This window comes from Streptomyces sp. NPDC058751, from assembly GCF_042746485.1.
Lineage (GTDB): Bacteria > Actinomycetota > Actinomycetes > Streptomycetales > Streptomycetaceae > Streptomyces.
On sequence record NZ_JBHYPZ010000019.1, the window covers coordinates 1 to 115,343 of the forward strand.

87 protein-coding genes and 2 pseudogenes (1 of these 89 running past the window's edge) are annotated in these 115,343 nt (G+C 71.9%); 49 read left to right on the forward strand and 40 right to left on the reverse strand.

The features are described 5' to 3' along the window. Positions 1-129 precede the first annotated feature (129 nt). Positions 130-732, reverse strand: coding sequence for a glycosyltransferase family 2 protein (locus ACFW6B_RS18885; protein WP_386597413.1), 603 nt, complete (start codon positions 730-732; stop codon positions 130-132). A gap of 197 nt (positions 733-929) precedes the next feature. Here ACFW6B_RS18885 and ACFW6B_RS18890 point away from each other — a divergent pair, with 197 nt between their 5' ends. Genes ACFW6B_RS18890 through ACFW6B_RS18900 form a run of 3 tightly spaced genes read left to right on the forward strand, consistent with a single transcriptional unit; the run spans position 930 to position 3,714 of the window. Further along, positions 930-1,763 carry a proline hydroxylase gene (locus tag ACFW6B_RS18890; RefSeq protein WP_386597415.1) on the forward strand — a complete coding sequence of 278 codons (834 nt, stop codon included), beginning with the start codon at positions 930-932 and terminating at the stop codon, positions 1,761-1,763. Beyond that, positions 1,760-2,593, forward strand: a complete 834-nt coding sequence (locus ACFW6B_RS18895; RefSeq protein WP_386597417.1) for a phytanoyl-CoA dioxygenase family protein — start codon at positions 1,760-1,762, stop codon at positions 2,591-2,593. Before ACFW6B_RS18890 ends, ACFW6B_RS18895 begins: the two co-directional genes overlap by 4 nt. Further along, complete coding sequence (locus tag ACFW6B_RS18900) at positions 2,590-3,714, forward strand: zinc-binding dehydrogenase (protein WP_386597419.1); 1,125 nt, start codon at positions 2,590-2,592, stop codon at positions 3,712-3,714. Before ACFW6B_RS18895 ends, ACFW6B_RS18900 begins: the two co-directional genes overlap by 4 nt. A gap of 64 nt (positions 3,715-3,778) precedes the next feature. Here ACFW6B_RS18900 and ACFW6B_RS18905 read toward each other — a convergent pair whose 3' ends face one another. Genes ACFW6B_RS18905 through ACFW6B_RS18915 form a run of 3 tightly spaced genes read right to left on the reverse strand, consistent with a single transcriptional unit; the run spans position 3,779 to position 9,839 of the window. Beyond that, positions 3,779-5,848 (reverse strand): aminotransferase class I/II-fold pyridoxal phosphate-dependent enzyme, encoded by a 2,070-nt coding sequence (locus ACFW6B_RS18905; protein ID WP_386597421.1) that lies wholly within the window; start codon positions 5,846-5,848, stop codon positions 3,779-3,781. Between the two features lie 22 nt (positions 5,849-5,870). Next, positions 5,871-8,618, reverse strand: a complete 2,748-nt coding sequence (locus tag ACFW6B_RS18910) for a ferritin-like domain-containing protein (protein WP_386597423.1) — start codon at positions 8,616-8,618, stop codon at positions 5,871-5,873. A gap of 9 nt (positions 8,619-8,627) precedes the next feature. Further along, positions 8,628-9,839, reverse strand: a complete 1,212-nt coding sequence (locus tag ACFW6B_RS18915) for a cytochrome P450 (protein ID WP_386597425.1) — start codon at positions 9,837-9,839, stop codon at positions 8,628-8,630. A 188-nt stretch (positions 9,840-10,027) separates the two neighbouring features. Here ACFW6B_RS18915 and ACFW6B_RS18920 point away from each other — a divergent pair, with 188 nt between their 5' ends. The 5 genes from ACFW6B_RS18920 to ACFW6B_RS18940 all read left to right on the forward strand — a co-directional run bounded on the left by ACFW6B_RS18920 (position 10,028) and on the right by ACFW6B_RS18940 (position 15,625). Further along, positions 10,028-11,236, forward strand: coding sequence for a nucleotide disphospho-sugar-binding domain-containing protein (locus ACFW6B_RS18920; RefSeq protein WP_386597427.1), 1,209 nt, complete (start codon positions 10,028-10,030; stop codon positions 11,234-11,236). Positions 11,237-11,277: 41 nt separating this feature from the next. Further along, positions 11,278-13,209 carry a glycoside hydrolase family 95-like protein gene (locus ACFW6B_RS18925; RefSeq protein WP_386597429.1) on the forward strand — a complete coding sequence of 644 codons (1,932 nt, stop codon included), beginning with the start codon at positions 11,278-11,280 and terminating at the stop codon, positions 13,207-13,209. A gap of 47 nt (positions 13,210-13,256) precedes the next feature. After that, positions 13,257-14,474 (forward strand): histidine kinase, encoded by a 1,218-nt coding sequence (locus tag ACFW6B_RS18930; RefSeq protein ID WP_386597431.1) that lies wholly within the window; start codon positions 13,257-13,259, stop codon positions 14,472-14,474. Beyond that, positions 14,462-15,115, forward strand: coding sequence for a response regulator (locus ACFW6B_RS18935; protein ID WP_386597433.1), 654 nt, complete (start codon positions 14,462-14,464; stop codon positions 15,113-15,115). Before ACFW6B_RS18930 ends, ACFW6B_RS18935 begins: the two co-directional genes overlap by 13 nt. A gap of 246 nt (positions 15,116-15,361) precedes the next feature. Beyond that, positions 15,362-15,625 carry a transposase family protein gene (locus ACFW6B_RS18940; protein WP_386597435.1) on the forward strand — a complete coding sequence of 88 codons (264 nt, stop codon included), beginning with the start codon at positions 15,362-15,364 and terminating at the stop codon, positions 15,623-15,625. Here ACFW6B_RS18940 and ACFW6B_RS18945 read toward each other — a convergent pair. The 7 genes and pseudogenes from ACFW6B_RS18945 to ACFW6B_RS18975 all read right to left on the reverse strand — a co-directional run. Next, entirely contained in the window at positions 15,583-15,990 is a 408-nt protein-coding gene (locus ACFW6B_RS18945) for a hypothetical protein (protein WP_386597438.1), read from the reverse strand. The two genes, ACFW6B_RS18940 and ACFW6B_RS18945, sit on opposite strands and share 43 nt — an antisense overlap. A gap of 227 nt (positions 15,991-16,217) precedes the next feature. Next, the gene (locus ACFW6B_RS18950) at positions 16,218-17,867 is read right to left on the reverse strand and encodes a hypothetical protein (RefSeq protein WP_386597440.1); all 1,650 of its coding nucleotides are present in this window, start codon (positions 17,865-17,867) and stop codon (positions 16,218-16,220) included. Between the two features lie 41 nt (positions 17,868-17,908). Beyond that, the gene (locus ACFW6B_RS18955; protein WP_386597442.1) at positions 17,909-22,396 is read right to left on the reverse strand and encodes a hypothetical protein; all 4,488 of its coding nucleotides are present in this window, start codon (positions 22,394-22,396) and stop codon (positions 17,909-17,911) included. After that, on the reverse strand, positions 22,393-27,291 hold the full coding sequence (locus ACFW6B_RS18960; RefSeq protein WP_386597445.1) for a hypothetical protein: 4,899 nt from the start codon (positions 27,289-27,291) through the stop codon (positions 22,393-22,395). Before ACFW6B_RS18960 ends, ACFW6B_RS18955 begins: the two co-directional genes overlap by 4 nt. Further along, the gene (locus ACFW6B_RS18965; RefSeq protein ID WP_386597447.1) at positions 27,288-31,094 is read right to left on the reverse strand and encodes a DUF6603 domain-containing protein; all 3,807 of its coding nucleotides are present in this window, start codon (positions 31,092-31,094) and stop codon (positions 27,288-27,290) included. The genes ACFW6B_RS18960 and ACFW6B_RS18965 overlap by 4 nt, the downstream gene beginning before the upstream one ends. A 129-nt stretch (positions 31,095-31,223) precedes the next feature. Then, entirely contained in the window at positions 31,224-35,585 is a 4,362-nt protein-coding gene (locus ACFW6B_RS18970; protein WP_386597449.1) for a peptidoglycan-binding protein, read from the reverse strand. 780 nt (positions 35,586-36,365) lie between these two features. Beyond that, positions 36,366-36,648: pseudogene (locus ACFW6B_RS18975) on the reverse strand (alpha/beta hydrolase); the annotation flags it as partial. A 108-nt stretch (positions 36,649-36,756) separates the two neighbouring features. On the opposite strand from ACFW6B_RS18975, the gene ACFW6B_RS18980 reads away from it, so the two are divergent. Continuing rightward, the gene (locus ACFW6B_RS18980; RefSeq protein ID WP_386597451.1) at positions 36,757-37,728 is read left to right on the forward strand and encodes an NAD(P)-dependent alcohol dehydrogenase; all 972 of its coding nucleotides are present in this window, start codon (positions 36,757-36,759) and stop codon (positions 37,726-37,728) included. Between the two features lie 132 nt (positions 37,729-37,860). Here ACFW6B_RS18980 and ACFW6B_RS18985 read toward each other — a convergent pair whose 3' ends face one another. Then, positions 37,861-38,019 carry a hypothetical protein gene (locus tag ACFW6B_RS18985; protein ID WP_386597453.1) on the reverse strand — a complete coding sequence of 53 codons (159 nt, stop codon included), beginning with the start codon at positions 38,017-38,019 and terminating at the stop codon, positions 37,861-37,863. A gap of 243 nt (positions 38,020-38,262) precedes the next feature. Between ACFW6B_RS18985 and ACFW6B_RS18990 the strand changes: the two genes are divergently transcribed. The 4 genes from ACFW6B_RS18990 to ACFW6B_RS19005 all read left to right on the forward strand — a co-directional run bounded on the left by ACFW6B_RS18990 (position 38,263) and on the right by ACFW6B_RS19005 (position 41,882). Further along, entirely contained in the window at positions 38,263-39,138 is an 876-nt protein-coding gene (locus ACFW6B_RS18990; RefSeq protein WP_386597454.1) for a hypothetical protein, read from the forward strand. Next, on the forward strand, positions 39,128-40,267 hold the full coding sequence (locus tag ACFW6B_RS18995) for a hypothetical protein (RefSeq protein ID WP_386597456.1): 1,140 nt from the start codon (positions 39,128-39,130) through the stop codon (positions 40,265-40,267). Before ACFW6B_RS18990 ends, ACFW6B_RS18995 begins: the two co-directional genes overlap by 11 nt. Positions 40,268-40,629: 362 nt before the next feature. Beyond that, positions 40,630-41,181 (forward strand): SigE family RNA polymerase sigma factor, encoded by a 552-nt coding sequence (locus tag ACFW6B_RS19000; protein ID WP_386597458.1) that lies wholly within the window; start codon positions 40,630-40,632, stop codon positions 41,179-41,181. Next, positions 41,178-41,882, forward strand: a complete 705-nt coding sequence (locus ACFW6B_RS19005; RefSeq protein WP_386597460.1) for a hypothetical protein — start codon at positions 41,178-41,180, stop codon at positions 41,880-41,882. The genes ACFW6B_RS19000 and ACFW6B_RS19005 overlap by 4 nt, the downstream gene beginning before the upstream one ends. Before the next feature lie 181 nt (positions 41,883-42,063). On the opposite strand, the gene ACFW6B_RS19010 is transcribed toward ACFW6B_RS19005, so the two are convergent. After that, positions 42,064-42,711: a TetR/AcrR family transcriptional regulator gene (locus tag ACFW6B_RS19010; protein ID WP_386597461.1), complete on the reverse strand. Its 648-nt coding sequence runs from the start codon at positions 42,709-42,711 to the stop codon at positions 42,064-42,066. Positions 42,712-42,929: 218 nt separating this feature from the next. On the opposite strand from ACFW6B_RS19010, the gene ACFW6B_RS19015 reads away from it, so the two are divergent. After that, complete coding sequence (locus tag ACFW6B_RS19015) at positions 42,930-44,366, forward strand: MFS transporter (RefSeq protein WP_386597463.1); 1,437 nt, start codon at positions 42,930-42,932, stop codon at positions 44,364-44,366. Between the two features lie 105 nt (positions 44,367-44,471). Here ACFW6B_RS19015 and ACFW6B_RS19020 read toward each other — a convergent pair whose 3' ends face one another. Both ACFW6B_RS19020 and ACFW6B_RS19025 read right to left on the reverse strand, forming a co-directional pair. Continuing rightward, positions 44,472-45,125, reverse strand: a complete 654-nt coding sequence (locus tag ACFW6B_RS19020) for a hypothetical protein (protein WP_386597465.1) — start codon at positions 45,123-45,125, stop codon at positions 44,472-44,474. A gap of 367 nt (positions 45,126-45,492) precedes the next feature. Then, positions 45,493-45,930 (reverse strand): hypothetical protein, encoded by a 438-nt coding sequence (locus ACFW6B_RS19025; RefSeq protein WP_386597466.1) that lies wholly within the window; start codon positions 45,928-45,930, stop codon positions 45,493-45,495. Between the two features lie 500 nt (positions 45,931-46,430). Here ACFW6B_RS19025 and ACFW6B_RS19030 point away from each other — a divergent pair, with 500 nt between their 5' ends. Further along, a complete protein-coding gene (locus tag ACFW6B_RS19030) occupies positions 46,431-46,781 on the forward strand; it encodes an NADH-quinone oxidoreductase subunit A (RefSeq protein ID WP_386597468.1) in 351 nt (116 codons plus the stop codon). On the opposite strand, the gene ACFW6B_RS19035 is transcribed toward ACFW6B_RS19030, so the two are convergent. Further along, positions 46,745-47,362 (reverse strand): hypothetical protein, encoded by a 618-nt coding sequence (locus ACFW6B_RS19035; protein WP_386597469.1) that lies wholly within the window; start codon positions 47,360-47,362, stop codon positions 46,745-46,747. The genes ACFW6B_RS19030 and ACFW6B_RS19035 overlap by 37 nt on opposite strands. On the opposite strand from ACFW6B_RS19035, the gene ACFW6B_RS19040 reads away from it, so the two are divergent. The 9 genes from ACFW6B_RS19040 to ACFW6B_RS19080 all read left to right on the forward strand — a co-directional run bounded on the left by ACFW6B_RS19040 (position 47,354) and on the right by ACFW6B_RS19080 (position 57,258). Continuing rightward, positions 47,354-48,175, forward strand: coding sequence for a hypothetical protein (locus tag ACFW6B_RS19040; RefSeq protein WP_386597471.1), 822 nt, complete (start codon positions 47,354-47,356; stop codon positions 48,173-48,175). The two genes, ACFW6B_RS19035 and ACFW6B_RS19040, sit on opposite strands and share 9 nt — an antisense overlap. Beyond that, entirely contained in the window at positions 48,168-49,112 is a 945-nt protein-coding gene (locus ACFW6B_RS19045) for an NADH-quinone oxidoreductase subunit H (RefSeq protein WP_386597473.1), read from the forward strand. The genes ACFW6B_RS19040 and ACFW6B_RS19045 overlap by 8 nt, the downstream gene beginning before the upstream one ends. An 18-nt stretch (positions 49,113-49,130) precedes the next feature. Continuing rightward, a complete protein-coding gene (locus ACFW6B_RS19050; RefSeq protein ID WP_386597475.1) occupies positions 49,131-49,694 on the forward strand; it encodes an NADH-quinone oxidoreductase subunit J in 564 nt (187 codons plus the stop codon). Next, positions 49,691-49,996, forward strand: a complete 306-nt coding sequence (nuoK, locus tag ACFW6B_RS19055) for an NADH-quinone oxidoreductase subunit NuoK (RefSeq protein WP_386597477.1) — start codon at positions 49,691-49,693, stop codon at positions 49,994-49,996. The genes ACFW6B_RS19050 and nuoK overlap by 4 nt, the downstream gene beginning before the upstream one ends. Continuing rightward, positions 49,993-51,843, forward strand: coding sequence for an NADH-quinone oxidoreductase subunit L (locus tag ACFW6B_RS19060; RefSeq protein WP_386597479.1), 1,851 nt, complete (start codon positions 49,993-49,995; stop codon positions 51,841-51,843). The genes nuoK and ACFW6B_RS19060 overlap by 4 nt, the downstream gene beginning before the upstream one ends. A gap of 5 nt (positions 51,844-51,848) precedes the next feature. Continuing rightward, positions 51,849-53,357: a NuoM family protein gene (locus ACFW6B_RS19065; protein ID WP_386597481.1), complete on the forward strand. Its 1,509-nt coding sequence runs from the start codon at positions 51,849-51,851 to the stop codon at positions 53,355-53,357. A 5-nt stretch (positions 53,358-53,362) separates the two neighbouring features. After that, positions 53,363-54,784, forward strand: a complete 1,422-nt coding sequence (locus ACFW6B_RS19070) for an NADH-quinone oxidoreductase subunit N (protein WP_386597647.1) — start codon at positions 53,363-53,365, stop codon at positions 54,782-54,784. A 279-nt stretch (positions 54,785-55,063) separates the two neighbouring features. Next, positions 55,064-55,552, forward strand: coding sequence for a hypothetical protein (locus ACFW6B_RS19075; protein WP_386597483.1), 489 nt, complete (start codon positions 55,064-55,066; stop codon positions 55,550-55,552). Positions 55,553-55,647: 95 nt separating this feature from the next. Further along, positions 55,648-57,258, forward strand: a complete 1,611-nt coding sequence (locus tag ACFW6B_RS19080) for a multicopper oxidase family protein (protein WP_386597485.1) — start codon at positions 55,648-55,650, stop codon at positions 57,256-57,258. Between the two features lie 66 nt (positions 57,259-57,324). Here ACFW6B_RS19080 and ACFW6B_RS19085 read toward each other — a convergent pair whose 3' ends face one another. Then, positions 57,325-57,516 carry a hypothetical protein gene (locus ACFW6B_RS19085; protein ID WP_386597488.1) on the reverse strand — a complete coding sequence of 64 codons (192 nt, stop codon included), beginning with the start codon at positions 57,514-57,516 and terminating at the stop codon, positions 57,325-57,327. Positions 57,517-58,324: 808 nt separating this feature from the next. Between ACFW6B_RS19085 and ACFW6B_RS19090 the strand changes: the two genes are divergently transcribed. Together ACFW6B_RS19090 and ACFW6B_RS19095 are read left to right on the forward strand one after the other, a co-directional pair. After that, the gene (locus ACFW6B_RS19090; RefSeq protein ID WP_386597490.1) at positions 58,325-58,687 is read left to right on the forward strand and encodes a hypothetical protein; all 363 of its coding nucleotides are present in this window, start codon (positions 58,325-58,327) and stop codon (positions 58,685-58,687) included. Beyond that, a pseudogene (locus ACFW6B_RS19095) lies at positions 58,684-59,342 on the forward strand (nucleotidyl transferase AbiEii/AbiGii toxin family protein). Before ACFW6B_RS19090 ends, ACFW6B_RS19095 begins: the two are co-directional and overlap by 4 nt. Before the next feature lie 565 nt (positions 59,343-59,907). On the opposite strand, the gene ACFW6B_RS19100 reads toward ACFW6B_RS19095, so the two are convergent. Next, complete coding sequence (locus tag ACFW6B_RS19100) at positions 59,908-60,534, reverse strand: hypothetical protein (protein WP_386597492.1); 627 nt, start codon at positions 60,532-60,534, stop codon at positions 59,908-59,910. Between the two features lie 93 nt (positions 60,535-60,627). Further along, positions 60,628-62,250 carry a hypothetical protein gene (locus ACFW6B_RS19105; protein WP_386597494.1) on the reverse strand — a complete coding sequence of 541 codons (1,623 nt, stop codon included), beginning with the start codon at positions 62,248-62,250 and terminating at the stop codon, positions 60,628-60,630. A 443-nt stretch (positions 62,251-62,693) separates the two neighbouring features. Here ACFW6B_RS19105 and ACFW6B_RS19110 point away from each other — a divergent pair, with 443 nt between their 5' ends. After that, a complete protein-coding gene (locus tag ACFW6B_RS19110; protein WP_386597496.1) occupies positions 62,694-63,080 on the forward strand; it encodes a trypco2 family protein in 387 nt (128 codons plus the stop codon). A 63-nt stretch (positions 63,081-63,143) separates the two neighbouring features. On the opposite strand, the gene ACFW6B_RS19115 is transcribed toward ACFW6B_RS19110, so the two are convergent. The 4 genes from ACFW6B_RS19115 to ACFW6B_RS19130 all read right to left on the reverse strand — a co-directional run bounded on the left by ACFW6B_RS19115 (position 63,144) and on the right by ACFW6B_RS19130 (position 65,257). Next, complete coding sequence (locus tag ACFW6B_RS19115) at positions 63,144-63,533, reverse strand: hypothetical protein (RefSeq protein ID WP_386597498.1); 390 nt, start codon at positions 63,531-63,533, stop codon at positions 63,144-63,146. 93 nt (positions 63,534-63,626) lie between these two features. Further along, complete coding sequence (locus ACFW6B_RS19120; protein ID WP_386597500.1) at positions 63,627-63,986, reverse strand: hypothetical protein; 360 nt, start codon at positions 63,984-63,986, stop codon at positions 63,627-63,629. 393 nt (positions 63,987-64,379) lie between these two features. Next, the gene (locus ACFW6B_RS19125; protein ID WP_386597502.1) at positions 64,380-64,796 is read right to left on the reverse strand and encodes a hypothetical protein; all 417 of its coding nucleotides are present in this window, start codon (positions 64,794-64,796) and stop codon (positions 64,380-64,382) included. An 83-nt stretch (positions 64,797-64,879) separates the two neighbouring features. Beyond that, positions 64,880-65,257 (reverse strand): hypothetical protein, encoded by a 378-nt coding sequence (locus ACFW6B_RS19130; protein ID WP_386597504.1) that lies wholly within the window; start codon positions 65,255-65,257, stop codon positions 64,880-64,882. Positions 65,258-65,373: 116 nt separating this feature from the next. Between ACFW6B_RS19130 and ACFW6B_RS19135 the strand changes: the two genes are divergently transcribed. Beyond that, a protein-coding gene (locus ACFW6B_RS19135) for an IS5 family transposase (RefSeq protein WP_386597649.1) occupies positions 65,374-66,224 on the forward strand; the annotation gives its coding sequence in 2 pieces (ribosomal slippage) (positions 65,374-65,725 and positions 65,725-66,224; 852 coding nt in all). 51 nt (positions 66,225-66,275) lie between these two features. On the opposite strand, the gene ACFW6B_RS19140 is transcribed toward ACFW6B_RS19135, so the two are convergent. From ACFW6B_RS19140 to ACFW6B_RS19150, 3 genes are all read right to left on the reverse strand, one after another. Next, the gene (locus ACFW6B_RS19140) at positions 66,276-67,097 is read right to left on the reverse strand and encodes a MerR family transcriptional regulator (RefSeq protein ID WP_386597506.1); all 822 of its coding nucleotides are present in this window, start codon (positions 67,095-67,097) and stop codon (positions 66,276-66,278) included. Between the two features lie 1,103 nt (positions 67,098-68,200). Beyond that, positions 68,201-69,415 (reverse strand): IS630 family transposase, encoded by a 1,215-nt coding sequence (locus ACFW6B_RS19145; protein ID WP_386597508.1) that lies wholly within the window; start codon positions 69,413-69,415, stop codon positions 68,201-68,203. Between the two features lie 250 nt (positions 69,416-69,665). Next, positions 69,666-70,154, reverse strand: coding sequence for a hypothetical protein (locus ACFW6B_RS19150; protein WP_386597510.1), 489 nt, complete (start codon positions 70,152-70,154; stop codon positions 69,666-69,668). A gap of 257 nt (positions 70,155-70,411) precedes the next feature. Here ACFW6B_RS19150 and panD point away from each other — a divergent pair, with 257 nt between their 5' ends. Beyond that, a complete protein-coding gene (gene panD / locus ACFW6B_RS19155; RefSeq protein WP_386597512.1) occupies positions 70,412-70,831 on the forward strand; it encodes an aspartate 1-decarboxylase in 420 nt (139 codons plus the stop codon). Between the two features lie 68 nt (positions 70,832-70,899). Further along, positions 70,900-71,244, forward strand: coding sequence for a GNAT family N-acetyltransferase (locus ACFW6B_RS19160; RefSeq protein WP_386597514.1), 345 nt, complete (start codon positions 70,900-70,902; stop codon positions 71,242-71,244). A 723-nt stretch (positions 71,245-71,967) separates the two neighbouring features. Here the strand turns inward: ACFW6B_RS19160 and gndA are convergent. Next, the gene (gene gndA, locus ACFW6B_RS19165) at positions 71,968-73,407 is read right to left on the reverse strand and encodes an NADP-dependent phosphogluconate dehydrogenase (protein ID WP_386597516.1); all 1,440 of its coding nucleotides are present in this window, start codon (positions 73,405-73,407) and stop codon (positions 71,968-71,970) included. Positions 73,408-73,905: 498 nt separating this feature from the next. On the opposite strand from gndA, the gene ACFW6B_RS19170 reads away from it, so the two are divergent. After that, positions 73,906-75,147 (forward strand): transglycosylase family protein, encoded by a 1,242-nt coding sequence (locus ACFW6B_RS19170; protein WP_386597518.1) that lies wholly within the window; start codon positions 73,906-73,908, stop codon positions 75,145-75,147. On the opposite strand, the gene ACFW6B_RS19175 is transcribed toward ACFW6B_RS19170, so the two are convergent. Next, complete coding sequence (locus ACFW6B_RS19175) at positions 75,137-76,645, reverse strand: DMT family transporter (protein WP_386597519.1); 1,509 nt, start codon at positions 76,643-76,645, stop codon at positions 75,137-75,139. The genes ACFW6B_RS19170 and ACFW6B_RS19175 overlap by 11 nt on opposite strands. A gap of 210 nt (positions 76,646-76,855) precedes the next feature. On the opposite strand from ACFW6B_RS19175, the gene ACFW6B_RS19180 reads away from it, so the two are divergent. From ACFW6B_RS19180 to ACFW6B_RS19205, 6 genes are all read left to right on the forward strand, one after another. Then, complete coding sequence (locus tag ACFW6B_RS19180; protein WP_386597521.1) at positions 76,856-77,605, forward strand: (2Fe-2S)-binding protein; 750 nt, start codon at positions 76,856-76,858, stop codon at positions 77,603-77,605. Between the two features lie 84 nt (positions 77,606-77,689). Then, a complete protein-coding gene (gene glgA, locus ACFW6B_RS19185; RefSeq protein WP_386597523.1) occupies positions 77,690-78,841 on the forward strand; it encodes a glycogen synthase in 1,152 nt (383 codons plus the stop codon). Between the two features lie 98 nt (positions 78,842-78,939). After that, a complete protein-coding gene (glgC, locus tag ACFW6B_RS19190) occupies positions 78,940-80,169 on the forward strand; it encodes a glucose-1-phosphate adenylyltransferase (RefSeq protein WP_386597525.1) in 1,230 nt (409 codons plus the stop codon). Positions 80,170-80,477: 308 nt separating this feature from the next. Beyond that, positions 80,478-82,811 (forward strand): GH92 family glycosyl hydrolase, encoded by a 2,334-nt coding sequence (locus ACFW6B_RS19195; RefSeq protein ID WP_386597527.1) that lies wholly within the window; start codon positions 80,478-80,480, stop codon positions 82,809-82,811. A gap of 166 nt (positions 82,812-82,977) precedes the next feature. Next, entirely contained in the window at positions 82,978-84,306 is a 1,329-nt protein-coding gene (locus tag ACFW6B_RS19200) for a wax ester/triacylglycerol synthase family O-acyltransferase (protein WP_386597530.1), read from the forward strand. Between the two features lie 100 nt (positions 84,307-84,406). Then, positions 84,407-85,921 (forward strand): SDR family NAD(P)-dependent oxidoreductase, encoded by a 1,515-nt coding sequence (locus tag ACFW6B_RS19205; protein ID WP_386597532.1) that lies wholly within the window; start codon positions 84,407-84,409, stop codon positions 85,919-85,921. On the opposite strand, the gene ACFW6B_RS19210 is transcribed toward ACFW6B_RS19205, so the two are convergent. After that, positions 85,900-86,739 (reverse strand): SDR family oxidoreductase, encoded by an 840-nt coding sequence (locus ACFW6B_RS19210; protein ID WP_386597534.1) that lies wholly within the window; start codon positions 86,737-86,739, stop codon positions 85,900-85,902. The two genes, ACFW6B_RS19205 and ACFW6B_RS19210, sit on opposite strands and share 22 nt — an antisense overlap. 104 nt (positions 86,740-86,843) lie before the next feature. Continuing rightward, positions 86,844-87,515 (reverse strand): metal-dependent phosphohydrolase, encoded by a 672-nt coding sequence (locus ACFW6B_RS19215; RefSeq protein WP_386597536.1) that lies wholly within the window; start codon positions 87,513-87,515, stop codon positions 86,844-86,846. Between the two features lie 525 nt (positions 87,516-88,040). Between ACFW6B_RS19215 and ACFW6B_RS19220 the strand changes: the two genes are divergently transcribed. Beyond that, entirely contained in the window at positions 88,041-88,217 is a 177-nt protein-coding gene (locus tag ACFW6B_RS19220) for a hypothetical protein (protein ID WP_386597538.1), read from the forward strand. Positions 88,218-88,385: 168 nt separating this feature from the next. Here the strand turns inward: ACFW6B_RS19220 and ACFW6B_RS19225 are convergent, their stop codons facing one another. Beyond that, complete coding sequence (locus tag ACFW6B_RS19225; protein ID WP_386597540.1) at positions 88,386-89,726, reverse strand: amidase; 1,341 nt, start codon at positions 89,724-89,726, stop codon at positions 88,386-88,388. A 126-nt stretch (positions 89,727-89,852) separates the two neighbouring features. Then, positions 89,853-91,283, reverse strand: coding sequence for a lipase maturation factor family protein (locus tag ACFW6B_RS19230; protein WP_386597542.1), 1,431 nt, complete (start codon positions 91,281-91,283; stop codon positions 89,853-89,855). A 116-nt stretch (positions 91,284-91,399) separates the two neighbouring features. On the opposite strand from ACFW6B_RS19230, the gene ACFW6B_RS19235 reads away from it, so the two are divergent. Together ACFW6B_RS19235 and ACFW6B_RS19240 are read left to right on the forward strand one after the other, a co-directional pair. Next, positions 91,400-92,755, forward strand: a complete 1,356-nt coding sequence (locus ACFW6B_RS19235; RefSeq protein WP_386597544.1) for a DUF6777 domain-containing protein — start codon at positions 91,400-91,402, stop codon at positions 92,753-92,755. Positions 92,756-92,833: 78 nt separating this feature from the next. Continuing rightward, the gene (locus ACFW6B_RS19240) at positions 92,834-94,909 is read left to right on the forward strand and encodes a SpoIIE family protein phosphatase (RefSeq protein ID WP_386597546.1); all 2,076 of its coding nucleotides are present in this window, start codon (positions 92,834-92,836) and stop codon (positions 94,907-94,909) included. Between the two features lie 210 nt (positions 94,910-95,119). Here the strand turns inward: ACFW6B_RS19240 and ACFW6B_RS19245 are convergent, their stop codons facing one another. From ACFW6B_RS19245 to ACFW6B_RS19260, 4 genes are all read right to left on the reverse strand, one after another. Continuing rightward, a complete protein-coding gene (locus ACFW6B_RS19245) occupies positions 95,120-95,800 on the reverse strand; it encodes a zf-HC2 domain-containing protein (protein WP_386597548.1) in 681 nt (226 codons plus the stop codon). A gap of 254 nt (positions 95,801-96,054) precedes the next feature. Next, on the reverse strand, positions 96,055-96,570 hold the full coding sequence (locus tag ACFW6B_RS19250) for a hypothetical protein (protein WP_386597550.1): 516 nt from the start codon (positions 96,568-96,570) through the stop codon (positions 96,055-96,057). A 134-nt stretch (positions 96,571-96,704) separates the two neighbouring features. After that, on the reverse strand, positions 96,705-97,253 hold the full coding sequence (locus tag ACFW6B_RS19255) for a sigma-70 family RNA polymerase sigma factor (protein ID WP_386597552.1): 549 nt from the start codon (positions 97,251-97,253) through the stop codon (positions 96,705-96,707). Between the two features lie 377 nt (positions 97,254-97,630). Further along, a complete protein-coding gene (locus tag ACFW6B_RS19260) occupies positions 97,631-98,095 on the reverse strand; it encodes a universal stress protein (RefSeq protein ID WP_386597554.1) in 465 nt (154 codons plus the stop codon). Between the two features lie 101 nt (positions 98,096-98,196). Between ACFW6B_RS19260 and lysX the strand changes: the two genes are divergently transcribed. After that, entirely contained in the window at positions 98,197-101,475 is a 3,279-nt protein-coding gene (lysX, locus tag ACFW6B_RS19265; RefSeq protein ID WP_386597556.1) for a bifunctional lysylphosphatidylglycerol synthetase/lysine--tRNA ligase LysX, read from the forward strand. Positions 101,476-101,554: 79 nt separating this feature from the next. Continuing rightward, positions 101,555-102,400, forward strand: a complete 846-nt coding sequence (locus ACFW6B_RS19270) for a polysaccharide deacetylase family protein (RefSeq protein WP_386597558.1) — start codon at positions 101,555-101,557, stop codon at positions 102,398-102,400. A gap of 108 nt (positions 102,401-102,508) precedes the next feature. Here the strand turns inward: ACFW6B_RS19270 and ACFW6B_RS19275 are convergent, their stop codons facing one another. Continuing rightward, positions 102,509-103,171 (reverse strand): class F sortase, encoded by a 663-nt coding sequence (locus ACFW6B_RS19275; RefSeq protein ID WP_386597560.1) that lies wholly within the window; start codon positions 103,169-103,171, stop codon positions 102,509-102,511. Between the two features lie 331 nt (positions 103,172-103,502). Here ACFW6B_RS19275 and ACFW6B_RS19280 point away from each other — a divergent pair, with 331 nt between their 5' ends. Then, complete coding sequence (locus tag ACFW6B_RS19280) at positions 103,503-103,994, forward strand: hypothetical protein (RefSeq protein ID WP_386597562.1); 492 nt, start codon at positions 103,503-103,505, stop codon at positions 103,992-103,994. A 121-nt stretch (positions 103,995-104,115) separates the two neighbouring features. Here ACFW6B_RS19280 and ACFW6B_RS19285 read toward each other — a convergent pair whose 3' ends face one another. Next, entirely contained in the window at positions 104,116-104,655 is a 540-nt protein-coding gene (locus ACFW6B_RS19285) for a hypothetical protein (RefSeq protein ID WP_386597564.1), read from the reverse strand. Between the two features lie 227 nt (positions 104,656-104,882). Next, entirely contained in the window at positions 104,883-105,647 is a 765-nt protein-coding gene (locus tag ACFW6B_RS19290; protein ID WP_386597566.1) for a hypothetical protein, read from the reverse strand. Between the two features lie 970 nt (positions 105,648-106,617). On the opposite strand from ACFW6B_RS19290, the gene ACFW6B_RS19295 reads away from it, so the two are divergent. The 3 genes from ACFW6B_RS19295 to ACFW6B_RS19305 all read left to right on the forward strand — a co-directional run bounded on the left by ACFW6B_RS19295 (position 106,618) and on the right by ACFW6B_RS19305 (position 110,956). After that, the gene (locus tag ACFW6B_RS19295; RefSeq protein ID WP_386597568.1) at positions 106,618-107,568 is read left to right on the forward strand and encodes an SCO0930 family lipoprotein; all 951 of its coding nucleotides are present in this window, start codon (positions 106,618-106,620) and stop codon (positions 107,566-107,568) included. 443 nt (positions 107,569-108,011) lie between these two features. Then, positions 108,012-108,824, forward strand: coding sequence for an SAM-dependent methyltransferase (locus ACFW6B_RS19300; protein ID WP_386597570.1), 813 nt, complete (start codon positions 108,012-108,014; stop codon positions 108,822-108,824). Further along, entirely contained in the window at positions 108,821-110,956 is a 2,136-nt protein-coding gene (locus ACFW6B_RS19305) for a putative bifunctional diguanylate cyclase/phosphodiesterase (protein WP_386597572.1), read from the forward strand. The genes ACFW6B_RS19300 and ACFW6B_RS19305 overlap by 4 nt, the downstream gene beginning before the upstream one ends. Before the next feature lie 101 nt (positions 110,957-111,057). On the opposite strand, the gene ACFW6B_RS19310 is transcribed toward ACFW6B_RS19305, so the two are convergent. Continuing rightward, positions 111,058-111,942, reverse strand: a complete 885-nt coding sequence (locus ACFW6B_RS19310; protein ID WP_386597574.1) for a LysR family transcriptional regulator — start codon at positions 111,940-111,942, stop codon at positions 111,058-111,060. 120 nt (positions 111,943-112,062) lie between these two features. Between ACFW6B_RS19310 and ACFW6B_RS19315 the strand changes: the two genes are divergently transcribed. The 3 genes in view from ACFW6B_RS19315 to ACFW6B_RS19325 are tightly spaced (at most 1 nt apart) and all read left to right on the forward strand, a layout consistent with a single transcriptional unit that may run on beyond the window. After that, positions 112,063-112,734, forward strand: a complete 672-nt coding sequence (locus ACFW6B_RS19315) for a succinate dehydrogenase (RefSeq protein ID WP_386597651.1) — start codon at positions 112,063-112,065, stop codon at positions 112,732-112,734. Between the two features lies 1 nt (position 112,735). Beyond that, positions 112,736-114,688, forward strand: a complete 1,953-nt coding sequence (locus ACFW6B_RS19320; protein WP_386597576.1) for a fumarate reductase/succinate dehydrogenase flavoprotein subunit — start codon at positions 112,736-112,738, stop codon at positions 114,686-114,688. Then, positions 114,685-115,343: the 5' portion of a succinate dehydrogenase/fumarate reductase iron-sulfur subunit gene (locus tag ACFW6B_RS19325; protein ID WP_386597578.1), read on the forward strand. 91 nt of this gene lie beyond the right edge of the window; 659 of the gene's 750 nt are visible here — the first part of the coding sequence; the start codon lies at positions 114,685-114,687; its stop codon lies beyond the right edge, outside the window. The genes ACFW6B_RS19320 and ACFW6B_RS19325 overlap by 4 nt, the downstream gene beginning before the upstream one ends.

Consider the following 115,343-nt stretch of genomic DNA (forward strand, 5'->3'; position numbering starts at 1 on the left):
GGGCTCGTGCCGGCGGCAGACGCGGCGGTGCGCGACGGTGGGGACCGGGCCCCTCTGGCGGGGGGGTGTGGGGCTGGTCGCCCCGACCGCCAGCCGCCCCCCCCCCCTGCCCCCTTCCCCGCGGCTCCTTCACCAACGGCTGGCCATGCCCGAGGTGTTGCCCGGTACCCCGGGCTGTCCCATGCCCCAGTGGTTCCAGATGAACGTCTCCTCCGGCAGGTGCACGAACTTCGCGCCCACGTCCAGCAGCGCCAGCCAGGCCCCCCAGTCGTCGAACGGGCAGCCGGGGAAGGCCTTGGGCAGCTGGAACCCGCCCGCCTTCTTGAACAGGTCCGTGCGCACCAGCGTCGTGGTCTGGATGTAGGAGCGCCGACGCAGCTCCTCCTCGTCGAACGGCACACCGTAGCGCCCCATCGGATCCCGCCCGCTCTCGTACCGGGGTACCCGGGGGATGGGGTAGACGACATCGGCGCCCGTGGTCTGCGCGCAGTCGCGGATCCGCTCCAGATGGTGCGGGAGGAACTCGTCGTCGTCGTCCAGGAAAGCCGTCCAGGCGGTGGTCACCTTCGCCAGCGCCCTGTTCTTCGTGGCCGCGGCGCCGGTTCGTTCGTGGTCGTACTCCACGACGATCGAGGCAGGTTGGAGGGTCTGCCGCGCCACTGAAGCGAGCGCCTTTTGCAGATGCTCCTGACGCGGCGGGATTGTGGCAATGCAGACGGTTATGTCATTCATGCGGACTCCGCTCATCGGCTGTCTTTTGATTCCCGATATCTCGCGCAGTCTGCTCCGCAGCGCGAGTGCCGTCAATGAGGTCCCGCGCTGTTTCATGCACTGCTTAACAACGGTGACCGGAAACTCAGGTGCTGTTAGTGTCCGCAGGTAAGAAGCCCATGAAATAGCACCCTGGGTGCGGGAATTGGGGGGAATGCGTGTCCGAACTGGATACCCGTCAGCTGGAGGACGTGAGCAGTAACGGCTCGCCGATCTACACGCTGTTCGACGCCGAGGTCACCGACGACCTTCGCCCGGACCATCTGCAGCGACTCGCCTCCGGCGTGCTCGGTGCCGTGCGGGTGCGGGGCTTCGGCTCCGCGGAGATGTGCTCGAAGATCATGACGGCGCTCGACGAGCACCCGCTGGGCGCCTACGACGCCGAGGTCGTCTACCCGCCGGTGGCCAAACTCGGTCCGGCCGCCTACGACTACTACGGTGCCCGCGAGCTGAACCAGGACTACTGGCACAGCGCCGAAGAGTCGGTCGCCGTCCGCACCACTCTGCTGGACGGCAACGACCCGCTGGAGCATGCCGTGAGGCGCTTCCGCTCAGTGTGGCCGGGGCCGGTCGAGCCGGCGACCTGCCAGGGACGTCCGCTGTTCGCCGGGATGATCCGTGAGATCTCCACCGGCATGAAGATGCACTGGGACGAGATTGTCCGCGAGCTGCCCGGAGCGCTCGATACCGAGCCGGTGTGCCAGCTCGCCTTCAACTGGTACCTGTCGATGCCCGAGGGCGGTGGCGACACCTGGGTCTACCGGCGCCGCTGGAGTCCGACGGACGAGAAGTTCCGCGACGGTTACGGCTGGGCTGAGGAGATGGTCGCTGACGAGCCGGTCGCCGCCGTGCGCCCCGAAGCCGGCGACGCGATCGTCTTTGACCCCCGCAACTACCACCTCGTCAGGGCGAGCGAGGGCGAGGGACGCCGGATCAGTCTGTCCTTCTTCCTGGGCGTCACCGGACAGGGCGGGCTCCTGTACTGGTCATGAAGCAGCAAGTGGAGGAAAGAGTGCAGCTCAGTTCCGATCAGATCGCCCACTACCGGGAGAACGGTTTCCTGGTCCTCGATTCCCTCTTCGACCCCGCCGAGGTCGAGGCCCTGTCGGACGCCTTCGACGCCGACTGCCTGACCCCGGGGCCGCAGCGCATCCTGGAGGAGAACGGCGAAGCGGTGCGCGCGGTGTACGCCTCGCACGAGCGGCGTCGCGAGTTCGCCACGCTGGTGCGCACCCCACGGCTGCTCGGTCCCGCCCGGCAGCTGATGTCCGACGACCTCTACGTCTACCAGCTCAAGATCAATGCCAAGCCTGCGTTCGGTGGCGACAAGTGGGCCTGGCACCAAGACTTTCTGGCTTGGAAACTCGCCGACAACCTGGCCGAGCCGCGCCAGGTCAACATCGGCCTGTTCCTCGACGAAGTGACCGAGTTCAACGGCCCGTTGATCTTCCTGCCGGGCTCGCACCGCTCCGGTCTGCTGCGGGACTTCCGCAACGCCTCGTCCCGTTCCGCACAGCACCTCGATCCGGACGACATAGCCCTGCGCCCCGAGCAGATGAGCATGCTGGTCGACCGGCATGGCATGGTCAGCCCCAAGGGCGCCGCGGGATCCGTCATCCTCTTCGACCCGCAGATCGTGCACGGCTCCGCGCCCAACATGTCGCCGTTCCCGCGTCGGCTGCTGATCGCCACATACAACGATGTCGCTAACGCGCCGGTCCCGCTCGGCGAGCCGCGGCCCGCCTACGTCGTCGGACGTGACACGACACCCCTGGAGCTCAGCGACGAGCCGATCGACCTGAGGGTCGGAGGCACGGTATGACGGCTCGGGCCGGGGCGATCGACGCCCGCGCGATAGTGCTCGAACGCTTCGGTGAACCCTTGGTGCTGCGGTCGTTCGAGGTGCCCGCCGCGGGTCCGGGTGAGCTTGTGGTCGCCTGTGCCTACGGAGGGATCTGCGGCACGGACGTCCATCTGAGCAAGGGGCACCTCGACATCCCGACACCGCTGGTGCTCGGCCACGAGGGCCTGGGCACGGTCCACGAGGCCGGGGCCGGCGCCGGACAGGACGCCGAGGGACGCCCGCTGAGCGTGGGCGACACGGTCATGTGGGCCTCGTCGATCGCCTGCGGCGCCTGTGTGCCGTGCCGCCAGTACCGGGAGCCGACACTCTGCGAGAACCGCAGGACGTACGGCGTCAACCGGCCCACCACACAGCCCCCCGCGCTCTCCGGGTCCTGGGCCGAGTACATTCACCTGCGTGCGGGCACCACCGTGGTCCGGCTGCCCGAGAGCGTCGGCCCGCTGGCCGCTATGTCGCTGGCTTGCGCCGGACCCACCATGGTGCACGCCCTCTACGACCGTCGGCCGGTGCGCGTGGGGGAGACTGTCGTCGTCCAGGGCAGCGGTCCCGTCGGTCTGGCCGCGGCGGCGGTCGCCCAGCTCTCCGGTGCCGCACGGGTGATCATTGTCGGCGGGCCCGCCGCCCGGCTGGACCTGGCCCGGCGGGCGCGCATCGGGGACGAGCACGTCGACATCGTCGGCGGCGGTCCCGAGGCGGCCGACAAGGTCCTGGCGCAGGTGCGCGAACTCACCGGCGGCCGCGGCGCCGACCTGGTGATCGAGTGCACCGGGGTGCCGGCCGCGGTGGCGCAGGGCCTGCGCCTGGCCCGCCGGGGCGGCTCGTACCTCGTCGTCGGGCAGTACACGGACGCGGGGGACACTCCGGTGAACCCGCATCAGATCGTCCACCGGCAGCTCGACGTCATCGGGTCCTGGGCCTTCACCGGGGCTCATCTCGTTGACTACATCCGGCTGCTGCCTGCGCTGACCGCGCGGTTCGACCTGGAGGCACTGGTGACCCCGTACCCTCTGGCGTCGGCGGACGAGGCCGTGGCCGCGGTGACCGCGGGATCCGTCATGAAGGCGGTTCTGGCGAACTGACGCGGCACGGCCGACGGGCTGCCCGAGTGCGAGACGCACTCGGGCAGCCCGTCGTCGTCTGTCCCTACCGGCCCGTGCTCAGCAGCCACAGCCACGTCGACGGAGCGCCGAACGGTTCGCGGCGTTCGATGCGTAGTCCCGCGTCGGCGAAGGCCTTCTCATAGGTGTCGATTCCGAGGATCGGGGTGTCCATGAAGGTGTGTACCAGCTCGAACTCCGCGGAGAACACCGGCAGCGGCCCGTCGTGTGCAGACCAGTCCTGGGCCACCGTGTCCGCGATCATGAAGTGCCGCGCATCCGGGAAGACGTCGCGCAGGATGCGCATCACGCCCGCTGGGTCCCCGGTGAGATCGAACAGGTCGTGCATCATCAGGAAACTGGTGACCAGGTCGATCCCGGGAAACGTCTGCTGGTCGACATGGTCGAGGACGTCGGCCTGCACCACGTCAAGCCGGTGTGACAGGCCCGCATCACCGATCCGCTGCCGTGCGGACTCGCAGGCCGCCGCGTTCACCTCGATGCCGAGGCCGCGTCGCTCGGTGTCGGTGCCGCACAGCCGGATCAGCCGGGACGCGTCACCACACCCCAGGTCCGCCACGGACGCGTAGTCGAGAGCCGAGGCGACCTTCTCCTCTACGGGCAGCATCATCGTGCGGCCCACCAGTCCCGACCCCACCGCGATGCGCCGCCCGTCCCGGCCCACCTCACGACCGAACGCCACGGAGCCGTCGGCGAGCTGGGACAGCCGTCCCATCAGTTCGCCGTAACCGCCGACACCCCAGGTGAAGTATCCGGAGTGCCTGATCAGTTCATGGCCGGCCGCCGTCAGTCCCACCCTGTCCGCGTCGAACTCGACATGGCCGAGGAGCGCCGCGATCCGCAGCAGCGCGGAGAGCTTGGCCTCGTCCGCGCCGGTCCGCTCCAGCAGGTCGTCCAGCGAACGGGGGCGCTCGCCGAGCGCGTCCCACACCCCGAGCTCGGTGAGGGCGAGCACCACATGTGCGCCGACGTATCCGTTGAACAGCGAGGCAGGTTCCTGGGGCTCCATGGTGGGGAAGTCCTCGGCGCCGCGCGGGGCACCCAGACCGCTGCTCGGCATGCGGTGCGCTGGCCGCCGGGGGACCTCCACGGCCAGCGCCCGGGAGAACCGCTCCACCTGCTCGGGCGTCCCGACGGTGACCCGCAGATGCCCGGGCAGACCGAAGATCCCCAGATCCCGCGTGATGATGCCGTGGTTCTCGGCCAGTCGGCCGACCAGCTCGGCGCCGCCGGGCGCCTCGACGAGGACGAAGTTGGTCTGCGACCTGACGTAGCCGACCCCGGCGGACTCCAGCCCTGCGTACAGTAGTTCGCGAGCCTCGGCGTTGCGCACCCGGTTGAGCTGCACGTGCGCGGGGTGGTCCAGAGCGGCGGCGGCCGCCCGCTGGGCTACCCGGTTCACACTGAACGGCACAGTCCGGTGGGTCGCTCCTAGCCTGGCGATGAGATCCCTCGGGCCGAGGGCGTAACCGGCTCGCAGCGAGGCCAGCCCCCAGATCTTGGAGAAGGTGCGCAGCACGATCAGCCGCCGCCCCGCGCGTACCGCCCCGACCGCGTGTTCGTATTCCGGCGACGCGTACTCCATGTACGCCTCGTCGAACACGGGTATCACGCCTGCCGCTTCCGCGCGGTCGATGATGTGCTCCACGTCGGCGCCGCCGAGCACGGTGCCCGTCGGGTTGTGCGGATTGCAGACGAAGGCCAGCCGGACACCGTCCTGCGCCAGGCCCACGGTCAGTGCGTCCACAGCCACCCGGTGCCCGGTCAGCGGCACCCCGTGGACCTCTGCGCGGGCGAGGCCGGCGGCCGCCGCGTAGCCGGGGAAGGTCGAGTCGGTGACCAGGGCCGCGTCCCCGGGCCGCAGGAAGGTCAGGGCGGTGAGCAGGACCAGCTCGTCCGCGCCGTTGCCGACCGCCACCATGGCCTCGTCCACGTCGTAGTGCGCGGCAAGGCGTGTGCGCAGCAGGGTCGACTCGCTGTCGGGGTACTCGGGGCACCGTTCCCGTAGTTCGGCGGTGGCGGCTTCGACGACCCCGTCGGGCGGACCGTAGGGGTTCTCGTTGCAGTGCAGGCGCAATGTGCTGTCGTCGTTCATGTCGTTGCCCTCTCTTGGGTGGTCAGAAGCGCACGCCGGGGGACTGGAACGAAGGGCCGACCACGGTGCCGCCGCCGTTCGGCACGTCGATGCCGAGCAGCTTCTTGGCCTGTACCTGCATCTGGTACATGAGACCGACGGCGTCGTCCATCTCCTCCGGGTGTCCGTTGAACACCCGGTTCAGGGAGGTCAGGGCGCGGGTGTACGACTCGTCGCACTGTTCGGAGTCGCGGCGGGCCACGGAACCGGCCGGCAGTCTGTAGGTGTCCGGGTCGTCGGCCGTCGGGTGCACCCCATCGGGGTCGAAGGGCACGCGTTCCCCTTCGAAGACCCAGGCACCCTTTGCGTTCCTGATCAGTCGGCGCCCCTCGACGATCTCCTGGAACCGGTAGTAGTGCCCGAACTCACCGGGGTCGGCGACGCCGTTGCCGTTGAGATCGTGCGGACTGCCCTCGCCCTGCTCGATGATCTGGTGAATGGCCAGCAGCGCGGAGCGCCTGTCCTCGACGCGGAACAGCACGCCCGGCGCCCCCGGCCAGCTCACCTGGCGGGCCGGGTCGCCCGTGAACAGTTTGCCCTCCCGGTCAAGCCGGATGACTGCGCGGGCGATCAGGTTGTAGAACCAGCCGATGGTCTGGGGCTTGTACTCGGCTTTCTCGAACCAGCTCTCCAGAGTGCGGACGGCCTTGTCGTCGGCGGCCAGGACTTCGCCCCTGCGGCTGACCTTGACGTCCTCGGGGCTGATCACCGCGCCCTTGAACCGCTTCCCGTCGACCACCGGGTACTCGGGCAGCTCGATCGCCATGAAGACGTTCCTGACGTGCTCCAGCGAGAGCTTGCGCAGCCGTACCTTCAGGTCCGGCAGTACCGGACCCGGCAGCCGGCCGGGGTAGGTCGGCACCAGACCGGGGCGGCCGATCTGCGGTGTGCCGCTGACGGCGTTCAGGAGATTGCCCACCTGGGCCATGTGCTGCATCTCCTCCAGGACCACGCCCCGGATGATGTCGGCGATCTCGGTGTTGTGGCCGGACTTCACCGACAGCAGCGCCGCCAGGTAGGGCGGGATGGTCGCGTGCTCCACGAGCAGCGCCTGCTGGAGCGCCGACCGCAGGTCGTTGATCGAGTCGATCTCGAGGATGGGCGGAGCCGGTTCGGTGGCCAGCCACTTCACGATGGTGTCCCGCTTTCCTGGTGAGAGATCCCGTGTGACGGGCATGTGGTGAGGTGATTCAAGGGGCGCGAGCAGTGACTTCCCGATGTACACGGCGTGCCCGGCGACATGGCCGTAGTGCCCCAGGTCGAACACGTCGTGCATGGCCGGGTAGAGGTTGGCGTACTGCTGCAGAACCGGCTGCACATCCCGGACCCAGGTGGGCCGTTCCGGTATGCGGTGATGACTGAAGAGCCGGATGCTCAGTCGGCCTTCCGGCTCCTTGGGGCCGCCCGCGACGCAGTAGCCGACGTCGGCCACGATGCCGTCGATGGCGCGGCGCGGAGTGCCCGGGTCGGTTCCGGTCAGCGTGATCCGGGTCCGGCCGTCCGACCCGGTCGTCACTGTTTCCGGTGCTCGCAGCACCGCGGGCAGTGACCCGGTGTCGAGGGCTATCCGTACACCGGCGGCCGGGCGGCCGTACCGGGTGGCGTGGACGACGGTGCTGACGACATCGTGTGGAGCCTCCGGATAGATGCGGAAGACCCCGCCGTCCGCCCGCAGGAAGGTCGCGTCCTCGTTCTCGGCCAGGACGACGGTGGGCTCGTCTCCGGACGCGTCCACGACGGCCAGCCGTCGCTCGCGTACCGACTGGGCCTGCGCGGGCGTCAGCCCGACCGTGGCGATGCCCGCGAGCCGCTCGTAGAAGTCCGCGTCCATGCCTTCGAGCCGACCGAGGTCGTGCCGGGTTCCGTCCTCGTCCAGGGCCACCAGGCGCAGGGGGCCCAGGCTCTGCAGAGGCCCGCCGCGCGAGGTGGCCCGGATGCTGTTGCCCAGGTCCACGAAGACCGTACGGGTGTCCTCGTCGACCCGGCACGGAGCGTGGTGCAGCAGACCGGAGTCGCTGGACTTCCGCAGGCGGCGTCCGGCCACCAGGTGTCGTGGCTCTCCCTCGGCGTACGGGCCGATGGAGCCCACGACACGGCCGAAGGTGAGTGAATCGAGCCACCGCTCGACTCCGTCCTCGACACCGTCCAGGTTGAGCTTCACCGAGAGCGTGTCGCCGTGGGTGGCCGCGCGCATCGTCTGCAGCAGCGGCGACGTGAGGTTCTCGGCCCATCGCACGCCGGTGAGGACGGATTGATAGGTGGCCGAGGGATCGCCACGGCCCGAGGGCAGCGTCGCACGGATCCACACGTCCTCCATCGCCGCCGGCGCGAAGTCGCCGCGCAGTTGTTCCCGGCCCTTTGCGTCCAGGACCCGCAGGCGCAGACCGTAGATCTCGGAGACCATCTGGTTTTGCGGATCCAGGTCCACGAACTTGCCGTTGGGACGCCGGTCGTCGTCCGCGACCCACCCGCCCACGACCGGGTCCTCGGAACCCTTCGTCAGCACCCGGCCGTCGGGCCGGCAGACACTGGTCACCCGTACATCGGTGAGCCGTAACGCACCCGAACCACGTGGATTCCAGAGTCCGTTGGCGTCGGGCAGGTCCATACGCCACTGGAACCGCGGTTCGAAGAGGTCGTTGTCGAAATAAGGTGCGAGGTTGTTCGCGGTGGCCACATCGGCCTGGAAGGTGCCGGCGAAATTGAGCCGAGGGAATCCGAGGTACGACACAGGCGCCTCTCAGTCATGTGGTTCGAAGGTGATCGGCAGGCTCTTCAGGAAACGGAAGTTGATGCTGTCGAGCCAGTCAGGATCGGCCTTGGCGAGCGACCAGTTGTCCACCCGGCGCAACAGTGTGCGCATCGCCACGTCGATTTCCGAGAGGGCGAGCGAGGCGCCCAGGCAGTAGTGAATTCCATGACCGAAGGAGAGGTGGTCGGCGGCCCTTCGGGTGATGTCGAGGGTGTCCGGGTCGGCATAGCGGCGCGGGTCGCGATTTCCGGAACCGAGCACCAGTGTCACCGACTGGCCGCGGCGTATCAGCTGTCCCCCGATCTCGATGTCGGCGAGAGCGATCCGGGTGGTGAACTGGACCGAGCTGTCGTAACGCATCAGCTCATGGGCGGCGTTCGTGGTCATTTCCGGGCTGTTGCGCAGGAGCCGGGTCTGGTCCTCGTTCTGCAGCAGGGCGAGCACCGCGTTGCCGATGAGGTGGGTCGTGGTCGCCTGGCCCGCGTCGATGAGCAGCAGGAAATTCGCGAAAATCTCGTCGTCGGTGTACTCCGCATCGCGCAGTTGAGCGCTGATCATCCGGCTGAAGAGATCCTCGGCCGAGCCGTCCCGCCGGGCCCGCGTGCCTCGGTCGAAGGACTCCCTGAGCGCCTCGATGCGTCCGTTCTGCGCGCTGGACTGGGTGAAGAACTCGTGCAGCAGCCCCTGCCAGCTCTCCAGCAGATGCGCCGCGTCGTCGGGAACGCCGGCCAGCTTCGCGATGATGCCGCGACTGAGCGGCTCCGAGAAGTCGTGGATGACGTCCATGCGTCCGTGTGGCAGGGCCCGTTCCAGTAGTTCGTTCGCCAGCTCTTCGATGAGTGGCCGCATTTCCCGTACGAAGCGTGGTGTGAGCCCCGGCTTGATGAGGCGGCGCAGCCCCGTGTGACGCGGTGGTTCATTGAACAGCATCATGTCGGAGAGGGTTTTGGCCAACAGGGTGATATTGCCGCGTGACTGCGCCGGAAGACTCTCGTGGAAATCGGCTATACGGGCACCGGAAAGCCGTTCGTCCTTGGAGAGCTGAACGATCTCCGGGTGCCCGAGTATCGCCCAGGACTGCATCCATTCGTCCCACTGGACTGGGCTGTTCGCGCGGAGCTCGGCGTAGAATGGGTAAGGGTTCGCCGCCCATTCAGAACCGAACAGGTCGAGCAGGCTCGTCGTACTGGGAGCGGTCATGGTCGACCAGCCTGCCGTCCCGCATCAGGAATCGTCAACTGCCGTTGGGAATAGCCTGCTTGGGTCGCCTCGGTGTCGTGCGTCTTTCGTTCCAGGCTTAATGACAGTGACTTGGGTTCGGGAAACTGTTAGTGTCGCGAATGCCGATGGGAATTCTCCATGAATTCTCCTGTGGGAAGGCAGAGTTCATGACGCGATACCTCCTCGCCCCATTTCCTTTGCACGGGCATGTGACGCCCATGGTCGCGCTCGCCGCCGAACTGGTCGGGCGTGAACATCAGGTGGACGTGGTGATCAGTGCCCCCTTCGCCGAGGTGTTCCGCGAGGTGGGCTGCACGGTCACCGAGATCGCCATCCGGCCCCGAGGGGGCGTACCGGAACGGCCGACGTTCGGACACCGTCTGCGCCGGATCCGCCGGATCTGGGACGTCTTTCGTGAGCAGCGCCGTCTGACCGAAGAACTTGTCGACCGCTGGCCGACTTGGGATCCGGCCGTTGTCGTCGCCGACATCATGGCCATCTGGGGAATCCGCGCCGCCGAAGCCGCCGGCGTTCCCTTCGTCTCCTTCTACGTGACCTACGCCATCAGCGAAGAGGTGCTCCTCGACGAGGTCCGCCGGCATCTCGGCTCCCGAGCGGCCACCCTGGTCAAACTGTTCGGCGTCGCACGGATCCAGCCCGGGTTGCGCCGACGGGTCACGGCGGGAGCCACGAAAGCCCTGGTCAACACCGTGCCCGAACTCCAGCCCGCCCGGGAGTCGTTCGACGAGCGCTTTCACTTCGTCGGACCGCTGCGCCGCGAACCCGTGGGCACCGATGGCTCCGCCACGGGCTACTCGGACGACCTCCCCTGGGACCGCATCGAGCGCGAGCCCTCCCTTTACGTGTCCACCGGCACCATGTTCACCAGGGGTCCGGAATTCTTCCGCAAGATCGCTGACGCCTTCGCCGGGACCCGCTGGCTGGTGGTGCTCGCCACCTCGCACACCGACCCGGCCGAGCTGGGGCCGCTGCCGGCAAACGTGATCGCCCGTCAGTACGTGCCGCAGTCCGCGGTCCTGGAGCGCTGTGACGCCTTCCTCTCGCACGGCGGGATGAACTCGGCCCTGGAGGGGCTCGCGCTCGGTAAACCCATGGTCCTCGTACCTCGGGCGGCCGACCAGCGGGAGATCGCCCGTCGGCTCGCTGCCGCCGGAGTGGGTGTCGTTATACCGGCCGAGAGCGAGGGGCAACGTTTCGTCACCGCCCTCGACGAGGTGATGAGCAATCAGGGAATCCGCCGCACACTGGACGAACTCTCCGCCCGTATGGGCCGGTTGAACGGCCCCGCGGCCGCCGCCGATGTCCTGGATGAACTTGCCCGGGAAGGGCGGAACGTTCTGGGGGGCGACCGATGACCGGGCCACGCAGAAGGACGGTCCTGCAGGGAGCGACGGCCGTGGGGCTGGGAGCGGCGGGAGCCGCCGGACCCGGCGGCGCCCCGGCCTGGGCCGCGGACGAGCCCCGGCGGACCGACCCCTACGAGGAGTCCGTACGGGACGCCCGGATGGTCTGGGACCGTCCGCCCGAGGACTGGCAGGACGCGCCCTGCCTTGGCGACGGATCACTCCGTGTACAGGTCCGCTGCGGGGACTCCCCGAACCTCTTGGCGTTCGAGGTGCGGGACACGTCGGATGCCTGGCAGTCGGCGGCGGCCAGGCTTGTCCTACGGTTCGCAGGGACGCCCACCGCGCACCACTGGCAGCTGGATCTGTGGCACGCGGAGCTCAAGGCGACCATTACCACCACACGCGGCAGGGTGCACCTCACCGCTCTCGTGCCGCACGGGAGCGGTGTCCTGGTGGTCCGCCTGAGCACCGAGGGGGCGGAATCGGAAGCTGCCTGGCAGCCAACACCCGCCGGCCACCCGCTCCCTCTCCAGGAGGAGACCCGCGGACCGGCCCGGGTCCTGGTAGCGGGTGCTGACGCCGGAGCGGTCCGCCGGGCGCTCGCAGCCCTGCAGCGCCTCGACATCGAGCACCGCCGCTGGTGGCAGGACCACTACCGGCGTGGCTTCCTCTCCGTACCGGACCGCACCGTGCAGCGGTTCTACTGGGCCCAGATCTATCTGTCGGCGGCGGCACTGCGCCGGGACACCCCCGTCACCGGCTTCGGCCACCCCCTGCTCGGTACCACCGACCACCTCGCACTCGACCCGGTCGTCGCGGCCACGGGACACCGCCCGCGCACGGCGAGCCACAACCATCTGTACGGCGGACTGCCCGGCGTCGGCTCCAAGGGCGGCCGGGCCTCCGATCCCATCAGTTCATGGGGACTGCCGGCCGTCGAGGCGGCGTACCGCACGAGCATGGACCAGCGCATCCTCCGCGACTGGTTGCACCCCGCGTTGCGCAAGGCGGTCGGTTTCTACACGTACTTCCTCGTGGCGGAACCCGACGGGCGGCTGCACCTTCCGGCCACCCACTCGCCGCACTACGCCGATGTGCCCGACGCCTCCCACGCTCTGGCACTGCTCCGCTGGGCGCTCTCCATGCTGATCGACTCCACCCGGCGCCTCGGCATCCAGGAAACGGCACTCGACCGTTGGCGCGACATCGCGGCCCGCCTCACTTCGTACCCCACCGGCCCGGACGGCGTGCTGATCGGCCGCGGTGCCCCGCTCGCCCGCTCCCACCCATACGCTTCGCACCTGCTATGGCTCCACCCGCTGCGGGAAGGACTCCCGCAGGCGCGTACCGAACTGGCACGGCGCAGCTACGCCCACTGGGCCTCCATGCGCGACAACTGGCACGGTTCTTCCTACGTCACCGCCGCAGGCCTCGCCGCCGCGGTGGGCGAGGCGAGTGAGGCGTCGTCGCACCTCCGACACTTCCTGGCGAACCTGGGCGGCGGAGCGCTCTACCGCGCGGGCAGGGGGGAGGAGGGCGGCGAGACGGCGGTGTCCGTGCCGCTGGGCGCCGGGCAGGCGGCCCTCGACCTCCTGTTGGACTCCTGGGGCGGCACCCTGCGGGTGTTTCCGGCCACCCCACAGGAATGGCCGGACACGACGGTGGCGGGTCTGCGCGCGCCCGGAGCCTTTCTCGTCGACGCCGAGCGCAGCCATGGCCGTACCGACTGGGTCCGTGTGCGTAGCGAGGCCGGCGAGCCGCTCCTGCTCGACCACGGCATCGAAGGCTCCTTCGAGGTACTCGACGAGAACGGCAGGCCCAGGCCCTGGCAACCCAGTGGCCCACGAGCGGTGCGGGTCCCGCTCGGACGCGGCGAGAGCGTCGTGGTGGTCCGGCGCGGGCAGCGTCCCGCCGCCGAGCCACGGATGGTGGAAGCCGCCGGAACGCCTCGCGCCTGGGGGATGTCCGGACCCCAGAAGTAGACCTGGCACCCATGTCGATGAGTGACGTCAGCCGCTACGGTCGCAGCATGATCGCGCGCAATACGCTGGAGGCCCTCGCACAACGCCCGTTGAGCTTCCTCAGCTCGTCCTGGCCCTGGCGGTCGCTCGGCTATCTGCTGTCCAGCGCCGCCATGGGAGCCTGCGTCGCGGGCCTCGGCGGGCTGCTGTACCTCCTATGGGACGTACTCGGTCCGCTCGCTGTCGTGGTGCTGCTGGCCGTGGCCGTCGTCGTGGCGTGGGGCGTGTCCCGCTACGAACTCTGGCGCCTGCGGCTCGTGATGACCGTGCCGTCGGCCGACGCCGACGAGCAGCCGGCCCGCCCGCTGTGGAGCAGGCTCAAGGAACGCCTGCGCGCCGCGGGCGGAGCGCGTGAAATCGGCTACGGGCTGTTGGCGTTGCTGGTGCTGTGGTGGACGGACCTCGGCATCACCTTGGTCTCCCTGGGGATTCCGCTGTTCCTGATGAGCGCCCCCTTCCAACCGACCGCGAGCTTCGCCGTCGGCTGGGCCGGAGTGCTCACAGGCATGGTGCTGCTGCCCATCGCGGCGTATCCGATCGCGGCCTGGGCAGGCGTACGGGCCGCGATGGCCATCGCCGTACTGGATCCCCGAGACAGCGAACTGACCCAGGTCATGGAGTCCCGGGCCCGGCTCGTGGACGCTTTCGAGGTGGAGCGCCGTCGTATTGAACGCGACCTCCACGACGGTGCGCAGCAGCGGCTCGTCACCCTGTCCATGAAGCTCGGCCTGGCCGAGCTGGACTTGCCCCCGGACTCGCTCGCCGCCCAACAGGTGCGGGAGGCACGGAGCCAGGCCAAGCAGGCACTGAAGGAACTGCGCGAGCTGATCCACAACATCCATCCCCAGGTGCTTACCGACCGCGGTCTGGAACCGGCGGTCCAGGACATTGCCGGCCGCTCGGTGGTCCCGGTGGAGGTCGACATCGTTCTGCCCGAGCGGCTCTTCGCGCAGGTGGAGAGCACCGCCTACTTCGTGGTGTGTGAAGCCCTCGCCAACGTCGCCAAGCACAGCAAGGCGACCCGCGCCTGGGTCCGCGGCCGGCTCGGGGACGGCAAGCTGGTGGTGGAGATCCGGGACGACGGGGTCGGCGGCGCCGACACGGAGGCAGGCACCGGGCTCATCGGCATCACCGACCGTCTCGCGGTCCTCAACGGCAGAATGTTCCTCTATTCACCGGTCGGTGGGCCGACCGTCCTGCGAGTGGAGATTCCGTGCAATCACTGAGGCTGGTCATCGCGGAGGACTCCGTCCTGCTGCGTGAGGGGCTGGTCGGGTTACTGGAGCGCTTCGGGCACACCGTGCTCGCCTCGGTCGGCGACGCCCCGTCGCTGATCGCCGCGGTGGCCGAGCACAAGCCGGACGCCGTCATCGTCGACGTACGCATGCCCCCCGACAACACCGATGACGGGTTGCGCGCCGCCCGTCGGCTGCGCGCCGATCATCCCGGTCTGGCGGTGCTGGTACTCAGCCAGTACGTCTCACAGGGGTATGCCTCCGAGCTCCTCGCTTCTGACCGGCAGGGTGCCGCAATGGGATACATGCTCAAGGACCGCATCGGGGAGATCGAGGAATTCGTCTCGGCGCTGGACACGGTGGCCCGGGGTGGCACGGTGGTGGATCCCGAGGTGGTGCGCCAGCTTCTGAGCCGCCATCACGACCCTTTGCAGCGGCTCAGTCCCAAGGAGCGGGAGGTTTTGGGCCTCATCGCGGAGGGTCGCTCCAATGCTGCCATCGCCCGTCGGCTCGTGGTCACGGAGGCCACGGTCTCCAAGCGTATCGCCGCCATCTTCACCAAACTGGACCTGCCGCAAGCACCGGACGACCATCGCCGGGTACTGGCCGTACTGGCGTATCTGAACGTGTGATCACCACCGCAGTACTCACCATTCGCGAAGGGTGTGACCAGTGCGCATAGGCGTAGTCATCCTCCCCGAACACACCTGGCCGGAGGCTCGATCGAGGTGGCGTGCGGTCGAAGAGCTCGGCTTCGACCACGCCTGGACCTACGACCACATGGCATGGCGGACCATGGCTGGGCACGGCGGCCACCCTGGCAGCGGCTGCGGCCTGCACGTCCCGCATCGGTCTCGGGGAAGAAGAAGCACCACGGCATGAACGTGCAGGTCCTCGCCGACCCGGCCGGGCGCCTGATCCGGGCATCGGACGCACTGCCGGGAGCCACCCACGACCTGGCCGCAGCCCAGATCCACGACATCCCAGCCGCTCTGACCGCCCACGACATCAAGTGCTGGGCGGACAAGGCGTATCAAGGTGCGAGCCCCGCCATCCGCATCCCGTTCCGGGGCAGGAGCCCGCGCGGCCGACGCCGGCGTCACAACCGGGACCACGCCAAGAGCAGGAGGAGCACCGTGTAGAGCAGGGCTGTGCCGATCGCGGCGAAGAAGAAGCCGCCGTCGGTGGTCTTCCAGACTGGCCGCTCAAACTCTCCTGCTGACATCGCCCTTCTCGGATTCCGCGGATCATAAACGATCTCGACGACAGACGAGCTGCCTCTTTTCGGCAGGTCCTCGGGGGCTACCGTCACGTAGTGGCGCTCCCCCAAGTGATCTCGGTAGACGACATCCACGGAGAGGATCCCGGCGCTCCAGCTGTCGCCGCCCTTTCGCCCTTGCGTGCGCACGCCTCGCCGCCGCAGGGGCAAGCGCGCCCAGTTGGCCGCCACAGCAAACACCAGAATGGCCAACGAAGGTATGTACCCCATCAGGTAGGCACCCAGCATCACAGCCCCCAGTCAGTGATCACTGCGCATGATGCCATGCACCACCGGACTGGTCATCGGGACAGACGTCCCGCGTGCTCGAAGCCGAAGGCGCCACTTGGCATCATGCCGAGCGGGAACCGGTGACCACGACTGCCTGGGTCACACATGCCAGGTAGTCAGGTTGGAAAAGGATCACTGCCTTCCGCGAAGGGCAGCTCGTGGGCCCCGGGGGCGTACCGATCCGCTCACGCCGGGTCGGCGGTGTCGAAACGCAGGCCGCTGGAGCCCTCGCCGCGGCCGGGCAGGGTGGCGCGCGAGGACCAGAGCGCGGTGGCCCCCGCCGCGGTGCGGGCGAGCTGCCATCGGCGGGTGACGCGGACTCCCTCCCGGGGAACCTCCTCGGACGGAAGCCGAAGCGTGGTGCCGGGCTGCAGGATCTGTCCACGGGCACCGGCGCCGTAGCGGTGCAGCAGGGTGCGGCCCGGGGCGGCGGGGTCGGGGACGGGTGCGAGCGGCACCCAGTGCTCGGGGACGGTGCTCTGCAGGCGGTAGCGGCGCATCACGCCCTGACCGGTCGCGACGGGCGCGGGCGGCAGCGCCCCGGTGACGGCGGCCAGCCGGTGGCGGTCGACGCGGTGGCCGGCCGCTCCGGCCACCGCCTCCTCGACCGCCCACGCCAGGTTGGCGGCCTCGTCGCGCAGGAACAGCACCTCCTCGACGGGTTCGCCGTCCAGCGCGTCCACCGCGCCCGGCAGGAGCAGCAGCAGATCGGCGGTGTCACGGGAGTCGGCGACGCTGGAGCGGAACAGGGTCCAGTCCTGCGGCGCGGGCGGCAGCAGCACCCGTTCGCCGAAGGTGTCGGTGACCACCACGGAGGTGACGCGGGTGACTGTCCCCGCGGGCAGTTCCAGCGGTACGAGGAAGTAGTCGTTGGCGTACGAGGTCGCGTACTCGGCGAGCAACAGCCGTGCCAGGTCGGTGGATTCGGCGGTCAGACCGCCCCAGTACACCCGGGCGTCCTCCATCTCCCACCAGCGGGTGGCCGGCATGCCCGGGTAGGAGGCGACGGTCGGCAGCACCGTGCGGACCACCTTCTGGGGGGCGGCCGCGGGCGTGCCCAGGGTGGCGCCGGGGCGGTGGTCGAAGGCGTACCAGTCCAGCCGCCCGCCCGGGTACTCGGCGGCCCGCAGCACGGTCTCGTCGTCCCCGTGGCGTGCTGCGACGGAGAACCCGTGCTCCAGCCGCTGCGGGATCCACGCGCCGCCGCCCGTCGGGGCGGTGACCGGCAGCCCGAGCAGCTTCCGCCAGGCGGCCGTGGCCCGGGTGACCGCGGCGGTGAGCGCCGCGGGGACGGTGACCCGGGACGGGGTGTCGCGGCCGGTGCCCTGGGCCGGGGCGAGTTCGGCGGCCAGGGCCAGCCCGTCGGGGGCCCGTCCGGCCACGGCGGCGAGATAGCCGGTGGTGGCGTCGTCGGCGACCGGACCGGGCGCGGCGCTGATCGGGTAGGCGGCGGCCAGCAGCGCGGCGACGGCTCCGGCTCCCTCGTCGCGCAGCAACCGCAGGTACTCCAGGCCGAGTTGGGCGGCGGTGCGGCGGTCGAGGGAGGCGGCCGGGGTGTCCCGTTCCACCACGGCCTCCAGTGGCAGGTCCGCGTCGAGGGGCAGCGGGGCGGGGTCGGCGTCGCCCTGGTAGCGGGTGAGGCGGGCGCAGTCGGCGCGCAGCCGGACCGACACCGGGGAGCCCGCGTCCTCGCCCTGGAACTCCCCGACCTGCCACTGCCGCCCCAGCAGCCACAGCGGGTCGGCGGTGCGGGCCTGCAGGCCGGGCGTCATGTCGGCGGCACGGGTACGGGGTTCGAGGCGGGTCCACGAGGTGATGGAGGGTTCCTGCGGCACGTCGTCGTCTCCGGTCGTGTGGCGGGGCGGGCGGTGGGCGGTCAGTGGGCGGCGTCGGCGCGGAAGTCGGTGGACAGGGCGCGGCCGTCGGGGTTGAGGGGCAGGTGGAGGCCGGGGAGGAACTGGCCCGCGCCGCCGAGGACGTCCACGTCCACCAGCCGGGTCCTGGCCCGGTCCAGCGTCTGGTGCAGCAGCCGTTCCACGCCCTGCGCCGTCCACACGGTGTCCGCGGGACCCGCGGGGACCGCCAGCAGCACGGTCTGCGGCGGCACGGCCGCCGGGGCGTCGAACTCCAGCGCCGCCGCGGCGGTGTGGGTGTCGTCGGGCACGGTCTCCACCCACTCGTCGACGGCCAGCCCGTACACCGGCGCGGTCAGGTCCAGGGAGGCGCCCGGCAGGACGCCCAGCACCATGGACAGCCGTCCGCCCTCCGGCGCGCCGGCCGGGCGCCGCGCGCCCCACCAGCGGTCGTTCGCCACGTGCGGGAGCTGGGCCACCCGCACCAGGTCGGTGCCGGAGGCGACCGGCGCGTCCAGCGCCGCCGCGAGGTCGAAGACCTCCTGCAGGCGTCCCGCGCCCGACCGGACCCTGCCGGTCTGGCGCAGCCAGCGGCGGCCCTCGCCCGGGGTGCCCTGGAGCGCGCCGGTCACGGCCAGTGAGGCCGCCAGTCCGGTGCCCGCGGCGGCCGCCGCGTCCGCCGGGGGAAGGAACGACGACAGCAGCGGCAGGTCCTCGCCGAACAGTGCCCGGATCCGGGACAGCTGGTGGGCGGTGATCTCCGGGTCGGTGGGTGCCGGGCCGCCCGCGGGGTGGTCGGCGGCCCAGGCGGCCGTCAGCCGGTCGTGCGCGGCCCGCCGGGCGCGCAGTTCGCGTTCCGCCGAAGCCGCGGCCTCCGCCAGCAGCGCCGCCTCCCCGGCGGCCCCGCGCGGCGGCGGTACGGCCCCGGGCACGCCCGCCCCCGCCGCCCTGAGCAGAGCGGCCCGCAGCGGATCGCCGCCGCCCGAGGCCGCCGCGGCCAGTGCCGTCAGGGTGTCGTCGACATGGACCAGGGCGAACCCGGCGCGGTTGACCGCGTCCTGCGGGTGGAGGCCGGCGGCCGGGTCGGTGTTCTGCTCGGTCAGGTCGGCGGCGTTGAGCGCCCGTCCGTGGTCGAACAGCCGCCGCACCGCCGCCACCGCCGACAGGAACTCGGTGATGGACAGCCGGTCGGCAGGCCAGTCGGCCGCGCGGCCGAAGTCCAGCTCCAGCGTCCAGCTCTGGTCGGCGGCGGCCGGTCTGGAGCTCTGCCAGGCCGCCAGGGTGATCCGCTGCTCCAGTTCGGCGCCGCACGGAGCCAGGCCGCGCGGCGGCATGGCCAGGTAGTCGACCGCACCGATCTGCAGGAAGTCCAGCGAGATCGCCGTGAACACCGGGGTGGTCCCGCCCGGCGGCAGCCAGCGCAGCCGGCAGAACACCCGGTACGGCACGGGCAGCAGTGCCGAGGCGACCGCGTCGGTGTGCGCCGCGGCCACGATCCGCGGCTGCACGCCCACCGAGGCGCCCCACGCCCCCCGGTCGGCGGCGCGGACGTTGCCCATCAGCAGCAGCCGGTGGGTGACGGCCGACGCCGCGCGCGGGGTGCGCGGGAACTCCAGCTCGGGCGGCGTGGTGTCGCCGCGCGACAGCGCGTCCAGTGCCGCGCCCGCCCGCTCCGGACGGCCCTGCACCACCTGGTGCACGCCCTCCGCGAGCAGCGCGTCGTGCAGCGCGTCGACCGTGTCCGTCAGCGCGTCCAGCACCGCGGCCAACGCCAGCTGGTCCGGGCTGCCGGTGGCGGGCAGGCCCGCCGAACCCCACGGCAGCCGCCCGTCGCGGTACCGGGTGTACAGCTCCAGACCGTCGCAGACCGAGGACGGCAGGGCACCGGTCGCCGCCGTGCCGTCCGGGCCGAGCACGGTGGTGCTCACCGGGGCCAGCGCCCGGAACGCGGGCAGGAACCGGTCGAGCAGTCCGCGCGGGCTCTCGTGCACCCCGCGCTCGAAGCGGTAGCCGAGCTGGGCGCCCAGCGGCAGCCCGAACCGCGCGCCTTCCAGCAGCTGCTGGGCCGTCCGCACCCGGCGCGACGACAGGTCCAGCGCCAGCGGTCCGGCGCCCGGGCCGCCGCTGCCCGAGCCGCCGTGCGAGCGCTGCGCGCTGCGCAGCACCGCCGACGTGACGGCCTGGCCCACCGACGGCGCCAGGACGTAGCCGGTGCCCGCCGCCTTCACCAGCGGGTGGTCCGGGTCGTCCTCGTCCTTCGGCGGCTCGGCGACCGGGACGCGTGCGGGCGCCGGCTCCAGATCGGTGACCCAGCCGTACCCGCCCAGGTGGACGCCGGTGGGCCGGCCCGCGCGCAGCGTCGCCAGGCGCTTGGTGGCGAAGGAGGTCGTCCAGGCGTCCAGCCGGTGCCCGGCCAGGCCGAGCGCCGCCGCGGTGTGCCGCTCGACGTCCTCGACGGGCAGCCCGGACAGGGCGTACAGGGTGGTCCGGTACGCACGCAGACCGGCCGTGGCGGGGTCGTCGGCGGGCGGATCGGCGAGGTACCGGTTGATGGTGCGGGCCGGGTCGGCGGGGACCGGACGGGCGAGCCTGCGCCACACGGTGGCGGTGGTGACGCCGTCCTCGACGTCCACCAATTGCGGTTCCACGGGCTCGGCCGCGCCCAGGGCGTGCGCCGCCCGGGACGCCTCGGCCAGCAGCCCGGCCCTGGCCAGCCGGTACAGCAGCGGCGTCGGGCCGCCACCCGGGACGGCGGCCGCCGCCAGCTCCTCGGGGGAGCGGCCGACGGCGGACAGCGCCCTCAGATGGCCGAGCGTGCCGTCCGGCCCGGTCACCAGCGGAGTGCCCAGCCGGTACGAACCCGAGGCGAACACGGCGCTCGCCAGCGGAACGGTCTCCGGCAGCCCGAACGAACGCAGCAGCGCGGTGGCCTCCTCGAAGGCGCTGCGCCGCCAGTCGCCGCCCAGCCGCATCCGCAGGAAACGCCACAGCCACACCACGTACTCCCCGCCCAGCACGCTGCGGGCGCGGACCTCGCGGGTACGGGCGTCCGCGCCCAGGATCCGCACCAGGTTCTGCTCCGGACCCTGCCCGGCCGGCCCGGCGGGTTCGGTGCCCGCGCCGATCCGCGGCAGCCGCCCGACGGAGGTCTTCCACAGCGTGGAGTGCAGACGGCTCAGCAGGCGCACCCCGGCCGAGTCGTCGGGCTCGCCGGGCAGTGGCTGCCAGCGACCCGCCTCCATCACCGGGAGGATCCCGTACGGCTGCGCGCCCACCCGGAACGCGGGCAGCGGGCCCTCGGCCCGCACCCAGTCCAGGTAGTGGGCGCGGATCCGGGCGAGGGCCGCCTCGTCCAGACTGCCCGCCATCATGTGCCGCAGGTGGTAGCCCAGGCCGGCCGGCCACAGGGCGTCCTGCACCAGCCGTGCCGTGGCGTCCTCGTCGTCACCGGCGTGCGCGGCGCGGGCCGCCGCCGTGGGCTCGTGGGCGCGCGGCGGTCTGCGGCGGGCGGTCGCCAGTACGCCCCCGTCGGCGGACTCCAGGTCCAGCCCGAGCGCCAGCGCGGCGCGCCCGGCGGAGCCGGTGGCGGCCGGGGCGGTGTCGGTGTGGGTGACCCGGTCGGGCGGGACGGCGGTGGTGAAGCCGGAGGGCAGGTCGTCGGTGTTGTTGGTGGGTGTGCCCGGCACCAGCCAGGACAGCCCGCGGGTGGCGGCCTGCGCCTCCAGCAGCGACGCCAGGCCGGCCGCGGCGCCCCCGGGGTCGGGTTTCTCGCCCACGCCGTAGACCAGCACCCGGTCCAGGCGCTCGCGCGCCGCGCCCTCCGGCAGGTCGAGGACGACGGCCATGCCGGCGGCCCGGGCCGCGCCGAAGTCGGTCAGCCAGGCGGTGGAGGCGTCCACCGGCGGCAGGTGGTCGGGGACGGTGGACAGATCGGCCGCCGGGTTCAGGCCCACCACCAGCTCGGGGCGGATCTCGCCGCCGACCCCGCGCACCGTCACGGTCCCGGAGGTGGCGGTGACCACCCAGCGGGTCGGCAGGGCGCGGGCCACCGCCGCCCGGGTCCAGGTCGCGGTGCGCGGCAGCGGGGCCGGGAACACCGGCAGGCCCTTGGGCAGCGGCGCGTCGTCGGGGACCGGGCTCTGCGGGCGTCCACGCGGGTCCGGCTCCATCACCCGCGCCACCCAGGTCGCCCGGGTCGGCCCGACGGCCGCGGCGAGCCGTTCCCACGCGGCCTGCTCGCGGATCTCGTCGTCGGCCGCCCGCCACACCGCGCGCCAGTAGTCGGCTCCCGAGGCGGTCTCGTCCGGGGTCAACTCCGGTTCGTGGGAGTCCACATGGAGGGTGTCGGGGAAGACGCGGACGAGCAGCCGCTCGTGGCCGGCCCCGGCGAACCGGGTCTCCAGGCGGACCGGCAGCAGCGCCAGCGGGTGGGTGGTCGCCAGCGTCCACACCGGCGGCACGGCACCCGCCGTGGTCTTGTCGGTCGCGGTCGCGGTCATGGCGGTGGTCACTGGTCGTCCTCCGGCGAGTGCGTCGCGGTCTGTTCACCGATGGGCCCGGCCGCCGCCGCGCTGCCGGCGGGCAGCAGGTCGTCGGCGTGCAGCGCCACGAACACCGGGCGCTGCAGCGACCGGCTCGCGTAGTGCGCGGAGTTGTACGGGTCGGCCGGGGGCTGCTCACCCTCGTCCAGGCCGAATCGGAGCCCCGAGGGCTGCTCGCGGAACGAGAAGAACCACCCGGGATCCTTGCCGCCGCCCACCGCCTGACCGCGCGTCAGCGGGAAGCAGAACAGCCGCAGATCGGGCTCGAACCGGGCCGAGAACAGCGGCAGCAGCTCCGGCGCGCCCTCGGGGACCGTCCGGGCCGTGCGGTCCGGGCCCGTCCACGACGCCTTGCGCGCGGTCACCGCCGTGTCCGGGTAGCGGTGCAGCAGTTCGCCGCGCACCACCAGCACCAGCACGCCCTCCCCGGCCGCGCCCACCCCCGTGGTGTGGGTGCCCAGCGCCCCGCCGCCCCAGGAGGCGATCGGCGGGATGTCCGGAAGCGGGGAGCCGGGCGGACGGCTGCCGTCGGGTGCCGCACCCCGGATGTCCCAGAACTGCCGGAAGTACGTGGTGGACGGGTCCACCGGCACCTCGCGCCACAGCAGTTCGCGGCCGAGTTCGCCGTTGAGGCCGAGCAGGAACGCCTCCACGAAGGCGGGATCGGTCTCCAGCAGGCCCACGCTGTCGGCCGGAACCTTGTCCGCGCCGCCCAGCAGGTGTTCCGGCGACAGGGCGCGCAGCAGCTCGTACGTCGGCTCGGGGAACGCCACGCCGGTCACCAGGCTACGCAGCGGGTCCACGCCGGGCGGCAGCGTGTCGGCGAGCGGCACGCCGTCCACCCCGATCCGGGACAGGGCCCGGTCCGGGACGGTCGCCAGCGGGTCCAGCGCCGCCCGCAGGGCCGCCGCGGTGGCCGCCACCGGGACGGTGGGCGGCGGTGCCTGCCGGGTGAGCTGCTGGGAGGCGGCCACCACCGTCTGGTGCCGCATGGCCGCCTCCACGAAGCGGGTGCCCATCGCGGCACGACGCGCGGTGAGCGCCGGGTCCAGGTCGGCTACCACCAGCGACGTCCCGGCCACCGCCGTGCACCGCGGCTCGGAAGCGGTCACCGCGGTGGTGCCCCAGACCTCGGGCACCCCGGCGGCGTCCAGGTCGAAGGCGGCCGACAGCACCGGACGGTGCAGCCCGCCGGACGGGAAGCTCCGCAGGAACAGCAGGTCGGCGCGGCGGCTTCCGGTCAGATCGACGGCGGCCACCGACAGCCCGGACAGCCGCTCCGCGCCCGCGAGCGACGGTCCGGCGAACGGCACCGGGGCCGTCCAGCCCCCCATGACCAGGCCGCGCCGGTTGACCGAGCGGCCGATCCGGTGGGTGATCGCATCCCGTTCCGAGCCGCGTTCGGCCAGCACCAGCACCAGGTCGGGAGCGTCGTCGTCGGTGACGTCCACCACGTCCACGCCGAGCGCGACCGGGACCCCGGTGGGCGTCGGCAGCGTCTGGGTCAGCCCCCAGCCGCCGGTGGCCCGGCCGGTGGCGTCCAGCCGCCACCCGATCCGCCAGGAGACCCGGCCGCCGCCGCCCTCGGCCTTGGCGTAGGCGACGATCAGTTCCGGGCGGCCGTCGCCGTCCAGGTCGGACAGCGCGACGTCGGCGTCCGCCACCGGGCCCACCGGCTCGGGCAGGTACTGCATCGGACCCCAACCGCCCTGCGGCCGGCCGTCCTTGTCGAGGTCGAAGCCGACCCGGTAGCCCACCCGGCCGCCGGCCCCGGCGTCGTCCACCGACAGCACCACCAGGTCCGGCCTGCCGTTCCCGGTCAGGTCCGCGACCGCCACCCCGGCACCCCTGGCGCCGGGGCCGAACTGCGCGGCCGGGCCGGGTCCCGGCACCCAGGGCGCCCGGGGCGCGCCGTCGAAGCCCAGGTCGGGACCGGTGGCGCAGCGGACGACGGGCGAGGCGGCCGAGGTGTCGAGCTGGGCGATCAGCGCCGACGAGAACAGTGCCACCCCGGGCGCGAAGCGGCGCCGGTCGGCCGCGGGCCAGTCCGCCCAGCCGCCCTGCCCGCCCGGGTCGGTGGCGGTGCCCCGGTCCGTGCAGGTCACCGTGGTGCCGCTGAACAGCGCCCACATCAGGCGCCCCTCGGTGGTGAGAACGTACGCGGCGGCCGGGTTGTTCGGGTCGGCCATCGGCGCGACGCCCGGCGCGGGCGTGTGCCCGGACGGCAGCGACCACGCCTGCCACACGGGCGTTCCCGCGAAGCCGGTGCCCCGCAGCAGGGTGCCGTCGGCGGCGATCGCGTGCTGCACGTCACCGGCGGGCGGCGACAGCGCCTGCAGCGCGCGGCCCAGCGGTTTGCCGAGGTTGCGCCACAACGGCGTCCGCCCGGGCCGGTACTCGTACAGGGTGCCGTCGGCGACGACCTGGCGCAGGTCCGCGACCCCGGCCCGGACACCGGGGGACCGCGGCAGGTCCGGGGGCGGGGCCACGATCGTCCACGTCCCGGTGCCGCTAGCGGAGGCCCGCCACTCGGCCCAGCCGCCCGGCGTCAGCGCGGCGTAGACGTGGGTGCCGTCGGGCGAGACCGCGATGTGGCCGCTGGGCCTGCTCAGCAGCCCGTTGGCGGGGCTGCCGAAGTTGCTCCAGGTACCGGCGGCAAGATCCATCCGGAACAGCTCCTCGGACTGCGAGAACACCCACACCCCGCCACCGGCCACCACCGGGTTGTTCCAGGCACCGGGCTCGGTGCCGGGCATCGGGTGCTGCACCCACACCCAGCGGTCCGTCACCCAGCGGCGCTCCACCAGCTCCGATCCCCAGCCCACCGCGTGCCGCATGAAGACCCGCGGGCTGCCGCCGGTCACCAGGGCGGGAACGCCCTTCAGCCCGGACTGCCCGTATCCGGCGGGCGTGCCGTGGTTGCGCCACAGCGCCTCGCGGCCGGGCTCGACCGGGACCTGCTCGTACAGGAACCCGGTGGCCTCGCCCGCCCAGGGATCGCCGGTGGCGAGCACGAACAGCCGTCCGTCGGTGTTCACCACCGGCGTGGTCCGGGCCTTCACCGGCATCTGCACCCACGGCGAGACGGGCGGGGGCGGCGGGGTCAGCCACCAGGGATCGGCCGAGGACAGGAACGCGGCGGTCAGCTGTTCCAGGGTGATCGGGCGGCCCGCGGAGTCCCGCAGCATGGTGTCGGGCACCGCCCCGGTCGGCAGCTGCGCGGGCGGCACGGGGGACACCGTTCCGGAGGCCAGCGCGGCCACCACGGCGGCGGGCGGGGCGCCGAGGCGGTCGCCGGAAGTGGCGCTGCCGCGGGTGGCACGGCGGAACGCCGAGGTGGTGGCCGCGGCCACCCCGGGGTTGCCGTCCACGACGTCCGCGACGGTGGAAGGACGCAGTGAGGGGGCGGCCCCGGCCCGAGAAGCCACCGACTGCCCGGCCCGTCCGGCGGACCCGTCGTCCGCCGGGGCGGCCGACGGCGGCGGGACGGGCGCCTTCACGAGGTCGTGCACCGGCCGCGTGACGGCCAGGAGTTCCGCGTCGCTCAGGACGTGGTACGCGGGCCCGGCGGCCGCCGCCGCGGGTTCGGCCGCCGCGATCGTGGCCCTCGGCGGCGCGATGCGGCGCCGGTGCAGGGCCGAGCCCGCGCTGCGGGCGAGGCGGGCGAACGACAGCAGCGCGTTGGCCTCGCGCAGGTCCGCGGCCTGTTCCTGGACCGCGGTGACCAGGTCCTCCTGACGGTCCTGGACCACCTTGGCGCCCAGTGCCGCCGCCGCCCGGTGCTGCGGTTCCAGGTTGACCGCCGCCAGCCAGGCCGGTTCCGCGCCCTCGGCCGGGGGAGCGCCGTCGGGAGTACCGCCGTACGCCCCGCCGTACAGCGGCGGCGGCAGCCGGTCGGTGCCGGGCGCGAACCGGGCCCGCATCGCCGCCCGCCACGCGGTGCGGGTGGCCTCCGGCCAGACCGGTCCGGCGCCGGGGGTGCGCAGGGCGCTGCCGAGCCAGGCGGTGGCCTCGGGGGTACCCGGGGAGAGCTGCAGCACCCCGGCGCCCGACAGGTCCAGCGCCCGGGCGCCGACGCCGGTGATCGGGCGGCCCTTGAGCTGCCGGGCCAGGCTCTCGAAGTCGCCGTCCAGGCCGGTGGTGAACCGCCAGGAGTGATAGACGGGCAGGGCGATCCGGCCCGGCGCGCCGCTCTGCCAGGCCGGGGCCGTGCCGGTGGCGTCGGGCTGCGGCAGGCCGAGCCCGGCGAGCCGTCCGGCCTCGTACGCCGGCACCAGGGCGGCCAGGTAGCGGGTGCGGTCGGTGGTGACGGTGGGGCAGATGATGCGGGAGAGCGACCGCTCGGGCGCCGTGCTCAGCACGGTCAGCGGGTCCTCGCCCGGCTCGGCGACGAGCTGGGCGTGGGCCCAGGCCCAGGACCGCGCGAGATCCGGCAGCGCGGCCACCGGGCAGTGCAGCACGGCGGGCGAGGTACCGGGGCCGTCCGCCGCGGTGAGCTGCGCGTCCGCCTCGGGGACGACGACCGGCACCAGCCACGGCCGCAGCCGCCCGCGCTCGTCGGGGCCGCCGGGCGAGAACATCCACGGCAGATCGGGCCGGTCGAACTCGACGGCGGCGAAGCCGGTGGTCTCCACCCCGGTGGCGTCCGGCGCCGGGAAACAGCGGATGATCTGCGCGGCGTCCACTCCCGTGACGTCACCCGGACCGAGCAGGGTCACCGTGACCGGGGCGACCGGCAACCGGTCGGTGCCGCGGCTGACCGTCAGGCCCACCTGGACGCTCGCCCGCGCCCGGGACGGCTGCGCGCCCGGCAGGCCGCCCGCGAGGCCGTCGCGGACCCAGGGCAGGAAACGCAGGCCGCTCACCGGGCACCCCCGGTGGCGAAGCCGGCCGCGGAGACCCGGGGCCCGCGCCCCGGCGCCCGGACCTCGGTCGCGCCGGCCGGGGGCCGGGCCTCGTGCAGTGCGGTGGCCATCTCCCATGCCTCCGTGTAGGTCTCGGCGGGGTGTGTGCGGGGGTGCGGTGCGGCAGCGTCCGCGCGCGTGGGCGCGCCGGCCTGCCAGGTGTGGGGCCGTACGGAGATCCCCGCCGTCGCGCAGCGGGAGCGCCCGGCGGTACGTCCCGCGGGTCCCGCAGCGGCGAGGGCCCGGAGCAGTTCGGCCGGAACGGTCTCGAAACGCCTGGCCGTCAGGTCATGTGACGTCGCGGCAGAGGCGAGGCGGCGTTCACCGGCGACGGCCGCCGCCGCGCGCTCGGCCGAGGCGACGCGCTCCGGCGCGGCCTGCGGCGGTTCCGCCGCCTGTCCGGCGCCGGTGCGCAGCGGCAGGACGGAGGCGAGGCCGGCCGCCATCGGCTCGTCCACCACGATCGCCTCGTAGTCGAGTTCCGCGAACGTGGTCAGCGCGGTGCCGTCGGGGCCCTTGCCGGCCGGGACGGTGAGCCCGTCCACCGCCAGTTCCGTGCCCGACCTGCACAGGTCGAAGGAGGCGCTGCTGAGCTTCGCGGCGTCCGCCATGTCCCGGAACTGGGCGGGCGCGAACCAGTCCTTCACCGCCGCGCCCAGCGTTCCCGGGTGCGCGCCCGGGCCCGTGCCGTACGCCACGGCCGCGATGTCGAAGACGGCGGGATCGGCCAGCGGGTCGGGTCCGACGCGGCGGACCAGGACGCCCAGCGGCAGCACCTTCTGGCCCACCGCCAGGCCGCCCAGCGGGTGGGCGAGCAGTTCCCCGGGGCCCGCGGTCACCTCGCGCAGGGTGACCACGGCCTGGCCGGAAGGCGGCAGCGACGACCAGGAGGCCGGGTCGGCGAGCGCGGCGAGCAGGGCGCCGGTGGGATCGACCGGCGCGGGCAGCACCTTCGGCCCGCCCCGGCCCGCGGTGATCTCGAAGCCGACCGTGACCGAGACGAACCACAGCTCGAAGTGCGCGTGGCCCTTGGCGTGCCACGGGCTCGGACCGGACAACTGGAGGGCGAGGTCCACCGCCAGGATCGTCCGCGAGCCGCGCTTGACCGAGGCCGACGCGAAGACGTCCACCACGAACCCGAACGGCGAGAACTGGATCAGCGCGTCGTAGCCGAGCCGCCCCACCACGGTGAACCCGGCCTTCTCCACCCGGACGTCCACCAGCGCCCCGTGCTGCACGGTGTTGGAGGTGACGGCGAGATAGCCCTCCACCCGCACCCGCGGGTTGTCGCCCTTGGTCAGCGAGATCGCCACCCGCCGCAGCTCGGGGAAGCCCTTGGGACGGCCGGTGAAACGCGGATGGAAGCCGCCGATGGAGAGCGTGAAGTCCCGCTTGGCACCCCATGAGGCCCGCAGCGCCATGTCACCGGTGACCGGGAAACCGGCCACCGAGGACTCCACCAGCGAGGCGTCCAGCGACGCCTCCCGGGTGCCCAGGTCGACCAGGCCCACCGCGTCCATCCGCAGCACCACCACCGGTGCCGCCGGGGCGGGCAGGGTGATGGTCACCCGCGCCAGCAGTCCGATCCGCACCGGGGCGGGCAGTTCGACGAAGAGCGCGAGGTCGGCGGTGGCCAGCGCCTTGGTTCCGGCGGACGGGTTCCTCACGTCGGGGGTGCGGGGGCCCCAGGTGATCCGGGCCATCAGCCCCAGCAGGTAGCGGTCGGGCGCGACCGGGAACAGCTTGGACAGCGAGGCCACCAGCTGCGGCCCGGCCGCCACCGGATCGGCGGGGAACAGCACGCTGTCCAGTGCCTTGGTCCGCACCCCGGCGCGCAGCGCCTCCACGTCCGCCGCCCGGTGCAGGCCGACCAGCACCCCCAGGCCCTCCAGGGCGAAGCCGGGGCTCGGCGGCGCGGGCGCGGTGCCGGTGGCGATCAGCAGCAGGGAGTAGATGTCCCGCCCGGCCCGGTCGCGCAGCGGGCGGCCGTCGGCCTGCCGGGTGGTGAGCAGCCCCACCGCCGTCAACCGGTAGGCGGACAGGGCGAGTTGGGCGGCGCCCGCGTACTGGCCGCGTTCCTTGTCGATGGAGAGGTAGCCGCCGCCGGTGATGAGGTCGCTGTCGACGGACAGGGCGATGCCGCTCGGCAGCCGGAAGGCGGTGGACAGCTCCATCGGGCCGGTGTTGCCGCCGCCGGGCGGGAAGGCGGCGGTCACCGCCAGTCCCAGCCGTTCGACGGCCGCGGTGACCGGGCCGAGCGCGAGGCGGGCACTGAGCGACGCCTCCACGGCGGCGACCGGGTCGTTCGGTCCTCCGTCCGGTGTTCCGGCCCGCACCCCCAGGTGGAGACGGTCCACGGTCAGCGGGCCGAGCGGCAGGTGCAGCGGCAGGTCGGCCTCCAGCCCGGCCTGGCCGGTGAACGACAGACCCGTACGACGGGTCCAGCCGAATCCGGCGCGGAACGGCACCGACAGGCCCTGCGCGGGCAGGATCCGGCGCAGGAACGCGTCGCCGTCCGCGGCGCCCGGCACGATGCGGACGAAGCCGTCGGCGGCCTCGGCGGCCACGCCCCAGTCGGCTTTCCCCGCCGTGTCGTCGCCGCTGTACCGCGCGAAGGCGGAGACCGACAGCCTGCCCAGTTCCACCCGGGTGCCGTTCGGCGCGCCGAAGGTCCACGCGGGGGCGCCCCGGGCGCCGCGCCGGTCGGCGGCCATCGTGAAGCGGACCTCGGTTCCGGAGCCGTCGGGCAGCAGCAGCCCCTGCGGCCCCCAGGCGAAGCCGCCGGGGGCGCCGGTCAGCGTCATCGCCAGGTTCCACGCCCCGGCCGCGGTGGTCACCCCCAGCTCGCCCCAGGGCAGCACCACCAGGCCCATTCCGCCGCGCTCGGCGGGTGACAACGCGAAGCCCGTGCCCCAACCACCCTCCAGCACACCGTCCTTGACGCCACCGGTCACGGTCAGCGCGCGGGCGGTGAGTTCCGCGCCGGGCGCGTCCTGAGCCGGGCCGACGCCCTCCTGGCCGCCGTACCCGGCCTCCAGGCCCAGTGCGGCCAGCAGTTCGGCGAGCCGTGGGAACAGCAGCCCGGCGGAGGCGTCGGCCTGTTCGGCGGTGGGCGCGCCGTGCCAGGCGTACAGCTCGGACAGCAGTGCCTCGGGCTCGGCCAGCAGCCGCCGCAGCCGGTCCGGGCGCAGCCGGTCCCGGGAGACCGGCAGCCGCACCGGCGCCTGCGGGGGAGCGGGCAGCGGCTCGCGCGGCGCCTGCGGTCCGGCCGGTTCGATCAGGCCGAGCAGCACCATCAGCCGGTACAGGGCGGGGACCTCGGAGCGCAGGTAGCGGGTGCCCAGATGGTGGGAGAGGTCCTCGGCCAGTGCGGGCAGCAGCCACGGGTCGGGGGCCTTGGCCTGCCACACCGGGGGCAGCGCCTTCAGCACCCCCGCGGCCTTGCCCGCCCGCTGGGCACGGGACTTCACCGCCTCCAGCGAGTCCGGCAGCCCGGCGGCGAGCTGGGAACGCAGCTCGGCGTAGGCGGCGGAGACGGCGGCGATCCACTGGTCCAGGTGCTGTTCGAGCTGTGCCGGATCACCGATCTTCAGCTGCTCGCCGAGCGCGGTCAGGTCCCAGCCCAGCTCCCCGGCGAGCGCCCGGCGGCGGCCGGGGTCTCCGCCGGCTTCCAGTAACGGCTCGACGATCAGGGTGAGTTCATCCCACAGGCGGGTGAGCAGATCGTGTTCGTGGCGCGGGTCCGGTACCTGGCTCTCGCCCATGGCAGTTCCGTCCTGACGGCGTGTCGAAATGGAAGAGTGACGCGTGGGGAAGAGGGAAGGCGGGCGGGTTCAGTGCCGTGCGGGCGCGGTGGGGGCGCGGGGTGCGGGGTGCGGGCGTCCGGTACCGGGTCAGTGGCCCCCGGCCCAGGGCAGGTCGACGTCGTCCAGCCGGAAACTGCCACGGTCGGGGCGCAGTTGGCGCTCGCCGACGGGACGGGCCGGTGGGGCGGCGTTCGGCAGGTCGTCCAGCGGGAGGGTGAAGCCGCGCGGGTTCTGGCCGGGAAGGGCGGGGTTCCAGGTCGGCCAGTCACGCGCCCGCTCCAGGCTGGCCGCCAGACCGGCGGGGCACTGCGCCCGCAGTCCTGCCAGCAGCCGGGCCTCCTCGGCGTCGCCCCAGGCGGTGACCGGCTGGAGCAGGTTCGCCCCCGCCGGGTTCTGCCTGGCCCACCGCAGCGCCTGGCGCAGCTGCGTCCCCGCCCGCTGCCCGGTGACCATGTCGGCGGGCCGGTTGACGTGCCAGCGCAGGATCATCCCCACGGCCCGTTCGGAGGTGAACACCTCGCCGACCAGCGGCCGCCGGGCCGCGGGACCGACGCCGACGTCCGCCAGTGCGAAGTTGTTCGCGGCCGGTGCCTGAGGGGTGTCGGGCCAGCGGAGCGCCAGTACGTCGGCGACGCGCTGCCGGGCCAGGTCCCACATCGCGTTCCGGAACTGCGGCTCCACCCGGAAGGCCATGGCCAGCCGGTACGCCCAGTGCCAGCCGCGCAGCCGGTTGAACTCGCGGACCCGCAGCGGCGTCGCCGCCGGTGCCGCCTCGGTCTCCCGGGTGACGGTGCTGGCGTAGGTGCGGCTGCCCGGGTCCCAGATGGCCGCGGTGTTCCAGGCATCCAGCACGTCGATGCCGAACGCCCGGAAGTGCCGCCCGAACGCCTCAGGGTAGCGGGCCTTGAGCAGTGCCAGCAGGCTCCACAGCTCGCCCCTGCGGACCTCCCAGTGGTCCCGCACCGGCTCCACCGGCCAGAGCGGGGAGCCCGGCGGCGGCACGGGCACGGGTAGGACGGGGAAGGTGCTCGCCGGGACCCGGGTCGGCCCCGCCGTCCAGTGGTAGAGCCCTCCGGAGATGAAGGCGCTGTCGTAGCAGTTGAGCACGTCGAAGAAGCCCTCGGCCTCGACCTCGGCCACCGCCCTGACCACCTTGAAGGTGGACAGCCGCCCGTCGCCGGGGTCGGCGTCGGCCGCGGCGACCAGGTCCGCGAGCGTCGGCGGCGCGCTCGCGGGGGCCCGGGCCGGCAGCAGGGTCTGCGGCAGGACCTCGCTGTCCGGGCGCCAGCTGGACGCGGGCGAGGTCGACAGACCGCCCTCGAACACCACGTTCGCGCCCCGCGTCACCGGCGGGACCGCGTTGTCCGTGTGCTTGTACTCCTGGTCGTAGCGGACCCACGAGCCCACCGGCACCCGCGGGACACCGTCGGGGAGCCCGCCCGGCTGGGCCTTGCGGTGCGCCTCGGGGACGTCGTAGTAGTTGCGGAAGTCGGTGACACAGATCTCGTGACCGGTGACGCCCGGCTGGGTGTGCCGCCACAGGTTGTCGAACCCGGCGACCGCCGCCCCCGCCTGGGTGAACGCCTCCACCACCACCGGGCAGCGGTACCGCTCGCGCTTCCACAGCGCGAGCGCGAACCGGGTCTGGGCGTTGACCACGCCGCTCGCCGGTCCGGCATAACGGTCCTCCTCCGGGCACCAGGCCCGCTCCAGGCGTTCGGCCCAGCGGACGGGTACCGGGTTCTGCCCGGTCTGGCGGGCGATCCGGCTGTCCCGCGCGTACGCCTGGAACTCCCGCACGCCCCACTCGGTGTGCGGCCCGAAGACGCCGGCCTGGTCGCCCGCCACCACCGCGAAGCCCAGCTCGGCCAGGTCGCGCTGCAGGTCGCGTACGTGGGTGCCGCCGCCGGCCACCGGGGCGCCCGCGTACACGGCGGGCGCGGCGCCCTGCGGGTCGTGGTCGCCGCGCTGCAGCGAGAGGTTGGCGTACAGCCGGTCCACGTACATGCTCGGGCCGGGCACCACAGGCAGCGTGAAGTCGGTGAACGGCCGGACCGGGCCGCCCTCCGCCAGCGGGAAACGGACGCTCTGCCGGGCGAACCGGAAGTCGGCGCCGAAGGTGGCGGTGAAGTCGCCCAGAGCGTTCACTCCCACGACCGAGGTGCCGCTCGCCCAGTACAGGAGGGTGTTCCGGTGGTTGGTCAGCGCGGCCACGTAGTGCCGCAGGCCGAAGCCCGCACCGAAGCCGCCGTCGCCGTCCGGGTCGGACGCGTCCTCGTCGTCGGGACGGATGTCCTCCCACGGGTCCACCGGCAGCGGCTGTTCCGGGCGCAGCGCCATCCCGGGCCCCTGCGCGTCCTGCTCGGCCGCGGTCAGGCCCAGGAACCAGTCCGGACGCAGCTCAAGACGGCGGTCCGGGGACAGGGTGCCCACCTGCGGAGGGCCGGACAGCTGCCAGGGTACGGGGGGCTGGTCGCCCGGCCGGAGCTGAACCCCGGCCTGTACGGTGATCACCGGCGCGTCCCAGCCCACCACCCGGACCTGTCGGGTCGGGCCGAACCTCCGCCCCCGGCCGTGCAGTTCACGGTCGGCGGTGCCCGCCCCGCGCAGCGCGCCCGCCGTCAGGTGTACCAGCACCGACTCGGCCTTCACCGGATCGCCGGCCGCCGGAGCACCCGGCGTACGGTAGGCGCGCTCGGCCGAGAACCGCACCGTGTCGCCGTAGGAATGCCCCACACCACCGGCCAGCAGCACCAGTTGGCGGCGACGCACCTGATCGGCCCCCGCGGGCACCCGGCGCGCGGCGAAGCGGTTCAGCGCGAAGTGGTACCCCTCGGGGTCCGCCGCCCAGGAGCCCGACTGGTCCACCGGCGGCTCGGTGCCCTCGGTGACCGGGGTGGCCACCCGGTGCAGCGGCACCGCCGAGGCCAGCAGCGTCAGGGTGTCGGGGCGGGCCTCCGGTAACAGGTCGAGCATCGCGTCCAGGCCGGCGTCACCGACCGGGCGGCGGTCCGGCCCGCCCGGGACCGCCAGGGAGCGGCGGGTGGCGGTGTCCAGCACCAGCAGGTGCCAGCGGGTGCCGGTCAGCAGGAAGTGGTAGTCCAGCGCGCCCGCCGGCCGCGCCAGCGCCGGGGTCGGCACGCCCGCCCGGTCGGCGACGGCCGCGCAGTGCGCGTCCTCGCCGGGGACGGGCGCGGCCAGCCAGGCGGCCAGCTCGGTCAGCAGCACCCGGCCGGGAGAGCCGACGGCGGCGAACCGGTCCGGGGTGTTGCCCCAGGCGCGCAGCACGGCGTGCGCGGCCAGCGCGTTCTGCACCACCCGGCGCCCCACGGAGTCGTTCAGCACGCCGGTGGCCTCGGCGGTGCCGCCGTTCCACGCCTCGCTGACGTCGTGCCCGCCCAGCCCCATCAGCACCGGCACATTGGCCAGCAGTCGCCGTACGGCCGGAAGCCCGGCCCGGAACTCGGCGAGCCGCGCGCTGTCGTCCCGCCACGTCTCCAGCCACGCGACCAGCGGTGCCTGCGCCTCGGTGGCGGTGTACGGGGAACGGTTCAGTACGGCGGCGCGCAGCGCGGCGGGGAGCGAGGCCCAGCGCGGGTCGGGGTGCACGGCCTCCACGGCCGGGAGCGCGGCGGGCCACAACGCGTCGCTCCACATGAGCAGTTGCGCGGCGGCGTACTCGGCGAAGGAGAGCAGGTGGCTGGGCCACGAGCCGGGCAGCTTGGACGCCGCGCACAGCGCCTCCCGCGCGCCGGGCCCCAGGACGCCCGGCTGCTCGGCGTCGGCGGCGCCGGGCAGCTTGTCGTCGGGTACCCCGAGTACGGCTACCGCGGAGCGGACGACGGCGAGCATGGTGGCCGTGACACCGTCGGCGGGGGACTGGTCGCCGTGCAGCAGGAGCAGGTGCGGGCGCGCCGGGGGAGCGGCGGCGGACTTCCCGGCGATCGCCTCGGCGAGCACGGTGTCGGCGTGCGCCAGCAGATCGGGGCCGCCCGCGTGCGGGACGCGCGCACCACCGTGCAGCACCCGCAGGTCGCCGGGGCCTGCGGGGAGCGCGAACCCGGGCAGTTCGGTGCCCGGGGTCTGCGCCGACTTCGGGTGGCACAGCAGCGCCCTGGCCTGCTCGCCGGTGGCGGCGACCACGCCGTCGTCCATCAGGTCCTGCCGGACGCCCCCGGCCGGGGTGAAGCCGAGCCGGTAGCGGTACGACGCCCCGGCGGCCAGCGGCGCGGCTCCGGCGGCGGTGACGGCGGCGACGTGCATCCGGGCGCCGAGCGCGACCGTCGGCGCGGTGCCGGTGAGCAGCGGCGGGGCGTCGGCGGGGCCGGCCGCGGGCAGTACGTCGAGCGTCACCGCGCGGGCCTCGCGGGTCACCACGAAGACGGTGACCGAGCCCGGCTCCACCCGTCTGAGCATCGGTCCGGCGACCACCAGCGGCGGCGCCGGCACGGGCTTGCCGCCGCCCCCGTCGACGGAGCCGCCCGAACCCGCAGGCGTTTCCGGCGTTCCCGGCACGGCCGATGCCGGCGTTGCGCGTACATTCCGTCGCGGACCGGATCCGGACACAGCAACCCCCCCACCACGGCCCTCCGGCCGTTCCCCCGAGTGCCTCCCCCCCTGGAGGCCCGCCTCGCGGGTCCGGTCCGCAAGCGGAGCGGAGGTCCCGGAGGCTGCAGGCAACCGAATATTCCGCCGGGAGGTTGGCTTGGCAAGAGGTTGTAGAGGTTCCGTGGTGCTACGGAAAAAGTGGTATGCCTGCCTCTCAGATTCCGCTATCGGCAGAGAAGGCGGCATCTGCCTTCGGATTCGGTGGGAGCCGTCTCACTCCGCCACCTCACTCCGCCGCGGGCTCCGCCCGGGTCTCCGGGAGCATCGCCAGGACCACCTCCACTTTCCCCCAACACCCCCGGTACCAACTGGTCGACCCCTCAACCGGGTTGGAAAAGGATCCCTGACCGGAACTTCTCGGTCAGGCCCGCCGATGCTCCATTCCGAGCGGCACGCGGCACATTCCCTGCGGGCAGGCCTCGGCGCGTGCGGATGGCGGACCACGCACGTCCAGACCGATCCGCTCGGCGGCCGGTTCCTCGTCACCGATCCGGACACCGGCAAGCCGCTGCGGATCACGGGAGTCGGGCCGGCTGGCCGATGTGAAGTGGCCGAAGCCGGACCTGAGCGCCGAAGCGGCGTGACCGGCCGTTCGGGGACGGGCACCCCGCACCGACGACGTCACCGGCCGGAGGGCAGCAGGTGGGCCAGAAGGGAACACATGGCGTGGCGGAGGACGTCGAAGTCGTGGCGGCCGTGGCGGCCGTGGGGGCCGTGGCGGCCGTGGGGGACGTCGACGGCCTCGACGTTCGCGTCGTGCGTCCTGGCCGCGGCCAGGAACTCCTCGACGGTGGCGGCGAGGCGGCGCAGCCAGGCCGGGGGCGCGGTCGGCCAGTCCGCCGCCCGAGAAGAACCACAGCGCGATCCGGTCCGCGTCCACGCGCGGATCGGCCCGGCCGCGCTCCGCCGTCATGGTGGAAGCTCCCGCCGGAGGAGGTTCAACTGTCTTCCAGGGGCGTCGTGTTGTGAACCGGCCGGTGCGGAACGGGGGCTTCGTCGTTAGGCTTTTCCCATGAAGGCAGCGGTGCGCAGCCTGTACGGTCCGCCGGACGTGGTCCGGATCGCCGAGGTGGACAAACCCTCGATCGGGGACCGGGACGTTCTGGTCAGGGTGCACGCGACGACGGTCAACCGGACGGACTGCGGCTACCGGGCGGCCAGGCCCTTCTTCATGCGCGCGCTCACCGGCCTCGCCCGGCCGCGGCTCACCGTGCTCGGGACCGAGTACGCGGGAGTGGTGGAAGCGGTCGGCGGCGGCGTCACCTCCTTCGCGGTCGGCGACCGGGTGTTCGGGTACAACGAAGGCGCGTTCGGAACCCACGCCGAATACCTGTCGGTTCCGCACGACGGTGCCATCGCGACCATGCCGGCCGGCGCGACCTTCGAGGAGACCGCTCCCGGCACCGAGGGCTCGCACTACGCGCTGTCGTTCATCACGAAGGCGGGCATCGGCGCCGGGCACACCGTCCTCGTCCACGGCGCGACCGGTGCCATCGGCTCGGCCGCGGTGCAACTGCTGAAGCAGCGCGGGGCCACCGTGACCGCGGTGTGCGCGACGGCGCACCTGGAGCTGGTGAAGGGCCTGGGCGCGGACCGGGTCGTCGACTACACGGTCCAGGACTTCACCAGGGACGGCGAGCGTTACGACGCGGTGCTGGACGCCGTCGGCAAGAGCACGTTCGGCCGCTGCAAGCGGCTGTTGAAACCCGGCGGGGTGTACATGTCCTCGGAGCTGGGCCCCTGGGGGCAGAACCTGCTCCTGCCGCTCCTCACGTCCCTGTCCCGGGGCAGGAAGGTGAAGTTCGCCTTTCCTATCCAGAACCAGGAGATGGTGCGGTACTTCCGCGACCTGATCGAGGCCGGGGAGTTCAGGCCGGTCGTCGACCGGCGGTACCCGTTGGAGCGGATCGCCGACGCCTACCGGTACGTCGAGACCGGGCAGAAGATCGGCAACGTCGTCATCACTGTCGTACCCACCGACTGACCTCGTGGTGAGGCCGTCCACCTGGGCGTGGCCCGGGCCGTGCCGACTGCGCCTCGGGTGAAGGAAACTGGTTGCGGGCGGCGGAGCTGGGCCGTGACTCGTCCAGACCCCTGCGGAGGGACTGGGAGCGGGTCAAGGACGACGTGATGCGCCGTGCGGTGGCAGCACACCGGTACCGCAGGGCGGATGATCGCGGCGGTACCGGACGCCGGGATCGGCACCGACAGCCACCGGCACCTGCTCGTAGCTCTGCTGAACCCGACGAACGCCTTCGCCGAGATCGTCCAGCACGAGAGCAACTGGAACGCCACCGCCACCAACGCCTCCTGCGGCGCCGAAGGCCTCGTCCAGTGTCGTCAGGGGCCGAGGTCAGCGGTCGCTTCGGCCGCCACCTGCGTGTCGTACCGCTCATGGGTCGACACGGTCTCTCCCTCCTCCCGGCAATCCGCGGCAGCCGGACTCCCTCGGGCACGGTCCGGGGCCGCACGGTGCGCCGCCGTGTCATGTTCGTCATGACTCTGCCTCAATATTCACGTGCCGGGTACCGGGGTCGCGGCGCGCTCCGTACGCTCCGGCCACACCGACTTCATGGGGGACACGATGCACGTCAGAGCACTGACCGCCGTGCGGGTCGCCGTGGCGGCACTCGCCGGAGCCCTCTTCGTCACCACCGCCGCCGTGCAGCCCGCCCGGGCCGACCACCACGCCCCGGCCACGCCCGAGATCCTCAGCGTCTCCGTCCACGGTGGCCGCACCGTCGTCCTGGGGCCGAACCAGACGCTGGCCTTCCAGGCGACGCTGGTCGCCCGGGACGCCGTCGGCATCCATCCCCGTGGCATCCAGTTCGTGCTCCGCAGGCCCGACGGGCTTTATCTGGACGCCGCTCACGACCTGCCGTCGGGCTGCGAGCCCGTCAACGCCACCACCTCGGTGTGCACCGAGTGGTTCCGGATCGACACCGGCAGCCCGGAGGTGACCAACCGTTACGCCGGCGACTGGAGCCTGGAGGCGCACGTGATGAACAACTACCTCGACACGGACCCCGGGCGCAGCGTCACCTACGAGCAGGACGCGGCCACGGTCAAGGTACGGCGCAGCTCCAAGCTCACCTTCGTCGCCTCCCCCAACCCGGTCCGCCAGGGGCAGGACGTGGGCACGCTCGGCCGCCTCACCGCCGCCGACTGGGAGACCGGCACCTACGCGAGCGCACCGGGGCAGACCGTCGAACTCGGCTTCTGCGCGACCCCCTGCCGGACCGTCGAGTCGCTGCGCACCCTGCGCACCGGGGCGCAGGGGCTGACCGGGACGTCGTATCCGGCCACCCGGGACGGCTCGTGGTGGCTGCGGTTCGACGGGACCGGGCAACTGGCGCCGACCTACTCGCCGGGGGTGGTCGTCGATGTTCAGTAGAGGTGGACGACGGCGGGCGGTGTTCGCGCTGCCGCTGCTGCTCATGGCGGGGCTGCTCACCGCGACCGCCACGGCGGCTCCGGCCGAGGCCGCGCCGGTCCGCAGCCACGGGTACGTGCACGCGGACAAGCCGGACGCGCCGGAGGGCGAGTCCTACGCGCCGCGCCGCAGCGTCAACTCCGCGGGCGGCGAGAACAAGGTCGTCCGTGCCGGGACCGGTGAGTACTGGGTGTTCATGGCGGAGCTCGGGACCCGCAGGGACTCGAATCGCGGGGTGGCCCACGTGACCGCCCACGGGACCTCGAACGCGTACTGCTCCATCCGGTACATCAGCCGCTACTCGGCAGAAGCGGCCCCGGAGGCATGGACCGGCGTCTGGCTCTCGCTGCGGTGCTTCACACCCGAAGGGGCTCTCACCGACTCGGAGTTCACGGCCAGTTGGGCAAACGCCGAGACGGCCGAGGGGCACAGCGGCTTCGCCTATCTGACCACCAGCCAGCTCAACAGCCACATGCCGCCCGCGGAACAGCGGTACAACTCCAGCGGTTACGGAATCAAGGTGGTCCACCTCGCCCCCGGCAGCTACGAGGTGCAGCTGATCGGACAGGGCGGCGGCGCCTACGACCCCGAGGCCGAGCTGGGGCACGTCCAGGTGACGGCCGCCCAAGCGGCCTTCGGAGCCGAACGCTGCACGGTCGGGGGAATCGAGAGCGCCTACGAGCCCGCACGGGTCAAGGTCTACTGCCACGATGTCGGCGGCGCTCCCCGCGACACCCTGTTCTCCCTCACCTTCGCGCGAAAAGCGAGCCTGGTGCGGACACCGCTGGGCATGTACACCAGGGCCCGGGGCACGGACTACGAGGAGCCCGACCGGCAGTGGACGTGGGACGCACTGGGCGAACCCACCGCCGTTTCCGGCGGCAGCGGCTCGGAGGAGGGACGGTACTGGGTGAAGACCCCCATGAGCGAGTACTTCCGCGAGGGCAACGTCCAGGTCACCGCCGAGGGTTCGGACGGCCGCTACTGCAAGGTGGCGCAGTGGAGCGCGGAGGAGGCGCTCGAGGTCCGCTGCTTCAACGGGAAGGGAGATCCGACGCGCAGTCCCTTCCTGGTCTCCTACGCCTACTGACTTCGGCTCGCTGGGGTGACGCCGGTTCGTCGAGGCTCAGTCCGGCACCGGCCATGAAGCCTTGAGGGCGTTCCGGCTTGCTGGCCGGGTGACTGCTGTGGCGGGCCCCGGACTTCGGCGCGCCGACGTCACCCCGGCCGGCCGGAGTCGGCAGCCGCCTACCGCCAGAGGTGCTTGACCGTTTCCTGATGGAGGCGATCGGGTGTGCGGCACCGAGAGGCCGGCGGCAGGAGCAGCATGCGATCGCCGCGTGACACCGGTCGCTACGGCAGGTGAAAGCGTCGCGGCCGGAAAAGTCCGGCCGACAGGGCAGTCGAACCGCCTTCCGCACCCGTCTGTACGGGGGAACGAGGGAGGGCGCATTGAACGCCGACGAGGAACGCCAGTTCCGCGAGTTCGTGGCGGCGCGATCGAGATCGCTGCTGCACACGGCCTACTTACTGACCGGAGACTGGGAGCAGGGCCGTGACCTGCTCCAGACCGCGCTTGCCTCCACCGCTCGGCGATGGTCGAAGCTGCGCGACCGGCAGCAGCCGGAGGCCTACGTACGCCGGGCGCTTTACCACGCCCAGGTGGACCGCTCCCGACTGCTCGGCTGGCGACGGGAGACGGTCACCGACACCCTGCCGGACCGCCCGTCCGCACATGCCACCGACTGGGCCGACACCGTGGTCCAGCGGCAGGACATCATGGCCGCGCTGAGGCGGCTGCCCAAACGGCAGCGCGCGGTGATCGTGCTGCGCTACTTCGAGGACCTGCCGGACGTCGAGATCGCCGCGATTCTGGGCGTTGCCCAGGGGACGGTCCGCAGCCAGACCCGCAAGGCCCTCGTCTCCCTCCGCACCACCCTGGCCGAGGCAGGGCCGTCGGCCGTCGCCTCCTCCACCGCCTCCGGAAAGGGCGTCATGGCATGAACGGCTCGACCCGGCACCCGCTGCACGATGTTTTGCACACCCATGTCCGCGAGAACGGTGATGCTGCCGGTCCTCATCTGGTCGGCCTGGCCGACGGCGCCCTGCGGCTCGCCCGGCGACGGCAGCGGCTGGCCCGTGCCGGGGCCGGTATCGCCGCCGCCGCTGTGGCTGCCACCGCCTGGGTGGCCGTCGCGGACGGTGCGTCCCGGCACGGGCACGTGGTTCGGCCCGCGGCAGGGGGGACGGGGAACACCGAGGAGGTGGCCCTGATGGCCATCCTGCCGGTCGTCTCGTCCACGGAGCACGCCTGCGCCCAGGGCAGCGGCGGCTACACCGTGCAGGCGACCGCGAGTCACCCGACGTTCTGCGTCCGCACCGACCGGGCCAGGGGGATGACCGACGTCCGTGTCGCCTCCGCGAAGGCCGGCAGAAGCACCGTCGACGGCGCCTGGAACGTCGAGGTGACCCTCAATTCCGCCGACCGGACCCGCTTCGCCGCCCTCACCCGCTCCCTCGCCAAGGCCCCGTTGCCGCGCAACGAATTCGCCATCGTCATCGACGGCAAGCTCTGGGCCATCCCCTACGTGGCCTCCTCCATCACCGGCGGACGCCTCGAAATCGTCGGGGGCTCCGTCAGGGACCTCACCAGCGCCACCGCCCACGACCTCGCCCGCCGACTGGACACCGGCCACGAGAAGTGAAGGACCGGGCCTCCCGCCCGCGGGCTTCTCCTCGTGCCCGAGCCGCCGCATGGTGCCCCCGCCCCCGCCGGGCTCTGCGGTACCCGGGGGTGTCTTCAATGCCCGCCCTGATGTGACCCGCCCCGAGCCGCCCCGTGTCGGCCTCCTCGTGGCGCCGCCACGGTGCCTCGGGGCGAGGGGCCTACGTGTCCCGCGGGCCGTAGTGCCCCAGGAACATGTCGACACCGCTGATGACGAGACGGTCCGTCAGATCCTCGTCTATGTGCGTGCCGTAGGAACTGAAGACCATGTGGGGGAAGACCAGGAGCCCGTAGAACTGGATGATCGCCACCTGCAGGTCGGGGATCTCCAGCCGGCCTTGCTCGGCGAGGGTGCGCAGGGCGCCTGCGACGGCGGGGTGGTGGCTTTCCGTGCCGTGCTGTCTCCAGGCCTCGCCCAGCTCGGGGAAGCGGTGCAGCTCGGCGGCGACGAGGTTGCGCAGGGCGGTGACCTCGTGGTTGGTGCGGACGGCGTCGACCCACGTGCGGGCCGCCTCGACGAGGGCGGCCCGCAGGTCCTCGGCCTCGGCCAGGCCTTCCAGCACGGCCGTCGACTCCCCGGCCAGCGGCTCGTCGAGTGCGCTCGTGATGACCGCCGTGAACAGGGCTTCCTTGCTGCCGAAGTGGTTGTAGACGGTCACCTTCGACACGCCTGCCCGGGCGGCGATGGTGTCTATCCCCACGCCGAAGCCCTGTCGGAGGAACAGCTCGCGGGCGGCCCGCACGATGGCCCGCCGCTTGAGCTCCGCGCGGGGCCCGCTCGGGGGCGGTTTGACGCTGTCCACGCTCATGGCCTCGACCTTAGCACTCACCTGAACTGAACAGTTGAGTTCAGATGAACTGAACAGTATGGTTCAGTTCATGGCGCCGAGCCGTACGCCGGATGTCGTCGAGGCATGGGCCCGTGCCCGTCGGGCCGGCGTCGCCGCGGCAGACGTGCTCCTCCCGTTCTCCCGCGCCGTCACCAGGCGCGGACACGACCCGGAACTCCGCACCAGAAGGACTCGCCATGACCCACTCCACAGCAGGTACGCGGCGCACCACGGAACCCGGCCACCACCCGCCCGCGGACCCGCGCCGCTGGACGGCCCTCGCGCTGATCTGCCTCGCCCAGTTCATGCTGGTCCTCGACGTCACCGTCGTGAACGTCGCCCTGCCCGACATGGCGGCCGACCTCGATCTCGGCCGGGAGACGCTGACCTGGGTGGTCACCGCCTACACCCTCTGCTTCGGCGGGTTGATGCTGCTCGGAGGCCGGCTCGCCGACGTGCTCGGCGCCCGCCGCACCCTGCTCGCCGGACTCGCCCTCTTCACCGTGGCCTCACTGGTCACCGGTCTGGCCCAGAACGCCCCGGCACTGCTCGGTGGCAGGATCGGCCAGGGCGTCGGCGCGGCCCTGCTGTCCCCGGCCGCGCTGTCCATCGTCACCACGGCCTTCCACGGCGCCGAACGCACCAAGGCCCTCGGTGTCTGGGCGGCGATCGGCGGCACCGGCTCGGCGGCCGGCGTGCTCCTCGGCGGGGCCCTGACCGACGGCCCCGGCTGGCAGTGGGTGTTCTTCGTCAACGTGCCGGTCGGACTGCTCCTGCTGGTCGCCCTGCCCGCCCTCGTGCCGGCCCGGGCTCCGCGGCCCGCACGGCTCGACGTACCCGGCGCGCTCCTCGTCACCGCGGGCACGGCCGCCCTGATCTACGGCCTGGTCGAAGCGGGGGACGCCGGTTGGGCGGATGCTTCGACCCTGCTGCCGCTGGCCGGTGCGGCGATCGCGTACGCGGCCTTCGCGGCGGTCGAACGGACCGGCCGGGTCCCGCTGATGGACCTGCGGATGTTCACTCGGCGGCCGGTGCTCGCGGGCGCGTTCCTGATGCTGATCGCCACGGCTCTGTTGATCGCGTACTTCTTCCTCGGGTCGATCTATCTCCAGCACATCCGTGGCTTCGGTCCGCTGAAGACCGGCTTGGTCTTCCTGCCCGTCGCCGTGGCCACCGGTGTCGGTGCCCATCTCGCCTCCCGGCTCGTGGGCCGGATCGGCAGCCGTCCGACGGCCGTCGCCGGCATGGCCGTCGCGGCCGTCGGCACCGTCCCGCTGACCCGGCTGTCCGAGACCGGCAGTGTGTACGGCGGGCTTCTGCCGGGGTTCGCCATCGCCTCCCTCGGCCTCGGCGCGGTCTTCGTCACCGCCACGACGACCGCTCTGGCCATGGTCGGACACCAAGAGGCGGGGCTCGCCTCCGGAGTCGTCAACACCTTCCACGAGGTGGGGGGCTCGGTCGGCGTCGCCGTCGTCTCGACCGTGGCGGCCTCCGGCTTCGAGCGTGGTTCGGTGGAGGGCTTCGGCGACGCGTTCACGGTGTGCGCCGCGGCGGCCGCTGTCGGCGCCGTCGTGTCCCTGGGACTCGTCCCGCGAGGCAAACCGCGGTCGACCGGTGGCCCGCACGTGCACTGACCAGGGCTGGTCGCGACAAGGGCGACCAGCCCTGGTCAGCCCCGGTGAGCCGGGAGCCGTCTCACGGCTCAGCCGCGAGACGGCTCCCGGTCGCGGACTTTCGACTCAGTGGGCGTGCCCGTCTTCCGCGTGACCGGCTTCTTCCCCTCCCGCGCCACTTCCGGTGTCCTGAGGGCTGGGCGAAGCCTCGGGAGCCTTCGTGCCGGCGTCCCCACCGTGGCCTTCTTCGGTGTGGCTCTCCTCCGTCTTCGCCGTCCCCGACTCGCTGCTGCTCTCCTCGCCGTGGCTGTGGCCGCCGCCCGCGGACCCCGCGGCCATGTCGGCGGCGATGCCCCGCAGCCCGAAGAACGCCGTCGTGGCGGTGAGCAGCACCAGCAGCCCGGTCGGGCCGATGATGCTGCGCCAGCGCGCGGTGTCGTGGCGCAGCACGTACGCCACGAAGGACAGTGCCAGTCCGAACGGAATCAGCGTCGCCGCCCGTTCGGGGAAGTCCTCGAAGTGCTGCAGTCCGCCGCTGAGCATGCCGATGCCGAACGACAGCGCCAGCGAGGACAGGACGATCGCGACCACTTTCGAAGTGCCGGGCCGCTGCCGCTTGAGGACGAACTCGTTCAGCACGGTCGCGAAGAGGAAGACGCCCGCACCGATCAGAGCGATCATCGTGTACCGGTCGGGATCCAGTGGATGGTGGACCACCGCGCCACTGATCAGGCCCGCCCCCACGAACGTCGTGGTGTACCCCAGGTAGTCACCGATCAACGGTGTCCGCTTCTTCGCACGCCGATGCGCCCGGCGGCCACCGGTCGAGGGCGGGGCGTCAGGGGCGGGGGCGTCGTCGCGACGAGGTCCTCCATGACGAGGATCCGGAGCGATCGGCCGCTCCGAGGGCTGCGGGAGGGATTCAGGGGCGGTGCGGTGCCGGTGCGAGGGGAGTGCCTGCGGCTGGGCCGGCATACCGGCAGGGTCGACGAGATGGGGCTGGGTCACGGATCAAGGCCTTTCGCGGGTGGGCCTGGCACACGACAGGGCATGCCGGCCCGCCGAGGGGCGTGGCAGGGATGGTCGGGTCAGCGGCAGGAGCGACGTCTCGCGTCGAGGGTCATGGCCTGCGCGCGGTGACCGCGGCCTAGATCCGCAGAACGGCCAGCTGCGCGATGTCGAGGCCCTGCGAAAGCCTCGTAAGAGGTGGTTGGCACACGTTGGACCACGCGGCCTGAATGCGCCGCCTGAGCCGCAGGAACAAGGCGACGCGACGCCCGTGGAGCCGTCGGCCGCCGACCGCCAGCAGGGCGCAGCAGCCGATGGCGGCCGCGCACAAGCCGAGTTCGGCCGTGTTCCAGGTGCCGTGATCGCCGTGCTCGTCATGGGCCGTCGCGAGGGGCGGAACCGGCCCTTCGCGCTGTGCGGGCGGCTCCGGATGAACGGCGTGGGCGTGAGCGACGGTCCCCTGCCCGGGGCCGGTCTCGGCGCTGCCCGCGTGGGCGAGCAGGTGCATCAGGCCGAGAGCGAGCAGCAGCAGGAGGAGCAGTCGACCGACCGTCCCTCGTCCTGCTCCGTTGCTCATACGCTCCGCATCTCGCCATGGCGCCGCCATGACGCCCTCCGCAACCGTCGGGGCGCATCGGACAGGGTACTTGGGGCCGATCGCGGGGCGGCGATCGGTGTGTGGGGAACGGCTCGGCGGACCGCACGGGCGGGGGCGCCGCACGCGCAGGCCTTTCCCCGGGCCCGGTCCGCTCCGGGGCCCGCGAGGTGGGAGGCCACGGCCTGGAGCGGTGCCGCTGCCGTGAGCCTGACGACGGGGTGTCCGTCCGCCCGGCGCGGCAGTTCCGCCCGCCGTTTCAACGGGCCTCTCCACCGACGAGTCCGTAGCCGGCCTCGTCCACCGCGGCGGCACGGCGCCGGGATCCAGCGGCTGCTCGCCGGTCACCGTGACCTTGCCCGAGGCCGGATCCACCTGGACGTCCTCGACTCCGGGGAGGTCGTTGAGCCCCGCCTACACGGCCGGAAGCGGCAGGTCGCGCACCATGAGCGGTACGACGCCGAAACCGGAGGTCACGCTGGATGGACGCATGGCAGCCGATGCTGCTCCTTCTCGGTGTGACGGGGGCCGGTCTGGTCGTGCTGTACGGACTGGGCCTGTGGCTGGCGGCCGCGCGGGAACCCCTGGAAAGCGGCCCCTTCGCCGGAGGCCTCCAGCCGGGCGAACACGCCGTCTCCCGGTTCCATGTGCGCTGGTACGCGGTCACCCTGATCTTTCTGGCCTTCGACATGGAGATGCTCTTCATGTACCCGTGGGCCAAGGTCGTCCCGGAGGTGGGTACCCCGGCCGTCGTGGAGATGTTCCTCTTCCTCGGCATCCTGTTCGCCGCGGTCGCCTACGCCTGGCGTGAGGGGGCGTTGAGGTGGACCTGAGGGGCCTTCTGCGACGTACGGCGATGGGCCGCCCCGCGGTGCTGGCGGTCACCCTGCCCGGAGCGACGGAACTCCGGCTGGAGGCGGAGGCGGAGGTGTGCCGGAGAGGGTGGCCCCTGCCGGGTGCTCCAGCCGCCGCAGATCTGCTGGTCGTCTGCGGCGTTCCGGCGCCGGAGGACGCGCAGTGGCTGGACGCCGTCGAGCGGTCGATGCCGGAGCCCGCCGTACGGATCGTGGTGGAGCGGAGCGGGCAGGTCGCGCACGTCCTCGACACGGCGCGCGGTGACCTGATCGCCGGAACCCCGATTCCACGTGGGGCAGGGGGAACGGCGGAGCACGCGGACGGCGGACACGAGGGACACGGCGGTGGACCCGGCCATGGCGCGCACCACGACAGCCCGCCGTCCGAAGCGTCCGACGACCAGGGCCACGGCCACCACGGCACGGACCACGACCATGGCGACCATGCCGCTCACCCGGGTCATGAGGACCACGGGCGCCACCGACCCGCGGGCCGTGCGACGCACACGGGCCGTACGGATCACCAGGGCCATGGCGCCGCCATGGAGCACATGGGCCACGACATGCACGCCATGGGCGAGGTGGCAGGTCTGCCGATGGCCGAGCGGGCCGACGACCGGGACGAGCTGAGGCTCGACCGGTTGCACGTGCCGTTCGGTCCCGCGCTGGCCGACTGGCCGGCAGGGCTCATCCTCCGTCTCACCCTGCAGGGAGACGTCGTGCAGGGCGTGGAGGTGGATCACCTCTCCGTACCGCCCGGTCATCGGTTGCCGTTCTGGGACGAGCCCTGGCTGCGTGCCGCCCGGGGCGAGGAGGTCACCAGGGGCAGCGCGGCACGTCGGCGCTGTGCCGCGCACCTGGACAGCGTGGGACGGCTGCTCGCCGTTGTCGGCCGGGGCGACGCCGCGGCGCGGTGCCGTCGGTCGCGGGACGAGCTGCTGTCGGGGGCGTCGCACGAGGCGATCGGCGGTGACCTGCGCGGGACGCTCCGCCGGGTCGGGCGGTCCCGGTCCCTGCGCTGGTCGATCGCCGGGCTGGGCGCGTTGCCGGAGGGCAGGGCACGGGCGGCCGGGGTGAGCGGGCCGGCGCTCGCCGCGGACGGGGACGCGTACGAGCGGCTGCTGATGTGGATGAACGAGGTCGAGCGCGGTCTTGAGGAGCTCGACGACGTACGGCTTTTGGCGCGGGACGACCTGACCGGCCCGCGCGGTCGGCTCGACGGACCGCGGCCGCCGTCGCGGGCGCTGCTCGACGTCCTTCCGGAACTGCTGACCGGCGCGGAGTTCGCCTGCGCGCGGATCGTCCTGGCCAGCTTGGATCCCGACATCGAGGAGCTCGACCTCGCGCCCGTGTCCGGAGCGGCCCGTGTCTGATGCCGCGCCCCTGTGGGCGACCGTCGTCCTTCCCTTCGCCCTGGTGGTGGCGGCCGTGGTCGCGGCCGGATTCGACGCGGTGCTGTCCGGGGCGGCCGCACGCGGTCCCGCCGGGAGCGTCCGGGAGGCGGGGCTGCGGGCGCTGGCTCCGCTGCGCGAGGCCCTGCGGCTGCTGGTCCAGCAGCCGCGCCGTACGACGGCCGCCGACCGGCTGCTCGGCAGGCTGGGCGTGGTGCTGGTCCCGGTGGCCGCGGTGCTCGCGGGGGCCGTACTGCCGTGGGGCTTCCGCGCGGTGAGCGATCCGTCCGTCGGCGTCGTGTGGTTCAACGCCATGGAGGCCCTGGCCTGGGCGGCGGTGTGGATGGCGGGCTGGGGGCCGAACTCGGCGCTGTCGCTGATCGGGGGATACCGGTTCCTGGCCCAGGGACTGGCGTACGAACTCCCGCACATGTTCGCGATCACCACAGCCGCGCTCGGAGCCGAGTCCCTGAGGGTCGGGGACGTGGTCTCGGCCCAGGACGGCCTGTGGTTCGTGGTGTGGATGCCGGTCGCGTTCGCCGTCTATCTGCTGAGCGCGCTCGCGATGGCCTTCTGGGGACCGTTCGAGTACCCGCTGGCACGGGACGCGGCCGGTGGTGCGGCGGCCGAACTCGCGGGGGTGGACCGGCTGGTGTTCCTGGGCGGGCGGTGGCTGCTGCTCGTGGTCACCGCCGGTTTCAGCGTTCCGCTGTTCCTCGGCGGCGGACACGGCCCGCTGCTGCCCGGCTGGGCGTGGACGCTGATCAAGACCGCCGCCGTGCTGGCCCTGCTGGTGGCCGGGCGGCGGGCGCTGCCCGTGTTGCGGATGGAGCGGTACATGGAGGTGGCGTGGATGGTTCTGGTGCCGCTGACGCTGCTTCAGGCGCTGTTCGTGGCCGTCGTCGTCCTGAACCGATGAGAGCGAGGTGCGCCGTCGATGCCCGACGACGTGATCTTCTGGGCGCTGGCCCTGCCGGCGGTGGCCGCCGGGGTCATGGTCTTCCGCTTCGACTCCATGGCCCGGGCGACGTTCGCGCTGCTGACCTCACTCCTGTGCGTGGGCGGAGAGGTGCTGCTGCTCGGTCTTGACTACCTCGGGGTCGTGATCGTGCTGATGATGACCATCGAGATGGCCATCATGGCGGTCTTCATGGTGATGTACATGATGAACCCGGCCGGGCTCATGCCGATGACCATGGTCCACAACAAGAAGGGCGCGGCCGTGATCTGCGCGGCCCTCTTCGCCGCGCTCGCCACGGGCGTCCTGCTCGCCCCGTGGCCGTCCCGGCGCGGCGAACCGCCGTCCGATCCCACCATGGACCTGGGCCTGTCCCTGATGGGACCTCAGATGCTCACCATGATGACCCTGGGCCTCGCCCTGTTCGCCACCATCGTCGCGACCGTCGTCCTGGCCACCCGCAGGGGCCGCTACGACCGCTTCGGCGACGACCTCAGGTCACGGACCGCCGACGATCCGGTACGAGGAGGAGTGGGCCGATGAGCCTGGAGCCGTTCCTGCTGCTCGCCGCCGCGCTGTTCTGCGTCGGTCTGTTCGGCGCGCTGACCCAGCAGTCGATCGTGATGCTCATGATGGGGCTCGAACTGATGCTGGGCGGCATCATCGTCGGCGCGGCCGCCGTCTGGCGCCACATCGCGCCGGCCTCCGCCGACGGACAGGTGCTGGTGGTCCTGGCCGTCACGGTGATGGCGGTGGAGATGGCGATGGGGTTCGCCGTGGTCACCGCGCTGTTCCGGGCCCGTGAGGTCGACATGACCGACATGGCGGCGGAGCTGAAGGAGTGAGCGCGCTGCTGTGGGCGCTCGTCGCGCTGCCGCTGACCGTGGGGACACTGCTCGCGGTCGCCGGTCGCCCGGCCGACCGGTACGCCCCCGGAGCCGCGGTCGGTACGGCCCTGGCCGCGCTCGGCCTCGCCGTCGCCGTGGCGTTCGAGCACCCGCGCGCCGAGGCACCCCTGCTCGAAGGGCTGCCCGCCGGACTGGCGGTCGACGGCCTGTCGGGCTACATGGCCGTCACCGTCACGGCGGTGACCGTGGCCGTCCTCGTGTTCAGCGTCGCGGACATCGGCCCGGGCGAGGCACGCGCCCGGTTCTTCGGTCTGATGCTGCTGTTCGCCGGCGCGATGCTGACGACGGTCACCGCGACCGCACTGCCGGTCCTGCTCATGGCCTGGGAGGTGATGGGGGCCGCCTCCTGGGCACTGATCGGCCACTGGTGGCGCGATCCCGAGCGCGGACATGCCGCCACCACGGCCTTCCTCACCACCCGCGCCGCCGACCTCGGCCTCTACCTCGCCGCCGGGGCGGCGCTGGCGAGCGGGCAGGCCCCTTCCCTCGCCCTCGACGAACTCCCCGAGGTGACCGGCGTGTGGTCCGCCGTCATCACCGCCGGCGTGATCGCGGCCGCGTTCGGCAAGTCGGCCCAACTGCCCTTCAGCTTCTGGCTGTCCAGAGCCATGCAGGGCCCGAGTCCGGTCTCCGCCCTACTGCATTCGGCGACCATGGTCGTGGCCGGGGCTTATCTGCTGCTGCGGCTCGAGCCGCTGCTCGCACGGTCCGGCTGGGGCGGGCCCGTCGTGGCGTGGACGGGCGCGGTCACGGCGGTGGTGCTCGGCCTGGTCGCCGTGGCACAGGGCGACCTCAAACAGCTGCTCGCCGCCTCCACCTGCGCCCAGATCGGCTTCATGGTGCTCGCCGCCGGAACCGGAGCGGTCACCGGCGGAACCCTGCAGCTCATCGCGCACGCCGCCGCGAAGAGCCTCGCCTTCCTCGTCGCGGGAGCCTGGCTGACGACGCTCGGCACCAAGGCGCTGCCCGCCCTGCGCGGTGCGGCCCGGCGGCACCGTACGACCGGCATCACCTTCAGCGTGGCGGCCCTGACTCTCGCGGGTGTGCCGCCGTTGGCCCTGTGGGCGGCCAAGGACGTACTCCTCGCCGGCGCCCTCGAGGACGACACGGCGCTGTACGTCGTCGGGCTGGCCGGTGCGGTGATCTCCGCGGTCTACAGCGCCAAGGCCCTGTGGTTCGTCTGGCAGCCGACTCCCGCACCGGACGGCCGGGAGGAGCCGCCGCCGTATGTGACCCGGCTGCCGCTGGTGACCCTGGCCGTCGCGTGCGCCGCCCTGACGGTCACGTCCTTCCCGCCCGTCCGGGACGCGGTCCAGCGGGTGCTCGGGGGAGAACCGCAACCGGAACCGCACGTGTGGGAGTTCGTCCTGTCCGGTGTGCTCGCGGTCGTCGTCTCGGCCGTGGTCTGGACCCGTGGCCCGCGGTCGCTCGCCGTCCCGGGCCGGATCACCGCCTGGGCGTCGGACTGGCTGCGCCTGGAGAACGCGGCACGCGCCCTGCTCGTGCGTCCGGTCCTGCGCCTCGCCGCCACGCTCGCCGCCTTCGACGACCGGGTGCTGGACCGTGCTGTCGACGGCAGTGCCCGCGGTGCGGTCCGACTGGCGCGGTGGGCCGACGCCCGGGTGGAGCAGTTGATCGACGGCTCCGTGGAAGGGGTGGGGGGCGGCGTCCGTGCGCTCGGCCGCCTGGCGCGCCGGCCGCAGACGGGGCAACTGCACCAGTACCTCGCCCAGGCGGTCGCCGCCTTCACCGTCCTCGCCGTCGTCCTCGTCCTCGTGAGGTGACCGCCGTGCTCACGGCCATCGTCCTGCTCCCGACCGCCATGGCGGTCCTCCTGCTGTGCGTGCCACGCGGCGCGCCCCGAACCGTGTTCCTGACGGCCTGGGCGGCGACCGCCGCGGCCGAGCTGGCCCTGACGGTGACCGTCTGGGCGGGCTACGAGCCCGGCGGGGGAATGCAGTACGAGACCCGGGCCCGCTGGATCCCCAGCGCGGGCATCAGCTATCACGTCGGAGTCGACGGCCTGTCCCTGCCGCTGGTGGCCGTCACGTGCGTGCTCTTCCCCGCCTGCGCCGCGTACGCGTGGCGCGAGACCCGGCGGCCCAGGGAGCTCGCGGCCCTGTTCCTCTTCCTGCAGACCACCTGCCTCGGCCTTTTCGTCGCCCTCGATCTGATCCTGTTCTTCGTGTTCTTCGACCTGTCCATCGTGGCGATGTACTTCGTCATCGCCGGATGGGGACACGGGAACGCCGCCCGCGCCGCGCTGAAGTTCTTCCTCTACACCTTCATCGGTTCCCTCGCCCTGCTGCTCGGCTTCATCGGCCTGTACCTGGCGGCCGATCCCCGCACCTTCGACATCGTCGAGCTGACGGACGCCGACCCGCTGGCCGGGCGGTCGACGTACGGAGCCCTCGTCCTCCTCGCGATCTCCGTCGGACTGGCGGTGAAGACCCCCACCGTGCCCTTCCACACCTGGCTGCCGCCCGCCCACACCGACGCCCCGGCCGCCGGGTCGGCGATCCTCGCCGGAGTGCTCCTGAAGATGGGCACCTACGGGTTCCTGCGCATCGCCATGCCCGTCCTGCCCGACGCCTGGCGCGACCACGCCCTCGTCTTCGTGATCGTCGGTGTGGTCTCGGTGCTCTACGGCGCGCTGGTCGCCCTCGCCCAGACCGACTTCAAACGGATGGTCGCGTACACCTCCGTCAACCACATGGGTTACGTCATCCTGGCGATCGGCGCGGCCGGGGCCGTCGACGGGGACCAGGACGCGGCCCGCCGCCTGGCGGTCACCGGTTCGGTCTTCCAGATGGTCAGTCACGGGCTGCTGACCGGCGCCCTGTTCCTGCTGTCCGGCGTGCTCTACGAGCGGGGGCGCACGTACGAGATGTCCGCGTACTCCGGGATCGCGGGACGGGCACCCGTCTTCGCCGCGCTGACCGGCGTCGCCGCGTTCGCCTCGCTGGGGCTGCCGGGCTTCTCCGGATTCATCGCCGAGTTCCAGATCCTCACCGGCAGCCTGGGCCCCGAGCCGGTGGCCACCGCACTGGCCGTACTCGGGATCCTGCTGACCGCCGGCCTGTTCCTGCGCGCCTTCCAGCAGGTCTTCCTCGGGCCGTCGCGGCTGCCGGTCGCCGCGCCGGGCGCCGACCGGCCGTTCCCGGACATCCGCCTCCACGAAGGGCTCGCGATCATTCCGCTGCTGGTCCTGGGAGTCGTCCTGGGCCTGACTCCCCGGTTCGTCCTCGACGTCATCGAACCCGCCTCGCGCACCGTGCTGGAGCTGCTCGCGCGATGAACGAGATGACCGGGACGAACGAGAATCCCCTCGACCTCCTCCCCGAGGTGCTGCTCGCGGCCTCGGCCGTGATCGGTCTGCTGCTCGGGGCGTGGCTGCCGCGCCGCCGACAGTGGCTGATCGGAGCCTTGGCGGTCGCGGCCTGCACCGCGGGGGTCGTGGCCGCCGCGATCGCCGCGGCCAACCCCGTCGAGACGGCCTTCGGCGAGTCCTTCGCCCTGGACACGCTCACGGCCACCAGCAGGATCGTCATCCTCGGCGCGACCTTGCTGGTCCTCGCGCTTGCCATGCCCCGCCTGCACGCCCACTCGCGCGAGACGGAGTTCTACGTCCTGCTCCAGCTCGCCTCCGCCGGTGCCCTGATGATGGCCGGAGCCCAGGACCTGCTCCTCCTCGCCGCCGGTTACCTGCTGGCCAGCGTGCCCGCCTACGCGCTCGCCGGATTCCGCAAGGACGGCCCCGGCACCGAGGCAGCACTGAAGTACTACGCCGTCGGCGCGCTCCTCGGGGTCCTGATGCTCGCCGGCATCACCGTCCTGCTGGCTGCCGGGCGAGTCACGGCGTATCCCCTGCTGCGCACCGAACTCGCCGAGGCGCCGACGGGGCTGGTGGCGGCCGGCACGCTCGCCCTGCTCGCCGGTGTCCTGTTCAAGGCCGGAGGCGTTCCCGGACACTTCTGGGTGCCGGACGCCGTCCAGGGAAGCCCCGCGCCCGTCGCGGCCTTCCTCACCACCATCCCCAAGATCGGTGCCCTGGCCGCGTTCTACCGGCTCGCCGCCGTGCCACTCGCCGACGCCGGCTTGCCCTGGGCCGACCTGGTGACCGTGCTCTCGGTCGCCTCGATGACGCTGGGCAACCTGGCGGCCTTCTTCCAGCAGGACGTCAAGCGGCTCCTCGCCTACTCCACCATCAGTCAGGTCGGCTACCTCCTGCTCCCGGTGGCCGTCGCCGGACGCACCGACCTCGGCCAGGAGGCGCTGCTGTACTACCTCACCGCGTACGCGGTGACCAACCTCGGAGCCTTCGCCGTCGTCTGCGCACTCCCCGACGCCCACACCATCGACGACTACCGCGGACTGGCGCGGACGCACCCGGCCCTGCTCGCCTCGCTCGTCGTCTGCCTGCTGGGCCTGGTGGGCACGCCTCCGACCGCCGTCTTCTTCGGCAAGCTGGAAGCCTTCAGCGCGGCCTTCGACGGCGGCTACGCATGGCTCGCGGTCGTCGCGGCCGTCAACACGGTCGCCTCCCTCTTCTACTACCTGCGCTGGATCGCCCCGGCGTTCCTCACGGGCGGACCCGGGGGCGATCCGGGTACGACGTCGAGATCGGCTGCCGCCGTCGCCTATGGGGCGGCCACCGGGTCCGTCGTTCTCGGGCTGCTCGGAGGATTCGTTCTGGACATGCTGGACGGACCGCTCGCGCGCTGACAGCCAGGCCGACGTCGCCGCGGCCGAGTACCGGCGGAGGATCGGCCGAGCACGGGTCCTTGCGGTGTACAAGCCGAGGGGTGTCACGGCGTACGGACGGCGAAAACAGCAGGCGCAGCACGAGCGCCGTAGCGCACCTGGCGGGGTGTCCGTCCCTCAGGCGTGAGGCGCCAGGGCCGTCGTTGGCGGAGGGCGCGCGTGCCGCCGCTCCGGGAGTGCAGCTTACCCCCTCGGGGTATACTGGCCGACAGTCGTCTCGCCGGGAATTCAGAGGAAGTGATGACAGCACCAGGAGCCTGGGCCCTGTGGACCCGCGCCTCGCGCGGCACCGTCCGCTGGGCGCGAGCCGCCGTCATCGTCCTGCTCACGGCGCTTGCCGTACTGGTTCACCACGAGACGCCTGCCACCGCGACCGATGCGTCCGCCGTGCACGTGATGACACCCGGCACGGTGATGACGGGCAGTCACGCCGCACCGGGGACGGTCATGTCCGGGCACGGGCACGGAAGCGATGCCGGGCGGGCCGCAGGGCCGACGGCAGCCGTCGCGCCGGCCATGAGCATTTCCCATGGGCCGGCCTGCTCCGGTACGGCCATGCAGTACTGCTCGGTCGCGAGCCTCGAGGCCGTGAAGCTCGCATCACCGTCGCAGACCTCGACGCGGGTGGGTCTCGCCGCGTACGGAGCCGTCCCCACCGGGCCCAAGGGCACCGGGACCGTGGACCGGGCGCCCCCGGACCTGTCCGCTCTCTCTCAGCTGCGCATTTAGGCCGTGCCCCACGGCTTCTTCGCCGCCTTCGCCGCGCCGAGGAGCCGTACCGGCACGCCGCCTTCCGTATGCGCACACTGAGATCGAGGACACCCATGAACAGCATCGACCGCCGCTCCGTCCTGCTCGCCGGGCTCGGCGTCGCGAGCGCCGGCGCGCTCGCCGCCTGCAGCGGCGGCTCCAGCGCGACACCCGCCCTGGTCGCCCCTTCCGGCTCCGCGGTCGCCGCAGCAGAGAAGAAGCGGAAGGGCACCGGCAGGACGCACGAGGTGACCCTGACCGCCGCGCCCGCCGTGCTCGACCTGGGCGGCGGGATCATGGCCAGGAGCTGGGCCTTCGACGGCCGGGCCCCCGGCAGGGAGATCCGCCTGTCCGCCGGTGACACCCTGGCCGCCGAACTCTCCAACCAGCTGCCGGACAAGACCGCGACGTCCATCCACTGGCACGGCATCGCCATGCGCAACGACATGGACGGCGTGCCCCCGGTGACGCAGCAGACCGTACGGGCGGGCGCCAACTTCACGTACCGCTTCATCACCGACGCCCCCGGCACGTACTTCTTCCACCCCCACGTCGGCGTCCAGCTCGACCGGGGCCTGTACGCGCCGCTGATCGTCGAGGACCCCGAGGAACCGCTGTCCTACGACGACGAATGGGTCGTCGTCCTGGACGACTGGGTCGACGGAGTCACCGGCACCCCCGACGAGGTCCTCGCCGAGCTGCGCCACGGCATGGGCGGCATGGACATGGGCGGCGACTCCGGCTCCAACGGTCACGCGGGCCACGACATGGATGACATGGGCGGTATGGACATGGGGGAGGACCCCTCGCCCTCCTCCGCCTCTCCCACATCCGGTGGGATGCCGATGAAGTTCATGCTGACGGGCGCCGGGAGCGAGCTGCTCGGAGGCGACGCCGGCGACGTGAAGTACCCGCACCACCTGGTCAACGGCCGTGTTCCCGCCGACCCCGCCGTCTACCACGGCAAGCCCGGCCGACGGCTGCGGCTGCGCATCATCAACGCGGGCGGCGACACGGCGTACCGACTGGCGCTCGGCGGCCACAAGCTGACCGTCACCCACACCGACGGCTTCCCCGTCGAGGACCAGGAGGTCGACGCCCTGCTGATCGGCATGGGGGAGCGGTACGACGTTCTCGTCACCCTCGGCGACGGCGTCTTCCCGCTCGTCGCGCTGGCCGAGGGCAAGGACGCCGCAGGCATGGCCCTGGTGCGTACAGCACCCGGCAGCGCACCGAAGGAAACCGTCCGCCCCAGGGAACTGAGCGGCAGGATCCTGACGGCGTCCCGGCTGCGAGCGGCTGACGACGTCCGCCTGCCCTCCAAGAAGGTGGACCAGGTCCACCGGGTCGAGCTGACCGGTGGCATGGGCAAGTACGACTGGGCCATCAACGGCAAGCCCTTCGACATGGCCGACCCGACCGCGAACCCGCTCACGATCGAGGAAGGCCGGCGAGTACGGCTGGACTTCGTCAACACCACCGAGATGTGGCACCCGATGCACCTGCACGGCCACACCTACCAGCTCGGCGACGCCGGGCCGCGCAAGGACACCGCCATCGTCCTGCCCAAGAAGAGGCTGTCCGTCCTCTTCGACGCCGACAACCCCGGCCAGTGGATGCTGCACTGCCACAACGCGTACCACGGAGAGGTCGGAATGATGGCGCTGGTCGCCTACCAGAGCTGATCGTCCGTGCCCGGTACGGGGGCCGGTCCGGCGGGCCGGCCCCCGTACCGGGGAGGCGAGGAGCGTTCAGCGCCCTTCGCCGGTGGACACGGGCAGCCGTTCGGCGGAAGTCCTGCCGCCGGCGCGGGACTTGTACACGCCGTTCTGCGCGGCGGCCAAGACGCGGTTCGAGTCGACGGCGGTCAGAGCCCGCGGCTGTCCGCCCGGGACGGCGCCCGCCTTCTGCCGGATGGCGTCGCCGTCAGAGGCCGTTTTCACCAGTAGGGCCTGTTTCATTCCGGCAAGTTCCCGTGGCGGAGCGGCCCTTGGGGGACTTTAGGGGTTGGCGCGATTGACGGGGCGCGAGGGAAGCCTGTATTGCCTGCCTCATCCCGTGAAGTCTTTGTTGTTCCAAGTAGAGTTGATATCGGCGATCACTCCCGCCGCTCTGTACGGGAACCCGACACGTGAGAGGCGCGAGTATCCACCTGTGACATGTGAAGCTTCACGAATCATCCAAGAACGACCTGTAGGCCGAATATCATCGACATGATTGATGGGCAGTCGGGCAAGTCGACATTTGCTCGGCATCAGTCCCATGCCGTTCTTTGCGTGTGCGCCTGGTCGGTGGTTTTGCGGCGGCCTGGTCGGCGCAGAAATGCGCAGGCGGGGTGCCTGGGCGCAGCAACACACGATGTTTCTGGAAGCCTTCGGGCCGAAGGCGTGTCGATGTACAGTGTGGGCCGCCCTTGACCTGCAAAAAGCGGGCAGGGAGCAGAAAATTCGGGAGCTTCCTCGTGCTTCGTGCCATGTTCAAGTCCAAGATCTAGAATCTGGGCGTTTGTGCAGGTCAGAAGCCTTGTAAGGTGACTCGGGTCAGCAAATGGTCAGCATCGGGCTTGAAGGCGTCCCGGCTCGCTGACCTGGCGGCCGCCGTGGCGGGGGCCTGCGTGGGTGGGCGATGACGTGCTGAGCGTGCCTCCTGGGTGAGATGTCCGGGGGAAGGGCGGGCGGTGCCCGACCCGTACGTACGACGGGGACCCCCGTATCCGCCGTGCCGCCGCCTCCCGGCAGCGATACTGGATGCATGGACGCGACGACCACCGCCCCCCGTGCCGAGGTGCTGCGGGACCGCTACCGCAGCCGACTGCCCGAGCGTTTGCAGGAGCTGGCCGGCCCCGTCGAGGGCGACGTGGACCTGCCGCTCCACATCGTCTGGTCCGGGCGGACGAGCTACAGCCTGGATCGTCCGAAGTCCCGCATGACGCTCTACCGGACCGTCCTCGCCGAGGGACTGGGTGAGGACCTGGTGGCCCTCCTGCACCACCGGCTGCTCACCGAGCAGTGGCCCGTGCTGCGACGCTTGATCAGTCCCTACGTCCGCGAGGTCTGGGAGGACGCCTTCCCCGAGCTGCTCCGCACCGCTTTGGCCGGCGCGACCGCCGCGTGAAGCTCACTCCGCTCCACGAGCGTCTCCTCGCCGACATCCTCGACCTCGGCTCCCCTGCCCTCTGGTCCTCACCGGCGGATACGCCGTGCAGGCCCACGGCCTGGTCGAACGCTTCAGCCGTGACCTCGACGTCGCCACCGAGAACCCCGCTCCGATGCAGGAGATCGTCGCCTCACTCACAGCGGGCCTCGGCGCGCGCGGATGGCGGACCATGCACGTCCGGACCGATCCGCTCAGCGGCCGGTTCCTCGTCACCGATCCGGACACCGGTGAGGAGTGCGAGGTCGACGTCCTCAAGGAGGCGTTCTGGGCTCCGCCCGCCCAGACCCCCTACGGGCCCGTTCTTTCCCTCGACGACGTGATCGGCACCAAGGTTTGTGCCCTCGCCGACCGCGGCACCGTCCGCGACCTCATCGACGTCCAGGCCGCCTCCCGCCACCGTTCCACCGCCGACCTCGAAAACCTCGGCCGCCGTCGTGCCCACGACGAGTTCAGCCTCGAAGACCTCCGGGACCGGCTGATCGGCGTGGACTGGTACGAGGACGAGGACTACACCGCGTACGGACTCACCTCCCGGCAGATCGAAGAACTCAAGGCGTGGGCGCTGGAGTGGGCGGAGGATCTGGGTGCGCGGATCCATGACGAGAACACCTGAGAGGCGGTCATCGCGTCCATCCCCTCTACCGCGGTTGCAACGAGAGGCTGCGGTGCAGCCGGCAGGTTCCAACCCGGAGCCGTCCACGGTGGGTGGCTGCCTGCACGGCAGCCGAGAGGTACCCCGCAGTGGACTCACGGCGAAACCGGGCCGCGGTAACGGTCAAACACCGCATCCCGCTCCCATGTCCAGTCCGGGTCCCGACGGTAGAACTCGGTAACGGCCGGCTCGAAGAATCAGTCGGAAGGCTTCCGGCTGGATCCATTGACTTGAACCGCCCCGGGGCTGTCGGCCGCCGGACCGGAGGATCAGCGTGGGCCTGCCCTCGGCGGGGACACCGGGCCCCGCCCCCTCCCGCACGGATCCGGCCCTATGGTGGTGCGGGCGGCGCTGTCGGCCGGCGGACCGTCCCGGCAATGTGCGCGGTGGCGCGGTCGCCGGGTGCGGGAGAGGGATCCTCCGGGCGAGTGCACCCTGGCCGGTGCCTTCGCCCTCTGTGTCATCGCCGAGAGCGGGGCTGTGATCGCCGCAGCGAACTCCCGGCACCGAGACCGGCCCGGTCGGCTCAGCGTGGGCCGGGGTGGAACAACGCGTCGTCGTAGTCGTCGAACAGCTGGGGCATCACGTGGCGGAAATCGGCGACCTCCCGCGAGTCCTGCATCGACGGGCACAGGGATCCCACCCACATCCACAGGCCCCGTGAGGCGATGGCACGGTCCAGGTAGGCCTCAGCGGTGTGCCCGGTGGACTCGGTGCCCTCCCCGAAGACGTGCAGGTGGAGTTCGTCGGCCACTGCCATGTCCGGACCCTGCAGGAACGCCCCGCAGGCCTCCGAGGTGAAGATGTCGAAGGGACGCACCGGCCGGAAGCGCACGTCCTCGTCCAGGAACTGTCGGCCCGGCCCCGGCCCGAACACCTCGGCTGCCGGACGCACGTTGATCCTGCCGCTGGCGGGCTCGGCACCCGGCCTGTCGGGGGCGGAAGTCTGCACCCAGTCGACGAAGAACCCGTCCAGTTCCCCGTAGAAGTCGGCCAGAGGGGCGGGCAGCCCGCCCGCATACACCCGGGCCAGGTGCGCGAGCACCTCGGCTGGTGCCGGTTCGGCGATCCTGACCTGCAGCACCTCGATCCCGGGATGCTCCCGCAACCCGCTCACCATGGCCCGCACCCGCCGCCGATAGCCTTCGACCACGACATACCTCCCGCACAACGGCTCTTTGCGACACGCCGACCAGGAACCACGGCCCCTTCCGGGCGGTCGCGCCTCCCCGCGGCCCGGCATCTGTTATTTCCGGGCGCTCTTTCTCTTCCTCGGTTCCTCGTCCCGACGCTGCCAGCGCAGGACCTCTCTGTCGTAGGTGCTCATCATCCGGCCGGAGAGCCTTGGTTGCAGGAACGCCTCGCGCTGGTCTGCCGTGGCCGGACCCCCAAGGCTGCGGTCACACCATTCCGAGATGAGGTCGTACCAGCCGTGGGAACCGTTGAGCAGATTGTCGATCTGCGTTCCCGTGAGGACACCGAGAATGGTGTCCGTGGTGGCATCGTCATACAGGTTGAAGACGGTTCGATTCGTCTGGGCCAAGGTCACCCCGAGGGCCCCGATATAGGGCAGGATCTCCCCGCTTCGCCGTACGGCCAGCGCAACCTGATCCGCCGTGGGGAACAGCGTGAAGATATTCTGAAGAGTTGCCTGCCCGGCAGCGCTGTAGAGCGGTTCCAGTACCAGCTCGGCGATGAGGGACGGGTCCCCGGTGGGAACAAGTGCCCTGGCGAGGGCATACCCTTCGGCAGGCGTGAGCGTCATCAGGGTCGCGGCAGCAGTCGTTTCATCCATGCCGAGATAGATGTCGTGGTAGTTGATGACCATGTGCTTCTGCAGCGTCGGCGTGACGAGCGCGTACGCCTGGGCCAATTCCTGGCCGCTGACCAGCAATGCCCCGTTCACCGGGTTGCGCAGCACGGCATCGAGCTGGGCCGTGGTCGCGAGCGCCTGGTACGCGGCCTGCTGGCCGGCGGTCAGCGCACCGGCGGGCTGGTTGATCGCCACGCTCCAGGCGGGCGGCTGGGCTGCGCCGCGAGTGAAGTCCGTTGGCGATGCGTTCGTCATGAGGCCCCAGCTCATGGTCATGATGTTGGGTATGACCGAGGTGAAGTCGCTTGCGTTGACCGTGTTCGTCTGATAGGCGACGGCGGTTTCGAGCCAAATCCAGTGGCCGCTGTTCACGGCTTGCTTCGCAGCGGTTTCCGGGCCGGCCGACATCGAACTGTTGACCGTGGCCGGGCCCGGCGCGAGGTTGTTCGTATTGTTTCCCGGCCCGCCCAGCCTTCCGTTCATCAGATGCATTTTCACGGCGTTGTAGTGGGAATTGTTCGGGTTCGGGTTCGAGAGCGTATGGCCGTGGTTGTAGAGCTGGTCCCAGCCGATGGGCTTGGTCCCGGGAGTGGGTGAATTCGCGGCCGCCCCCAGGGCGGTTCCCCGGATGTTGTTCACACTCACTCGTCCCGCGCGGCCTTGGTCGGTCGTGTACGCCGGGGTTTCGAACGTCATGGTGCCGTCGGTCTCCGTGGCCCGCTGCACGATCGGGGCCTGTGCGGACGCCGGAACAGGGGCGGGGCTCCGGGCGGGCGGCACCGGTGCCGGTGCGTCCGTCCGATGGCCGCCCACGGCCTCGTGCTCGTGCGCGGTCCCCTGGTCGCCGCCACTGTCCGTCGGCGCGAGCCCGAGCTGCTGCAGCAGCCGGGGTACCGCCGCGTTGCCCACGCTGCGCTGCAGTGCGAGAAACCCGGCAGGTGTCAGCGCGCCCGGCCCCAGCGGCGCGGCGCCCAGTGCCCGGCCGGACGGCCTGTCTGCGCTCCGGGGAGCCTGCGGCGAAGCGGCCTGAGCTTTGGCGGGCTCATGTGCACGCATGGACCTGGCCTCCCATGGAGTCAACGGACGCACAGATGCATATCTGTCTACGCTCCCCGGAGCGTGCGCCACAAGAGGCGATCGGGTACACCTGCCCTGCGCCTTCGGGCAGATGGAGCGTCAGCCGCGGTGCGGAATGCCTCACCACCGACGGGGGAGCGGCGCAGCAACCGCTGATGATCAGCCTGCGCCCCTGCCACCTCGGGACACCTGGCCAAGCCCACGACACGACCGCCGCTGTCCGGCACGGCCATCAGTCGGCACTGGTGCCGAGGACGCACCCGCTGGTACGCCGCCACGGTACGCTCACTCATCCGCTCTCCCGCCTCGTCGGTTCCACGCATACCGGCGGCACGTCCTGACGGACCGTGCGGGTCAATGTGACGGGGTGCTTCCGGTGGGTGACGATGGGGCTGACTGGCGCAGTGCGGCAGGGGGATGACATGTCCGACCGAGACCCCGCCGAGAACCTCGTCGAACTCGCTCAGGCCATAGGGTCGTTGCGTAAACAACTCGACACGGCCCGGCGGGTGGCGCCCGAAGGGGCCTGCCTTCGAAGTCGGGCGGTGGAACTGGAGTTCCAGGTGGCTCTGTTGAGCGGCAGCGAGATCACCGGAGGTGCCTGGTTCTGCGTTCTGTCGGGCGGTGGGGCCAAGTGCCGGGAAGGCCGCAAAGGCTGGTTGAACGAGCGTGAAGCGCGACTCGACGCCTTCCGCCGGCTGATCCGATACAACACCCGACGCCGGCACTCCCACCTCGGTCGGCAATTGCCGATCGCTTACGAGAACGATCTCTCGCGAACAACAACTACCCTGACCCAAGCCGCATAGGCGTGTTCAAACTCCGGGGTCAAGGCCCGAACCCGGTCGGCCCCGCTGCCTGGACGGCCTTCGTCACTTCTCTCGGTCGAACCAGGCCGTAGTCTCCGGCAGGAACAACAGGACGATCACGGGCAGCCCGAGCACGATCCGCAGCGCGGCGTCCGTGAACTCCGCGGGCCCCGCCGCGCCCAGTGCCTTACTGAACGACGGCAGGACCACAAACACCATCACCACGATGGTCGTGATCCGGATCCCGCCCCGCGCGCTGCCGCCGTACTTCAGGGCGAGCAGCGCGCACACCCAGACCAGGGTCCACGGCGCCATCAGGTCGCCCAAGCCGTAGGACGTCAGGCTGCCCCAGAGCGCAAGGATGACTATCAGCCCGGCGAACGCCAGCCCGAACAGCAGCCGTTGGGCCGCGCGCACCTGACGGGGCATCACGACGTTGTGCAGGTCACTCATTGCTTTTCCAGTCCTTGGTAGGCCCGGGGGCCCCGCGGAATTCGAGGAATTCACGCGGGACCCCGGGAACACAGTCGTCACAGGTCGTGCGAGTCAGCGCGAGGGCCGCAGCTCGCGGTACTTCGCGGACAGCAGCGGGCCGAGGTGTTCGATAACTCCGTATCCCGGTTCGTGCTTGTAGGGCAGTTGGTACAGGAACGACGTCACGATCACTTCGGTGACGTCGGGGATCCCGCGTCCCAGTTGCCGCTCCAGGAACTCCAGCGTGGCGCGCCAGTCAGGCGCCTCTGGGGCCTTGCCGAGGTAGGAGTCGACGACGGCCGGTGTTACGTCGAGACCGAAGAAGACGTGCGGCAGTGGCTTGCCGTTGTTCTCGACGTGGATCTCGTAGAGCTCGCCGAACTCGGGGACGGCGGCGACGAGTTCCTCCAGCAAGCGGATGTCGTCTCTCATCAGCAGTTCCCCAGACCCGGATAGTTGGACGCGCCAGTGTACTTTCCGGCCAGAGCGTCATCGATGGCGCTGACGAGGCTCTTCGCCACCTGGATGTCCTTGGCGCTCTTGACGATCGGAACCCTCTTTCCGGGGACTCTGAGTGAGTTCGGGTTCGCAGAGTAGTAGCTGCTGGTCAAATCGTGATTTGCACCACTGGGGCATCTCGGCTGCAACTTCCAGACGTAGCTCCGAAAGCTGGTAACGCCCCCAAGTTGCGGCGGAGGCATTCGGGGACCACCTTCAGAGGCATGACACTCCGTTACCGCTGGAAGTGAGCCAGAGCCACTCGTTTGACAGTTTCGATGCTCGACGGGGAGACAAAAGGCCGTCTCCCCGTCGAAGGGGTGTGGGTCAGCGGGGACCGACCTCGTCAAGCGCCACCCCCGCCTTTTCGGCCAGCCATTCGAGCGCGGCCACGGGGATGGGCCAGTCGGCCGCGTTCAGGGAGATAGCAAGCGTTTCGTCATCCCTTCGGACCAGAGTCTCCACCGTCCACAGGCCGCTCTCCCCAGATATCCAGTAGAGCCAACCGGGCATATCCCAACCCCGCTCCTTCTCCATGCGCGCTTGCCCTTCAGTCGACTCTTTCCGCCACTGGTCGAGCCACCTGGACTTCTCTTCAGGAGTGGACGGCAGAGTGAATTCCCGGCGAAGCCATTCTGGCAGCGCCTCGACGCCTTCGGCCTCGACGCGAAGGGCCAGCGCCAGAGCCTCACCGAGTGCGGTGACGTCTGCGGCTCGACCCGTCACATGGATTTCCACGATCATACCCTTGCTCCACAATTGAATACGGCCTACATAGTGTGCGACCCCGCAGCAGAAAACTGCGGGGTCGCACACTATTGCCAGGCCTAGTTCGGTCCGAATTCCCGTCCAGTTCCTTGAAGCATGCTATCAAAGAAGGCGCTCATGTGTTGCGGGCGCAGCATGTATTGATCGACGGCCTTTGTGGTGTCGACCTTCAACGGCGCCCCAGGGAAGTCCTTGGCCATGGATTCAGGAACGGAGTTCACGCGAAGCCAGTCGACGAACTCCGCGTCCACATCGAATGATTTGATTTTGGAGTCGGAGAATCCTTGCGAGAGGCGCTTCTCCAGGAAATCATCCGCACGTTTTTTCACACCGAAGTTCAGGAACACCGGCTTCTTGGCGTTCTTCAGCGTCACGAACCCGCCGTCGAGGACCTTGATCCTCTGATTGCCCGCGCCTTCCACCCGGTAGACGGTCACGAGCCCCTGCTTGCCCCAGGCCCTGGACGCGACTACTGCGCCAAAGGTGGGACCAAGGGTCACCATTGTCTTGTAGTAAGAGGCTGTCTCGCGTGGTGGGAAGTCTGTGCGGCATGATGCTGGTCGTGGGTGCTGATCTGTCGCAGCGGCTGGTTCCTGACGAACTCTGGGAACTGGTCGCCCCGTTGCTGCCGTCCTTCACTGCTCGTCCGCAAGGTGGTGGGACCGCTCCGTGTGATGAGCGGGCCGTGTTCACAGCCGTGGTGTACGTACTGACCAGCGGTTGCGCCTGGCGGCATCTGCCGCCGACGTTCGGTACGTCTCCCGCGACGGTACATCGCCGGTTCACTGCGTGGACCGAGGCGGGCCTGTGGCGCCGGCTTCACCGGGCGGTGCTGGACGAACTCGGCGCCAGGGGCGAGGTCGACTGGACCTCGGCAATCATTGACGCCGCCTCGGTCCGGGCGAAAAGGGGGGCACCCTGACCGGGCCGAATCCGGTTGATCGCGGCAAGAAGGGCAGCAAACTGCACGTCCTGTCCGACGCCCAGGGCATCCCGCTGGCCGTTGCGGTGTCTGGGGCGAACCTGCACGACAGCCAGGCGTTCAAGCCGCTGATCCGTGGCATTCCGGCGGTCCGCTCCCGCCGCGGACCGCGTCGGCGCCGTCCCGGCAAGCTTCGCGCGGATAAGGCGTACTTCTCCGCCGACCACCTCGCCTGGCTAAGCGAACGCGGGCTCATCCCGCGCATCGCGCGCCCGGGGATCGAATCGGGCGAACGGCTCGGCCGGCACCGTTGGAAGATCGAGCGGACGATCGCCTGGCTGTTCGGTTTCCGCCGTCTCACCGTCCGATACGAGCGAACCGGCTCACACTTCCTCGCCTTCCTCGCCTTCCTCGGCCTCGCTGCCGCTCTGACCTGCTACAAGAAGCTCTCAAGACTGAAGTCGGGCAGCGGGAGACCGTAGCGGTCTCCCGCTGCCCGAACGGGATCACTGGCCAGGCCGGGGCGCGATTGATCAGGCCCGGGTCACCGGTGCCTGCAGTTCCGTCACCCAGTCGTCACGATTTTCCGGGCACTCCAGGTTGATCTCGCGGGGGTATCCGGTCGACTGGTAGTCGTTGGCGTCGATCCAGCGGGCCAGGGCCTGGGCGGTGGGGAGCACGGTGTCCATCGAACCGCGGTGCACGATGGTCGCTGTCTGGTCGAGGGACGGCAGGTCGAGGATCCGGAAGGTGCCGTCCTGGAGAGGGGCGGAGACCTGGACGCCGGCGTGGACGCTGATCCTGCCTTCGCCCTCCGGGGCGTCCTCGTAGTACGCGACGCCCGGGCCCGTGGGGGTGATACCCGCCAAGCCCAGGCACCGGAACAACTCGTCGTAGAGCGGCCCGATGACCGGGCCGATGTCCTCGGGCTCGAAACTCGCGGCGGTTGCCGTCAGCTCCGCCACCCGGACGGCAGGGACGCTCTTGATGACAACGTCGTTCGTGGGCATGTGCCCCTCACTCTCGATCGCTCGAAGCCTCGCCTCGACCTGGATCAGCCGTGCTCCCGCGGCAGCCATTGCGGTCTCCAGTTCAGCCCGCCGCAGCCGCAGCATGCCGCGCAGTTCCTCGATGCTGACCTTCTCGTCCACGATGTCCTGGACCTGCTGGAGAGTGAATCCGAGGTCCTTGAGCGCGATGATCCGGTTGAGGCGGGCGAGCTGGGTAGCGGTGTAGTAGCGATAGCTGCTGGCGGGGTCGACGTGAGCCGGGCGCAGCAGTCCGGTCGCGTCGTAGTGACGCAGCATCCGGACCGAGACGCGGCCATGCCGGGCGAAGTCTCCGATGGTGAACATGATGTCTCCGAGCTGACCGCCTGACACGGTGTGAGGGTCAAGAAGCTACTTGGCGGCCGGGGGACAGCGAAAACTCCGGGCCTCATCGACGCAGTTACACGGGGGCGCCCGCAAGTGAGCCGTCCGTGACGAGACATCGCCACGTGAGACATCCTCTTAGGTCAATGGTGTCACGCATCACATTGGCTTGAATTCGCCCTACAGGTAGGGCGCTTGGGCTGGCCTGGTGGGCTGTCGACGAGGAAGTCCCTGACAGGCCGCACCTCGACACCGCCCTCCCGTATGTAGCTGTACCGGCCTGCCCGTCAACTGGCCCTCACCGAAGGAAAACAACGCTCAAGACTTGCAGATCGGACCTGAGTTGAATGTGAAGGACATGCTTTCCAGGTGATTGATTGGCTGAAATCGAGTAGGCCGACGTTGACCCGCTGCAGCGGAAGTCGGCGGCCTTCGCGATGCCCGGGTTCACCCGCCGCCCGGGGACAACGGTCTGGTGCGCGGCGAGCTTGTGGACGGGGTTGAGTGCTGACCGTTGACCGGTCGACTCGTCTCAGGGAGCGTCGGAGGCGAGGGGAATGACCGTATGGCCGTCTTTTGCTGCGCCAACTGTCAGCAACCTCTAGAGACATTTAACGGCTGGGGTTACCGATGTTGACAGGAGTCGATGGGCTGTTTGGTCTGGATCAGACTGTGTGGCGTGCAGGGTGATGGTGGGGATGGCCGCTGGCTATCGCCGTCGCTGTTGCCTCCGCTCGGCCCGCCGTTGCCTCGCGGATCGATGTTCCTCTTGCTGCCGGGCAATGTTGCGGGCCTTCTGCTGTGCGGCGAGACTGTATCGCCGTGTGGCCCAAGGCGTCACTGTCCCGAAGGCGAGAAGAGTAAGGGTCAGGACCCAGTACCCCAGCGATGCACCTGTGGAGAAGGTCGCCACGCAACCGAGGAGAGCGCCGACCGAGTAGCCCAGGGTGGGACGCCAATCGTGGGCGTACAGACCCAATTTGGCAGGAATCGCTAGCAGCCATGGTGGAACGAAGAATGCGGCGAAGTGCCAGCCGCCGCCCTCTGGGACTGCACAGCCGCCCCGCAGCGAGGGGGCACATCCGTCAGCAATCGCTCCCGCCACGCCCCAATCGATGACGAATATGCCCACCGCGTTGAACGCGATGCCCGCCCACATCCACTTCATGACCGGAGCATAGAGGCAGCGGCTGACGAAGGACGCTCTCCCGCGAACGGTGTTCGGCACGATCCGATGCAGTGCCGTTGAGTCCGGTCTTGGCGATGTAGCCGTCGATGAGGCCAGGTCGGTACTGCATCCGTTTGAGCCGGGTCTTCACCAGCGCGGTGAGCTGGTCGAGGCTGTGTTTGGTGAGGTTGGCCAGGGACCGTTTCAGGTGCGACCACACGCCCTCGACCGGGTTGAACTCAGGTGTGTAAGGCGGGAGTTGGTAGACAGTCAGCCATAATCGGGCATCGACCAGCTCCCGCATAGTGCGGCTGACGTGCGTGTTCAGATTGTCCCAGACCGGGACGATCGGGCCGCCGAGTTGCTGGTGTGCGGCGTCGAGCAGGCGGACGTAGTCGGTTTCGGTGAAGCCCTTGCGCCGGCCTTTGCCGGGACCACGGTCGAGGTGGATGCGGTAGATCAGCCGGGACCGGTGGCCGGACTTGGTGCAGATCAGCGCCGCCATCGAGACCCGTTTGGTGCCCGCGGCGGTGACCCGCACGACGGGCGTGTGGCCTCGGCGGCCCCAGGTTCGGCCCTTGGGCGGCCTCAGCCCCTGGCCGGCTTCGTCCTCGAAGCAGAGCCAGGCGCCCAGGTCCGCCGCCGTCTTTTTTATGACGGGCCACTGCTCGTCCTTCCAGGCGGCGATCTTCGCCTCGTCGCGCTCGGTCGTCTTGCGGGACGGGACCTGTACGCTCCAGCCGATGCGGTGCAGCAGCAGGTCCATCCCGGCCAGGGTGTACTCGACACCGAACCGGCGGCGCACGACCTCGGCGATCCTCGCCAGAGTCCAGCACTGGTCACTCCAGCCGGAAGAGGACGGGCCGGCATCCAACACCGCCTCCAACGCGCGTAGTTGGCCCGCGTCGAGATTGCAGCGGGCACCGCCGGGTCCCTTGGACACCAGAGCCTGCCGCCCGCCGACAGCCAAGGCCCGCCGCCAGCGGTTCGCCGACATCCGCGTCACCCGGAACCGCCGGGCCACCTCCCGGTCACTGGCCCCGGCTTCGAACAGGTCAGCGGCTGCGAGCCGGACCTGCTCACGCCGAGCCCGTTCCTCGGCCGTCAATCCACCGCCATCGGGATACCTCACTCTCCCGGCATAGCGCGGCCCACCACAGCCGTCACGCCCCGACGTAACCCGCACCGTTAAAGATCTCTAGAGGCAATGCCGTTGCTTTTGCCGTGGGCGTAGGCTGATTGGCAGTGGGTCCCGGGGGTGGTTTGGGTGGCTGCGAGTGCGTCTGACTTATCGGGTTTTGGTCTGTTGACCTGGGTGTATCCACCGGGGTTGGTGGACCGGGTGGTGGCCGCATGCGGACGTTCGAGGCACTCCGGAGTCCCTACCGAACCCGGAACGGTTCAGCGGCGGGGCTGGCGGCCTTCATGGCCTCGCGCATGGTGCGGTCACCGATCGCGCGGCGATCCTGCGTGGACCGGGTGCCGATCCGGGCCGCCACCCACGGGATGCTGCGGCCGGTCGATGCCGCCAGCTCCCGCAAGGTGGTGCCCTCGGCAGCCCGCTCGCGCAGCCCCGTCCTGATGTCCGGGGCGCCGACGCGTTCGGCGGTGGCCCTGTCGTTGAGATGTACGCGTGCGTGCCGCCCGGCGGCGGAGTTCTGTCCACTCGGGCGGACCGGGATGCCGTACTCGGCCAGCAGCCGCCGCAGCCTGTTCCTGCCGGTGGCGAGGGTGCTCGCCGTGTCCTCGATGCTGTGCTGCCGGTCTACGTACAAGACCCGCAACGCCTCTTCGAGGCCCGTGAATCCCCCGGACCGGAGCGCGGCCGCCGTGCGTTCGATCGAACCGCCTCCGAGCGGGCCGAATGCCATCGATCCTCGACATGATTGATGGGGCGTCAGGTAAGTCAGCGTCCACTCAGTATCAGTCCCATGCTGTTCTTTGGGTGTGCGCCTGGTCGGTGGCTTCGCGGTGGCCTGGCCGGCGTAGAAATGAGCAGGTGGGGCGCCCGGCCGCAGCGGTACACGATGTTCCTGAAAGTCTTCGAGTTCAGGGCGTGTCGATGTACAGTGTGGGCCGCCCTTGACCTGCAGAAAGCGGGCAGGGAGCCGTCTTTCAGGAGTCCAACATGCTGCGCACCATGTTCAAGTCCAAGATCCACCGTGCCACGGTCACCCAGGCCGACCTGCACTACGTCGGATCCGTCACCATCGACGCCGATCTGCTCGACGCCGCCGACCTGCTGCCCGGTGAGCTCGTCCACATCGTCGACATCACCAACGGCGCCCGCCTGGAGACGTACGTCATCGAGGGGGAGCGCGGGTCGGGTGTCGTCGGGATCAACGGAGCCGCCGCCCATCTCGTGCACCCCGGTGACCTGGTGATCATCATCAGTTACGCCCAGGTCTCCGACGCCGAGGCGCGGGCCCTGAAGCCCCGGGTCGTGCACGTGGACCGTGACAACCGGATCGTGTCCCTCGGCGCCGACCCGTCCGAGCCGGTTCCGGGTTCGGACCAGGAGCGCAGCCCGCAGGCCGTCACCGTCTGAGCGACGGCGCCACGCCGTCGCAGGAGCCCAGGACCCAGGACGCCGTACCCCGGACCCGAGGAGTGCCCGTGAGTGACATCGAGATCCGCGACGACCGGCCGGCCGGCCGCCTCGAGGCGTTCGCCGGGGGCCAAGTGGCCGGGCGCATCGAGTACTTCGTCCTGGAGGAGCCCGCGCGGGCCCTCGTCCCGGTGCACACCGTCGTGGCGCCGGAGCACGAGGGCCGGGGCATAGCCGGCTCCCTCGCCCGCGAGCTGTACGGCATCGCCGCCCGCGAGGGCGTCGCCGTGGCGCCGCTCTGCCCGTACGTCGTGAAGTGGGCCGCGCGGCACCCGGAGGAGGCCCCCGTGGCCGCCCCGGAGCTGCGGGAAGCCGCGATCGACTGGCTCGACGCACACCCCGGGCGCTTCTGACGGCCACGGCCACCTTCACGGCCACGGCCACCTTCACGGCCACGGCCACCTTCACGGCCACGGCCACAGTCACCATCACGGCTGCCGTCGCGGACCGGACCGGACCGTCCGTGCCGGTGCCCTTCCGGGCGGGCCGTCTGGGTGCCGTTGTGCGTGCGAGGGGGTGAGTGGGGGCTCGGGGGCGGGGTACGCGGGAGACAAGTCCAGAGGCCGCCGTACCGAACTGGCTGGAGGACCGCCATGACGCAGCCGTATCCCGATCCTGTGCCGCCGGCACCCACCCCCGGGCCGGGTCCCGAGCCCCCGGGGCCGTCCCCCTTCCCCGACCCGGTGCCGAATCCGGGCGGCCCCGACCCCGCCCCGGGACCGACGCCCGGTCCCGCGCCGGGGCCGGCGCCCAGCCCCGTACCCGACCCGGGCGGCCCCGGTCCCGCCCCCGGGCCCGTACCGCCCCCGTCCCCGGTCCCGAAGCCGCCGGGACCCGACCCGGTGCCGGAACCCGATCCCGGGCCGGGACCGCTGTCCTGACGGGCGCGCCGGACCGGCCGGCCAGGTCTCCGGCGCCCGGAGCCGTCGCCGCACCCCCCTCGAAGCGCACCGAAGCCGTCACGCTCCCGGAACGGGACACGTGACGGCTTCGGCCGGGGCGCGGACGACGACGCGCGGGTGCGGGTCGCCCGTGGCGTCGCCGTCAGGCGATCCGCACCCCCTGGAGCGGCGGGGCTATGCCTCGACCTCCGACCGGTCACCGCCCCACAGCGTGTGGAACGACCCCTCGCGGTCCGTCCTGCGGTACGTGTGCGCTCCGAAGAAGTCCCGCTGCCCCTGGGTGAGCGCGGCCGGCAGGCGCTCGGCGCGCAGGGCGTCGTAGTAGGCGAGGGCCGCCGAGAAGCCGGGGGTGGGCACGCCCTGGCGGGTCGCGGAGACGAGGACCTCGCGCCAGTCGTCCTGGGCCGCCGCGATCTCCTGGGCGAACGTCGCGTCCGACAGCAGGCTCGGCAGGTCGGGCCGGGCGTCGTACGCGGCACGGATGCGGTCGAGGAAGGCCGCCCGGATGATGCAGCCGCCGCGCCAGATCGCGGCGACGGAACCGAGGTCGATGTTCCAGTCGTACTCGTCGCTGCCCGCGGTGATCTCGTGGAACCCCTGCGTGTACGAGACGATCTTCGACGCGTACAGCGCCTGCTCGACCCGGTCCGCGAAGGCCGCGGCCTCGGACTCGTCGAGCCGCTGTGCCGTCGGACCGGCGAGGTCGCGCGAGGCCTCGCGCAGGCCGGCGTGTCCGGACAGCGAGCGGGCGAACACCGCCTCGGCGATGCCCGACACCGGCACGCCCAGGTCCAGCGCGATCTGCACGGTCCAGCGGCCCGTGCCCTTCTGCTCGGCCCGGTCCTGGACGACGTCCACGAACGGCTCGCCCGTCGCCGCGTCCACGTGCGACAGCACCTCGGCGGTGATCTCGATCAGGTACGAGTCGAGCCGGCCGGTGTTCCAGGTGCGGAAGATGTCCGCGATCTGCGCGGGGGAGTACCCGGCGACGTCGCGGAGCAGCTGGTAGGCCTCGCCGATGAGCTGCATGTCGGCGTACTCGATGCCGTTGTGGACCATCTTCACGAAGTGCCCGGCGCCGTCGGGACCCACGTGGGTGACGCACGGCGACCCGTCGGCGGCCTTCGCGGAGATCTTCTCCAGCATCGGCCCGAGCGAGGAGTACGACTCGACCGAGCCGCCCGGCATGATGCTCGGCCCGTTCAGCGCGCCCTCCTCGCCGCCGGACACGCCCGTGCCGACGAAGTGGATGCCCTGCTCGCGCAGCGCCCGCTCACGGCGCCGGGTGTCCGCGAAGTGCGCGTTGCCACCGTCGATGATCATGTCGCCGGGCTCCAGGAGCGGGGCGAACTCCTGGATCACCGCGTCCGTCGGCTCACCGGCCTTCACCATGATCACCAGACGCCTGGGCCGCTCCAGCGCCGCCACGAACTCCTTGGCCGTCTCGGCCGCCACGAACGTGCCCTCGTGGCCGAACTCCTCCACCAGCGCGTTCGTCTTCGCCGACGTGCGGTTGTGCACGGCGACCGCGTACCCGTTGCGCGCGAAGTTGCGGGCGAGGTTGCGCCCCATGACCGCGAGACCCGTGACGCCGATCTGGGCTGAAGTGCTCATTCGGTTGGCTCCTAAGAAGTGCGGTAAGTCCGTCGGCCGAAGCGGAGGCGGCCCGGCACCACTGTCGCCGGCCGTGTCCGTCCGTGCCGCTCGCCAGTATTGCCCCAGGCCATCCTGACGTGTCGCAGGTGTCCACGCAGGGGAACGTCCCGGCGGCGCGAGGGCGGATTTCGGACAGTCCGCGCGGCGCGGGCCGCGGACGGCGGGCGTGCCGGGCGGCCCGTACGCGCTCCCCGCCCCCGCGCGGCCGGACCCGGCGAACGGGCCGGACGCCCGTCGCCGGCCGCGGGAACCCGACGTCGGCGGGCCGTGGAGCGGGGGGCGACACGCCCGGCTCCCGCCTCGGCCCGGTCGTCCGCCGTGCGGAGGACATCCGTTCCGGGGACGGCCCCGGATCCGGTCAACCGCCTTTCAGGAGCGACCGGTTGCCGTCTTGTCCCGGCCGGTTCCCGACGCTTACTTTTGCCGCTCCTGACGCATGTCTAGGGGGGCTCCCTCATGGCCGTACGCGGCCGGCACCGCCGGTACCAGCCGAACAGGATCAACCGCGCCTCACTCACCGTCACGGCGGGCGGCGCCGGGATCGCGCTCCCGTTCGTCGGGACCGGGGCCGCCCACGCCGCGGACGTCGGGACCTGGAACAAGGTCGCCGCCTGCGAGTCCAGCGGCAACTGGAGCATCAACACCGGCAACGGCTACTACGGCGGACTGCAGTTCACCCGGTCCACCTGGGAGGCGTACGGCGGCCAGGCCTACGCCCGGCGCGCGGACCAGGCCACGAAGGACCAGCAGATAGCCGTGGCCGAGAAGGTGCTGAAGGGGCAGGGGCCCGGCGCGTGGCCGGTGTGCTCGGTCCGGGCGGGGCTGACCGGAGGGGGCGCGGCCCCCGACGTCTCCCCGGAAGGGCCCGCGCCGCGGCCGGCGAAGCAGCGGTCGGTGCGGGACGTACAGCCGCAGACCACACCGCAGTCGCGGGCCGGGACCGCCGAGACGTACACGGTGGTGCACGGCGACACGCTCTCCGGCATCGCCGACTCCCGGCACGTCCGGGGCGGCTGGCAGGGACTGTACGCCGCGAACCGCGCGACCGTCGGCTCCGACCCCGACCTGATCCTGCCGGGCCAGCGGCTCGCCCTGGGCGGCAGGGCCCAGGCACCCGCGCCCGCCCGGCACGCGCCGGCGAAGAGCCCGTCCAGGACGTCTCCCCGGACGCCGGAGAAGAAGGCTCCGGCGAAGAAGGCCCCGGAGAAGAAGGCCCCGAAGACGACGCCGGCCGGGAAGGCCTCCTCGGGCAGGACGTCCTCGCACACGACGACCCCCGCCAGGTCCGGGACGCACGCACTGGTGGCCCCGGTCCGCGGGGCGACCGGCACGCCCTACCACGCCACCGGTTCCTCCTGGTCGAAGGGCTATCACACGGGCGTCGACTTCCCCGTCCCGACCGGCACGTCCGTCGCGGCGGTCGCCTCCGGGCACGTGGTCGACTCGGGCTGGGGCGGATCGTTCGGCTACCAGGTGGTGATCCGGCACGCCGACGGCCGTTACACGCAGTACGCCCACCTCTCCGCGATCTCCGTGAAGACGGGGCAGAGCGTGGTGGTCGGCCAGCGCATCGGCCGCTCGGGGTCCACGGGCAACAGCACGGGCCCGCATCTGCACTTCGAGGTGCGGAACGGGCCCGGCTTCGGTTCGGACATCGACCCGTTGGCGTACCTCCGGGCGGGCGGCGTCAGGATTTGACCCGGGTGCGGTGGCGGTTGACGAACAGCGGGAGGGGCGCGTAGGGCACACCGAGCATGACGGTCAGGTACGGCAGCTCGTCCCCGGCCGCCGGGCGCCGCGAGGCGATGACCTCCATCGCCGGCACGGCGGCCCTGACCGGAGCCGGTGCGAACGCGCCCGGCATCGCGGGCCGCGGCACCGGCGGGAAGACACCGTCGACACCCGCCCGCGCGTCCCCCGCAGCGCTCCTGGCGCCCGCCCGGGGAGCGTGTGCCGCGCCCCCGGCGTCCGGCTGTGCATCCGGTACGCGTCCGTCCGCGCCCTCGGCCGGGTCGGGCAGCCCGGCCAGCAGCTCCGCCACGGCCGCCTCGGCCGCCGTGAGGGTGCCGAGGCCGGCGACGGCCGGGACGGCGGGTTCCGTGAGACGCGGCCGCGCCACGGCCGACCCGGGCACCCGCGCCTCGGCCACAGCCGCGACGGCCACCGGGGCCGCGAGGGTCACCGAGGACGGGACCGCCACCGGGACCGTGCCGGTCACCGGAGCCGGGCCGTCGGTGGTGGCCCGGCGCGCCTCCTCGGTCCGCTGTCCGGCGTCCGCGTCCGCCCGAGGTGCGGTCACGTCCGCCCGAGGCGCGGTCACGGGGGCCGGGACCTCGGCATCCGGGGCCTCGGCCGCCGGTCGCTCGCCGCTGCCGATCCGCTCGGTCGTGAGCAGGATCAGACCGCCCGCCGCGACGACACCGCAGCCCAGCGCGAGGACGGTGCCGACGGTGCCGTACCGGAAGGTCTCGCCGAACATCGTGATGCCGACGGCGGCCGCCACGACGGGGTTCACGACCGTCAGCGTGGCCAGCGGGGCCTCCAGTCCCGCGCCCCGGTAGGAGGCCTGCGAGATCAGCATGCCGGCCGTCGCGAAGGCGCCGATGGCCGCGAGGCTCGACAGGTCGGCGAGCGAGACGTGCCGCGACCAGTCGACCGCGACGGTCTTGGTGAACACGGAGGACATGCTGAAGGCGACGCCCGCCGCGACCGCCAGCAGCACACTGCGCACCGCCGGGTGCCGGTGCGCCGCGCGCCCCGCCGCCATCAGCGCCGCGACCGCGCCGCCCGACACCACGCCCAGCGCCACGCGCTGGGCGTTGCTCAGGGACTGGGCGTCCGCCGCGCCGACCAGGGACAGCAGACCCGCGAGACCCACGGTGGCCATGATCGCGCCGCGCCAGGCGGCGGCACCGGCCCTGCGGCCGACGAACAGGGCCGCCATCGGAAGCGCGAAGACGATGGTCAGCGCGCCGAGCGGCTGTACGAGGCTCAGCGGGCCGAAGGCGAGGGCGACCACGTGCAGGAGCCCGCCGAGGCCGGTCAGCGCGACGGCGGCCCACCAGCCCGGCCTGCGCAGAGGCGCGTAGGTCTGGCCGGGAGAGGTCGTCGCGACCTGCTCCTGGATGATCGCGCCGCCCGCGTACGCGACGGCGGAGACGAACGAGAGCACCACGGACAAAGCGAGGGCACTCATGAGTCCCTCCTCTGCGTACGGCGCGGAGCGGCGGCCCGGCGCGACGAACGGTCGGCTTCCATGCAAACAACGATGCCGCGCGAATTAGTTCTCGTCGTCGTCCCTGAGCACTCAATGGGTCCTACTGCCGATGGAGTACGAATCGCCCCGTGTCCTCCCCAGGGTGGGCGACACCACGTCCTGGTCCACTGGTGGTTCCCCCTAGGGGGCTTGGTACTACTGCTCTTCGTGGACCTCGACCCCGGACTCAAGGCGCTCGACGCGCTCGGCGGATTCTTCGTACTACGCACCGGCGTACCGCCGTGCGGCCCCCTGCCCACCCTCGCGAGCGCCTGGCGGGACCCGCGATCCGGTACGTCCGAGGAGGTTTACGGAGATCCGGTAACTTTCCGCGTCCGGAAGGTCGCGGAAAGCATCCGCACGTCGGAACCGAGGGTCGCGGTGTCGGTGGCGCAGCAGGGGCTCGCGGCCCGCTTCTGGTCGGTCGCCCTCGGCGCCGCCGCGCTCTGCGGCCGGCTGCCCGACCTCGATCCGGAGCTGCTGCACTGGGACCCGGACGCCGGAGCACCCGACGACCTCTGGCTCCGCGAGGTCCGCTTCCGGCCCGTGGCCGATCTCGACGCGGTCGTGCGCGCCGGGCTCCTCGTGCCGCTGGGCGCGGCCCTGCGCTCACGCCACCGCGTCCAGCCGGCCCTGCTGTGGGGGAACGCGGGCTCCGCCCTGGCCGGGACCGTACGCGAACTCGACCGCTGGGCGCTCGCCCACGGACGCCCGGACGTGAGTGGGCGGGCGAGGACCCTGGCCGGCCGGCTCCTCGCGCACCCCGACCTCTCCGGCACCCTCGACCCCGGGACCCTGCGCCGCCGCAGCTGCTGCCTCTACTACCGGGTGCCCGGCGGCGGGGTCTGCGGCGACTGCTGCTTCGAGCGCCCGCCGCGCCCGGCGCCCCGCCGGACCTGACACGGGGGCGCCTCTCGCGGTCTTCCGTATCGGCTTCAACTGAGTGACCATGAAGGGCACCAGCCGCTAGTACGGGGGTTCTGTGTGCGCGTGGGACTGCTGACCCGGGAGTATCCGCCGGACGTCTACGGTGGTGCGGGCGTCCATGTCGAGTTCCTCGCGCGGGAGTTACGGGCCCTCACCGAGCTCGACGTGCACTGCTGGGGTGAAGGCGGTACCGGCGGGGTCCTCCGTCACCGGTCCTGGTCCGCGCTCGACGGCGCCAACGACGCCCTGCGCACCTTCTCCGTGGACCTCTCCATCGCCGCCGCCCTCGAAGGCCGCGACCTCGTCCACTCCCACACCTGGTACGCCAACCTCGCGGGACACCTCGGAAAGCTGCTGCACGGCATTCCGCACGTGATGACCGCCCACTCCCTCGAACCGCTGCGCCCCTGGAAGGCCGAGCAGCTCGGCGGCGGCTACGCCCTGTCCGGCTGGGCCGAGCGCACCGCCATCGAGGCCGCCGACGCGGTGATCGCCGTCTCCGGAGCCATGCGCGACGACATCCTCGGCTGCTACCCGGACCTGGACCCGGCGAGGGTGCGCGTCGTGCACAACGGCATCGACACCGATCTCTACCGGCCCGACCACGGCACCGACGTCCTGGAGCGGATCGGCCTGGACACCGCTCGCCCGTACGTCCTGTTCGTCGGCCGCATCACCCGGCAGAAGGGGGTGCCCCATCTCCTGCGCGCGGTACGGGACATCGACCCGGCCGCCCAGGTCGTCCTGTGCGCGGGAGCCCCCGACACCCCGGAGATCGAGCGCGAGTTCCGCGAGCTGTACCGGGAACTGGGCGCCGTGCGGGACGGAGTGCACTGGATCCCGCAGATGCTGCCCCGGCCCGAGGTCGTCCAACTCCTCACCCACGCGGCCGTGTTCGTCTGTCCCTCGGTGTACGAGCCGCTCGGCATCGTCAATCTGGAGGCGATGGCCTGCGGAACGGCCGTGGTGGCCTCGCGGGTCGGCGGCATTCCCGAGGTGGTCGAGGACGGTCGCACGGGCCTTCTCGTGCCGCTCGGGGACGGGTTCGAGGCGGGACTCGCGGCCGCGCTGGACTCGGTGCTCGCCGACCCGGGCACGGCCCGGAGCATGGGCGAGGCCGGACGGCGGCGCGCGGTGGGGGAGTTCGGCTGGGACGCCGTGGCGCGCAGGACCGTCCGGCTGTACGAGGAAGTCCTCAAAGCGGGGTAACCGTCCGGACGGGCGAACTTCGGTCAGGTGAACTTCGGAACGCGGGCCACGTCCGGACAGCCGGACGTGGCCCGACCGGGCGTGGAAGGGGCGGCAGCATGCGGCGTGGCGGGCGCGGTGGACCTTCGGTGCTGGGAATCGTACTGGCGGGCGGTGAGGGCAAGCGGTTGATGCCGCTCACCGCGGACCGGGCGAAACCGGCGGTGACCTTCGGCGGCACGTACCGCCTCGTGGACTTCGTCCTCTCCAACCTCGTCAACGCCGACATCCTGCGCATCTGCGTGCTCACGCAGTACAAGTCGCACTCGCTGGACCGGCACATCACCACCACCTGGCGGATGTCGAGCCTGCTGGGCAACTACGTGACCCCGGTCCCGGCCCAGCAGCGGCTCGGGCCCCGCTGGTACCTCGGCAGCGCGGACGCGATCCTCCAGTCGCTCAACCTGATCCACGACGAACGGCCCGAGTACGTCGCGGTGTTCGGCGCCGACCACGTCTACCGGATGGACCCCCGGCAGATGCTCGCCCAGCACGTCGAGAGCGGGGCGGGCGTGACGGTGGCCGGAATACGGGTGCCGCGCGCCGAGTCGTCCTCCTTCGGAGTCATCAGCCCGGGTCCCGACGGCCGGAGCGTGCGGGGCTTCCTGGAGAAGCCGGCCGACCCGCCGGGCCTCGCGGACGACCCCGAGCGCGTCTTCGCGTCGATGGGCAACTACCTCTTCACCACCAAGGCGCTGGTCGAGGCGCTCCAGCGGGACGCCGAGGACGACGGCTCCGTGCACGACATGGGCGGCTCGATCCTGCCGGCGCTCACCGAACGGGGCGAGGCGTGGCTCTACGACTTCAGCGACAACCACGTGCCCGGCGAGACGGCCCGCGACCAGGGCTACTGGCGTGACGTGGGCACCCTCGACGCCTACTACGACGCCCACATGGACCTGATCGCCGAGCGCCCCGCGTTCAACCTGTTCAACCGCGGCTGGCCCCTCTACACGAGCTCGGGGCAGCTCTCGCCGGCGCGGTTCAACGCCGGTGGCATCGCCAGCGAGTCCATCATCAGCGCGGGGTGCCTGATCCGGGGGCAGGTGACGCGGTCGGTGCTGTCGCCGGGCGTGGTCGTCGACCCCGGGGCGGTGGTGCAGGGTTCGGTGCTGCACGACAACGTCAAGGTCGGGCGGGGCGCCGTGGTGCGCGGCGCGGTGCTCGACAAGAACGTCGAGGTACCGCCGGGCGCGACGATCGGCGTCAACCCGGAGCGCGACTCCGACCTCTACACGGTCTCCAAGGGGGGCGTGATCGCCCTGGGCAAGGGGCAGCGCGTGCTCTGACCGGCCGTCCGGGGCTCCTCACGACGGCCCTCGCGGCGGACCCCTCGCGCACGGCGACTTCCGGCCGTTGTCCCGCCCTGCTTGTCATGTCCCTGGACGGGCCGCGGAATCCCGTGCTGTCATGCCAACTGCCGTCGATGACAACGTTGTACAACTCTGACAACGATGTCATCATCCCGGGCGGTCCGGGGCGCCGTGCCCCGGTGCGGGACGTCCCGCGGGATTCCCTCCGGTTGCCCGGAAGCCGGTCCCCGCCCCGCCCGCGCACGAGGACAACGATGCCGATCACCCCACCGGAGGTCTCCCGCATGAGATGGACCCGGCGCCTGCGCCTGTGCGTGGCGGGGCTGGTGACAGCGTCCGCGCTGTTCGCCCTGCCCACCGCACAAGCCGCCGAGCCGCGCGACGGCCAACTCACCGACCTGGTCAACCCGTTCATCGGAACACAGAACGAGGGCAACACCTATCCCGGCGCCGCCGTGCCCTTCGGCATGGTGCAGTTCTCGCCGGACACCGGCCACAACACCGGCTACGACCACTCCCACGACCACATCCGCGGCTTCTCCCTCGTCCACCTCTCCGGCGTCGGCTGCGGCCTCGGCGGCGACCTGCCGGTCCTGCCCACGACCGGGGACGTCACCCTGACGGACAACGCGCGGTACGCGGCGGAGTTCGGCCACGACACCGAGGAGGCGCACCCGGGCTTCTACCGGGCGGACCTGAGGTCCGGGATCGGGGCCGAGCTGACGGCCACCGCGCGCACCGGCGTGCAGCGCTACACCTTCCCGGCCACCGACAAGGCCAACGTTCTGCTGAACGCGGGCCAGTCGCTGCACAGGACGGTCTCCACGAAGGTCGAGATCCTGGACGACCGGACCGTCCGCACGGCGATCACCGGCAGCGGCTTCTGCCAGGCGACCGAGCCCTACACGGTGTACACGATCACCCGCTTCGACCGGCCCTTCACCACCTCGGGCACCTGGAACGGCGACACCGTCACCGAGGGCTCCCGGCAGGCCGCCGGCACGACCGGGCGCACCGGGGCCTTCGTGCGCTTCGACACCACCGAGGACCGCACGGTCGAGGCGACCACCGCGCTCTCGTACGTGGACGCCCGCGGCGCGGCCGTCAACCTCCGTTCCGAGGGCGGCCGTTCCTTCGACGAGGTCCGCGCCGCCGCCCGCCGCGCCTGGGAGGACCGGCTCGACGACGTCCGTGCGACGGGCGGCACCGACACCCTGCGCCGCACCTTCTACTCGTCGCTCTACCGTTCCTTCCTCGCGCCCAACGTCGGCAGTGACGCCGACGGCCGCTACACCGGCTGGGACCAGCGGATCCACCACGCCAAGGGCTTCACGTACTACCAGAACTGGTCGCTGTGGGACACCTACCGCACCCAGTCGCAGCTCCTCTCCCTCCTCGCGCCCCGCGAGGCCCGGGACATGGCGATCTCGGTGATCAAGGTCGACGAGGAGAGCGGCTGGCTGCCCAAGTGGGGCTACGGCACCGTCGAGACGAACATCATGACCGGCGACCCGGTCACCCCGTTCCTCACCAACGCCTACCAGCAGGGTCTGCTCGGGGGGTACGAGGAGCGGGCGTACCGCGCGCTGAGGAAGAACGCCGACGGCGTGCCGCCGGCCGGCTCGCCCGCGGTGGGGCGCGAGGCCGCCGCGGAGTACATCGCGAACGGCTTCGCCCCGTACGTCAAGGACCGCCCGCACGCGAAGCCTGGCGACTCGGACTACGACCACGGCGCCTCCGCGACCCTGGAGTACGCCCTGTCGGACGCCGTTCTCGGCGCGATGGCACGGGACCTGGGCCACACCGAGGACGCGGCGCGCTACCTGGCGCGCTCCCAGAGCTACCGCGCGGTCCACGACCCCTCGACCGGCTTCTTCCGTGCCCGGGACGCCTCCGGGGCCTTCGCCGGGCCCGCCGACCCGGCCGAGAGCGTCGGTTTCCACGAGGGCACGTCCTGGCAGTACCAGTGGCTCGTGCCGCAGGACCTGCCCGGCATGGTCGGCCTGATCGGCGGCAAGCAGGCCGCGAACGACCGGCTCGACTCGTTCTTCGCCTACGGGCAGTTGCTGAAGGACCCCGCGAAGACGGCCCGCGAGGTCTGGGTCAACGGCCCGTACGCCTACTACAACGCCGACAAGTACAACCCGCAGAACGAGCCCGACCTGATCGCCCCGTACACCTACCTGTCCACCGGGCAGCCCTGGAAGACGACCGACGTCGTGCACGCGGCGCTGACCCTGTTCACCGACGCGCCGACCGGCATGACCGGCAACGACGACCTCGGCACGATGTCCGCCTGGAACGTCCTGTCCTCCATCGGCATCTTCCCGGTGCAGCCGGGCTACGACACCTGGGGCCTGTCCACGCCCGTCTTCGAGCGGGTCGACCTCACCCTCGACCGGCGCTACTACCCGCGCGGCGCCCTGACGGTCACGGCGCCGGGCACCTCGGACACCGACCGGTACATCCGGTCGGCCCGCCTCGACGGTTCGCCGTACGGCCGCACGTACCTGACGACGGACACGCTGAAGAGCACCCGGTCCCTCGGTTTCACGGTCGGCCCGGAGCCGTCCGAGTGGGGAACGTCGGCCTCCGCGGCGCCCCCGGTCCTGAAATGACACCCGGCGTGCGCTGAGGAGGAACCGGGGAGAAGGAGTCCCGCCCCTCCTGCCGAGGGGCGGGACTTAATCCGCTGTTAACTGTGCGTAACTTGATCGTACTTGACCGTAATCACCAGTCCGGGTTGACTGCAAGTTCACCCGTCGTCGACGCGAGAGCAAGCCCTTGATCTCCGACCTCCTCGCACCACTCGACCTGGCGTTCTGGAACATCGAGTCCGACCGGCACCCGATGCACCTCGGAGCCCTCGGTGTCTTCGCCGCGCACACGCCCGCCGCCGGCGCCCACGCCGCGGACCTGCTCGCGGCGCGCGCCGCCGCGGTCCCCGGCCTGCGCATGCGCATCCGCGACGTGTGGCAGCCCACCGCGCCGCTCGCCTTCGGCGGCGCCGCCCGCGAGCAGGCACCCGACTTCGAGCCGCTGGACCACGTCCTGCTGCACAAGCCCACCGCCGACTTCCACGCCGAGGCCGGCCGGCTCATGGAACGCCCGCTGGAGCGCGGCCGGCCCCCGTGGGAGGCGCACGTGCTGCCCGGCGAGGACGGCACGTCCTTCGCGGTGCTCTTCAAGTTCCACCACGCGCTCGCCGACGGGCTCAGGGCGCTGATGCTCGCCGCGGCCATCATGGACCCGATGGACCTGCCGGAGCCCCGCCCGCGCCCCGCGGAGCCGTCCCGGGGACTCTTCCCGGACGTCCGCAAGCTGCCGGAGCTGGTCCGCGGCACCCTCTCCGACGTGGGCCGCGCCCTCGACATCGGCACCTCGGTGGCCCGCGCCACACTCACCGCGCGGTCCTCGCCCGCCCTCACCTCCGAGCCCACCGGCACCCGGCGCACCGCTGGGGTGGTCATCGACCTCGACGACGTGCACGTCGTCCGCAAGACCGTCGGCGGCACGGTCAACGACGTCCTGATCGCCGTCGTCGCGGGCGCCCTGCGCCGCTGGCTCGACGAGCGCGGCGACGGCAGCGAGGGGGTCTCCCCGCGCGCCCTGATCCCCGTCTCCCGGCGCCGGCCGCGCACCGCGCAGCCACAGGGCAACCGGCTCTCCGGCTACCTGATACGGCTTCCGGTCGACGACCCGGACCCGCTCGGGCGGCTGCGCGCCGTACGGACGGAGATGGACCGGAACAAGGACGCCGGACCCAACCGGGGCGCCGGTGCCGTCGCGCTGCTCGCCGACCACGTCCCGCCGCTCGGGCACCGCATCGGCGGGCCCGTCGTCGGCCAGGCCGCCCGGCTGCTGTTCGACATCCTCGTCACCAGCGTGCCGCTGCCCAGCCTCGGTCTGAAGCTCGGCGGCTGCCCGCTCGCGGAGGTCTATCCGTTCGCCCCGCTGGCACGCGGCCAGGCCCTCGCGGTGGCCGTCTCGACGTACCGGGGGAAGGTCCACTACGGGCTGGTCGCCGACGCGGAGGCCGTTCCCGACCTCGGTCTGCTGGCCCGTTCCCTGGAGGAGGAGGTGCGCGTACTGATCACCGCCTGCACGCCTTGATCACCACGGGTTTGGTGCCGCGCGCGATTGGTCCGTAAAATTCCGCCTTCGAAAGCGAGCGCGGTTTCGAACGCGGCGCACAACCCGAGGAACGGCAGCGATGACGGTGACAGAGGACGGCCGGGCAACCCCCGCCGTGGACACGACAGATGTGGCGGACGTCGCGTTCGGTCCCGGCATCGACCCCGAGCGGCTGGCCGTCTGCCTCAGCGTGCTCGACGAACTCGAGAAGATCGAGGTCGACCACCCCGACGCCATCGCCGTGCGCCGCGCCACCGCCGGCATCTACCGGACCGTGAAGCAGCGCCGCCGCCAGGAGCGCCGCGCCGCCAAGACGGCCCACGACAAGCTGGTCACCGAGTCCACCGCGACCGGTTCCGCCCAGCGCATCGACGACGAGACGGAGGGCATCCTCCCCTCGTCCGTGACCGAGGCCGGCCAGATCGCGGGCATACTCCAGCGCCCGCGCTCCTGCTACACCTGCAAGACGCGGTACGTCGAGGTCGACTACTTCTACCACCAGCTCTGCCAGGACTGCGCCGCCCTGAACCGCTCCCGCCGCGACGCCCGCGCCGACCTCACCGGCAAGCGGGCGCTGCTCACCGGCGGCCGCGCCAAGATCGGCATGTACATCGCGCTGCGCCTGCTGCGTGACGGCGCGCACACCACGATCACCACGCGCTTCCCGAACGACGCGATCCGCCGCTTCAAGGCCATGGACGACTCGGCGGACTGGATCCACCGCCTGGAGGTCGTCGGCATCGACCTGCGCGACCCCGCCCAGGCCGTGGCGCTGGCCGACCGCGTCGCCGAGCAGGGCCCGCTCGACATCCTGATCAACAACGCCACCCAGACCGTGCGCCGGCTGCCCTCCGCGTACGCCGCGCTCGTCGAGGGCGAGAGCGCCCCGCTGCCCGCGGGCGAGCTGCCCGCCCAGCACCTCATCGGCGCCTTCAACTCCGGCGCGGTCGACGGACTGCAGGCGCTGCCCGTCGGCGTGTCCGGCCTGGAGGCGCAGAAGGTGGCCGACCTCGCCCTGGTCGCCGGGAACGCCAGCGTGGTCCGCCACCGCGAGGGCACGGCCATCGACGCGGGCGGCCTGCTCCCCGACGTCGTCGAGTCCAACACCTGGGTGCAGACCATCGAGCAGATCTCCCCGGTCGAGCTGCTCGAGACCCAGCTGTGCAACTACACGGCGCCGTTCATCCTGATCAGCAAGCTGCGGCCGCAGATGGCCGAAGCCGCCCGCACGGCGTCCACGGGACGCGCCTACGTCGTCAACGTCTCCGCCATGGAGGGCGTGTTCGGCCGCGGCTACAAGGGCGCGGGCCACCCGAACACGAACGCCGCGAAGGCGGCCATGAACATGGTGACCCGCACCAGCGCCCAGGAGATGTTCCAGACCGACGGCATCCTCATGACCTCGGTCGACACCGGCTGGATCACCGACGAGCGCCCGCACTACGACAAGCTGCGGCTGGCCGACGAGGGCTTCCACGCCCCGCTCGACCTCGTCGACGGCGCGGCCCGCGTGTACGACCCGATCGTCCGCGGCGAGATGGGCGAGGACCTGTACGGCGTCTTCCTGAAGGACTACGCGCCCGGCAAGTGGTGAGCCCCGGGCCCCCGCCCGTCGGGGGCCCGGCGCCGCAGCCGTCCGTGGACGCCTTCGCCCGGTGAGCCCGGGCGGGCGGCGCCCACCCGCGTTCCCCCGTCGACCAGCAGGTCGGCACCGGTGATCCACCCGGCCGCGTCGGAGACCAGCCAGGTCACGGCGCGGGCGACGTCCTCCGGCCGTCCGATGCGGCCGAGCGGGAGGGCGGCGCCCAGTTCGTCCTCGCAGCCCTCCCACACGAAGCGGGCCATCTCGGTACGGACGAGGCCGGGGGAGACCGAGTTGACCCGCACCCCCGGCGCCAGCTCGCCGGCCAGCTGCCGGGTCAGGTGGAGCAGGGCCGCCTTGCTGGTGCCGTACGCGCCGACCCGGGGGCCGACGTGCCCGGCGCCCTCCGTGCAGACGTTGACCACCGCCCCGCCGTGCTCGCCCATCCAGGCCCGCCAGGCGCACTGCACCAGACGCAGCGGCGCCTCGACGTTCACGGCGAACGCCTCGCGCCAGCGCCCCGGGTCGGCGTCCATGAGCGGGCCGTAGGGCTGGTTGGTCGCCGCGTTGTTGACCACGATGTCCAGACGTCCGAAGGTGCGCAGCGCCAGGCCGGTCAGTTCCGTCAGGTGCGCTCCGTCGGCGACGGAACCGGCGAGTCCGACGCCGCCGACCCGTTCGGCCGCGCGCCGCACCGCGTCCGGGTCCCGCGCGCTCACGCACACCCGGGCACCGGCTCCGGCGAGCGCCTCGGCGACGGCGAGACCGATTCCGCGCGAGGCGCCGGTGACGACGGCGGCCCTGCCCTGAAGTCCGTACGGCGACGTCATCCGCGTACCGTCTCATGACGGACCGTCAGCCGACAGTCCCCGGAGCCCCGTTGCCGCGCATCGGGCGCATCGGGCGCATCGGACGCGACGGGCGCGGGCGTTCGTCAGTCCGCGGCTCCCAGCCGCGCGGACCGTTCCTCCAGGCCGGCGGCCGGACCCGGGTGCCGCGGTCCCCCTGCGCCGGTCCGGTCGCCGGCCCGTCCGGAACGCTCCGCCACCAGCTCCAGCAGGGTGCGCCAGTCCTCCAGGTCCCCGGCGTGCAGGCCGGGGACCCTGCCGGCGTCGGCCGCCTGCCGCAGGGTCACCGCGTCCTCGGCCAGCGGGTCGCGCTCGAACGCGGCCGCCTCGCGCCGGGTCATCGCGCCGCCCGGACCGGCCGCGGCGAACGGGGCGTGCGGGGACGGCTCGTGGCCCGGTGGGCCGACCGCCAGGTACCGCTCCGCCGCGGCCTGCAGCCGTACGAGTCCAAAGACCCGCTCGCCGAGGAGCGGCCGTACCGCGGCGGCGGCCAGACCGGCGTGCCCGGCGTCGTCGCCCGGTCCGAGCAACTGCCCGATGACGTGCACCAGGCCCGCGACCTGGAGCTCCTTGTCGCTGGGGTGCCCCCGGCGCAGCAGCGCGGCGGTCTGCAGGGCGTGGCCGTGCAGGTCGACGGGGTCGCCGACGGGCGCGGTCCCGCCGGGACGGAGTCTGGAGCGGGCGGGCCCGGAGGTGTCGTGGACGCCCCGGCAGGCGTGCAGCAGATCCATCAGCTCCGCGACGCTGCGCAGCTCCATGCGTCAGTCCTCCCGCGAGAAAAGCCGTTGCCGTGCGACAGCACAGCACGGCCTGCTTGCGAACCGGCCAACGGGACCTGAACTGCGTGACGTCTTCGTACCGGACACGTGTGACGGTGTAGGCCGATGGTGACCCGGTCCCGCCCCCGGACGGTTCCGACACCGCCGTTCAGGGGCGATATTGAGCCGAACGGGTGGTCGCGAAGAGGGCATCATGCTTCAAATCGGCGCAGATCGGGGGGTGATGGAGCCTGGATGACGCGTGAAAGTTACCTCACGTTTTCAGCCCCATAGAGCGGGGGCCCGCTCATTTGGTTAGGCTGTAGCCGACGGACAGACTCACTGGGGTCCACCCACACCCACGGTCCGTCCTGGGACAAGCCGGTCACCACGGCCTGCTCTCGCACGAGTTACCGGCGCCACCGCGTCCTAACTGCTTCGACTCATACCCGAGCGGACGTCAGGTGGCCCGAGAGCGCCGGGCCCTAACGTCCCGAGGGTGACCCGACACATAAGGAGTGCGCGGTGACACCAGAGAAGACGAATCGAGACCAGAGCCTCAAGGAACGCGGGGAGCGCCTGGGCGGCGGGTCCGACACCAAGCTCGGAAGCCTGGACGTGTGGGCCAGGTCCGCTCCCATCCGCCTCGCGGGCTACGAGGACGACCTCGCCGAGCCCCACATCCTGCCCAGCGTGGACTGACCGACACCAGGAGCCGGCGCGATCGAGGACGGCGCGGGAGCGCCGGACCCGCGTTCGAGCCGAGTGGGAGAAGCCGCGGCCGACGACCGGCCGCGGCTTCGGCACGCGAGGCCCCGCCCCGTCCGGACACCACCCCGGCCGGGGCTGTCTCCAGCACCTGCCGCAGTACTAACCCAGCGGTGCCGTGCGCCGCCACGGGTGCAGTACCTCCAGCTGCCCGGCCACGTCGAGCAGTGTCGCCTCCGAGCCGGGCAGGCCCACGAGTTGGACGGCACAGGGCGCGCCGCCCGGCAGTCTTCCGAACGGAACCGACATCGCGGGCCAGCCGGTGAGGTTCCAGGGCGGGGTCATCGGCGAGTAGTTGGTGTTGGCCAGCACGTTGCGCAGCCAGCCCCGCTCGTGCCAGTCGGCGGACGCGGGAGCGCGCCGGGCGAGCGCCGGGGTGAGCAGCACGTCGTACTCCGCGAAGAACGCCCCGAGGCGCCCGCGCAGCCGCTCGCGGCTCTCTCCCTTGCGCACGCCCGCCACGAAGCGGCGGCCGACCGCGGCGTGCACGCGGGTGCGCCGCGCCAGCCCGCGCGGGTCGAGGTCCTCGGCGTCCACCGCGGTGCCCGCCGTCCAGTGCGCGAGCGAGGCCAGGCTCAGCGACAGCGGGTACGGCGGGTTCGCGGTCCGCACCCGGTGCCCCGCCTCGGCCAGCAGGGCGGCGGCCTCCCGGGCCGCGTCCGCGTACGGACGCGTGACACGGACTCCGGCCATCGGGCTGCGTACCGAGACGGCGATCCCGAGGGCGGCGGGCTCCGCGGCCGGGGCCGGCTCGACGTCCGCGAGGAGGGCGAGGACCAGTCGCGCGTCCTCGACCGTCGTGGCCAGCGGGCCGTTCTCCGACATGCCGAACCAGTCGCCGTGGCCGATCCCGGCCGGGACCACTCCGTGGCCCGGTTTCAGCGTCACCAGGCCGCAGTTGGCCGCGGGTATGCGCAGCGAACCCATGCCGTCGTTGCCGAGCGCGACCGGCACCATCGCGGCGGCGACCGCCGCCGCGCTGCCGCCCGAGGAGCCGCCCGCCGTGCGGGACGGGTCCCAGGGGTTGCGCGCGGTGCCGTACACGCCCTCCGTGGTGCCGAAGACGCAGAGTTCGGGCACGTTCGTCAGGCCCACCACGACGGCGCCCGCCGCGCGCAGCCGGGCCACGGTGACGTGATCCTCGTCGGCGGGGGTGTCCGGGGTCGCGGCGGAACCGTTGCGGGTCCGCTCCCCGCGCACCGCGAGGTTGTCCTTCACCGCCACCGGCACGCCCGCCAGGGGGAGCCCGCCGAGGTCCCCGGCCGCCAGTTCGTCGGCCTCCGCGAGGGCGGCCTCGGCGCGGACCGTGCGGAAGGCGCCGACGCGCCCGTCGAGGCGTTCGATCCGCGCGAGGTGTTCGGCCACCACCTCGCGGGGGGTGACCCTCTTCTCGCGTACGGCTGCGGCGATCTCGATGGCGGTCCGGCCGGCCCAGGTGGTCACGGGCGCTCCTCACTCGTGTCGTACTGGTGAGTAGTTACGGGAGCACTCTGCCCGCGGTCCGTCCGCCGCGTCGAGGGTCCGGGCCCCCTGACCTTCGACGCGGCGGACGGGAGCCGGCGACAGGCCCTAGCGGGGCACCCCCCGTTCCGTGGTGTTCTCCAGGCGGGTCGGCGGGAGGAAGTCGCGTACGTAGGTCCGGTGCCAGCACGCGCCCGTCTCGCGCAGCTCGCGCCAGGTCGTGTACCGGTAGCGGAAGAGGCGGGCGCGCACGTAGCGGGGCGGTGCGTCGGCGGGGAACGGGGAGCTGCGCAGCAGGCGCAGCGTGTCACGGTCGTTCTCCAGGAGCCGTTCCACGAGACCGGAGAACCAGGTCCCGGCGTAACCGGGAGACAGCCCCACGAACCACATCAGCCAGTCGAGCCGCAGGTGGTACGGGGCGAACTGGCGCGGCCAGTGTCGCGGATCGCCCGGTTTGCCCTTGAACTCGTACTCCCGCCAGTCGGCGTCCTCGCGCGGCACCTCGTCCGCCGTACCCTCGACGACCACCTCGTGACGCATCCTGCTGACGCTGCCGAACGCCCCGTAGGTGTTCACCAGGTGGAGCGGGTCGAAGGAGCGGTTCATGACCTGCCGCCGGGAGACCAGATTGCGTGCGGGGCGGTAGCCGAGCGCCGCCAGGCCCGCGGCCGCCACCAGCACGACCACCTCGTACCACAGCGGGGCCGCGGGGAACGACGAGGTGGTGGCGGGGAGTTCGGTCACGCTCAGGGCGAGCACGATCGTCGTCCAGTTCAGCCAGGCGAAGTTTCCGGAGACGACCAGCCAGAGCTGGGTCAGGACCATCAGCGAGGCCGCGGCGGTCGCGATCGGCTGCGGAGTGAACAGCAGGACGGGAAGCGCGAGTTGGGTGAAGTGGTTGGCGGCGGCCTCGACCCGGTGGAAGGGCTTCGGCAGATGGTGGAAGAACCAGCTCAGCGGACCCGGCATCGGCTGGGTCTCGTGGTGGTAGTAGAGGCAGGTCAGCTTCCGCCAGCAGGGGTCGCCCCGCATCTTGATCAGCCCCGCCCCGAACTCCACGCGGAACAGCACCCAGCGCATGAGGAACAGCACGACGACCGGCGGCGCCACCTCGTCGTTGCCGAGGAACACCGCGAGGAACCCCACCTCGAGGAGCAGCGACTCCCAGCCGAACGAGTACCAGGTCTGGCCGACGTTGACGACCGACAGGTACAGGGCCCACGGGACGAGCCACAGGAGCATCGCGCCCCAGAGCGGCAGCAGTCCGTCGAGTCCGGCGGCCAGTCCCAGCGACACCGCGCAGCCCGTCCAGCACCAGGCGGCGTAGAAGCGGTCCGAGTAGTGCCAGTGGAACACGCTCGGCGCGTCCCGGAAGGCGACCCGCCGCACGAAACGGGGCACGGGCAGCATCCCGCGCTCCCCGGTCAGCGCGCGGAACTGCAGGGCCGCGCCGAGGAACGCGACCAGGTACAGCACGGCCAGCCCCCGCTGGAACACCAGTCGGCTCAGCTCGTACCCGGGTGCGACGAACCACTCCATGGCGCGTGCTCCTCTCCCCTCCATTGTGACGCTGGGTGACCTTTTTCCGCTTGCGTGCGCCAAGAAGGTGACGCAGAGAATGAGGCACGAACGGCCCGGGACGAACGGGAGCACGCGTGCACATACCCACCAGGACCTCGGCCGCGGCCTGCGCGCTCGCGGCGGCACTCCTCGTCGTCGCGGGCTGCGGCGGCGGTGGCGGGAGCACGGCGCCGAACGGATCCACCGGCGGCGAGGTGCTCCTCCAGCCCCTCGCGGTCCAGGGGCCCGACCCCTTCACGGCGCCCACGGACACCACACCCGGGCCCCGGCCGTCCGTCACCCGAACGCCGCAGCCCCCGCCCACGGGCACCCAGGGGGCGCGCACGGTCTCGGGCGCCACACCGGGCCTGTACGGCGGCACCCGGAACGCCGGGAGCTGCGACGTCGAGAAGCAGATCCGCTACCTCGCCGCCGACCCGGCCAAGGCCCGCGCCTTCGCCGGACTCTCCGGCGTCTCCCAGGGAGCCCTCCCCGGCTATCTGCGGCAGCTCACCCCCGTCGTGCTGCGCGCCGACACCGGAGTCACGGACCACGGCTTCGCAGCCGGACGGGCGACCGGCTTCCAGGCCGTGCTCCAGGCCGGCACGGCCGTCCTCGTCGACGACCGGGGCCTACCCCGGGTCCGCTGCGCCTGCGGCAACCCGCTGGGCCGGCCCGCCGAGCCCGAGGGGGACCCGGACACCCGGGGCAGGCCCTGGAGCGGGTACCGGCCCGCCCGGGTCGTCACGGTGGCACCGGCTCCCGACGTGATCACCGCCCTCACGATCGTCGACGTCCGGCACGGCACCTGGATCGAGCGGCCGGTCGGGCACGAGGGCCACCGACACGACCGCGCCGTACCGCCGCCGGAGGAAGCGGCCCCGGTGCCGCACGACTCCGCTTCCGCCCGCGAGCCCTCCGAGGACGCCTCACCGGGCGGCCGCAGCCCGTCCCCGGACGCCTCCGCGTCCGACTGCCCCACGCCGACCGCGACGGTGACGGCGACCCCCACTCCCACCCCCACCCCCACCCCGACACCGGGCACCGGGGAGGGCACCCCGGGCGAGAGCACCGGGCCGGGCACCGTGCCCACCGGAGATCCGACGGACGGCGCCGCCATGGACGTGGCCGGACCCGGCCGGCCCGCGCGTCCGAGCGCCGAGTCCCCGCGCTGCCCGAGGGCCACCGTCACGGCACCGCCGACGACGGGGCCCGCGACCAGCCCCGCCCCCTCCGGCACCACCACGGCCCCGCCGGCCGACCCGACCGCCCCCGACCGCTCCGGCTCCCCTGAGTCCCCGGTGCCGCGGGTCCCGTCGGACCCGCCGGGCACGCCCACCGAGGACACCGGCCCGGGCAGCCCCGACGCCCCCGACGACTGGCCGGCCCCCGACGGGCCGACCGGTCCGGACGGCGTCTTCGAGGTCTCCGCCGACACCCCCGGGACGTGAACGCTCCTTCTTCCGGAAGGCCCGCGATCAGGCCCTCCAGAAGTCGAACAATCGGGCAAATACTGGCATGGTGGCCCCATGGTTGATCGGGGAGCGAGCGCCCTGTCACTCCCGGACGACTGGCCCGCCCACCCGGATCCGATCCTGGCGCTCAACCGCATGGGCAGCTTCGACTGGGACCTGGACACCGGTCTGATGCAGATGGACGCCCAGGCCCACGAGGTCTTCGACGTGCGCCCGGACGAATACGACGGGAACCCCGCCACCCTCGGCATGCGCGTTCCTCCGGCCGAGTCGCGCCGGCTCGACACGATGGTCTCCCACGCGCTCAAGGACGGCAGCGAGAACTACGGCGCCTACTTCCGCGTCCGTCGCCGCGACGGCACTCTGCGCTGGACCCACACCCAGGGCTACATCCGCCGCGACGACAACGGCCGGCCGCGCCGGATCATCGGCATCGTCCGGGACGCCACCGCCGAGCTCGACGAGAGCGTGGCGCGCCGCGAACAGGCCGCCCGGCACGAGGTGCGCCGCCAGCAGACCAGCGTCGTCCAGCTCACCACGGCCGCGCTGGCCCACGCCGTCACCGTGCAGGACGTCATCGACGTGCTGCAGGACACCCACGGCCTCATCCACCTCGGGGCGGCCAGTCTGGTCATGGGCCTGGTGGAGGCCGGTCGCATCCGCATGGTCGCCACGGGCCCCGAGCACGGCTACGTCCCCGGCACCCGGATCACGCGCCTGGACGCGCAGTACCCGATGAACGAGGTCGTACGGACCCTCGTACCGCACTTCATCGAGTCGCCCGAGGAGTTCGCCGAGTCGTATCCGCTGCTGTGGCCGAACATCACCGGTCTGAAGATCACCTCGGCCGCCTATCTGCCGCTCATCGTGCAGGCGCGCCCCATCGGCGCGATCGGCCTGCTCTACAACGACCGGCACGGCTTCTCCGAGGACGAGCGCAACGTCCTCGTCGCGCTCGGCAGCAGCATCGCCCAGAGCCTCCAGCGGGCCATGTTCTTCGAACAGGAGAAGGACCTCGCCCAGGGTCTCCAGCAGGCCATGCTGCCGCGCTCCATCCCCAGCGTGAGCGGCGCCGACGTCGCCGTCCGCTACCGTTCCGCCTCGCTCGGCCGTGACATCGGCGGCGACTGGTACGACCTGATCCCGCTGCCCGGCGGACGCGTCGGCGCCGTCATCGGCGACGTCCAGGGCCACGACACCCACGCCGCCGCCGTCATGGGCCAGTTGCGCATCGTCCTGCGCGCCTACGCGGCCGAGGGCCACACCCCGGCCACCGTGATGGCCCGTGCCTCGGTCTTCCTCCACGAACTCGACACCGACCGCTTCGCGACCTGTCTGTACGCGGAGATCGACCTGTCCACCGGAGTGACCCAGCTCGTCCGGGCCGGCCACATCGACCCGCTCGTCCGGTACGCCGACGGGACCTGCCGGCGGCTGCCCCTCGAAGGCGGTCTGCCGCTCGGCCTGTCCGCCGAGTTCGGGCGCCTCGAATACCCGGTCGCCACCGTCGAGCTCGACCCCGGCGAGACCCTGCTGCTGTGCACCGACGGGCTCGTCGAGGAGCCGGGCGTCGACCTCGCCGAGGGCATGCGCATCCTCGGGGAACTCGTCCGCGGCGGCCCGGACGACGTCAGCGACCTCGCGGACCGGCTCATCGACATGGCCGAGGAACGCGGCGGCGACGACGACGTCGCCCTGCTGCTCCTGCGCCGCCACGGTCTGATCGACCAGCGTTCGGGCGGACGCCTCCAGCAGCACGTGGCGCCCGGCGACCCCGAGGCGCTCAGCGAGGCCCGCCACATGATCAGGGCCGCCGTCCGCGCGTGGGGGGCCCGGGAGCGGGCCGACGAGATCGAGCTGGTCGCCGACGAACTGATCACCAACACCCTGATGCACACCGAGGGTTCGGCCATCGTCACCCTGCGCGTCCTGACCGGGTCCGACCGCAGACTGCGCGTCGAGGTCGAGGACTCCTCCAGCGCGCTGCCGCGCCGCCGCGAGGCGGGCGAGTCCGGTGTCTCGGGCCGCGGACTGCTGCTCGTCGACCGCCTCACCGACGTCTGGGGCGTCGAGGCGCGCGGTGGCGGCAAGGTCGTGTGGTGCGAGTTCATGGTCCGCGAGCGCGTCTGATCCCGGGCGGCACGCCCCGGCCGGGTACGGGGCCGCCCGCGCGGCACGTCGTGCTGCACGCCCGCCGACGCGGTGGAGCGCTCCCACGGGCCGGCTGCCGGGCGGCTCGGGCAGGCGCCCCGGGGTGATCCGGGCGGGTGTTCAGGGGGACCGAGGGGGCGGACCGTTCGCGCGGTCACCCGGCGTCCCCAGCGGTGAAGCGGGCCCCGCTCAGGGGGAGTTGAGCGTCACGAGGTGTTCGTCGTCCGACGTGCGCACCTCGAACCCGCGGATCTCGTCGCTCCGCATCGACGAGCCGCCCTGCATGGTGACCGAGGCCTCGTCGTGCGCGGGCTCCATCCAGCTCGTCACCGCCTGCTCCGAGCCGTCCTTGCCGATGGCGACGAGCTTGCAGGAGCGGTGGCCCTCGGCGTTCTTGACCTCGACCTCGATCTCGCTGCCCCACACCCGCTCCCGGGTCGTCACCTGGGCCCAGACCCCGGTCTCGGCGTCGGTCCTGGCCATCTGGCTCGACGGGAGGCCCTCGGCGACGTCCCTGCCCGAGGGGGAGTCGTGCCCGGCGGTGAGCGCGAGCGCGGACCCGCTCACCGCGAGCACCACGGAAGCCGCCAGGGCGAACAGCAGGCGCCGGCGCTTGGCCCGGTTGCGCGTGACCACCTCGCCGAGCAGCCGGTCGAGCAGTCGCGGCCCGGGGGCGGCGAACGGGTGGACACTGCGTGGCGTCGACCGGCGGTACAGCATCAACTGCCGTGTGGCGGGGCGGTATTCGCTGACGAACGCCGTGCACTGGGCGCACTCCACGAGGTGGTCCTCGAAGCGGAAGGCTTCCGCCTCGCCGAGCACGCCGAGCGCGTAAGCGCCGACATCGCGATGCCGTTCCAGGGACCTCATACCGAATACCGAATCCTCGTGGCGTTGGTGCGGACGGTGAGTGGTGTTGCTGTTGCCCACGGGTACGCATCTGAGCGCCGAATCACTCAAGACTCGTCAGGAATCGGGGTGAAGACATTCGGAGCGGGGGTGCTCGCGGATTGGTGCGGGCCGGAAAAAATTGCTCCCGGCCCGGTCGAGGCCGTCGCCCGAGGTGATCCGGGCGCGGTCGCGGCCGTCGCCCGAAGCGGTCCGGACGTGGTCACGGCCGCCGTTCAGAAGAGGTGGATGGCCAGATGTCCGAGCGGCAGCCCCAGCCGCCAGGCCGCCGTCCACACCTTCGGCCCCTCGTCCTCCCCGGGCACGAAGCCGCCGCCGGGCACCGCGTCCAGGTCCGGAGCGAGCAGTTCCGTCTCCTCCAGCCACCGCCAGGCCGCGGACGCCAGCTCCAGATCGGGATCGGGCGCGGCGCGTCCGGTGGCCTCGGCCGCGCGCAGCGCGAGGCGCTCGCGCACCCAGGTGTGCCAGGGCTGGTCGTACGCCGTCAGCGAGAGCCAGGTCTCCAGCTGGGTGATGACCCGGATCCCGGAGAGTTCGCCGCCGTTGTCGGACAGGAAGACCGTCAGCGCGAGGGCGTCGCGCCCGGCGCGGAACTCGAAGGAGGTGGGCGGCATCAGGTCGCCCGTCCGCAGCAGTTCGTCGGCGATGTACTCGGCGTACAACCAGGCCATGGGGACGGTGAGTTCGCCCCCATCGGTGCCGTCCGTGCTCTCTTGCCCTCTGTGCAGCATCCCTTCCTGCCTTCCTCCGGTGCGTGCGCGTCGCCCGACCCCGGGCCCCAGTCCGGAAAACGGATGAGGCAAGCTGATTGCTCAACCATGGTCATCGGCAGGCGCTTTACGGAGGTTTGACCAAGTCTTCGGTTTCACCGCAGGTCGGGCGCGTATCCGGGGAGGACCCGGCGCAGGGCACGCAGCGCGTAGTACGCGCGGGACTTCACCGTACCGGGTGGAATCCCCAGCGCCGCGGCGGCCTCCGCCACACTCGCCCCCTGGAAGTACACCAGCACCAGGACTTCACGGTGTTCGGGAGTGAGTGTCTTCACAGCCTCCCGCACATCGAGGGTCGCCGCCGAGCGTTCGGCGTGATCGGCGCAGATGCGCGCACTGTCGAGGACCGCGTCCCCCACCTCCGGGGGCCGTGCCTGCCGGGCCCGCCGCGCGTCGATGGCCAGCCGTCGCCCCACGGTCAGCAGCCAGGGCCGTACGGAGTCGAAGTCGTCGGCCCGCAGGGCCTCGGGATGCTGCCAGGCGCGCACGAACGTCTCCTGCACCAGGTCCTCGGCGCGCTGGCGGTCGCCGTCGGACAGGCGCAGCAGCAGGGCGAAGAGGGGACGGCCGTGCTCGCGTTGCAGCGCGGCGAGCTCGTGCTCGGCGGTCGTCCTGGGGGTGATGGTGGTGGTTCCGGCCGTCATGGCGTGTATGTCAGCGCCCCGCGCCCCGCGCGGACAGGCCGGGGACGCGGTTGTGCGGTGGGCGGTCGAAGCGGTCGGTGAACGGTGCGCCGAACGGTCGGCCGAGGCGGAGCCCGGAGTTCCGGGGCCGCCGCTTCCGCACCGCCGTCCGCCCGGCGCACACGCCTGCGAACGCCGGCCGGCTCCTCGACCGGACCGGCCCCGAAGCGAAGCGCCGGCGCCGCGCGCGGCCGGATACGCGGCGTCGGCCTCGGCCGGCGGGGGCGGCCGGGTTCGGCCCCGGCACGGCCGAACGACGCAGAACGGGACCGGCCGCAACGGCACCCCGCGCATCCCCGGGCGGCACTCACGGTCCCGGGCGTCCCCGGCGGCACCCTCTACGGCACGACCGTCACCGGCCAGCGGCCCGCCTTCACCAGCCGCACCGCCACCGAACCGACGATCCGGTGCCCGGACCGCTCGGAGGCGCCGACCACCACGGCGTCCGCCTTCAGCTCGTCCGCCGCGGTGACCAGGCCGTTGTAGGGATCGCCGCGGAAGGTGTGGAACTCCCAGCGCACGTCGAAGACGTCCTTCACCCGTTCGGTGGCATCGCGGATGTACTGCACCAGGTCCTCGGCGATCTCGTCGGTCGTGTCCGCGACCGGCACCCCGAGCGCCGCTCCCGCCGCCATCACCGGCTTGACGTAGACCACCGCCAGCAGCGCCCGCTGCCGCCGCGCCAGACCACCGGCGTACGCCGCGGCGCGCAACGAGGAGTCGGAGCCGTCCACACCGACGAGGATGACCTTGGGCCCGTCCGTCCCGCGTTCGAACCGATGCGCGTGCTGCTCTTCCGCCACGGCTGCGAGGCTATCGGAACCCGCGCGTCCCCCCGCCCCGGGGGAGCGGCGGAGATCCGCTCGACGGGCGGGGCGCCATCGTCCTTCCTACAGTCGGAACCATGAGCGCCACCGTGGAGGCCCGCCCGCCGAAGACCGCCGGCGGCCCGGCACGGCCGCCCGGGAGCGGCTTCCTCGGCAAGGTGCCCGAGGGCTTCGCGGCCTTCTTCGTCGCCATCGGCCTGCTCTGTACCCTGCTCGCCTTCATCCCCCCGCTGCGCGCGCTGCTGCGCCCGCTGGTGCGCTTCCTCGACCTCCTGATCATCCCGGTCAGCGCCAACCTCGCGTACGCCGTCTTCCTCTTCCTGCTCGCCGCCGCGACGGCCGCCCGCAAGAAGATCGCCTGGTGGCTCGTGGTCGTCTACCTCGGCCTGCTCGTCCTCACCGACCTCCTCGGTGTCGCCGTCGGCCTGTACCTCGCCTCGATCCCCTCGCTGATCGTCTGCGGACTCCTGCTCGCCCTGCTGATCGTGGCCCGCCGGGAGTTCTACGCCGACTCGCGGCGCGCCGCCGTACGACGGGCCCTGCTCGTCCTGGTCACCGGGCTCGTCGTGGCGATCCTGCTCGGCTGGGGCCTGGTCGAGCTGTTCCCCGGCACCCTGCCGAAGGACCAGCGGCTGCTGTGGGCCGCCAACCGGGTCTGCGGCGGACTCGTCTCCGGCCGCTCGTTCGACGGCCGTCCGCCGCGGTGGCTGTTCTTCGTCCTCGGCCTGTTCGGCGCTCTGGCCCTGCTCAACGCGGCCGCCACGCTCTTCCGCTCCCAGCGTCTGGTCGCGGCCCTGCACGGTGACGAGGAGGCCCGGATCCGCGCCCTGCTCAAGGCGTACGGCGGAGACGACTCGCTCGGCTACTTCGCCACCCGCCGCGACAAGGCCGTCGTCTTCTCGCCCAGCGGCAAGGCGGCCGTCACCTACCGCGTCGAGGCCGGGGTGTGCCTCGCCAGCGGCGACCCCGTCGGCGACCGGGAGGCGTGGCCGCACGCGATCGGCGCCTGGCTGGACATCGCCCGCCGGCATGCCTGGGCGCCCGCCGCGATGGGTGCCTCCGAAGAGGGCGCCAAGGCGTTCGCGCGCTCCGGGCTCGGCGCCCTCCAGCTCGGCGACGAGGCGATCCTGCACGTCGCCGGCTTCGACCTGTCCGGCCGCGACATGCGCGTCACCCGGCAGGCCGTCAACCGCGTCAAACGCTCCGGCGCCACCTGCCGGGTCCGCCGGCACTCCACCCTGTCCGACAGCGAGATGGAGGAGATCGTCGGCCGGGCCGACGCCTGGCGCGACACCGAGACCGAGCGCGGCTTCTCGATGGCGCTGGACCGGCTCGGCGACCCCGAGGACGGCGACTGTCTGCTCGTCGAGGCGATGGGGGCCGACGGCAAGCTCCTCGCGCTGCTCTCCTTCGTGCCCTGGGGCCGCGACGGCATCTCCCTCGACCTCATGCGCCGCGACCGCAGCGCGCCCAACGGCGTCATGGAGTTCATGGTCGCGGAGCTGTGCGCGGTCGCCGGCCGGTTCGGGGTCCGGCGCGTCTCCCTCAACTTCGCCGTGTTCCGCTCCGTCTTCGAGGAGGGCGCCCGCATCGGCGCCGGCCCGGTGCTCCGGCTCTGGCGCAGGTTGCTGCTGTTCTTCTCCCGGTGGTGGCAGCTGGAGGCCCTGTACCGCTCCAACGCCAAGTACCACCCCGAGTGGTACCCGCGCTTCATCTGCTACGGCGACACCGGCGCCCTCGCCCGCATCGGCCTGGCCTCCGCCATCGCCGAAGGCTTCGTCTCCGTGCCCTCGCTGCGCAGTCTGTGGGGCAAGGGGCACGTGAGCGGCGGACCCGTGCCCGCCACGACCGCGGGACTGCCGTCCCCGGCGGCCCTCGGCCCCGACGCGGACGGCACGGCCGAGGCCGGAGATCCCGGCACCGCCCTGCCCGACCAGGTCCGCGTGCGGCACCGCAAACTCGACCGGCTGCGCGCCGAGGGCACCGACCCCTACCCGGTCGGCATCCCGCCGCGCACCCACGTCCTGGCCGACGTCCGCGGCGGCGAGGACGTGACCGTCGCCGGACGCGTGATGCTCGTACGCGACTTCGGCGGCATCCTCTTCGCCGTGCTGCGCGACTGGTCGGGCGACCTCCAGATCGCCCTCACCCGGGACGGGGCCGGCCCCGCGCTCGGCCGCTTCCGGCAGGTGATCGACATCGGCGACCACATCAGCGCCGACGGTCTCGCGGGCGCCAGCGACACCGGCCGGCTCACGGTCTTCGTCACCTCCTGGCGGCTCACCGCCAAGTGCCTGCACCCGCTGCCCGACAAGCGCAAGGGCCTCGCCGACCCCGAGGCGAAGGTCCGCCGCCGCTACCTCGACCTGGTGTCGAGCCCCGCCGCCCGCGAGGTCGTGCGCGCCCGCTCCACGGCCGTGCAGGCGCTGCGCCAGGGGCTGCTGGACCGCGGCTACCTGGAGGTCGAGACCCCGATGCTCCAGCAGATCCACGGCGGGGCCAACGCCCGGCCCTTCACCACGCACATCAACGCCTACGACCTGGACCTCTACCTGCGCATCGCACCCGAGCTCTACCTCAAACGGCTGTGCGTCGGAGGCATGGAGAAGGTCTTCGAGATGGGCCGCACCTTCCGCAACGAGGGCGTCTCCTACAAGCACAACCCCGAGTTCACGATGCTGGAGGCGTACCAGGCCTTCGCCGACTACGACGTGATGCTCGACCTCGTACGCGAGCTGATCCAGGGCGCCGCGACCGCCGCGTTCGGCACACCGGTCGCCCGCAAGGACGGCGTCGAGTACGACATCTCCGGGGAGTGGCCCGTCAAGACGGTGTACGGCGCGGTCTCCGAGGCGCTGGGGGAGGAGATCGACGCCGGCACGGACCTGGAGAGGCTGCTGCGGCTGTGCGACCGCGCGGGCGTGCCGTACACGCCGGACGACGGACGCGGCGACGTCGTCCTGGAGATGTACGAGCGTCTGGTGGAGGAGAGGACCGGGCTCCCCACGTTCTACAAGGACTTCCCGACCGACGTCTCCCCGCTCACCCGGCAGCACCGCACCGACCCGAGGCTCGCGGAACGCTGGGACCTCGTCGCCTTCGGTACGGAACTGGGCACCGCCTACTCCGAGTTGACCGACCCGGTCGAGCAGCGCCGTCGGCTCACCGAGCAGTCGCTGCTGGCCGCGGGGGGCGACCCCGAGGCGATGGAGCTGGACGAGGACTTCCTGGACGCGCTGGAGTACGCCATGCCGCCCACCGGCGGGCTCGGGATCGGCGTCGACCGGCTCGTCATGTTCCTCACCGGTCTGACGATCCGCGAGACGCTGCCGTTCCCCCTGGTGCGCCGTCGCTGATGGGCCGGGCGGGTGCATTCACGGGGCCCTACAGGTGCCGTTCGGCGTGGCGTCCCCTCCGCCGGGTGACTGATTGGTCATGAAAAAGGATCAGCTGATTACCCGGCGCCGGGCGTTGATCGCCGGTGCCGCTGTCCTGGGGGCGGCCGGAGCGGCGGGCACGGCCCGTGTCCTGACCGGAGGTCAGGCCACGGGGCCGGTACGCGGTCCGGCGCTCTCCGGCCCGCAGGCGAACCGGGCCCTCAAGCCCTCCGCGTACCGCCTCCAGCCACTCACCGGGTACGGCCCCCCGCAGCACGGCACACAGCTGCGCACCCTCGTCCGGCACGAGCCGTTCATGCGCGTGTCCGGGCGCGGCCGCACCATGGTGCTGACCTTCGACGACGGCCCCGACCCGCGCTACACCCCCGAGATCCTGCGGACCCTGCGCGAGTACGACGTGCACGCCATGTTCTTCGTGTGCGGGAACATGGCCGCGCGGAACAAGGACCTGCTGGGCGAGATGGCCGACGACGGCCACCTCGTCGGCAACCACACCTGGAGCCATCCGCTGCTGACCAAGCTCTCCCGCTCCGCGATCCGCTCCGAGATCGCGCGCACCAGCGAGGTCGTCGACGAGGTCTGCGGCGAGCCTCCGTCCTGGTTCCGCGCGCCGTACGGGGCGTGGAACCGGGCGACCTACCAGATCGGCGCCGAACTCGGCATGGAGCCGCTGGGCTGGACGGTCGACACGAACGACTGGGCGAGGCCGGGGACCCGCGCGATCGTCGGCACGATCCAGAAGCAGGCCGCCCCGGGCGTCGTGGTCCTCTCCCACGACGCGGGCGGCGACCGCTCGCAGAGCGTGCGGGCCCTGCGCACCTATCTCCCGCGCCTGCTGGACGCCGGCTACCACATCACGGTGCCGCGCCGGAAACGCGCCTAGAACCGAGGAAAGGCCCCGCGCACCGTGTGCCGCGGGGCTTTCGGCCGGACCGGCCGGCGGGAGGCGAAGCGTCTTGCCGACCGGTTCTCGCGTCCGGTTCCGAAATGCTCAGCGCACCTCGAAGAGGCGCGCGAAGACGACCACGTTCCCGTCGTAGCCGTGCTGCTTGGAGAAACCGCCCCCGCACGTGATGACACGCAATTCGGGGGTTCCCTTGCTGTTGTACACGCGGTCTCCGGGGAAATCGCTCTTCGCGAAGACCTCGATGCCGTAGATCTCGAACACCGCGGTCTTCCCGTCCTTGCGCAGGACCTCGACCTTGTTCCCCTTCTTGAGCGCCCCGAGCCCGTAGAAGACGGCGGGGCCACGCGTGTTGTCGACATGGCCCACGACCACGGCCGTGCCCTTCTCGCCGGGCGAGACCGCGCCGGTGAACCAGCCCGCGAGATTCGGGTCGTCGGGCGGCGGCGCGTCCACCCAGCCGTCGATGTCCAGACCCACCGGCATCACCGGGGCGTCGACGCGGATCGCCGGGATCCGCACCCGGTCGACCACGGAGTACGGCAGGGCGGCGGGCGCCTTCGCGAGCGTGCCGCCGGGTGTGTGGCTGTCCGCCGCGGCCGCCGAGGCCGGCTGCGGCGGGCCCACGTCGAACTCGCCGGAACCGTTGCGGATGAGTGCGAGGCCGGTCAGCAGAACAAGCGCTATGACGCCCCAAGGAGCGCGCTTCCTCCGCCGCTCCTCCTCTTCGGCCACCTCGGACGCAGACATTCGCCATCCCCTCTCGACGCGGCCGTCGCCTCGTCATACGCGCATATGAGCACGCTAATGGCAGCAAAGCCGCCCGGCGACGGGGCGCGGGCGAACGGGTGGCCGACGGAATGCCCCGTGCGCCATCCGAGTTGCCGTGACCAGGAATTTTCCGACAGTCCGTGACCTGCGGCAATATCCGATTGTGTGGAATTCCTTCGGCGTGTCCTCTCACCAGGACGGACCATTCCCGAAATGCGGCCCCGTGCACGGCATCTGAGGGTCTGACTGGGAGGCGCTTTCTCGCCGATCCACCGGGGACGGTTCCCGGGGCGCCCCCGCGGAGGATCACATGCGTACTACTCGTGCCCTGGCGGTGTCCGCCGCCGCGGTCGCCGCCGTGGGGCTCGCCGCCCCGACGGCAGCGGCGTGGAACACGCCGAGCAACATCGTCGCGCAGCCCAGTGTCATCGCCCGTGGCGGCCAGCTCACCGTGACCGTCGACGGGTGCCCGAAGGGAGGCACGATGACCTCTCCCGCGTTCCGTCAGGCGAGACTCACACCGCTCCTGGGCAGCCGCAACGAGTCGGCCAGCGGTACGGCCACCATCAACCAGGACGCCCGTCCCGGCTCGTACGACATCACGGTCAACTGCGAGGGGACGGGACCGCTGACCCGTCCGGCCGCCTTCACCGTCATCGGCGGTGTGCGCGGTGGTCTCGGCGGCAGCAGCAGCATCGGTGCCACGCCCACCGACATGGCGATCGGCGGCGGTCTGGTGGCCGCGGCGGCCGTCGGCGGCGGGCTGTTCTGGATGCGGCGCAGGTCGGAGCGGCACATCTGACCGTCGCGTCGGCGACGGCCGGTCCCGCCCCCTTCGGAGGCCGGCCGCCGCCGCGCGGAGCCGCACGTGACGACCCCTCGCCCGGCCCCGCGCCCACCGGGCGAGGGGCCGTTCCGTTGCGTCAGGTCTCGTCGGAGGAGGTGCGCCGGCGGGACATGTACCAGGCCGCGCCGACGGAACCGGCGATGAGCGCCGTGCCCAACCCGATCTGCTTCAGGTCGAATCCACCGGCGCTGCCGCCGACACCGGCCCGGACACCCCGCTGCAGGGGCACCGGGGTCGGCGGGACGGGATGGTGGCCGCCGGAGATGGTGAGGCCGGTGCTGCCGCTCGCTCCGCCGCACGAGAACGTCACGTCGTACACGGCCCCGGGTCTGGCGTCCCGGTCGACCCTGGCGGTGGCCGAGGACTGCCCCGGCGGGATGCTGACGGTGTCGAAGACCCCGGAGGTGACCGTGGCGGTCCCCCTGCACCCGCCGTCCCGCTTCAGGAGCAGTGACACCTGACCGCCGGCGGCGACGGTCGACGGCTGCACGCTGAAGGCGAACGGGGTGATCGGGGTGAGTCCGTGGTCCCCGTCGCCGGCGAGGGCGGCGGGTGCGGCGAGGGCCAGGGCGGTCACGCCCAGCAGTGCGGCCGAAGCGACGCGTATCGCGCGCATGGTGAGCCTCCAGGTCCCCGAGGAGCCTTGCTGCGGACCTTTTCCGCTTGCGCCAGAAATGCACCTCGATGGTCGGAACGCTAGGAAAGGGCGAACAGGGGCGCGATCCCAGTAGCGCGAACGGGGCAATCGCGTGGGCCGTCCGGGGGACGGCGTGCGCGCGGACGGGGGACGCGCACGGCGTGGTGCCCGTCCCCGTCCGGGAAAGGCCCCCGGGCGGCGGCGCGTCAGCCGGGGAGCTGCGGGAACAGCGCCGTGAAGGGTTCCGTCGACGTCGTGATCCCGCGGCCGTAGGGGGTGTCGAAGTCCCAGATCAGGAACAGCAGGAACGCGATCAGGGCGGAGAACAGCCCGGCCAGGATCAGTTCCCGGGCGGTGCGCCGGATCTGCAGCGCGAAGACCATTCCCACCGTGACGACGGCGCCGGTGATCAGTCCGAACCACACCATCCCCGGCATGGTCGCACCCGTGGAGCCGGCGCGGGCGCTGCGCGCGGTGTCGGCCGCGGTCACCTGGTCGAGGAGCGGCTGGTAGGCCTGCGCCTCGAAGTCCGACCTCGGCCGGTAATCGGTGACGTCCTGCCGGACCCGGTCGAGGAGCCGTCCGCCCTCGGCGGTCACCTGGCCCTGTTCGGCCATGGTCCTCCACTCGACGGTGACCACGTGATGGACGTAGGCGTCGACGTCGCCGCGGATCCGGTCGCGGACGTCGGGCGGGTAGACCCGGACCCGCTCGGAGATCTCGTGCAGGGCCTGGGCCTCCGTCTGCACCTGGGCCTCGGCGCCGCCGCGGGCCTCCCAGACGCCGGCGATGGCCAGTCCGAGCACGATGGCGTACACCACGCCGATCATCATCGTCATGTACTCGATGACGTCCGGCGTCTCGGTGGGGTCCTCGTCCTCGCGCGCCCTGCGGTGACGCAGGAGGGCCACGACGAGGACCACGAGGCACGCGGCCGCCATCGCGAGGGCGAGAACAAGCCAATCCGACACTGTGTGCCTCCAGGGGTCAGCGCGGGCGCAGTGCCGCTACGGCGAGCACGGCGGGCGCGGTGATGAGCAGGGTGAACGAGACCAGCGACGGACCGCCGCGGGGCGCGTGCTTGCGTGCGGGGGCGCGGTACGCCGGATAGCTGACCGGAACCGGTCGCGGGGCGGGGCGCGCGCTCGGTGCCGGCGCGGGCTTCGGCGTGGGTCTCGGTGCCAGGACCGGAGCCGGCGGCGGTGGCGGGGGCGCCGGTTTCGGCTTCGGTTTCGGCTTCGGGGCCGGAGGAGGCGGTGGCGGTGGCGGCTTCGGCGCACGGGTGGGTGGAGGCGGCGGGGCCGGGGCCGGTGTCGGTGTCGGCTCGGGCTTCGGGGGTGGCGGGGGCTCGGGTGTCGGCGGGGGCGGCGCGGGCGTGGGCGTCGGCGGGCAGGGCGGGGTCGGCGTCGGCGTCGGCGTTGGCGTCGGGGCCGGGCACCGGACGGTGTGTCCGGCGACGGCGACCGCTCCGCCACCTGCCACGGCCGCCGCTCCGCCGCCCGCCACGGCCACCGCGGTGATCCCGTCGCCGTCCGGGCCCGTCGAGGCGTACGCGCAGGCGTCGGCCGAGGCCGTTCCGCTCGGCGCGCCGACGAGGAGCCAGGTGAGCGCCGTCAGCGCCAGTACCCGTATGACGAGGGCGGATCGGGTCCGTTGGGGTGCGTGCACGACGGAGATCATGGGGCGCGATGGGCCGGGTCGCGCCGAAGTGCCCTGGATTGGCCACGAATTGGGTACCACGGCCCCCCGGAGGCTTGACGTGTGCGGCCGGCGGGCGCGGATATGGATCGAACGTATGCGCGATACGGATCGAACACGACACAGCATTCCGAAAGAAATTTGGGGCCCCTTTGAACGCTCCTGCACCCCCCGCCCGTACCTAGGGCCATGCGTGGCGCTGCATGGGCGCTGCAACACTTATGCGAACAGCGGGAGTTACCAATGAAGACCTCCTGGCGGAGCGCCTCACTCGTAGCGTCAGCTGCGGCCGTGCTGGCGCTCACGACGGCGTGTGGTCAGGAAAACGGCACCACGACGGGTGCCCAGAACGTGGGCTCGACCGCGGCGGCGGGCGGTTACGGGACCGACACCACCGCCGGTGCGGGCAACGGCTACGGAGCCGATTCCAAGGGCGAGGGCGACGCCGCCAAGACGGAGGCCGCGGGCGAGCTCGCCGTGGGCGAGGACGCCAAGCTCGGCGAGGTGCTGACCGACGGCGCCGGAATGACCCTTTACCGTTTCGACAAGGACACCGCCGAGCCGCCGAAGTCGAGCTGTGACGGCGACTGCGCGACCGCCTGGCCGCCCGTGCCCGCCGAGGGCGCCGAGGCCGCCGCCGGTGTCGACAAGGCCCTGCTCGGCGAGGTCACCCGCAGCGACGGCACCAAGCAGCTGACCATCGGCGGCTGGCCCATGTACCGGTACGCCAAGGACACCAAGGCCGGTGACACCAACGGCCAGAACGTGGGCGGCACCTGGTTCGCCTCGGCGCCCGACGGCAAGAAGGCCACGCTGGCCTCCCTGCCCGGCCTGTCGGTCCGCAAGGACCCGAAGCTCGGCGAGATCGTCGTCGACAAGAACGGCATGACCGTCTACCGCTTCGCGAAGGACCAGGCCTGGCCCGTCTCGAAGTCGGCCTGCACGGGCGCCTGCCTGGAGAAGTGGCCCGCGGTCGCCCCGGTCGACGAGGACGACACCAAGGGCGTCAAGAAGAAGGGCCTGATGCCCTTCACGCGCCCCGACGGCGTGAAGCAGATGACGGTCAACTGCTGGCCGATCTACACCTTCGCCGGTGACAAGGCTCCCGGTGACACCAACGGTCAGGGCGTGGGCGGCACGTGGTACGCCGTCTCGCCCGACGGCAAGGCCGTCGGCGCGGCCGGGGCCGAGTAGGACCTCGGCACCCACGGCCGTCCGGCCCGCCCGGACACACGCGTCGCAAAGGGTCCGCCCCCTCCGCCGGAGGGGGCGGACCCTTTGCGCCCGGTCCGGCGGGTCCTCGCGCGTCCCGGCACGGACGGAGCGTTCCGGCCGTCGCCGGAACGTGAAAGATCCGGGCGCGGGCCCGGATGTGAAAGAACGCCCGGGCCCGACGGGGCACTTGGCCACGCTTCGTGACCCCACGGAGCTTTTTGGAACGCTTCGGAGGGATTTCGCGAGGGCGGTGAGTGGTGTGTGCGGCATGTGTTCGCAGATGCCAATTCGGCACGTGCCCGAGGCAGTGACTCGGAACGGACGTTCAATTTCCGGTTTGACTCGCTCCTTTGGCGGACGATCAGTAGCCTCTGCTCGAACACCGGATCGTCCATGCCGTCGTCTACGCCTTGGAGAGATAGATGGAGCGTCCCGCCTGGGCCCCTCGCAGCATTGACATCTCAGTGCCGAGCGTGTCCCGGATATACGACTACTACCTGGGCGGTTCGCACAACTTCGAGGTCGACCGGGAAGCGGCGCGCAAGGCGATGGAGTTCATGCCGGGCCTCCCCAAGATCATGCAGGCGAACCGGGCGTTCATGCGCCGGGCCGTTCGCCACGCGGCCGACGAGGGCATCGACCAGTTCCTCGACATCGGCTCCGGCATCCCCACGTTCGGCAACGTCCACGAGATCGCCCAGGCCGCCCGGCCCGGCGCACGGGTCGTCTACGTCGACCACGATCCGGTTGCCGTCGCACACAGTCAGGCCGTGCTGCGGGGCAACGAGGACGCGGACGTCGTCGCCGCGGACCTGCTCAAGCCCCAGGAGATCCTGGCGAGTCTCCCCGTTCAGCGGCTGATCGACCTGAAGCGGCCGGTCGCCCTGCTTCTCGTTGCCATACTTCACTTCGTGGAAGACGCGGACGACCCGTACCGGGCGGTGGCCGAACTGCGCGACGCCCTCGCGCCGGGGAGCATGCTCGTCGTCACGCATGCCTCGTACGAGGGAATTCCGCTCCTGCGGGAGCAGGCCGAGGGCACGGTCGACGTCTACAAGAACATCCGCAACCCGCTGATCATGCGTACGCGCGACGAGATCGCGCGGTTCTTCGAGGGGTACGACATGGTGGAACCCGGACTGGTGCCGATGCCGGAATGGCGGCCCGACACGGCGTCCGAGGACGAGGATCCCTACTCCTTCTCCGGGTTCGGCGGCGTGGGGCGCACCGCGTGAGGGCCGAGCCGGACGGGCCGGAGGACAGACTGCGCCGGTTCGCGACGATCTGGAGCCGCGCGGTCTTCCCCGTCACCTCCACCTCGCTGACCCGCCCGGAGTTCGAGGAACAACTGCTGCCGCTCGCGCGGCGGCTGAGCGAGGCCCTGCGGGCCAGGACCTTCGAGGCGGCCGAGGGGCGCGCCGTCGGCGCCGCGCTCGTCGCCGCGCACTGCACCGACCCCGAGGCCCTCAGCCGGGCCCTCGACTGCGTCGACGCCTACCTGGTGCTCTACTGCGGCGAGGACGGCCCCAAGGAGGCGCTGCGCACCCGCTCCGCACGGCTCCAGCACGCCATGGCCGCCGGGTACGCCGAGGCGCTGCGCGAGCGGACCCTCGCCGAGCAACAGGCCATCTCCCAGGCAGCGTTGACCGCGCGCAGCGCCGTCGCCGAGGCACTGCACGACAGCGAGGCCCGCTTCCGCGCGGTGTTCGAGGGCGCGGCCATAGGCATCGGCATCGCCGACCTCGAAGGCAACATCCTCCAGGTCAACGGAGCCCTCCTGCGCATGTTCGGCGGCTCGGAGCAGAGCATGCGGGGGCGGCGGGTCTTCGAATGGACACACGCCGAGGACGCCCCCCAGGTGTGCCGGCTGTACGAGGAGCTGGTGCGCGGCGAGCGCGAGCACTACCACGTCGAGAAGGCGTTCTACCGCCCCGACGGCACCGCCCTGTGGACCAATCTGACGGTCTCCCTGCTGCGCGACGCGGACGGCCAGCCCCAGTACCAGCTCGCGCTGATGGAGGACACCACCGAGCGGCGGCTGCTCAATCTGCGGCTGCGCTACGAGGCGACCCACGACGCGCTGACCGGACTGCCCAACCGGACCCTGTTCTTCGAGCGCCTGGAGAAGGCGCTGGCCGCGGGGGAGGGGCAGCGCTTCGGGCTCTGCTACCTCGACCTCGACGGCTTCAAGACCATCAACGACAGCCTCGGGCACGCGGCCGGCGACCGGCTGCTCGTCGAGGTCGCCGACCGCCTCCAGTCCTGCGCGACCGCCCCCGGCGAGATGGTCGCCCGGCTCGGCGGCGACGAGTTCGTGGCCCTCACCACAGGACCGGACACCGAGCGCGAGGTCGACGAGCTGGCCGGGCGCATCATGAACGCGCTCGTCACCCCGATCAGCATCGACGGCCGTGACCTGACCGTGCGGGGCAGCGTCGGCGTCGTCGAGGGCCCGGCCGGGGAGCGCGGCGCCGCCGAGGTGCTGCGCAGCGCCGACATCACGATGTACCGGGCCAAGTCGGCGGGCGGCAACCGCTTCGAGCTGGCCGACCCCGAGGCCGACGCCCGCGCCATCACCCGCAACGGGCTCACCACCGCGCTCCCCGCCGCCCTGGACCGGGGCGAGTTCTTCATCGAGTACCAGCCGCTGGTGCACCTCGGCGACGGCAGTGTGCGGGGCGCGGAGGCGCTGGTGCGCTGGCTGCACCCGCAGCACGGCGTCCTCGGACCCGACCGTTTCATCCCGCTCGCCGAGCACACCGGACTGATCGTGCCGCTCGGCCGCTGGGTCCTGGAGCAGTCGGTGCGCCAGGCCCGCAGCTGGCAGGAACGGCATTCGGACGCGGGCCCGCTGCGCGTGAACGTCAATCTCTCGCCGTGCCAGCTCACCCATCCCGGACTGGTCCAGGACACGGTCGACATCCTGGAGCGCGAGGGCCTCGACGCCCGGGCGCTGTGCCTGGAGGTCACCGAGTCCGCGCTCATCGGCGCGGACGACGACCTGCTCAAACCGCTGCGCAGGCTGGCCGAGATGGGCGTCGACATCGCGCTCGACGACTTCGGCACCGGCTACTCGAACCTGGCCAACCTCAGGCGTCTGCCGGTCAGCATCCTCAAGCTGGACCGGTCCTTCACCCAGGGCATGCAGCAGTTCCCGGCGGATCCGGTCGACCTGAAGATCGTCGAGGGCATCGTCTCCCTCGCCCACAGTCTCGACCTGGCGGTCACGGTCGAGGGCGTGGAGACCGGCGCGCAGGCCGAACAGCTGCGGATACTGGGCTGCGACACCGCCCAGGGCTGGTACTACGCCCGCCCGGGCCCGCCGGAGCGGCTGCACGAGCTGGCGCTGGTCGACGCGGTCGGCTGAGTACCCCGCCGCGGCGCGCCTTCCCCGGCCGAAAGGCGCGCCGCGCACCGCGTCCGGCTCGGCGGCCCCGTCCCGGCCCGCCGAGCCGGGGCGGCCCGTCGTCAGTGGTCCAGGAGCATCCGCTGCAGTTCCCGGGCCGCCCGGGGCGGTGCCACATCGCTGCGGTGCGCCAGGGCGATGGTCCGCTCCAGACCGGGCGGGGCCATCGGCGTCACCCGCAGACCGGGCCCGGACCGCGTGGCCACCATGCGCGGTACGACGGCCAGACCGAGGCCCGCCCGGACGAAGCCGAGAACCGCGTCCATCTCACCGCCCTCGACCGCGAAGTCGGGCTCGAAGCCCTCGGCGCGACAGGCGGCGACGGTCAGTTCCCGCAGGTCGTAGCCGTGCCGGAACATCACGAGGCGTTCGCCCTCCAGATCGGCGACCCGCGCCGTGCCCCGGCCGCCGCCGGGCTCCGGGGTGTCCGGTGACGACACCACCACCAGGTCCTCGCGCAGCAGCTCGACCGTGGTCAGCGAGGGGGACGGGGTGGGCAGCGGCAGGACGACCAGGGCGAGGTCAAGGGCGCCGCGCGCGAGTTCCCGTACGAGATCGTGCGAGCCGCCCTCCTCGATCAGCAGTCTGATGCCCGGATAGCGGTCGTGGAAGGCGCGCAGCACGTCGGGCAGCAGGCCGGTGCACAGGCTCGGGGTCGCGCCGAGCCGCACTCGGCCACTGTGCAACTGGGCCAGCTCCTGCACCTCGTACCGGGCCGTGTCCGCGTCGGCGAGGATGCGCCGGGCCAGCGGCAGCAGCGCCTCGCCCGCGTCGGTCAGCGTGATGTTGCCGCGCGCCCGCAGGAACAGATCGGCCCCCAACTCCCGCTCCAGCGCCTTGATCTGCTGGGACAGCGAGGGCTGCGCGACATGCACCAGCTCGGCGGCCCGGGTGAAGTGCCGGGTCTCCGCGACGGCCACGAAGTACTGGAGCTGATGGAACTGCATCCTTCGACAATAGCTCAGGTCTATGGAAACCAGCCGCTTCATGTCTTGGACCGATCGGGACCATCGGCCCTAGCGTCGGGTCCCATGGCTCTGGCAACGCGGACGGACCGACGGCCGTCCATGGCGCGTACCGTGTGGGACAGCTCCGTCGGCAAGAAGACCGTGATGGCCGTCAGCGGCCTGATCATGCTGCTGTACCTGGTCGCCCACATGATCGGGAACCTGAAGATCTACTTCGGCGCGGGCGAGTTCAACCACTACGCCCACTGGCTGCGCACCGTCGGCGAACCGTTCATGCACTACGAGTGGACGCTGTGGCTCGTCCGCGTGGTCCTGGTCGTCGCCGTGGTCGCGCACGCCACGTCCGCCTACCAGCTCAGCCGACGGGACATCAGGGCCCGGCCCGGCAAGTACGTGCACAGGAAGCGCGGCGCGAGCTACGCCACCCGCACGATGCGCTGGGGCGGGATCATCCTCGGCCTGTTCATCGTCTGGCACCTCCTCGACCTGACCACCGGCACCGTGCACTCCGGCGGTTTCCAGGAGGGCCACCCGTACCAGAACGTCGTGGACACCTTCTCCACCTGGTACGGCAACGTGGTCTACATCGTCGCGATGCTCGCGCTCGGCCTGCACGTCCGGCACGGCTTCTGGAGCGCCGCCCAGACCCTCGGGGCCGGCAGCCGCACCCGCGACCGCGCCCTGAAGACCGTCGCCAACGTCCTCGCACTGCTGCTCACGGCCGGCTTCATCGCCGTCCCTGTGGGAGTCATGACCGGAGTGGTGAGCTGAAATGACCACCGAATACGCCCACTTCACGACCGGGGAACCGGTCGCCGACACCAAGGCACCGGCCGGTCCGGTCGAGGACCGCTGGGACAGGCGCCGGTTCGAGGCCAAGCTGGTCAACCCGGCCAACCGCCGCAAGCACACCGTGATCGTCGTCGGCACCGGGCTCGCGGGCGGCTCCGCGGGCGCCACCCTCGCCGAACAGGGCTACCACGTAGTCCAGTTCTGCTACCAGGACTCCCCGCGCCGGGCCCACTCGATCGCCGCGCAGGGCGGCATCAACGCCGCGAAGAACTACCGCAACGACGGCGACTCCGTGCACCGGCTCTTCTACGACACCGTCAAGGGCGGCGACTTCAGGGCGCGTGAGTCCAACGTCCGCCGCCTGGCGCAGATCTCCGTAGAGATCATCGACCAGTGCGTCGCCCAGGGCGTCCCCTTCGCGCGCGAGTACGGCGGCCTGCTCGACACCCGCTCCTTCGGCGGCGTCCAGGTCTCCCGCACCTTCTACGCCCGCGGCCAGACCGGCCAGCAGCTCCTGCTCGGCGCCTACCAGGCCCTGTCCCGGCAGATCGCCGCCGGGAACGTCGAGATGCACCCGCGCACCGAGATGCTGGACCTGATCGTCGTCGACGGGCGGGCCCGCGGCATCGTCGCCCGCGACCTGGTCACCGGGAAGATCGACACGTACTTCGCGGACGCCGTCGTCCTCGCGAGCGGCGGCTACGGCAACGTCTTCTACCTGTCGACGAACGCCATGAACTCCAACGCCACCGCGATCTGGCGCGCCCACCGGCGCGGTGCCCTCTTCGCCAACCCCTGCTTCACCCAGATCCACCCCACCTGCATCCCGCGCACCGGCGACCACCAGTCCAAGCTCACCCTGATGAGCGAGTCGCTGCGCAACGACGGCCGCATCTGGGTCCCGAAGGCGCACGGCGACACCCGCCCGCCGAACGAGATCCCCGAGGACGAGCGCGACTACTACCTGGAGCGCATCTACCCCTCCTTCGGCAATCTCGTGCCCCGCGACATCGCCTCCCGCGCCGCCAAGAACGTCTGCGACGAGGGCAGGGGGGTCGGCCCCGGAGGCCAGGGCGTCTACCTGGACTTCGCCGACGCCGTCCGGCGGATGGGCCGGAAGGCGGTCGAGGAGAAGTACGGCAACCTCTTCGACATGTACGCCCGGATCACCGCCGAGGACCCGTACACCGCGCCCATGCGGATCTACCCCGCCGTGCACTACACCATGGGCGGACTGTGGGTCGACTACGACCTCCAGACCACCGTCCCCGGTCTGTTCGCCATCGGCGAGGCCAACTTCTCCGACCACGGCGCGAACCGGCTCGGCGCCTCCGCCCTCATGCAGGGACTCGCCGACGGCTACTTCGTCCTGCCGGCGACGATCAACGACTACCTCGCCCGCAACCCGGAACAGGGCGAGATCACCGACGAACACCCCGGCGTCCAGGAGGTGCTGGCCGACACCGAGGACCGGCTGCGGCTCCTGCTCGCCGTCGACGGCGACCGCACCCCCGACTCCTTCCACCGCGAACTCGGCGAAGTCATGTGGGAGTTCTGCGGGATGGCCCGTACCGACAGCGGCTTGCGCAAGGCCCTGGAGCGCATCCCGCAGATCCGCGAGGAGTTCTGGCGGCGCATCAAGGTGCCCGGCAGCGGCGAGGAGTTCAACCAGTCCCTGGAGAAGGCCAACCGCATCGTCGACTACCTCGAACTCGCCGAGCTGATGTGCCTCGACGCACTGCACCGCGCCGAGTCCTGCGGCGGCCACTTCCGCGAGGAGTCCCAGACCCCCGACGGCGAGGCGGCCCGCCGCGACGAGGAGTTCTCGTACGCGGCCGCCTGGGAGTTCACCGGCACCGGCACCGCACCCGTCCTGCACAAGGAAGACCTGGTCTTCGAGTACGTCCACCCCACCCAGCGGAGCTACGCATGAAGCTCACCCTGCGCGTCTGGCGGCAGAAGAACGCCGACGCCGACGGAGCGATGTCCACGTACGAGGTGGACGGCATCTCGGCCGACATGTCCTTCCTGGAGATGCTCGACACCCTCAACGAGGAGCTCATCCTCGCCGGCGACGACCCCGTCGCCTTCGACCACGACTGCCGCGAGGGCATCTGCGGCGCGTGCAGCCTCGTCATCAACGGCGACGCGCACGGACCCGAGCGCACCACCACCTGCCAGCTCCACATGCGCTCCTTCCGCGACGGCGACACGATCGACGTCGAGCCGTGGCGGGCCGCCGCCTTCCCGGTCGTCAAGGACCTCGTGGTCGACCGCTCCGCCTTCGACCGGATCATCCAGGCGGGCGGCTACATCACCGCCCCGACCGGTGCCGCGCCCGAGGCGCACGCCACCCCCGTGCCCAAGCCCGACGCCGACCTCGCCTTCGAGCACGCGGAGTGCATCGGCTGCGGGGCCTGCGTGGCCGCCTGTCCGAACGGCGCCGCCATGCTGTTCACCTCGGCCAAGATCAACCACCTGAACGTGCTGCCGCAGGGCGCCCCCGAACGCGAGACCCGCGTCCTCGACATGGTCGGGCAGATGGACGAGGAGGGCTTCGGCGGCTGCACCCTCACCGGGGAGTGCGC

Bases quoted from the DNA above. Each gene is read 5' to 3' on its own strand.
- ACFW6B_RS18885 (WP_386597413.1), bottom strand. From the start codon at position 732: ATGAATGACATAACCGTCTGCATTGCCACAATCCCGCCGCGTCAGGAG.
- ACFW6B_RS18895 (WP_386597417.1), top strand. From the start codon at position 1,760: ATGAAGCAGCAAGTGGAGGAAAGAGTGCAGCTCAGTTCCGATCAGATC.
- ACFW6B_RS18900 (WP_386597419.1), top strand. From the start codon at position 2,590: ATGACGGCTCGGGCCGGGGCGATCGACGCCCGCGCGATAGTGCTCGAA.
- ACFW6B_RS18905 (WP_386597421.1), bottom strand. From the start codon at position 5,848: ATGAACGACGACAGCACATTGCGCCTGCACTGCAACGAGAACCCCTAC.
- ACFW6B_RS18915 (WP_386597425.1), bottom strand. From the start codon at position 9,839: ATGACCGCTCCCAGTACGACGAGCCTGCTCGACCTGTTCGGTTCTGAA.
- ACFW6B_RS18920 (WP_386597427.1), top strand. From the start codon at position 10,028: ATGACGCGATACCTCCTCGCCCCATTTCCTTTGCACGGGCATGTGACG.
- ACFW6B_RS18930 (WP_386597431.1), top strand. From the start codon at position 13,257: ATGATCGCGCGCAATACGCTGGAGGCCCTCGCACAACGCCCGTTGAGC.
- ACFW6B_RS18940 (WP_386597435.1), top strand. From the start codon at position 15,362: ATGAACGTGCAGGTCCTCGCCGACCCGGCCGGGCGCCTGATCCGGGCA.
- ACFW6B_RS18945 (WP_386597438.1), bottom strand. From the start codon at position 15,990: ATGCTGGGTGCCTACCTGATGGGGTACATACCTTCGTTGGCCATTCTG.
- ACFW6B_RS18965 (WP_386597447.1), bottom strand. From the start codon at position 31,094: ATGGGCGAGAGCCAGGTACCGGACCCGCGCCACGAACACGATCTGCTC.
- ACFW6B_RS18980 (WP_386597451.1), top strand. From the start codon at position 36,757: ATGAAGGCAGCGGTGCGCAGCCTGTACGGTCCGCCGGACGTGGTCCGG.
- ACFW6B_RS18995 (WP_386597456.1), top strand. From the start codon at position 39,128: ATGTTCAGTAGAGGTGGACGACGGCGGGCGGTGTTCGCGCTGCCGCTG.
- ACFW6B_RS19005 (WP_386597460.1), top strand. From the start codon at position 41,178: ATGAACGGCTCGACCCGGCACCCGCTGCACGATGTTTTGCACACCCAT.
- ACFW6B_RS19010 (WP_386597461.1), bottom strand. From the start codon at position 42,711: ATGAGCGTGGACAGCGTCAAACCGCCCCCGAGCGGGCCCCGCGCGGAG.
- ACFW6B_RS19015 (WP_386597463.1), top strand. From the start codon at position 42,930: ATGACCCACTCCACAGCAGGTACGCGGCGCACCACGGAACCCGGCCAC.
- ACFW6B_RS19025 (WP_386597466.1), bottom strand. From the start codon at position 45,930: ATGAGCAACGGAGCAGGACGAGGGACGGTCGGTCGACTGCTCCTCCTG.
- ACFW6B_RS19030 (WP_386597468.1), top strand. From the start codon at position 46,431: ATGGACGCATGGCAGCCGATGCTGCTCCTTCTCGGTGTGACGGGGGCC.
- ACFW6B_RS19040 (WP_386597471.1), top strand. From the start codon at position 47,354: ATGGGCCACGACATGCACGCCATGGGCGAGGTGGCAGGTCTGCCGATG.
- ACFW6B_RS19050 (WP_386597475.1), top strand. From the start codon at position 49,131: ATGCCCGACGACGTGATCTTCTGGGCGCTGGCCCTGCCGGCGGTGGCC.
- nuoK (WP_386597477.1), top strand. From the start codon at position 49,691: ATGAGCCTGGAGCCGTTCCTGCTGCTCGCCGCCGCGCTGTTCTGCGTC.
- ACFW6B_RS19070 (WP_386597647.1), top strand. From the start codon at position 53,363: ATGACCGGGACGAACGAGAATCCCCTCGACCTCCTCCCCGAGGTGCTG.
- ACFW6B_RS19075 (WP_386597483.1), top strand. From the start codon at position 55,064: ATGACAGCACCAGGAGCCTGGGCCCTGTGGACCCGCGCCTCGCGCGGC.
- ACFW6B_RS19080 (WP_386597485.1), top strand. From the start codon at position 55,648: ATGAACAGCATCGACCGCCGCTCCGTCCTGCTCGCCGGGCTCGGCGTC.
- ACFW6B_RS19090 (WP_386597490.1), top strand. From the start codon at position 58,325: ATGGACGCGACGACCACCGCCCCCCGTGCCGAGGTGCTGCGGGACCGC.
- ACFW6B_RS19105 (WP_386597494.1), bottom strand. From the start codon at position 62,250: ATGCGTGCACATGAGCCCGCCAAAGCTCAGGCCGCTTCGCCGCAGGCT.
- ACFW6B_RS19110 (WP_386597496.1), top strand. From the start codon at position 62,694: ATGTCCGACCGAGACCCCGCCGAGAACCTCGTCGAACTCGCTCAGGCC.
- ACFW6B_RS19115 (WP_386597498.1), bottom strand. From the start codon at position 63,533: ATGAGTGACCTGCACAACGTCGTGATGCCCCGTCAGGTGCGCGCGGCC.
- ACFW6B_RS19120 (WP_386597500.1), bottom strand. From the start codon at position 63,986: ATGAGAGACGACATCCGCTTGCTGGAGGAACTCGTCGCCGCCGTCCCC.
- ACFW6B_RS19125 (WP_386597502.1), bottom strand. From the start codon at position 64,796: ATGATCGTGGAAATCCATGTGACGGGTCGAGCCGCAGACGTCACCGCA.
- ACFW6B_RS19140 (WP_386597506.1), bottom strand. From the start codon at position 67,097: ATGTTCACCATCGGAGACTTCGCCCGGCATGGCCGCGTCTCGGTCCGG.
- ACFW6B_RS19150 (WP_386597510.1), bottom strand. From the start codon at position 70,154: ATGGCATTCGGCCCGCTCGGAGGCGGTTCGATCGAACGCACGGCGGCC.
- panD (WP_386597512.1), top strand. From the start codon at position 70,412: ATGCTGCGCACCATGTTCAAGTCCAAGATCCACCGTGCCACGGTCACC.
- gndA (WP_386597516.1), bottom strand. From the start codon at position 73,407: ATGAGCACTTCAGCCCAGATCGGCGTCACGGGTCTCGCGGTCATGGGG.
- ACFW6B_RS19170 (WP_386597518.1), top strand. From the start codon at position 73,906: ATGGCCGTACGCGGCCGGCACCGCCGGTACCAGCCGAACAGGATCAAC.
- ACFW6B_RS19175 (WP_386597519.1), bottom strand. From the start codon at position 76,645: ATGAGTGCCCTCGCTTTGTCCGTGGTGCTCTCGTTCGTCTCCGCCGTC.
- glgC (WP_386597525.1), top strand. From the start codon at position 78,940: ATGCGGCGTGGCGGGCGCGGTGGACCTTCGGTGCTGGGAATCGTACTG.
- ACFW6B_RS19195 (WP_386597527.1), top strand. From the start codon at position 80,478: ATGAGATGGACCCGGCGCCTGCGCCTGTGCGTGGCGGGGCTGGTGACA.
- ACFW6B_RS19205 (WP_386597532.1), top strand. From the start codon at position 84,407: ATGACGGTGACAGAGGACGGCCGGGCAACCCCCGCCGTGGACACGACA.
- ACFW6B_RS19210 (WP_386597534.1), bottom strand. From the start codon at position 86,739: ATGACGTCGCCGTACGGACTTCAGGGCAGGGCCGCCGTCGTCACCGGC.
- ACFW6B_RS19215 (WP_386597536.1), bottom strand. From the start codon at position 87,515: ATGGAGCTGCGCAGCGTCGCGGAGCTGATGGATCTGCTGCACGCCTGC.
- ACFW6B_RS19230 (WP_386597542.1), bottom strand. From the start codon at position 91,283: ATGGAGTGGTTCGTCGCACCCGGGTACGAGCTGAGCCGACTGGTGTTC.
- ACFW6B_RS19240 (WP_386597546.1), top strand. From the start codon at position 92,834: ATGGTTGATCGGGGAGCGAGCGCCCTGTCACTCCCGGACGACTGGCCC.
- ACFW6B_RS19245 (WP_386597548.1), bottom strand. From the start codon at position 95,800: ATGAGGTCCCTGGAACGGCATCGCGATGTCGGCGCTTACGCGCTCGGC.
- ACFW6B_RS19250 (WP_386597550.1), bottom strand. From the start codon at position 96,570: ATGCTGCACAGAGGGCAAGAGAGCACGGACGGCACCGATGGGGGCGAA.
- ACFW6B_RS19255 (WP_386597552.1), bottom strand. From the start codon at position 97,253: ATGACGGCCGGAACCACCACCATCACCCCCAGGACGACCGCCGAGCAC.
- lysX (WP_386597556.1), top strand. From the start codon at position 98,197: ATGAGCGCCACCGTGGAGGCCCGCCCGCCGAAGACCGCCGGCGGCCCG.
- ACFW6B_RS19270 (WP_386597558.1), top strand. From the start codon at position 101,555: ATGAAAAAGGATCAGCTGATTACCCGGCGCCGGGCGTTGATCGCCGGT.
- ACFW6B_RS19275 (WP_386597560.1), bottom strand. From the start codon at position 103,171: ATGTCTGCGTCCGAGGTGGCCGAAGAGGAGGAGCGGCGGAGGAAGCGC.
- ACFW6B_RS19280 (WP_386597562.1), top strand. From the start codon at position 103,503: ATGCGTACTACTCGTGCCCTGGCGGTGTCCGCCGCCGCGGTCGCCGCC.
- ACFW6B_RS19285 (WP_386597564.1), bottom strand. From the start codon at position 104,655: ATGCGCGCGATACGCGTCGCTTCGGCCGCACTGCTGGGCGTGACCGCC.
- ACFW6B_RS19295 (WP_386597568.1), top strand. From the start codon at position 106,618: ATGAAGACCTCCTGGCGGAGCGCCTCACTCGTAGCGTCAGCTGCGGCC.
- ACFW6B_RS19300 (WP_386597570.1), top strand. From the start codon at position 108,012: ATGGAGCGTCCCGCCTGGGCCCCTCGCAGCATTGACATCTCAGTGCCG.
- ACFW6B_RS19310 (WP_386597574.1), bottom strand. From the start codon at position 111,942: ATGCAGTTCCATCAGCTCCAGTACTTCGTGGCCGTCGCGGAGACCCGG.
- ACFW6B_RS19315 (WP_386597651.1), top strand. From the start codon at position 112,063: ATGGCGCGTACCGTGTGGGACAGCTCCGTCGGCAAGAAGACCGTGATG.
- ACFW6B_RS19320 (WP_386597576.1), top strand. From the start codon at position 112,736: ATGACCACCGAATACGCCCACTTCACGACCGGGGAACCGGTCGCCGAC.